Origin of the sequence: Streptomyces sp. ME19-01-6 (genome assembly GCF_033793745.1) — a bacterium.
GTDB lineage: Bacteria > Actinomycetota > Actinomycetes > Streptomycetales > Streptomycetaceae > Streptomyces.
On the sequence record NZ_JARAXF010000009.1, the window covers coordinates 171,526 to 286,868 of the forward strand.

At 70.8% G+C, this 115,343-nt stretch carries 96 protein-coding genes, 4 tRNA genes, 1 other RNA gene and 2 pseudogenes (2 of these 103 only partly in view); 39 read left to right on the forward strand and 64 right to left on the reverse strand.

Features of this window, described 5'->3' with window-relative positions; genetic code table 11:
* Positions 1-863: the 5' portion of an acetate--CoA ligase family protein gene (locus PV419_RS22350; protein ID WP_319691544.1), read on the reverse strand. 1,177 nt of this gene lie to the left of the window's left edge; the window shows 863 of its 2,040 coding nt (coding positions 1-863); it begins with the start codon at positions 861-863; its stop codon lies beyond the left edge, outside the window.
* Positions 860-2,395 (reverse strand): FAD-dependent monooxygenase, encoded by a 1,536-nt coding sequence (locus PV419_RS22355; RefSeq protein WP_319691545.1) that lies wholly within the window; start codon positions 2,393-2,395, stop codon positions 860-862. Before PV419_RS22355 ends, PV419_RS22350 begins: the two co-directional genes overlap by 4 nt.
* Positions 2,396-2,599: 204 nt before the next feature.
* Here PV419_RS22355 and PV419_RS22360 point away from each other — a divergent pair, with 204 nt between their 5' ends.
* A complete protein-coding gene (locus PV419_RS22360; protein WP_319691546.1) occupies positions 2,600-3,415 on the forward strand; it encodes a PaaX family transcriptional regulator C-terminal domain-containing protein in 816 nt (271 codons plus the stop codon).
* A 58-nt stretch (positions 3,416-3,473) separates the two neighbouring features.
* Here PV419_RS22360 and PV419_RS22365 read toward each other — a convergent pair whose 3' ends face one another.
* The 13 genes from PV419_RS22365 to bldG form a co-directional block, all read right to left on the reverse strand.
* Positions 3,474-5,825, reverse strand: coding sequence for a hypothetical protein (locus tag PV419_RS22365; RefSeq protein WP_319691548.1), 2,352 nt, complete (start codon positions 5,823-5,825; stop codon positions 3,474-3,476).
* Positions 5,822-7,141 (reverse strand): aromatic acid/H+ symport family MFS transporter, encoded by a 1,320-nt coding sequence (locus tag PV419_RS22370; protein WP_319691549.1) that lies wholly within the window; start codon positions 7,139-7,141, stop codon positions 5,822-5,824. The genes PV419_RS22365 and PV419_RS22370 overlap by 4 nt, the downstream gene beginning before the upstream one ends.
* A 1,276-nt stretch (positions 7,142-8,417) precedes the next feature.
* Positions 8,418-8,491 (reverse strand) — tRNA-Thr (locus PV419_RS22375).
* A 118-nt stretch (positions 8,492-8,609) separates the two neighbouring features.
* Complete coding sequence (locus tag PV419_RS22380; protein ID WP_319691551.1) at positions 8,610-10,151, reverse strand: alpha/beta hydrolase; 1,542 nt, start codon at positions 10,149-10,151, stop codon at positions 8,610-8,612.
* 137 nt (positions 10,152-10,288) lie between these two features.
* Positions 10,289-11,533: a DNA polymerase III subunit delta' gene (locus PV419_RS22385; protein ID WP_319691553.1), complete on the reverse strand. Its 1,245-nt coding sequence runs from the start codon at positions 11,531-11,533 to the stop codon at positions 10,289-10,291.
* A gap of 172 nt (positions 11,534-11,705) precedes the next feature.
* Positions 11,706-14,993 (reverse strand): dTMP kinase, encoded by a 3,288-nt coding sequence (tmk, locus tag PV419_RS22390; protein WP_319691555.1) that lies wholly within the window; start codon positions 14,991-14,993, stop codon positions 11,706-11,708.
* A 215-nt stretch (positions 14,994-15,208) separates the two neighbouring features.
* Positions 15,209-18,088, reverse strand: a complete 2,880-nt coding sequence (gene topA / locus PV419_RS22395; protein WP_319691557.1) for a type I DNA topoisomerase — start codon at positions 18,086-18,088, stop codon at positions 15,209-15,211.
* Positions 18,089-18,297: 209 nt separating this feature from the next.
* Positions 18,298-18,495: a hypothetical protein gene (locus PV419_RS22400; RefSeq protein WP_319691559.1), complete on the reverse strand. Its 198-nt coding sequence runs from the start codon at positions 18,493-18,495 to the stop codon at positions 18,298-18,300.
* 238 nt (positions 18,496-18,733) lie between these two features.
* The gene (locus tag PV419_RS22405) at positions 18,734-20,299 is read right to left on the reverse strand and encodes a methyltransferase (RefSeq protein WP_319691560.1); all 1,566 of its coding nucleotides are present in this window, start codon (positions 20,297-20,299) and stop codon (positions 18,734-18,736) included.
* Between the two features lie 160 nt (positions 20,300-20,459).
* Positions 20,460-21,053: a small secreted protein gene (locus PV419_RS22410; protein WP_319691562.1), complete on the reverse strand. Its 594-nt coding sequence runs from the start codon at positions 21,051-21,053 to the stop codon at positions 20,460-20,462.
* A gap of 274 nt (positions 21,054-21,327) precedes the next feature.
* The gene (locus tag PV419_RS22415) at positions 21,328-23,796 is read right to left on the reverse strand and encodes a sodium-translocating pyrophosphatase (RefSeq protein WP_319691563.1); all 2,469 of its coding nucleotides are present in this window, start codon (positions 23,794-23,796) and stop codon (positions 21,328-21,330) included.
* Positions 23,797-24,143: 347 nt separating this feature from the next.
* A complete protein-coding gene (locus PV419_RS22420) occupies positions 24,144-24,578 on the reverse strand; it encodes an ATP-binding protein (protein WP_089512875.1) in 435 nt (144 codons plus the stop codon).
* A gap of 86 nt (positions 24,579-24,664) precedes the next feature.
* Positions 24,665-25,006 carry an anti-sigma factor antagonist BldG gene (bldG, locus tag PV419_RS22425; protein ID WP_014178436.1) on the reverse strand — a complete coding sequence of 114 codons (342 nt, stop codon included), beginning with the start codon at positions 25,004-25,006 and terminating at the stop codon, positions 24,665-24,667.
* Positions 25,007-25,060: 54 nt separating this feature from the next.
* On the opposite strand from bldG, the gene PV419_RS22430 reads away from it, so the two are divergent.
* Positions 25,061-27,514, forward strand: coding sequence for a DEAD/DEAH box helicase (locus PV419_RS22430; protein ID WP_319691566.1), 2,454 nt, complete (start codon positions 25,061-25,063; stop codon positions 27,512-27,514).
* A gap of 467 nt (positions 27,515-27,981) precedes the next feature.
* On the opposite strand, the gene PV419_RS22435 is transcribed toward PV419_RS22430, so the two are convergent.
* The 7 genes from PV419_RS22435 to ssd all read right to left on the reverse strand — a co-directional run bounded on the left by PV419_RS22435 (position 27,982) and on the right by ssd (position 33,165).
* Entirely contained in the window at positions 27,982-28,356 is a 375-nt protein-coding gene (locus PV419_RS22435; RefSeq protein ID WP_319691568.1) for an Rv3654c family TadE-like protein, read from the reverse strand.
* The gene (locus PV419_RS22440; protein WP_319691570.1) at positions 28,353-28,805 is read right to left on the reverse strand and encodes a TadE family type IV pilus minor pilin; all 453 of its coding nucleotides are present in this window, start codon (positions 28,803-28,805) and stop codon (positions 28,353-28,355) included. The genes PV419_RS22435 and PV419_RS22440 overlap by 4 nt, the downstream gene beginning before the upstream one ends.
* On the reverse strand, positions 28,792-28,989 hold the full coding sequence (locus PV419_RS22445; protein WP_319691572.1) for a DUF4244 domain-containing protein: 198 nt from the start codon (positions 28,987-28,989) through the stop codon (positions 28,792-28,794). Before PV419_RS22445 ends, PV419_RS22440 begins: the two co-directional genes overlap by 14 nt.
* 148 nt (positions 28,990-29,137) lie before the next feature.
* Entirely contained in the window at positions 29,138-29,941 is an 804-nt protein-coding gene (locus PV419_RS22450) for a type II secretion system F family protein (RefSeq protein WP_319691573.1), read from the reverse strand.
* The gene (locus tag PV419_RS22455) at positions 29,931-30,863 is read right to left on the reverse strand and encodes a type II secretion system F family protein (protein WP_319691574.1); all 933 of its coding nucleotides are present in this window, start codon (positions 30,861-30,863) and stop codon (positions 29,931-29,933) included. Before PV419_RS22455 ends, PV419_RS22450 begins: the two co-directional genes overlap by 11 nt.
* The gene (locus PV419_RS22460; protein WP_319691575.1) at positions 30,860-32,056 is read right to left on the reverse strand and encodes a TadA family conjugal transfer-associated ATPase; all 1,197 of its coding nucleotides are present in this window, start codon (positions 32,054-32,056) and stop codon (positions 30,860-30,862) included. Before PV419_RS22460 ends, PV419_RS22455 begins: the two co-directional genes overlap by 4 nt.
* Positions 32,053-33,165, reverse strand: a complete 1,113-nt coding sequence (gene ssd / locus PV419_RS22465) for a septum site-determining protein Ssd (RefSeq protein ID WP_319691577.1) — start codon at positions 33,163-33,165, stop codon at positions 32,053-32,055. Before ssd ends, PV419_RS22460 begins: the two co-directional genes overlap by 4 nt.
* A gap of 469 nt (positions 33,166-33,634) precedes the next feature.
* On the opposite strand from ssd, the gene PV419_RS22470 reads away from it, so the two are divergent.
* Complete coding sequence (locus tag PV419_RS22470; protein WP_319691740.1) at positions 33,635-34,471, forward strand: HAD family hydrolase; 837 nt, start codon at positions 33,635-33,637, stop codon at positions 34,469-34,471.
* 400 nt (positions 34,472-34,871) lie between these two features.
* Here the strand turns inward: PV419_RS22470 and PV419_RS22475 are convergent, their stop codons facing one another.
* Positions 34,872-35,693, reverse strand: coding sequence for an oxidoreductase (locus PV419_RS22475; protein WP_319691578.1), 822 nt, complete (start codon positions 35,691-35,693; stop codon positions 34,872-34,874).
* Positions 35,694-35,793: 100 nt separating this feature from the next.
* Between PV419_RS22475 and PV419_RS22480 the strand changes: the two genes are divergently transcribed.
* A complete protein-coding gene (locus PV419_RS22480; protein WP_319691579.1) occupies positions 35,794-36,798 on the forward strand; it encodes an ATP-binding protein in 1,005 nt (334 codons plus the stop codon).
* Here PV419_RS22480 and PV419_RS22485 read toward each other — a convergent pair.
* Positions 36,779-38,083 carry a hypothetical protein gene (locus PV419_RS22485; protein ID WP_319691580.1) on the reverse strand — a complete coding sequence of 435 codons (1,305 nt, stop codon included), beginning with the start codon at positions 38,081-38,083 and terminating at the stop codon, positions 36,779-36,781. The genes PV419_RS22480 and PV419_RS22485 overlap by 20 nt on opposite strands.
* 294 nt (positions 38,084-38,377) lie before the next feature.
* Between PV419_RS22485 and PV419_RS22490 the strand changes: the two genes are divergently transcribed.
* From PV419_RS22490 to PV419_RS22515, 6 genes are all read left to right on the forward strand, one after another.
* Complete coding sequence (locus tag PV419_RS22490; RefSeq protein WP_319691582.1) at positions 38,378-40,750, forward strand: SulP family inorganic anion transporter; 2,373 nt, start codon at positions 38,378-38,380, stop codon at positions 40,748-40,750.
* A gap of 105 nt (positions 40,751-40,855) precedes the next feature.
* Positions 40,856-42,817 carry an acetate--CoA ligase gene (gene acs, locus PV419_RS22495; protein WP_319691583.1) on the forward strand — a complete coding sequence of 654 codons (1,962 nt, stop codon included), beginning with the start codon at positions 40,856-40,858 and terminating at the stop codon, positions 42,815-42,817.
* A 213-nt stretch (positions 42,818-43,030) separates the two neighbouring features.
* Positions 43,031-44,422 carry a Na+/H+ antiporter NhaA gene (gene nhaA / locus PV419_RS22500; protein ID WP_319691584.1) on the forward strand — a complete coding sequence of 464 codons (1,392 nt, stop codon included), beginning with the start codon at positions 43,031-43,033 and terminating at the stop codon, positions 44,420-44,422.
* A gap of 116 nt (positions 44,423-44,538) precedes the next feature.
* Positions 44,539-45,000 carry a phage holin family protein gene (locus tag PV419_RS22505; RefSeq protein WP_319691586.1) on the forward strand — a complete coding sequence of 154 codons (462 nt, stop codon included), beginning with the start codon at positions 44,539-44,541 and terminating at the stop codon, positions 44,998-45,000.
* Positions 44,997-45,923: an alpha/beta hydrolase gene (locus PV419_RS22510; protein WP_319691588.1), complete on the forward strand. Its 927-nt coding sequence runs from the start codon at positions 44,997-44,999 to the stop codon at positions 45,921-45,923. Before PV419_RS22505 ends, PV419_RS22510 begins: the two co-directional genes overlap by 4 nt.
* Before the next feature lie 146 nt (positions 45,924-46,069).
* Entirely contained in the window at positions 46,070-46,276 is a 207-nt protein-coding gene (locus PV419_RS22515; protein WP_319691590.1) for a hypothetical protein, read from the forward strand.
* Between the two features lie 220 nt (positions 46,277-46,496).
* On the opposite strand, the gene PV419_RS22520 is transcribed toward PV419_RS22515, so the two are convergent.
* Genes PV419_RS22520 through nth form a run of 3 tightly spaced genes read right to left on the reverse strand, consistent with a single transcriptional unit; the run spans position 46,497 to position 49,348 of the window.
* Positions 46,497-47,696 carry a MarP family serine protease gene (locus PV419_RS22520; protein ID WP_319691591.1) on the reverse strand — a complete coding sequence of 400 codons (1,200 nt, stop codon included), beginning with the start codon at positions 47,694-47,696 and terminating at the stop codon, positions 46,497-46,499.
* 12 nt (positions 47,697-47,708) lie between these two features.
* Entirely contained in the window at positions 47,709-48,335 is a 627-nt protein-coding gene (locus tag PV419_RS22525; RefSeq protein WP_319691741.1) for a CoA pyrophosphatase, read from the reverse strand.
* 56 nt (positions 48,336-48,391) lie between these two features.
* Positions 48,392-49,348, reverse strand: a complete 957-nt coding sequence (nth, locus tag PV419_RS22530; RefSeq protein WP_319691592.1) for an endonuclease III — start codon at positions 49,346-49,348, stop codon at positions 48,392-48,394.
* A gap of 248 nt (positions 49,349-49,596) precedes the next feature.
* Between nth and PV419_RS22535 the strand changes: the two genes are divergently transcribed.
* Positions 49,597-50,271 (forward strand): Crp/Fnr family transcriptional regulator, encoded by a 675-nt coding sequence (locus tag PV419_RS22535; protein WP_003981529.1) that lies wholly within the window; start codon positions 49,597-49,599, stop codon positions 50,269-50,271.
* A 125-nt stretch (positions 50,272-50,396) separates the two neighbouring features.
* On the opposite strand, the gene PV419_RS22540 is transcribed toward PV419_RS22535, so the two are convergent.
* The 6 genes from PV419_RS22540 to PV419_RS22565 all read right to left on the reverse strand — a co-directional run bounded on the left by PV419_RS22540 (position 50,397) and on the right by PV419_RS22565 (position 55,007).
* Positions 50,397-51,227 (reverse strand): MBL fold metallo-hydrolase, encoded by an 831-nt coding sequence (locus PV419_RS22540; protein WP_319691593.1) that lies wholly within the window; start codon positions 51,225-51,227, stop codon positions 50,397-50,399.
* On the reverse strand, positions 51,227-52,114 hold the full coding sequence (locus tag PV419_RS22545) for an NUDIX hydrolase (protein ID WP_319691595.1): 888 nt from the start codon (positions 52,112-52,114) through the stop codon (positions 51,227-51,229). The genes PV419_RS22540 and PV419_RS22545 overlap by 1 nt, the downstream gene beginning before the upstream one ends.
* A 58-nt stretch (positions 52,115-52,172) precedes the next feature.
* Entirely contained in the window at positions 52,173-53,549 is a 1,377-nt protein-coding gene (locus PV419_RS22550; protein WP_319691597.1) for a hypothetical protein, read from the reverse strand.
* A gap of 104 nt (positions 53,550-53,653) precedes the next feature.
* Positions 53,654-54,025 carry a hypothetical protein gene (locus PV419_RS22555; protein WP_319691599.1) on the reverse strand — a complete coding sequence of 124 codons (372 nt, stop codon included), beginning with the start codon at positions 54,023-54,025 and terminating at the stop codon, positions 53,654-53,656.
* 359 nt (positions 54,026-54,384) lie between these two features.
* A complete protein-coding gene (locus PV419_RS22560) occupies positions 54,385-54,849 on the reverse strand; it encodes a RidA family protein (protein ID WP_319691601.1) in 465 nt (154 codons plus the stop codon).
* Positions 54,846-55,007 (reverse strand): DUF4177 domain-containing protein, encoded by a 162-nt coding sequence (locus tag PV419_RS22565; RefSeq protein ID WP_093601778.1) that lies wholly within the window; start codon positions 55,005-55,007, stop codon positions 54,846-54,848. The genes PV419_RS22560 and PV419_RS22565 overlap by 4 nt, the downstream gene beginning before the upstream one ends.
* Positions 55,008-55,079: 72 nt before the next feature.
* Here PV419_RS22565 and PV419_RS22570 point away from each other — a divergent pair, with 72 nt between their 5' ends.
* Together PV419_RS22570 and PV419_RS22575 are read left to right on the forward strand one after the other, a co-directional pair.
* On the forward strand, positions 55,080-56,057 hold the full coding sequence (locus PV419_RS22570) for an ArsA-related P-loop ATPase (protein ID WP_319691602.1): 978 nt from the start codon (positions 55,080-55,082) through the stop codon (positions 56,055-56,057).
* An 88-nt stretch (positions 56,058-56,145) separates the two neighbouring features.
* Positions 56,146-57,582, forward strand: coding sequence for an ArsA family ATPase (locus PV419_RS22575; RefSeq protein WP_319691604.1), 1,437 nt, complete (start codon positions 56,146-56,148; stop codon positions 57,580-57,582).
* 96 nt (positions 57,583-57,678) lie between these two features.
* Here PV419_RS22575 and wblA read toward each other — a convergent pair whose 3' ends face one another.
* Positions 57,679-58,014, reverse strand: a complete 336-nt coding sequence (gene wblA, locus PV419_RS22580; RefSeq protein ID WP_319691607.1) for a transcriptional regulator WblA — start codon at positions 58,012-58,014, stop codon at positions 57,679-57,681.
* Between the two features lie 385 nt (positions 58,015-58,399).
* Here wblA and PV419_RS22585 point away from each other — a divergent pair, with 385 nt between their 5' ends.
* Positions 58,400-60,679 (forward strand): transglycosylase domain-containing protein, encoded by a 2,280-nt coding sequence (locus tag PV419_RS22585; protein ID WP_319691609.1) that lies wholly within the window; start codon positions 58,400-58,402, stop codon positions 60,677-60,679.
* A gap of 145 nt (positions 60,680-60,824) precedes the next feature.
* Here the strand turns inward: PV419_RS22585 and PV419_RS22590 are convergent, their stop codons facing one another.
* On the reverse strand, positions 60,825-61,295 hold the full coding sequence (locus PV419_RS22590) for a GatB/YqeY domain-containing protein (protein WP_319691611.1): 471 nt from the start codon (positions 61,293-61,295) through the stop codon (positions 60,825-60,827).
* Positions 61,296-61,372: 77 nt separating this feature from the next.
* On the opposite strand from PV419_RS22590, the gene PV419_RS22595 reads away from it, so the two are divergent.
* On the forward strand, positions 61,373-62,302 hold the full coding sequence (locus PV419_RS22595) for a metallophosphoesterase (RefSeq protein ID WP_319691612.1): 930 nt from the start codon (positions 61,373-61,375) through the stop codon (positions 62,300-62,302).
* Between the two features lie 98 nt (positions 62,303-62,400).
* Positions 62,401-62,474, forward strand: a tRNA-Pro gene (locus PV419_RS22600).
* Between the two features lie 225 nt (positions 62,475-62,699).
* On the opposite strand, the gene PV419_RS22605 is transcribed toward PV419_RS22600, so the two are convergent.
* From PV419_RS22605 to PV419_RS22615, 3 genes are all read right to left on the reverse strand, one after another.
* Positions 62,700-62,775, reverse strand: a tRNA-Trp gene (locus PV419_RS22605).
* Positions 62,776-63,029: 254 nt separating this feature from the next.
* Positions 63,030-63,515, reverse strand: coding sequence for a DUF2993 domain-containing protein (locus PV419_RS22610; protein WP_415925365.1), 486 nt, complete (start codon positions 63,513-63,515; stop codon positions 63,030-63,032).
* Positions 63,516-63,581: 66 nt separating this feature from the next.
* Positions 63,582-64,211: a TetR/AcrR family transcriptional regulator gene (locus PV419_RS22615; protein WP_319691616.1), complete on the reverse strand. Its 630-nt coding sequence runs from the start codon at positions 64,209-64,211 to the stop codon at positions 63,582-63,584.
* A 110-nt stretch (positions 64,212-64,321) separates the two neighbouring features.
* Here PV419_RS22615 and PV419_RS22620 point away from each other — a divergent pair, with 110 nt between their 5' ends.
* Together PV419_RS22620 and PV419_RS22625 are read left to right on the forward strand one after the other, a co-directional pair.
* Positions 64,322-65,950: an MFS transporter gene (locus PV419_RS22620; RefSeq protein ID WP_319691618.1), complete on the forward strand. Its 1,629-nt coding sequence runs from the start codon at positions 64,322-64,324 to the stop codon at positions 65,948-65,950.
* Positions 65,951-65,978: 28 nt separating this feature from the next.
* Entirely contained in the window at positions 65,979-66,143 is a 165-nt protein-coding gene (locus PV419_RS22625) for a hypothetical protein (RefSeq protein WP_319691620.1), read from the forward strand.
* Here the strand turns inward: PV419_RS22625 and PV419_RS22630 are convergent.
* The 3 genes from PV419_RS22630 to PV419_RS22640 form a co-directional block, all read right to left on the reverse strand.
* The gene (locus tag PV419_RS22630) at positions 66,140-66,796 is read right to left on the reverse strand and encodes a TetR/AcrR family transcriptional regulator (RefSeq protein WP_319691622.1); all 657 of its coding nucleotides are present in this window, start codon (positions 66,794-66,796) and stop codon (positions 66,140-66,142) included. The two genes, PV419_RS22625 and PV419_RS22630, sit on opposite strands and share 4 nt — an antisense overlap.
* A gap of 109 nt (positions 66,797-66,905) precedes the next feature.
* Positions 66,906-67,451 carry a hypothetical protein gene (locus PV419_RS22635; RefSeq protein ID WP_319691623.1) on the reverse strand — a complete coding sequence of 182 codons (546 nt, stop codon included), beginning with the start codon at positions 67,449-67,451 and terminating at the stop codon, positions 66,906-66,908.
* A 210-nt stretch (positions 67,452-67,661) separates the two neighbouring features.
* Positions 67,662-68,516 (reverse strand): VOC family protein, encoded by an 855-nt coding sequence (locus tag PV419_RS22640; protein ID WP_319691743.1) that lies wholly within the window; start codon positions 68,514-68,516, stop codon positions 67,662-67,664.
* A 323-nt stretch (positions 68,517-68,839) separates the two neighbouring features.
* On the opposite strand from PV419_RS22640, the gene PV419_RS22645 reads away from it, so the two are divergent.
* On the forward strand, positions 68,840-70,117 hold the full coding sequence (locus tag PV419_RS22645; protein ID WP_415925364.1) for a cytochrome P450: 1,278 nt from the start codon (positions 68,840-68,842) through the stop codon (positions 70,115-70,117).
* An 80-nt stretch (positions 70,118-70,197) separates the two neighbouring features.
* On the opposite strand, the gene PV419_RS22650 is transcribed toward PV419_RS22645, so the two are convergent.
* The gene (locus tag PV419_RS22650; protein ID WP_319691627.1) at positions 70,198-71,697 is read right to left on the reverse strand and encodes a hypothetical protein; all 1,500 of its coding nucleotides are present in this window, start codon (positions 71,695-71,697) and stop codon (positions 70,198-70,200) included.
* Between the two features lie 133 nt (positions 71,698-71,830).
* Between PV419_RS22650 and PV419_RS22655 the strand changes: the two genes are divergently transcribed.
* Entirely contained in the window at positions 71,831-73,711 is a 1,881-nt protein-coding gene (locus PV419_RS22655) for a prolyl oligopeptidase family serine peptidase (RefSeq protein WP_319691744.1), read from the forward strand.
* Here PV419_RS22655 and PV419_RS22660 read toward each other — a convergent pair.
* From PV419_RS22660 to ffs, 10 genes are all read right to left on the reverse strand, one after another.
* Positions 73,593-74,477, reverse strand: coding sequence for an SURF1 family protein (locus tag PV419_RS22660; protein ID WP_319691628.1), 885 nt, complete (start codon positions 74,475-74,477; stop codon positions 73,593-73,595). The two genes, PV419_RS22655 and PV419_RS22660, sit on opposite strands and share 119 nt — an antisense overlap.
* A gap of 90 nt (positions 74,478-74,567) precedes the next feature.
* Positions 74,568-75,692, reverse strand: a complete 1,125-nt coding sequence (locus PV419_RS22665) for a hypothetical protein (RefSeq protein WP_319691630.1) — start codon at positions 75,690-75,692, stop codon at positions 74,568-74,570.
* Positions 75,689-76,267 (reverse strand): SigE family RNA polymerase sigma factor, encoded by a 579-nt coding sequence (locus PV419_RS22670; protein ID WP_319691632.1) that lies wholly within the window; start codon positions 76,265-76,267, stop codon positions 75,689-75,691. Before PV419_RS22670 ends, PV419_RS22665 begins: the two co-directional genes overlap by 4 nt.
* Positions 76,268-76,691: 424 nt before the next feature.
* A complete protein-coding gene (locus PV419_RS22675; protein WP_319691634.1) occupies positions 76,692-77,765 on the reverse strand; it encodes an aspartate-semialdehyde dehydrogenase in 1,074 nt (357 codons plus the stop codon).
* Complete coding sequence (locus PV419_RS22680; RefSeq protein ID WP_319691635.1) at positions 77,762-79,033, reverse strand: aspartate kinase; 1,272 nt, start codon at positions 79,031-79,033, stop codon at positions 77,762-77,764. The genes PV419_RS22675 and PV419_RS22680 overlap by 4 nt, the downstream gene beginning before the upstream one ends.
* A gap of 245 nt (positions 79,034-79,278) precedes the next feature.
* Positions 79,279-79,944 (reverse strand): DUF5063 domain-containing protein, encoded by a 666-nt coding sequence (locus PV419_RS22685; RefSeq protein WP_319691637.1) that lies wholly within the window; start codon positions 79,942-79,944, stop codon positions 79,279-79,281.
* Positions 79,937-80,536 (reverse strand): recombination mediator RecR, encoded by a 600-nt coding sequence (gene recR / locus PV419_RS22690; protein ID WP_319691745.1) that lies wholly within the window; start codon positions 80,534-80,536, stop codon positions 79,937-79,939. The genes PV419_RS22685 and recR overlap by 8 nt, the downstream gene beginning before the upstream one ends.
* A gap of 176 nt (positions 80,537-80,712) precedes the next feature.
* Positions 80,713-81,048 (reverse strand): YbaB/EbfC family nucleoid-associated protein, encoded by a 336-nt coding sequence (locus PV419_RS22695; RefSeq protein ID WP_319691639.1) that lies wholly within the window; start codon positions 81,046-81,048, stop codon positions 80,713-80,715.
* Between the two features lie 210 nt (positions 81,049-81,258).
* Positions 81,259-83,817, reverse strand: a complete 2,559-nt coding sequence (locus tag PV419_RS22700) for a DNA polymerase III subunit gamma and tau (RefSeq protein ID WP_319691640.1) — start codon at positions 83,815-83,817, stop codon at positions 81,259-81,261.
* 81 nt (positions 83,818-83,898) lie between these two features.
* Positions 83,899-83,995, reverse strand: an RNA gene (gene ffs, locus PV419_RS22705) — signal recognition particle sRNA small type.
* Positions 83,996-84,068: 73 nt separating this feature from the next.
* Here ffs and PV419_RS22710 point away from each other — a divergent pair.
* Positions 84,069-84,153, forward strand: a tRNA-Ser gene (locus tag PV419_RS22710).
* 128 nt (positions 84,154-84,281) lie between these two features.
* Here PV419_RS22710 and PV419_RS22715 read toward each other — a convergent pair.
* A complete protein-coding gene (locus PV419_RS22715; protein WP_319691642.1) occupies positions 84,282-84,653 on the reverse strand; it encodes a hypothetical protein in 372 nt (123 codons plus the stop codon).
* On the opposite strand from PV419_RS22715, the gene PV419_RS22720 reads away from it, so the two are divergent.
* Positions 84,610-85,008 (forward strand): cation transporter, encoded by a 399-nt coding sequence (locus PV419_RS22720; protein WP_319691643.1) that lies wholly within the window; start codon positions 84,610-84,612, stop codon positions 85,006-85,008. The genes PV419_RS22715 and PV419_RS22720 overlap by 44 nt on opposite strands.
* 428 nt (positions 85,009-85,436) lie before the next feature.
* On the opposite strand, the pseudogene PV419_RS22725 reads toward PV419_RS22720, so the two are convergent.
* A pseudogene (locus tag PV419_RS22725) lies at positions 85,437-85,838 on the reverse strand (DUF5994 family protein); the annotation flags it as partial.
* A gap of 291 nt (positions 85,839-86,129) precedes the next feature.
* On the opposite strand from PV419_RS22725, the gene PV419_RS22730 reads away from it, so the two are divergent.
* The 3 genes from PV419_RS22730 (at position 86,130) to PV419_RS22740 (ending at position 87,539) form a co-directional block, all read left to right on the forward strand.
* Positions 86,130-86,603, forward strand: coding sequence for a DUF5994 family protein (locus PV419_RS22730; RefSeq protein ID WP_415925366.1), 474 nt, complete (start codon positions 86,130-86,132; stop codon positions 86,601-86,603).
* A gap of 316 nt (positions 86,604-86,919) precedes the next feature.
* A complete protein-coding gene (locus PV419_RS22735) occupies positions 86,920-87,180 on the forward strand; it encodes a hypothetical protein (protein WP_319691647.1) in 261 nt (86 codons plus the stop codon).
* Between the two features lie 86 nt (positions 87,181-87,266).
* On the forward strand, positions 87,267-87,539 hold the full coding sequence (locus PV419_RS22740; protein ID WP_319691648.1) for a hypothetical protein: 273 nt from the start codon (positions 87,267-87,269) through the stop codon (positions 87,537-87,539).
* Between the two features lie 438 nt (positions 87,540-87,977).
* Here the strand turns inward: PV419_RS22740 and PV419_RS22745 are convergent, their stop codons facing one another.
* Positions 87,978-88,904, reverse strand: coding sequence for an acyl-CoA desaturase (locus tag PV419_RS22745; protein ID WP_319691650.1), 927 nt, complete (start codon positions 88,902-88,904; stop codon positions 87,978-87,980).
* Between the two features lie 619 nt (positions 88,905-89,523).
* Here PV419_RS22745 and PV419_RS22750 point away from each other — a divergent pair.
* From PV419_RS22750 to PV419_RS22785, 7 genes are all read left to right on the forward strand, one after another.
* Positions 89,524-89,664, forward strand: a complete 141-nt coding sequence (locus PV419_RS22750) for a hypothetical protein (RefSeq protein ID WP_319691652.1) — start codon at positions 89,524-89,526, stop codon at positions 89,662-89,664.
* Positions 89,665-89,877: 213 nt separating this feature from the next.
* Positions 89,878-91,116 (forward strand): PP2C family protein-serine/threonine phosphatase, encoded by a 1,239-nt coding sequence (locus PV419_RS22755; RefSeq protein ID WP_319691653.1) that lies wholly within the window; start codon positions 89,878-89,880, stop codon positions 91,114-91,116.
* A gap of 253 nt (positions 91,117-91,369) precedes the next feature.
* Positions 91,370-92,572: an IS110 family transposase gene (locus PV419_RS22760; RefSeq protein WP_319691655.1), complete on the forward strand. Its 1,203-nt coding sequence runs from the start codon at positions 91,370-91,372 to the stop codon at positions 92,570-92,572.
* A gap of 649 nt (positions 92,573-93,221) precedes the next feature.
* The gene (locus PV419_RS22765) at positions 93,222-93,425 is read left to right on the forward strand and encodes a cold-shock protein (protein WP_319691657.1); all 204 of its coding nucleotides are present in this window, start codon (positions 93,222-93,224) and stop codon (positions 93,423-93,425) included.
* 232 nt (positions 93,426-93,657) lie between these two features.
* Positions 93,658-95,151 carry a DEAD/DEAH box helicase gene (locus PV419_RS22770; protein ID WP_319691659.1) on the forward strand — a complete coding sequence of 498 codons (1,494 nt, stop codon included), beginning with the start codon at positions 93,658-93,660 and terminating at the stop codon, positions 95,149-95,151.
* Between the two features lie 444 nt (positions 95,152-95,595).
* A complete protein-coding gene (locus PV419_RS22780; RefSeq protein ID WP_319691661.1) occupies positions 95,596-95,910 on the forward strand; it encodes an SCO5918 family protein in 315 nt (104 codons plus the stop codon).
* Positions 95,911-96,637: 727 nt separating this feature from the next.
* Positions 96,638-96,988, forward strand: coding sequence for a MerR family transcriptional regulator (locus PV419_RS22785; RefSeq protein ID WP_319691662.1), 351 nt, complete (start codon positions 96,638-96,640; stop codon positions 96,986-96,988).
* 480 nt (positions 96,989-97,468) lie between these two features.
* Here the strand turns inward: PV419_RS22785 and PV419_RS22790 are convergent, their stop codons facing one another.
* Positions 97,469-98,464: a GlxA family transcriptional regulator gene (locus PV419_RS22790; RefSeq protein ID WP_319691748.1), complete on the reverse strand. Its 996-nt coding sequence runs from the start codon at positions 98,462-98,464 to the stop codon at positions 97,469-97,471.
* Between the two features lie 145 nt (positions 98,465-98,609).
* Between PV419_RS22790 and PV419_RS22795 the strand changes: the two genes are divergently transcribed.
* Entirely contained in the window at positions 98,610-99,833 is a 1,224-nt protein-coding gene (locus PV419_RS22795; RefSeq protein WP_319691663.1) for an MFS transporter, read from the forward strand.
* Between the two features lie 53 nt (positions 99,834-99,886).
* Positions 99,887-101,308, forward strand: coding sequence for an ATP-binding protein (locus tag PV419_RS22800; protein ID WP_319691665.1), 1,422 nt, complete (start codon positions 99,887-99,889; stop codon positions 101,306-101,308).
* A 13-nt stretch (positions 101,309-101,321) separates the two neighbouring features.
* Here the strand turns inward: PV419_RS22800 and PV419_RS22805 are convergent, their stop codons facing one another.
* From PV419_RS22805 to PV419_RS22815, 3 genes are all read right to left on the reverse strand, one after another.
* Positions 101,322-102,581: a serine hydrolase domain-containing protein gene (locus PV419_RS22805; protein WP_319691666.1), complete on the reverse strand. Its 1,260-nt coding sequence runs from the start codon at positions 102,579-102,581 to the stop codon at positions 101,322-101,324.
* 125 nt (positions 102,582-102,706) lie between these two features.
* Positions 102,707-103,363, reverse strand: a complete 657-nt coding sequence (locus PV419_RS22810) for a response regulator transcription factor (protein ID WP_319691668.1) — start codon at positions 103,361-103,363, stop codon at positions 102,707-102,709.
* A 127-nt stretch (positions 103,364-103,490) separates the two neighbouring features.
* Positions 103,491-104,447 (reverse strand): superoxide dismutase, encoded by a 957-nt coding sequence (locus tag PV419_RS22815; protein ID WP_319691669.1) that lies wholly within the window; start codon positions 104,445-104,447, stop codon positions 103,491-103,493.
* A gap of 217 nt (positions 104,448-104,664) precedes the next feature.
* Between PV419_RS22815 and PV419_RS22820 the strand changes: the two genes are divergently transcribed.
* Positions 104,665-105,738 (forward strand): LacI family DNA-binding transcriptional regulator, encoded by a 1,074-nt coding sequence (locus PV419_RS22820; RefSeq protein WP_319691749.1) that lies wholly within the window; start codon positions 104,665-104,667, stop codon positions 105,736-105,738.
* Here PV419_RS22820 and PV419_RS22825 read toward each other — a convergent pair.
* Genes PV419_RS22825 through PV419_RS22840 form a run of 4 tightly spaced genes read right to left on the reverse strand, consistent with a single transcriptional unit; the run spans position 105,701 to position 110,344 of the window.
* Positions 105,701-107,107, reverse strand: a complete 1,407-nt coding sequence (locus PV419_RS22825) for a glycoside hydrolase family 32 protein (RefSeq protein WP_319691671.1) — start codon at positions 107,105-107,107, stop codon at positions 105,701-105,703. The genes PV419_RS22820 and PV419_RS22825 overlap by 38 nt on opposite strands.
* Entirely contained in the window at positions 107,104-107,958 is an 855-nt protein-coding gene (locus tag PV419_RS22830) for a carbohydrate ABC transporter permease (protein ID WP_319691673.1), read from the reverse strand. The genes PV419_RS22825 and PV419_RS22830 overlap by 4 nt, the downstream gene beginning before the upstream one ends.
* Before the next feature lie 14 nt (positions 107,959-107,972).
* The gene (locus PV419_RS22835; protein ID WP_319691675.1) at positions 107,973-108,938 is read right to left on the reverse strand and encodes a sugar ABC transporter permease; all 966 of its coding nucleotides are present in this window, start codon (positions 108,936-108,938) and stop codon (positions 107,973-107,975) included.
* Positions 108,935-110,344, reverse strand: coding sequence for an extracellular solute-binding protein (locus tag PV419_RS22840; protein WP_319691678.1), 1,410 nt, complete (start codon positions 110,342-110,344; stop codon positions 108,935-108,937). Before PV419_RS22840 ends, PV419_RS22835 begins: the two co-directional genes overlap by 4 nt.
* Positions 110,345-110,526: 182 nt before the next feature.
* On the opposite strand from PV419_RS22840, the gene PV419_RS22845 reads away from it, so the two are divergent.
* From PV419_RS22845 to PV419_RS53340, 4 genes and pseudogenes are all read left to right on the forward strand, one after another.
* Positions 110,527-112,095, forward strand: coding sequence for a glycoside hydrolase family 32 protein (locus PV419_RS22845; protein WP_319691750.1), 1,569 nt, complete (start codon positions 110,527-110,529; stop codon positions 112,093-112,095).
* A gap of 116 nt (positions 112,096-112,211) precedes the next feature.
* On the forward strand, positions 112,212-113,870 hold the full coding sequence (locus PV419_RS22850; RefSeq protein WP_319691679.1) for an FAD-binding oxidoreductase: 1,659 nt from the start codon (positions 112,212-112,214) through the stop codon (positions 113,868-113,870).
* Between the two features lie 133 nt (positions 113,871-114,003).
* Complete coding sequence (locus tag PV419_RS22855) at positions 114,004-114,186, forward strand: hypothetical protein (protein ID WP_319691681.1); 183 nt, start codon at positions 114,004-114,006, stop codon at positions 114,184-114,186.
* 455 nt (positions 114,187-114,641) lie between these two features.
* Positions 114,642-114,809 (forward strand): annotated as a pseudogene (locus PV419_RS53340) (VapC toxin family PIN domain ribonuclease); the annotation flags it as partial.
* Between the two features lie 32 nt (positions 114,810-114,841).
* Here the strand turns inward: PV419_RS53340 and PV419_RS22865 are convergent.
* On the reverse strand, positions 114,842-115,343 hold the 3' portion of the coding sequence (locus PV419_RS22865) for a hypothetical protein (protein WP_319691685.1). Its footprint extends 938 nt past the window's final position; 502 of the gene's 1,440 nt are visible here — the last part of the coding sequence; its start codon lies off the right edge, out of view; the stop codon is at positions 114,842-114,844.

The following is a 115,343-nucleotide window of genomic DNA, read 5'->3' on the forward strand; positions in this document are numbered from 1 at the left end:
TCCACCAGCTCCCGTTCGTCGTCCACGACCACCGCCCCGGCCTGCCGCAGCGCGGCCCGCGTCGTACGCCAGCTGGTGGCCAGCGCGCCGGTGTGCGACCGGGCGAAGTCGCCGACGTCGCTGCGGCCGACGACCAGCGCCACGACCGGCTTGACGGCGGCGACCCGGCGCACGGCGGCCACCAGGCGCGGCCCGTCGGGCACCGTCTCCACATGCAGGGCCACAGCCGTCGTACGGCCGTCCTCGGCGAGGTGCTCCAGCACGTCCGCGGCACTCACGTCGAGGCCCGCTCCGATGCCCACGCCGAGGCTGATCCCGTTGCCCGCGTCGGCCAGGTCGAAGGCGAGCGCGTGGTTGACGCCGCCGCTGGCCGCGACCACCGCGATCTCCCCGGCCGGAAGCTGCCCCGCCGCGGGGACGAAGCTGGCCGTCAGCCCCAGGTGGGGCGCGAAGAAGCCGGAGGTGTTGGGGCCGAGCAGCCGGATCCCGGTCTCCGCTGCGACCCGGCGCAGCGCGTCGGCGTACTGCTCGCCCTCCGGGCCCGCCTCGCCGAAGCCGCCGGCGCAGACCAGCGCCGCACGGCAGCCCGCGGCAGCCGCCTCGGCCAGCGCGTCCGCGCAGCCGGAGGCCGGCACGCACAGAACGGCCAGGTCGAGCCGTGCATCGGTGTGCGCGGCGGCTTCGGCGACCGAGGCGTACACGCCCTCACCGGGATCCGGGCGGCGCGCGTTGACGAGGGCACGGGCGCCGGGGAAGGCGGCGAGTGAGCGGGCCATGGCGGCGCCGAGCTTGCCGCTCTGCCGCGAGGCGCCGATCACCGCCACGCCCTCGGGCGCGAACATCGGGGTCAGGTTCGTGGTCATGCCTGGACCTCCGTGCGCACCGTCGAGCCGACGAGGTCGGCCCGCCCCGACAGCAGCAGCGTCTCGGCGCGGTCGTCGTCCATGCCGTCCTCCACGATCAGCGCGGGCACTCCGTGCACCAGCCGGGCCTGCTCCGCGACCAACGACCGGGTGAGCGGGGTTCCGCCATGGACGGCGACCAGCTCCACGGGCACCTCGTCGGCCAGGCGGCCGTACACCTCGGGCAGGCCCGCCTCCGCGTCCGGCGCGGTGAGCCACAGACAGCCCTCGTCTTTCCTCAGGCCCTCGATCTCCTGCGCACTCACGCGGCGCCCGGCGAAACTCCGCCCACCGACCATCAGCGGCGTGTCCAGGGGCGTCCGCCCCTCATGCCCCGCACGCCAGTCGTCCTCCACCCGCGCGACGAACTTTGGATCACGCCGTGCGATCCGCTCCTTGCCGATGCTGCGCGACATGAAGTGGAAGGCGAACGGCGTCGGCTCGAACGCGTCGTGATAGCGCCCGAACTGCTCCCACCAGGACAGACTCGGCCGCGCGGAGCCCTGGATCTTCGCGACCGAGGGCTGCCGCGCCGCCTCGTACGCCTCCAGTGCGGTCGGAAGGTCGTCCCGATGCGCGATCAGGCTGTCGGCGAGCGCGATGGCGTCCTCCATGGCCATCTTCGTTCCGGAGCCGACGGAGAAGTGCGCGGTGTGCGCGGCGTCGCCGAGCAGGACGACGTTGCCGCTGTGCCAGCGCCGGGTGCGCCGGGTGCGGAAGTTGCCCCAGCGGGAGTTGTTGACGAGGAGCTCGTGGCCGTCGATCTGCTCGGCGAACAGCTTCTCCAGGTACCGCCTGCTCTTCTCGTCGCTCGGGCCGGGCGGCTGCGCGGTGTCGAACTCGTCGAGGCCCGCCCGCCGCCAGGACTCCTCGTCCGTCTCCACGATGAAGGTGCTGACCTCGTCGCTGATCGGGTAGCCGTGCACGGCGAAGGTGCCGTGCGGGCCGTGCTCGTGCACGAAGGTGAGCCCGTCGAAGAGGTAACTGGTCCCGAACCAGATGAACTTGGCGGTCGCGACCTCCGCCTCCGGCACGAGCACGTCCGCGAACCGGTCGCGGAAGCGGGAGTTCGCTCCGTCTGCGGCGACGATCAGGTCGTAGTCGGCGAGCTGTGCGGGATCGGCCGGGATCTCGGTGCTGAACCGCAGCTCGACGCCGACCTCCTCGGCCCGCTGGTGCAGCAGTTGGAGCAGGGTCTTGCGGGTGATCGCGGCCATGCCGTTGCCGCCGCAGTGGACGCGCCGCCCCTTCAGCCGTACCTCGATGTCGTCCCAGTGCCGGCCGTGCTCGGCGAGACCGGTACGCAGGACCGGGTCGGCCGCGTGGATGGCGGCCAGGGTCGCGTCCGAGAACACCACCCCGAAGCCGAAGGTGTCCTCCGGGCGGTTCCGCTCGAAGACCGTCACCTCGACCGACGGATCGGCCTGCTTGATCAGCGCCGCGAAGAACAGCCCACCGGGGCCGCCTCCCACACAAGCGATCCGAGAAACCATGGCTCCTGCCTCCACGTCGGGAACGGGCACGGGCTCACACCCACCAACAGTATGTGTCACCAGACATACGGACGTCAACGATTTGAAACACAAAGAACGCGCAGCCTAACCGCCCTCCCACCTGCAAAGAAACGGGGAACCAGAATCAGCCAGAACCGGGAAACGCATCTTCCGCACGGCCGTCCGTGTGACATAGTCGGTTCCGTGAAGCCTCGTTCCATCGTCTTCGACCTCTTCGGCGACTACGTCCGCTACCGCGGCGGCGCCGCCCGGCTGCGCACCCTCAGCACCCTGATGGGGAGCTTCGGCGTGGGCGACAGCACCGTGCGGGTGGTGCTGGCGCGGCTGCGCAAGGAGGGCTGGTTCGACGTCCGGCGCGAAGGCAGGGAGACGCTGTACGCGCTCAACACGCGCAGCCTCCAAATGCTGGACGAGGGCCGCTCGCGCATCTTCGACCGGGCACCGGGCGACTGGGACCGGCACTGGCACATGGTCATCTACTCGGTGCCCGAGACCGAGCGCGGCGTGCGCGACCGCATCCGCAAGGAGCTGGCCTGGCTGGGCTTCGGCCCGCTGGCCCCCTCCACGTACGTCGCGCCGCACGACCGGATCCGGCAGGTGCGCGAGAAGTTCGCCGACGAGCCGGCCGTCCGGCTGGACACCCTGCGCTGCGAGTCGTCCGGGCTGCCGGTCGACCGCGCGATGGCCACGCGGTGCTGGGACCTGGACGCGCTGAACGAGGACTACCGGGAGCTGCTGCGCACCTACCGCGTCCGGATGCCGTCGTACCGGAACGGGCACCTCAGCCCCGAGGAAGCGCTGGTCGAGCGCATGAAACTCACGTACGACTACCGCAAGTTCCCGTTCCGCGACCCCGACCTGCCGACCGAGCTCCTCCCGGCGGGCTGGGTGGGCCACGAGGCGCACGAGATGTTCCTGGAGGCCCACGAACTCCTCGGGCCCGCCGCCGAGCGGTTCTACGACGAGGTGGCGGACGGGCGCCCGGCCGGCCGCACCTGACGCACACACCAAGGCCCGCCGCCGTATCACACGGCGGCGGGCCTGAAGCATGTGCGCGCTACGGCAGCGGCAGGTCCACCAGGTCCAGGACGGTCGTCCCGGCCCCGAACTCCCGCGCCGCACCGCACCCGGTGAGCGTGACCTTCACCGGGCCGTCGCTCGTCACCCGCAACTTGGCCTTGCAGTCGACCTTCGCCTGCTTCGGGTCGACGGTCACGGCGCCGATGTTCTTCGCGTCGATGACGAGCTCGTTCGCCTTCGTCGCGCTCTGCGGAGTCGGGAGGTGGCGGTACTCCCGCAGGTACGGGTTGACCGGAGAGGTGGTGCCCTCCGTCGCGCCGACGGTCGTCTTCTGCGCCTGCGCGGTCGGGTCGGTCACCCCGAAGCCCTTGGAGAACACGTCGATCGTGCCCAGCGAGCCGTCCGTGCTACGGGTGTTGATGCCGGAGAGCCAGTAGGAGCGGTCGCCGACCAGACCGAACCGGGCGTCGTCCATCAGCGGGTTGCGTACGTACGTCACGTGCGCGGGAGTCGGGACTCCCACGCCATCGCCGAGCCAGGGCGTCAGGACGTCCCACAGTCCGCTGTTGCACTGGATCAGGTGCTCGCCGGCGGCACCCGACCAGGTGATGAACTCGTAGTCGTAGAAGTCGCTCCTGGCGTAGGCGTCGGCCCGTTCACGGGTGATGACGTACGGAATGAAGTCGTCGTTGGCGCCGGCCCACTCCATGACCGGCTGGTCGCGCCGGGACGGCAGCAGCGGGGTGAGCTTGGAGCCGGGCTCGTGTTGGGTGATGGTGTCCACCGGCAGGGTGTCGCCGATGCCGTTGAGGCCCGGGAAGGAGGGCGCCCGGTCGAGGCCGTCGCAGACGAACGCCTTGCTGAAGACCTCCGGGAACTGCAGGGCCAGCTTGTTCGCGCTGTAGCCGCCGCTGGAGAAGCCGCTGATGACGCGGCGCGTGGCGTCGAGCTTGTAGTGGCGGGCCGCGTCGGCCATCGTCTCGAACGTGCTTGCCCCGGATTGTCCGTAGGCCCAGCCGTCGTTGCCGCGTCCGTCGACCGCGATCACCGCCGTCGGCGCGCCCGGGCGGTCGCCCACCGCGTGGAACAGGTCCTTCTCACCGGCCACTTGTTCGTTCGGGGTCAGCGCGTAGCCGGGCAGCCAGGTGAGCGAGGCGTAGCCCCCCGTCGGCGCGGGGGCGTCCGGCACGTAGATCAGGTACCGCTGGAGCCTGCCCGCCAGGTCCGGCACGCAGTCCTCGCGGCACGCCCAGCCGAACTGGCCGCTGAGCTCCGAGGAGTCGGTCAGGTTCAGGTTCAGTCCGCCCTGCTGGGTGAACGTGCCGGTCGGCGGCGCGCCCGGGTCGCCCGGCTGCCTGCGTCCCTGCGCCAGTTCGAAGTGGCTGGGGAAGATGCGCTGGATGTAGCCGTGGGTCGGCACCCCGCCGGGCTTGTTGTTCATGTCGTCGTCGACGCCCTCGGCCAGCTTGGTGAAGTCGACGTCCGTGTGGAAGCGGCTGATGTCCCCTTCGAGCAGCGCGGCCTTCTGCAGCCGGTCCCGCCAGGCGCTGTCCATCGGCTCGCCGTAGCGGAAGGCCACGTCGAAGAAGGCCGAGGGGTCCACCACGTCCGCCGAGGCGCCGCCGGGGTGCTGCTCGTCGGCGGTCAACCGCGGTACGAGATAACGGTCGTTGTCCCTGTCCCACAGCCCGGCCGCGGCGGCCAGGCGCACGTCGTGGCGACCGGTCGGGTCGTACGCGGAGTGCGGCACCCGCACCTCGACCTGGCGCCGCTCCTTGTCGACGGTCACGGGCGCCGAGCCCAGCTTCTTGCCGTCGGCGGCGTTCACCACGTCGGCCGTCGTACCGTGCACGGTCACGAAGACCTGGGCGGGCATCACGGTGTTCGCGCCGTGCGGGGCCGGCAGCGGCTTGTCCGAGTCGCCGAGCGCAATGGTGGTGGCCACCAGGCCCGGGTCGGTCATCGTGTTGTAGGTGACGCGGAACGCGGTCGCGTCCTGCAGCGGCTTGGTGCGCAGCTCGACCAGGTCGGCGGCGTTGGAGCGGTAGGCCGGGTCGGTCGGATAGGTGTAGGTCTTCAGGAGGGTGTTGACCGGCCAGTCCTGGTCGAGGCCGGCGCCCTGGTCGTCCCACAGGCAGCCCTGGTAGAGGAACTCGCCCTCGCGGTAGGCGCTGGACATGCAGACCTGGGTCGGATCGGCCTTCCAGATTCCGGTGTTGTCGAGCTGGGGGGCCTCGGCCTCGGGCTCGCCCAGGATCTCCGGGCCGGGCCAGGCTCGTACCGACGACGTGTCCTCCGCGGCCGTGGCGGCCGGTACTCCGGCCGTCGCCGTGGCCAGGGCCACGGCGACGGTCAGGCAGCGCAGCTGCCACCTCGATGAGTTCCTCATGCGGTACGAACCTCCATCTCGGCGGGGGCGGGTGCCGCGGCCCGTCCCGGCAGCAGCAGGACGACGGCGGTGGCGAGCACGGCGGGGAGGGCGAAGGCGTAGAAGTTCCACTCCGTGCTGACGCCGGAGGCCAGCAGGACGCCGCCGAACAGGGGGCCCGTGACGGCGCCGAAGCGGCCGATGCCGAGGGTCCAGCCGAGCGCGGTGGCCCGGATCTCCACGGGGAAGTGCGTGGCCACGTATCCGAGGACCATGATCTGGGCGCCGATGGTGCCGAAGCCCGCCACGGCGACGAGGACGTACATCAGCGGCGCGGCGGTGGCCACGCTGAGCAGGGCCATCGAGACGGCGGCGGCCAGGAAGGAGAGCAGGGTGAGGGGCTTCATGCCGTACCTGTCGCCGAGCGGCCCGAAGAGCACCGATCCGATGACCGCGCCGAGGTTCATCACCAGCAGGAAGAGCAGCGAACTCGACAGGGGGTAACCCGCGCTCCGCATGATCTGCGGGAGCCAGGTGTTGAGCCCGTAGACCAGCAGCAGACCGAAGAAGCTGGTCAGCGCGAACAGCAGGGCCGGCACCACGTGGCGCCCGGTGAGCAGGGCGGCGGGGCCGCTCTTCCGACGCGGGGAGTCGTCGGCGTCGGGGACAGGAGCGGCGTCGGGGACGGGGACGCCCAAACGGGCGGCAGTCCGCTCGGCCTGCTCATGGCGCCCCTTGGCGACCAGGAACACCAGCGACTCCGGCACGTACCGCAGCAGCAGGGGCAGCATCAGCAGGGGCACGGCGCCCATCGCGTACATGAACCGGAAGCCGAGCTCGGGCAGCAGCGCCATGGCCAGGACGGCGGCGAGGATGCCGCCCACCGCGTAGCCGGAGAACATGAGCGCGTTGTTGCGGCTGCGGCGGTCCGGGTCCGAGTACTCGGCGGTGAGGGCCACGGCAGTGGGCATGACGCCGCCGAGCCCTATCCCTGCGAGCAGCCGGAAGGCACCGAACCAGGTGGCGTCGGGCGCGAGCGCGCACCCGATCATCGCGGCCGAGAACCAGCCGACACCGGCCAGCATGACCTTGCGGCGGCCGACCACGTCGGTCACCGCGCCCGCGATCAGCGCACCGACCAGCATGCCGATCAGGGCGTAGCTCCCGATGACGCCGGCCTGCACCGGGGTCAGCCCCCAGTCCTTGTACTGCAGCAGCGCCGGCACTGTGGCGCCGTAGACGATCAGGTCGTATCCGTCGAAAACGATCACCGCGAAGCACAGACCGGTCACCAGGAACTCTGGGCGCCGAGCGGTGCGCGTGGATGTGGATCTCATTGCGCTGCCTCCTTCGCGTATGCCATGCATCAGCTGTGAGATGTGAGGCAGTGTGTTTCACGCATAACACGACCGTCAATCGATCGACACATAAAAAATCGGACTCGATAGGGAACCTGCAAGTAGCGATCCGAATCTGTGACGACCGTTGGGAGAATGCGACGCCTCTTCTGGCTCACGCCAGGCAACGCCGCCGGCCCCCGCCCTGGTCGGGGATCTGCGGGCGGGCGACGACCGGACGGGCGCCGCGTGCGGTGACTGCGTCACGGCGCTGCCGGAGGACGCACAGGGCGATGCCACAGCACGAGGCACCAGGCGTCGAGGCAGGAGATGAGGACGACCGGGCCGTCGGCGAACAGTGCGTTCAGGGACAGCGTCCGTCCGGCCACGAGGGCAGGGCGAAGCGCAGGACTTGTGCGCCGGCGGCCAGGTGACTGTCGGCCTGGCCAGAGTCGGCGAGCTCCCGGCCGGCCCACTGCATGGCCTTCCGCATCTCAGCAGGGAACTACTGTCGGCAGGCTTGACACAAGGCGCGCGGCTCGGCATTGAGGGCCATGGGGACAGCCCTCCCAGAACCCCTGTTTCGAGCGGGCGGAGCGAGACATGCCGGACATCAAACACTTCACTTCGGACACGGCCCTGAACCCGGTCGCCCGACGGTTCCAGCGGCAGGGCGCGGCTTCGGCCGTGATCCAGGACGTCGTGACCGCGACCGGGCCCAACCGCTCCAGCCCGTACGCCGACTTCCTCCGCTCCCCCCTCGCCACCCCCGTGAGGCCGCCTCCGTCCCCCGAGAGACCTCCGGGTGGCCGAACCCGACCACTCCCGCCACCCCCGGGTCCACGTCCGGCGCCGACGCCGCTCGCTTGAAGTGACAACTCGACTGCGGCTCCATGCGCACCATCACCGACGCTTCCCTTGTGGCACGACCACAAAGTCCAAGCCGGCCCCGAGAGGGCCCAAGGAGCCCCTCACTCCCATCCTGTTGCCACAATTCGGACCATTCCGGCGGCCCTCCTCGCGCCACCCCTGAACCCCCTCCGCACCAATGCGCTCCCCGGGCGCACCCCAACTCACCCAAGGCGGGCGCCGCCACGAGTCGGCTACTGAAGAAGCAGCAAGTCAAAACCTATTTTCTCGCCGACCGAGCCCATTCCGTTGAACCTCGGACCTATGCATTCGGATACGTAGGCCATCAGAGCCTCGGCGCCGCCATTCACATGGCCAAGAAAACCAAAAACCGCAGGTCAGAGGTCCTGACCTGCGGTTTCCACGGAGCCGCCTAAGGGAATCGAACCCTTGACCTACGCATTACGAGTGCGTCGCTCTGGCCGACTGAGCTAAGGCGGCATGCTGCCTGGCCAGGTTGGCATCAGCAGCGCCGCCAAGTCTACACAGTTTCGAGGGGTGCTCCGTACGGGGTTGATCGCGACGGCCGGGTGGTCCGGGTACGAAGCGTCGGCGCAGGTCAGCTGCAGCGTTTGTTGGCGGGCGGCGGGGCGCCGGTCAGGAGGTAGGTGTCGATGGCGGTGTCGATGCAGGCGCTGCCGCGGCCGTAGGCGGTGTGGCCGTCGCCGTCGTAGGTGAGGAGGGTGGCGGAGGTGAGCTGGGAGGACAGGGAGCGGGCCCAGGTGTAGGGGGTGGCGGGGTCGCGGGTGGTGCCGACGACGACGATGGGAGCGGCGCCCTTGGCGTGCAGGGGGCGGGGGGTGCCGGTGGGATGTACGGGCCAGTAGGCGCAGTTCAGGGCGGACCAGGCGAGAGCCTTGCCGAACACGGGGGACGCCTTCTGGAAGACGGGGATGGCCTTGCGGACGTCGGCGGGGGTGCGGAAGGCGGGCGGGAGGTCGAGGCAGTTGACGGCGGGGTTGGCGTACATGAGGTTGGCGTACGAGCCGTCGCCGTCGCGCTCGTAGTAGAGGTCGGCGAGGGTGAGCAGGCCGCTGCCGTCGCCGCGCATGGCCGAGCGGAGGGCGGTGCGCAGTTGGGGCCAGGCGCCCTCGTCGTAGAGGGCGGCGAGCACGCCGGTGGTGGCCAGGGACTCGCCGAGGCGGCGGTTCTCGCCAGTGGGTACGGGGTGGGCGTCCAGGCGGGTGAAGAAGGCCGTGAGCCGCTCGCGGGCCTGGGCGACGTCCCGGGTGCCCAGGGGGCAGCCCGTGCGGCGCACGCAGTCCTGGGCGAAGGCGGTGAAGGCGGTCTCGAAGCCGGCGGTCTGGTCGCGGTTGATCCGCTCGGAGGACAACGCCGGATCGAGCGCGCCGTCGAGGACGAGACGGCCGACGCGGCGCGGGAAGAGGTCGGCGTAGGTCGCGCCGAGGAAGGTGCCGTACGAGGCGCCGACGTAGGTGAGCTTCCGGTCGCCGAGGACCGCACGCAGCAGGTCCATGTCGCGTGCCGCCTCCACGGTCGAGACATGGCCGAGGATCTCGCCCGAGCGGGTCGCGCAGCCGCGCGCGAACTTCTGGTACGAGGCGACGAGGCGGCGGGTCTCGGCGGGAGCGTCGGGAGTCTGGTCGGTCTGGGTGAAGGCGTCCATTTGCTTGTCACCCAGACAGGTGATGGGCTCGCTGGCGGCCACGCCGCGCGGGTCCATGGCCACCATGTCGTAGCGGGCACGGACCCGGGCCGGGTAGCCGATGCCCGCGTAGCTCTGCAGATACTCGATCGCGGAGCCGCCCGGGCCGCCGGGGTTGACCATGAGGGAGCCGAGCCGCTCGCCGGGGCCGCCGGCCTTCTTGCGGGACACCGCGAGCTTCAGGTCGTGGCCGTCGGCGGGCCGGGCGTAGTCCAGCGGGGCCGTCAGCGTGGCGCACTCGAAGCCCGCGCCGCCACCGCATTCGTGCCAGCTCAGCTTCTGCTCGTAGTACGCCGCGAGGGCGGCCCGGGCCGCCGCCTTCGTCGGCGGGGGGGTGCGCGGCGAGGCGGCGCCGGAGGTGCAGCCGGAGAGCAGCAGGGCGACGGCCGCGAAGGCGGCGCCGGTGGCGTGGAGCGTGCTGCGGCTGATGTCCATCGGCAGTCCTCGGTTGGATCGGTTATCCGGAGCGTAGCCGCATCGACGCGTTCCGTGCTCGTTTGTGGACACACCTGTGGATAACGCCTGTGGACAGGGCGGACTCGTACGGGTGATCGCGGGCGGCGCGGGCGGGCTCAGCCTGCGCGCAGCGCCATGGTCATCGCCTCGACCGCCAGCAGCGGCGCCACATTGCGGTCCAGCGCCTCACGGCAGGCCCTGACCGCCTCTATCCGGCGCAGCGTCCGCTCCGGCTTGGAGCCGGCCGCGATCCGCTCCACGGCGTCCTGGACGTCGGTGTTGGCAAGGGCCGTACGGGAGCCGAACTGGAGCGCGAGCACATCCCGGTAGAAGCCCGCGAGGTCGGTCAGGGCGAGGTCGAGGCTGTCGCGCTGGGTGCGGGTCGCGCGGCGCTTCTGGCGGTCCTGGAGATCCTTCATGGCTCCGGCGGTGCCGCGCGGCAGCCGTCCGCCCGTCCCGGCGGCCGCCCCCAGGGCGGCGCGCAGCTCCTCGGTCTCCTTGGCGTCGATCTCCTCCGCGACCTGTTTGGCGTCCTCGGCCGCCGCGTCGATCAGCTCCTGGGCGGCCTTCAGACAGCCGCCCACGTCGTCGATCCGGAGCGGCATCTTCAACACCGCCGCGCGGCGGGCCCGCGCCCGCTCGTCGGTGGCCAGCCGGTGGGCCCGGTCGACATGGCCCTGGGTGGCCCGGGCCACCGTGGCGGCGAGCTCGGGCTCGATGCCGTCCCGGCGGACGAGGAGGTCCGCGACGGCGTCCACCGGCGGCGTGCGGAGGGTCAACAGCCGGCAGCGGGAGCGGATCGTGGGCAGCACGTCCTCCAGGGAGGGCGTGCACAGCAGCCACACCGTACGGGGCGCGGGCTCCTCGACGGCCTTCAGCAGAACATTTCCCGCGCCCTCGGTCAGACGGTCGGCGTCCTCCAGGACGATCACCTGCCAGCGGCCGCCGGCCGGCGAGAGCTGGGCGCGGCGGACGAGGTCGCGGGTCTCCTTCACGCCGATGCTCAGCAGGTCCGTACGCACCACCTCGACGTCGGCGTGCGTCCCGACCAGCGAGGTGTGGCAGCCCTCGCAGAAGCCGCAGCCGGGGGCGCCGCCGAGCGCCCGGTCGGGGCTCACGCACTGCAGCGCGGCGGCGAAGGCGCGGGCGGCGGCGGCACGGCCGGAGCCGGGCGGGCCGGTGAACAGCCAGGCGTGGGTCATCTTCGACGAGGCGGGCGGCGCCTCGGCCGCGCCGACCGACGCACCTGCGGACGCGGCGCCGGACGCGACGGCCGTGACCAGCGCGTCCGCGTCGCGCGCGGCAGCGGTCAGCTGGCTCGCCACCCGGTCCTGTCCGACCAGGTCGTCCCACACCGCCATGACCGCCTCCGCCGCTCGTCCTTACGGCATCCCATTGTGGGCCACGCCACCGACAAGCGCCGCCAAGCGCCGACACGCGCCGACAAACACCGCCACGCGCTGCCGGCGCCGTCACGCACACCGGCAGCACCCACCGTCCGGGCACCACCACAGCGCGGGCGGCCTCATCGGGTCAGCGGCGGCGCCCGTCCTCGTCGTCACGCGGGCCCAGCAGTTCGTCGGCCAGCGTCGGCAGGTCGTCCAGCGGGGTCTCCTCCGCCCACTCCGGGCGGCGCCGCTGCCGGGGGCGGTGCGGCGGCTCGGGCTGCCGGTGCGGCTGCCCCTCGCCGAACTGCGGGAGCTCGCGGGTGAGGTCGTTCCCCTGCTCGCCGCCCTGCTCACCCCCCTGCCGCTCCTCCGGACGGAACAGCCACGGCGGCACCCGGTCGGCCGGGTCCCCGGACGCAGAGTCGGCGGGCCGGGAGTCGGCGGGCCGGTCGTCCCGTACGGGCGGCAGGACGGCCGTCTCGTCGGCCGCGCCCGCCTGCCCGGCGGGCGGGGAAGGCGGCTTGGGCAGTACGGCCGTCTCCTCGGCGTCCGAGCCGCCCTGCGGCCGTACGGGCGGCAGCACGGCGGTCGCGTCGGCGTCGGTGGCCCCTTCGCCGGGGCGGGCGGTCCGGGGGTCGACGCGCGGCGTCTGGACGGTCTCCGTCGTGTCCGCGTCGTCGGCCGGGGCGGGGGCCGGCGGGACCGCGGCCGGGGTCTCGACGGTCGGCGCGTCAGCACCCGAGGTCCGGGAAGCACCTGCGGAAGGGGAAGCCGCCGGGGCGGGCGGGACGGGCGGGGCAGCGGGCGGGACGGGCGGGGCAGCGGGCGGGACGGGCGGCGTGCTCGCGGAGCCGGACGTGCCCGCCTCCGCCGCCAGCCGCGCCTGCTCGGCCCGCAGCAGCGCCTCCTCCGCCTTGCGCTGCTTCTCCAGGCGGCGCTCCTCCGCCTCGGCCCGCAGCCGGGCCTCCTCCTCGGCCTCGCGGCGGCGCCGCTCCTCCTCGGCGGCGCGGGCCCGGTCCTCGGCCTCGATGCGCTTGCGCTCCTCCTCGGCGCGCCGGCGGGCGTCCTCGGCCCGCTTGCGGGCCTCCTCCGCCTGCCGCTCGGCCTCGCGCTGCCGGGCCTCCTCCAGCTCGCGGCGCTTGCGCTCCTCTTCCTCGGCGCGCGCCTTGGCGAGGGCCTCCTGCCGCTCGCGCTCCAGCCGCTCCTCCTCCGCCTTGCGGCGGGCCTCCTCCTCGGCCTTGCGGCGCGCCTCTTCCTCGGCCTTGAGCCGGGCCTCCTCCTGGGCCTTCACCTCCGCCTCGGACAGCGGCAGCACCAGGTCAAGACGGTGGCGTACGACGGCGGTGACGGCCTCGGGCAGCTGGCCGGCGTCGACGACGAGGTAGCGGGCCGGGTCGGCCGCCGCGAGGGTCAGGAATCCGTTCCGTACCCGCTGGTGGAACTCGGCGGGCTCGGACTCGAGCCGGTCCGGGGCCTCGGTGAAGCGCTCCCGCGCGGTCTCCGGCGCGACGTCGAGCAGCACCGTCAGATGCGGCACGAGGCCGTTGGTCGCCCAGCGCGAGATGCGGGCGATCTCGGTCGGGGCGAGGTCGCGGCCGGCGCCCTGGTAGGCGACGGACGAGTCGATGTAGCGGTCCGAGATGACGACCGCGCCGCGCTCCAGCGCCGGGCGGACCACGGAGTCGACGTGCTCGGCGCGGTCGGCCGCGTACAGCAGCGCCTCCGCCCGGTGGGAGATCCCCGCCGAGGAGACGTCGAGCAGGATCGAGCGGAGCCGCTTGCCGATGGCGGTCGCGCCCGGCTCCCGGGTCACCACGACTTCGTGGCCCTTGGCCCTGATCCACTCCGCGAGCGCCTCGACCTGGGTGGTCTTGCCCGCTCCGTCACCGCCCTCGACGACGATGAAGAAGCCGGTCCCGGCCGGTGCCTCCACGGGGTCGGCGCCGCGCAGCGCCTCGCGCAGGTCGTGCCGCAGCGGCACGCCCTGGCGGTCGTCGGTCTTGCCGAGGACGAGGGCGGCGACGGGCAGCAGCAGGGCGCCGACGAGCATGAGGGTGAAGGCCGCGCCGCCGTGGGCGAAGACGAAGTCGCCGCTGCCCAGCCGGTGCGGTCCGATCACGGCGGCCAGCAGCGGGGCGGCGACCGCGCCGAGCCCGACGAGGACGCGGACGACGGCGTGCAGGTGCTCGGTCGTACGGGCCCGGCGGGACTCCTCGGTCTCCTGGTCGAGCAGGATGTGGCCGGTGTTGGCGGCGATACCCGCCGAGACCCCGGCGATCACGGCGATCAGCACCACGGTCGTGGTGTCGTGGACCAGGCCCGCGACCAGCAGCGCCAGCCCGGTCAGCGCGATCGAGAGCGCCAGCAGGCGGCGCCGCGAGAGGCCGGGCAGGACCTTGGGGGCCCAGCGGACGCCGACGGCCGGGCCGCCGCCGAGGGCCAGTACGAGCAGCGAGAAGGCGACCGGCCCGCCGCCGAGGTCGACCGCCTGCAGCGCGGCCACGCCGACGGCGGCGGCGACCGCGGCCGCCACGGCGGCGCAGGCGAGGATCAGCAGCGGGACGGCGCCGGTACGGCCCTTGTCGGGGCCGGAGCCGGACGCGGCGCGCGGGCGGCGCAGCCCCTCCAGGGGGGAGCGCGCGCGGGGGGTCTGCGCGCCGGGCAGCTCGACGAAGTACAGGATCGACACGGAGGCGGCGAAGAGCCCGGCGCCGACGTACGACCCCAGGGCCGCCTGGTGGCCGTCGAACCACACGACGCCGGTGGCGAGCAGCCTGGCGAAGAGCGTGGCGGCGAGCAGCGCGGCGGCGGCGATGGGCAGCGCGACGAAGTTGGTACGGAGCCACAGTCGGCGCAGCGCGTCGAGGTGGTCCGGCAGCGGGCGGACGGCCGCGCCCTCGGCGGGCGGGGCCGGGAGCAGCCCGGGCGCCGCGCCGTCCTTGGCCACGGTCCACAGCCGCTCGGCGACGCCGATGACGAAGGTGGTGATGAGCAGCCAGGCGACGGCGTCGTCGGGGGTCCAGTCGATCCACAGCGGGGCGACGACGAGCAGCGCCAGCCGCACCGCGTCCGAGCCGATCATGGTCCAGCGGCGGTCCAGCGGCCCCGACGGCCCGACCAGCGTGGACAGCGGGCCGAGCAGCACCGCCCCGAACAGCACCGTCGCCAGGAGCCGCACGCCCAGGACCGCCGCGACGGCGAGGGCCGCGCCGCGGTAGCCGTCGCCGAAGGCGCCCGTGGCGACGGACGCCTGCAGCGACAGCAGGACGAGCACCAGGACGGCCAGCGCGTCCGCCGTGCCGCCGACGAGCTGGGCGCTCCACAGGCGGCGCAGGGGCGGATGGCGCAGCAGGGCTCGTACGGCACGCTCGCGGGAATCCGCGGCAAGGGCGCCGGATGTGGTGGTCACGTCCGTAGGCTGCTCTCGCGTCATCCCGCAAGCCTATCCGGATCACGTGAATACACAGCCACCCGCCCGAACAAACGGGCGGGCGTCCGCGTGATCCGCCGGGTTCAGCCGACTCGGCCACCGGGTTCGGTGGGCCGCGGCGCCCGGCTCGGCCGTCTGATTCAGCGGCCGGTGCAGCCAGCCGATTCAGCCGTCTGATCCAGCCAGTCGGTTCAACCCGTCTGGTGCAGCCAGCCCGTTCAGTCGGCCTCGGCGGCCGGCTTCGTGGCCGCCTTGGCCGCCGTCGCCGTCTTCTTCGCCGCGGTCTTCTTGGCCGTGGTCGTCTTCTTCGCGGCGGTCTTCTTGGCGGCGGTCGTCTTCTTGGCGGCCGTCTTCTTGGCCGTCGTCGTCTTCTTAGCCGCCGTCTTCTTGGCGGTCTTCTTGGCCGGGCCCTTGGCGCGCTTCTCGGCGAGCAGCTCGAAGCCGCGCTCCGGGGTGATCGTCTCGACGTCGTCGTCACGGCGCAGGGTCGCGTTGGTCTCGCCGTCGGTGACGTACGGGCCGAAGCGACCGTCCTTAACCACCACCGGCCGCTCGCTGACCGGGTCGGTGCCCAGCTCCTTCAGCGGCGGCTTTGCCGCGGCCCGGCCGCGCTGCTTGGGCTGCGCGTAGATCGCGAGCGCCTCGTCGAGGGTGATCGTGAAGAGCCGCTCCTCGCTGTCGAGCGAGCGCGAGTCGGTGCCCTTCTTCAGATACGGGCCGTAGCGGCCGTTCTGCGCGGTGATCTCGACGCCCTCGGGGTCGGTGCCGACCACGCGGGGCAGCGACATGAGCCGCAGCGCGTCCTGGAGGGTCACCGTGTCCAGGGACATCGACTTGAAGAGCGAGGCGGTGCGCGGCTTGACCGCGTTCTTGCCGGTCTTCGGGGTGTCCTCGGGGAGCACTTCGGTGACGTACGGGCCGTAGCGGCCGTCCTTGGCGACGATCTTGCGGCCGGTCTCCGGGTCGGTCCCGAGCTCGAAGTCGCCGCTCGGCTTGGCGAGCAGCTCCTCCGCGTACGCGACGGTCAGCTCGTCCGGCGGCATGTCGTCGGGGACGTCGGCGCGCTGCCCGGTCTCGCCCTCGGCGGTCTCGGTCACCCGCTCGACGTACGGGCCGTAGCGGCCGACCCGCAGCACGATGCCGTCGCCCACGGGGAAGGAGGAGATCTCGCGGGCGTCGATCGCGCCGAGGTCGGTGACCAGGTCCTTCAGGCCGCCGAGGTGGTCGCCGTCGCCGTTTCCGGCCTCGGCGGCGTTTCCGGCCTTGGCTGCGCCGCCCTCGGTGCCGGACGCGGTGGCACCCTCGCCGAAGTAGAAGCGCTTGAGCCACGGCACGGCCTGGGCCTCGCCGCGCGCGATGCGGTCGAGGTCGTCCTCCATCTTGGCGGTGAAGTCGTAGTCGACCAGCCGGCCGAAGTGCTTCTCCAGCAGGTTGACGACGGCGAAGCTCAGGAAGGACGGGACAAGCGCGGTGCCCTTCTTGAAGACATAGCCGCGGTCCAGGATGGTCCCGATGATCGAGGCGTAGGTCGACGGGCGGCCGATCTCGCGCTCTTCGAGCTCCTTGACCAGCGAGGCCTCGGTGTAGCGGGCCGGGGGCTTGGTGGCGTGGCCGTCGGCGGTGATCTCCTCGGCGGACAGCCGGTCGCCCTCGGTGACCTGCGGCAGGCGCCGCTCGCGGTCGTCGAGCTCGGCGTTCGGGTCGTCCGCGCCCTCCACATAGGCCTTCATGAAGCCGTGGAAGGTGATCGTCTTGCCGGAGGCGGAGAACTCGGCGTCACGGCCGTCGCTCGCCCTGCCGCCGATCTTGACGGTCACGGAGTTGCCGACCGCGTCCTTCATCTGGGAGGCGACGGTCCGCTTCCAGATCAGCTCGTACAGCCGGAACTGGTCGCCGGTGAGACCGGTCTCCGCCGGGGTACGGAAGCGGTCTCCCGAGGGGCGGATGGCCTCGTGCGCCTCCTGGGCGTTCTTGACCTTGCCCGCGTAGGTGCGCGGCTTGTCCGGCAGGTAGTCGGCGCCGTACAGCTGGGTGACCTGCGCCCGGGCCGCCGCCACCGCCGTCTCGGACAGGGTGGTGGAGTCCGTACGCATATAGGTGATGAAGCCGTTCTCATACAGCTTCTGCGCCACCTGCATGGTCGCCTTGGCACCGAAGCCCAGCTTGCGGCTGGCCTCCTGCTGCAGGGTGGTGGTACGGAACGGGGCGTACGGCGAGCGGCGGTACGGCTTGGACTCGACGGAGCGCACCGTGAAGGCGGTGTCCACGAGGGCCGCGGCCAGCCCACGGGCGCCCGCCTCGTCCAGGTGCAGGACCTGGGCGCCGCCCTTGAGCTGCCCGGTCGAGGTGAAGTCGCGGCCCTGGGCGACACGGCGGCCGTCAACGGCGGTCAGCCGGGCGCCGAAGGTGCCGGGGTCACTGGTGTCCCCGGCCCGGCCGGTCGCGAAGGTGCCGGTCAGGTCCCAGTACTCGGCGGAGCGGAAGGCGATGCGCTCACGCTCGCGCTCGACGACCAGGCGGGTGGCCACCGACTGGACGCGGCCTGCGGACAGGCCACGCATGACCTTCTTCCACAGGACCGGCGAGACTTCATAGCCGTAGAGGCGGTCGAGGATGCGGCGGGTCTCCTGGGCGTCGACCAGCCGCTGGTTCAGCTCGCGCGGATTGGCGACGGCCGCGCGGATCGCGTCCTTGGTGATCTCGTGAAAGACCATCCGGCGGACCGGGACCTTGGGCTTGAGCACCTGCTGGAGGTGCCAGGCGATGGCCTCGCCCTCGCGGTCCTCATCGGTGGCCAGGAAGAGCTCGTCCGAGTCGGCGAGCAGCTCCTTGAGCTTCCTGACCTGGCTCTTCTTGTCAGCGTTGACGACATAGACGGGCTGGAAGTCGTGTTCGACGTCCACACCGAGGCGGCGGACCTCCCCGGTGTACTGGTCGGGCACCTCGGCCGCACCGTTCGGCAGGTCCCGGATGTGCCCGACGCTGGCTTCGACGACGTAGCCCGGGCCGAGATAGCCCTTGATCGTCTTCGCCTTGGCGGGCGACTCGACGATGACGAGTCGACGGCCGCCCTGTGCGGTCTCGCTGGTCGGGGACAACTTCGCTCTTCTCTCCGGTCGACGCTCGGTGAACGGGCACTACTCATGGTTACGCGTACACGTACACCACTACGGTGACGCTGCGGAGTGTGACGGTACCTCCCGGCCCCGTGTCAAACGGAAAAAGCCCGCAACGCCACTCGAACGGTAACCCGACAAGCGTCCTGTCTGCCGCCCGGACCGGCACTCGGCGCCGTGCGAGGGCCCTGTCAGGCGTAAATCAGGCACCAGATCCCGCCGCCCAGAGCGGCGGCGCCGAAGAGAACGGAGAGGACCGCCGAAGCGACAGGGCTCACACCATGCGCGACCGGCGCACGCAGCCGCGTTCGCGCCGCTGTCCACAGCAGCAGCGCGGCGCCGAACACGACGAATGCCGCACCGGCGAAGATCGCGGGTCCCCTCTCCATGGGGAGAGCGTGGCACCCGCGCACGGCGTGCACGCGAACCGCGGGTGAACAGCGCACGACCCGCTCTTCCGGCGCTTCCGGCCATGATCACGCCCCCGGGTGGCAACTTCTTGCCATCCGGGCGGGCCCGGAGCGTCGTGCGCGCTCCGGCGCACTACCCCTGCCTCCCCCGCCCGTCCGCCGTCCGGCCCACCGAAACTCGTCCGCTGTCTGGTGCGCCGACTCGTCCACCGCCCGGTTAGTCCGCCGACTGGTCCACCGGCTCGTCCACCGGACGCAGGAACCCCTGCTCGACCAGAAGCCGGATCGACTCGGGGGCGCGGTCGCGCAGCACCACCGGGTCCTCCCCGAGGAGCTGGGCGATCGCATCCATGATGCGGCCCGCGCTGAGCGTGCCGTCGCACACCCCCGCGAACCCCGCACCGACCGTGTCCACCTTCGTCGCCCGCCGCATGCCGCGGTTCTGACGGAGCACCACATGCTCCGGATCCTCCGCCCCGGGCAGCCCCACCTGCTCCTGGACGACCTCGTCGGCCAGCCCGAAGCGGGCGGCAAGCAGCGCCGCGTCGTCGTGCGTACGCAGGAAGTCCTGCCGCTCGAAGTGGCCCACCACAGCATCGCCCAGCGGCTGCTCCACGGGGTGCGGCCACTCCTCCGCGGTCACGGCCGGGCGGTCGGCCCCGGACTTGCGCAGGGTGATCCAACCGAACCCGACGGCCCTGGTCTTGCGGGCCTCGAACTCCTCCAGCCAGGCGTCGTACCGCGCGGCGTACTCGGCGGGACCGGCGAGATGGGCCCCGGCGTCCCGCAGCCACAACTCCGCGTACTGCGTGATGTCCTGCACCTCGCGCTGCACGATCCACGCGTCGCACCCGCTCGGCACCCAGGAGGCGATCCGCTCGCGCCAGTCCTCCCCCTCCACATGCTGCCAGTTGGCCAGCAGCTGGCACCAACCGCCGTCGGTGAGATGGCCGGCGGACCGCTGGACCAGGGTGCGGCACAGGTCGTCGCCGGACATCCCGCCGTCCCGGTAGACCAGCCGGTCCCCCTCGGAGGACGGCGGCGAGATCACGAAGGGCGGATTGGAGACGATCAGGTCGTACGTCTCGTCGGCGACCGGCTCGAAGAGCGACCCCTCCCGCAGATCGGCGGCCGCCGCGCCGGACAGGGCGAGGGTGAGCCGGGCGATGCGCAGGGCACGCGGATTGGCGTCCGTGGCGGTGACGGAGGCGGCGTGGCGGGAGGCGTGCAGCGCCTGGATGCCCGAGCCGGTGCCCAGGTCGAGGGCCCGGGCCACCGGGGCGCGGACCGTGAGACCGGCGAGGGTCGTGGACGCCCCGCCGACGCCGAGGACAAGACCGGAGCGGTCCACGCCGCCCTGCGATCCACCGGGCCCGCCGATGCCTCCCGCGCCGCCGACCGCACAGCCCAGGTCGGAGACGATCCACCAGTCCTCGCCCCGCGGGCCGCCGTACGGGCGCACGTCGACCGTCGCCCGCACCTTGTCGCCGTCGCGCACCAGCCAGCCGTCGGCGAGGCAGTCCTCGGCGGGCAGGGCTGCGGCCGCCCGCCCGTACGCCACCGGGCGCTGCAGCAGGAAGAGCCGCACCAGCGCCTCCAGCGGGCTGTCGCCCCGTGTGGCGCGCAGGGCGGGGACGGTCTCGCTGCGCGCCAGGGCGGCGTAGGCGGGCGCGCCGAGCAGGTCCAGCAGGCCGTCGGCGGTGAAGGCGGCGGCCAGCAGGGCGTCGCGCAGGCGGGCGATGCGCTCGGGGCCGGCGGGGCTGGGGAGGCGGTGCGTACTCACGCCCCCATTGTCGGGGGAACCACTGACAGCGGGCGACGCCGGGCAAGGGCAGTCGGCGGACGGCGTCGGGCGGTTGGGGGCGCGGGGTGGGGCCGGCGGCGGGCGGCGCGGTGGGGGCGCGCCGCCCGCGCGGTGACGCCGGTTACGACGGCGACGGTGGTTACGACGGTGACGCGGTGCTGGTGCCCTTCGGCTTCTGGCAGCCGGGCTGCTTGGCCATCGCCTTGCCGACGTCGCCCTCCTGCAGCTTCTGCAAAGCCTTGTCACCCGAATTGCTGAGCTTGTTGAGCTCGTCGGCGATGCCCGTGAGGCCCTCCGCGAACTTCGCCTTGTCCGAGGTGTCGAGCTTGTCGACGGTCGTCTGCAGGTCCTTGTACGCCTTGGCGGTGGAGTTCAGCTCCTTGACCGCCTGCTTCTGGGTCTGCTCGCCGCCCTCGACGGGCGGGGCGCCCGCGTCCTGGACCGCCTTGGCGAGCGCCGTGTACGCCTCGGAGATGTCCCCGAAGGCCTCGGAGTCGGTCTGCTGAAGCTTCTTGGAGTCCTGCTCGTTGGACGCGGCATGGATCGAGGCGTTGGCGGCCTGGATCTTCTTCAGCTGGGGCTGCACCTCGTCACAGACTGTCTTGGCCCAGTCGTTGACCTTCTTGTTGCTTTCGCCCCCACCGCCACCGCAGCCGGTCAGCGCCACGACGAGTGCCGCACCGCCGGACAGTGCCGCCACAAGCTTCTTGTTCACCGGATTGGTCCCTTCCATGGCTCTTCTCGGCCCCGGAACATACACGGCCGAACGGCCAGGGCCCTGGGTTGAGCGTCCCTTATAGGGTCTTCTGAGGCCATTTGAACCAAGCCAGGTGTGCTGTCTGCCTCACCCTGGGACCGAACTCTGGAGCCGGGGGACCGAACCCTGGAGGGCCGGACGCGCTCGTCCTGGGGCCGGACGTGGAAGCGGGCGGACAGCGTGCCGAAACACATTGTCCGCCCGCCTGTCGCAGGGCTCTCCCCGCCGGCTCGCGGCCCGCTCCCTGGGGTCAGGACACCACCGCGGCGTCGGCTGACTTGCTGACCCGCTCGGGGTTGCCTTCGTCACCCACCGCGATGCCGCGCCGCTTGGACACGTACACGGCGGCGATGATGATCAACATGGCCAGTGTCGCGATCCCGGCCCGCAGGCCTGGGCTGGCGTTGTCCCCGTAGGAGAACTTCACGACCGCCGGGGCGATCAGCAGCGCCACCAGGTTCATGACCTTCAGCAGCGGGTTGATCGCGGGGCCCGCCGTGTCCTTGAACGGGTCGCCGACCGTGTCGCCGATCACCGTCGCCGCGTGCGCCTCGCTGCCCTTGCCGCCGTGGTGGCCGTCCTCCACCAGCTTCTTCGCGTTGTCCCACGCGCCGCCGGAGTTCGCGAGGAAGACCGCCATCAGCGTCCCGGTGCCGATCGCGCCGGCCAGGAACGAGCCGAGCGCACCGACCCCGAAGGTGAAGCCGACCGCGATCGGCGCCAGCACGGCGAGCAGGCCGGGCGTGGCGAGCTCGCGCAGCGCGTCCTTGGTGCAGATGTCCACGACCCGCCCGTACTCGGGCTTCTCGCTGTAGTCCATGATCCCGGGCTTCTCGCGGAACTGCCGCCGCACCTCGAAGACCACCGCGCCCGCGGACCGCGACACCGCGTTGATCGCCAGCCCCGAGAACAGGAAGACGACGGCGGCGCCGAGGACGAGCCCGACCAGGTTGTTCGGCTGCGAGATGTCCAGGCTCAGGTTCATCTTCCCGGCCACGGTCGTATGCGTCTCGGCGATCGCCTCCGCGATGGCGTCGCGGTACGAGCCGAAGAGCGCCGACGCGGCGAGCACCGCCGTCGCGATGGCGATGCCCTTGGTGATCGCCTTGGTGGTGTTGCCGACCGCGTCGAGGTCCGTGAGCACCTGCGCGCCCGCGCCCTCGACATCGCCGGACATCTCGGCGATGCCCTGGGCGTTGTCGGAGACCGGACCGAAGGTGTCCATCGCGACGATCACGCCCACGGTGGTGAGCAGGCCCGTGCCGGCCAGCGCGACCGCGAACAGCGCCAGCATGATCGAGCTGCCGCCGAGCAGGAACGCGCCGTAGACGCTGAGGCCGATCAGCGCCGCCGAGTACACCGCGGACTCCAGCCCGAGCGAGATCCCGGAGAGCACGACCGTGGCGGGACCGGTCAGGGAGGTCTTGCCGATGTCCCGCACCGGCCGCCTGGTGGTCTCGGTGAAGTAGCCGGTGAGCTGCTGGATGAGCGCAGCGAGCACGATGCCGATGGCGACGGCGACGAGCGCGAGCACGCGCGGGTCCCCGCCGTGGCCGAGGATCGCGCGGTCGGTGACGCCGTGCAGGTCGGCGTAGCTGGACGGCAGATAGGCGAAGACCGCGGCCGCCACCAGCGCCAGCGAGATCACCGCGGAGATGAAGAAGCCTCGGTTGATGGCGGTCATGCCGCTGCGGTCGGCGCGCCGCGGGGCCACGGCGAAGATGCCGATCATGGCGGTGACCACGCCGATGGCCGGGACCAGCAGCGGGAACGCCAGGCCAGAGTCGCCGAAGGCGGCCTTGCCGAGGATGAGCGCGGCGACCAGGGTCACGGCGTACGACTCGAACAGGTCCGCCGCCATGCCCGCGCAGTCCCCGACGTTGTCGCCGACGTTGTCCGCGATGGTCGCGGCATTGCGCGGGTCGTCCTCGGGGATGCCCTTTTCGACCTTGCCGACGAGGTCGGCGCCGACGTCGGCGGCCTTGGTGAAGATGCCGCCGCCGACCCGCATGAACATCGCGATCAGGGCGGCGCCCAGGCCGAAGCCCTCGAGCACCTTGGGTGCGTCGGCCGCGTAGACCAGCACCACGCAGGACGCGCCGAGCAGGCCGAGACCGACGGTGAACATGCCGACCACGCCGCCCGTACGGAAAGCGATCTTCATGGCCTTGTGCGAGACGGCCGTCAGATCGACACCCGATTCACCCGGGGTGGAAGAAGGCGTGGAAGGGGGCCCGGAAGAGGGGGAACTCCCATTGACGGGAGTGGTCCCGGACGGCTTCTCCGGCGTCGCCTCACGGGCGGCGGCTGCGACGCGCACATTGCTGCGCACCGCGAGCCACATCCCGATATAGCCAGTGGCCGCCGAGAATCCGGCGCCGATCAGAAAGAACACCGATCGCCCGATGCGCTGCTTCCAGTCATCCGCCGGCAAGAGCATGAGCAGGAAGAACACCACGGAGGCGAATACGCCGAGAGTGCGCAGCTGCCGGGCCAGATAGGCATTCGCGCCTTCCTGGACCGCCGCGGCGATCTTCTTCATGGTGTCGGTGCCCTCGCCGGCCGCGAGCACTTGTCGTACCAGCGCCACCGCGACCGCGAGTGCCGCCACCGCGACCGCGGCGATCACCAGCACGATCACTCTGTTGTCGTCGGTCAGTTCTGCGGCAGCCAGGGTTGGGGGAAGGTCCAGTGGATGAGGGGTGAGTTGCCCCGCCATTCGTCCTCCTTGACGTTTGGCACATGGGCGCGCAGCAGTTCTGCGACCGCAGAAGAGCCGCCACGCTCAGGCGTCCTGAGCTCAAGATGTGGACGGATTGTAGGGAGCGGCGCCAGATCAAAACAGGGCACCGGAATAGGAATTCGCCTGCACCAGCGAAGATCAATAGGTTTCGGCCTCGGAAATTCCCTCGGATGAAGGAAGACGCCTAATTCGCTGACGCATAGATAATGATCTATATAAACGATCTCGAAGTCATATAAAAAGCCCTGCTCAGCGCATGGCCAGAGCAGGGCGGAGCACCCTGCGCCGACGTCCGCGATCGGACCCCGGCGCGAGCTGTGGAGCTACGGCAGAAGGGACTGAGGGGCGGTGGGCCAGCTCATCCGGATCCGGCCGCCGGTCTCGCTCGTCGTCACCTCGACGTCGTCGACCAGCCCGCTGATAACCGCGAGCCCCATCTCGTCCTCGCCCTCGGCCGCCGGCTCCTCGTCCACGTCGGGATGGGAGCCGGGGGTGAGCCCGGCGGATGTCGGCGACTCGTCGCCGACCTCGATGGAGAACTTCTTCTCCTCGTCGGTCAGGACCACCCGCACCGGGGCCTCCACCCCATTGCTCAGGTGGAGCCCGACCGCGCGCGTGCATGCCTCGCCGACCGCAAGCCTCACCTCGTCGAGCACGGCCTCGTCCACCCCGGCCCGGCGCGCCACGGCCGCCGCCACCAGGCGGGCGGTTCTGACGTGCTCGGGCAGGGCGCTGAAGCGGAGTTCGACGGTGGCCATGCCATCCCCCTCGGGCGTTTGGGCGTGCATCTCAGGGGGCCGGGCGGAGCCGCCCGGTACCCCCTCGTTCTTCCGATGGTGACTGATCAGTCAGTCGCCGCGACGGCATCGTCGACCGAGGTGTGAATCGGGAACACCTTGGTCAGGCCGGTAATTCGGAAGATCTTGAGAATGCGCTCCTGGTTGCAGACGAGGCGCAGCGAGCCCTCATGGGCCCGCACTCGCTTGAGCCCGCCGACGAGCACGCCGAGTCCGGTGGAGTCGAGGAAGTCGACGCCCTCCATGTCGACGACCAAGTGGTAATTGCCGTCGTTGACAAGCTCGACCAGCTGCTCGCGCAGCTTGGGCGCGGTGTATACATCAATCTCGCCACCGACCTCGACGACCGTGCGGTCGCCAACGGTCCGGGTCGACAGGGACAGGTCCACGGATCCTCCAGCACCTTGCATCGAGCGGTCGCCCCCCATGGATCGGCAGCCGCGATGGCATTCAATCACTTACCAGCAGGCGCGCACGACGCCTTGAGGCCATTGTCCGTCAGACCAGTGACAGACTCGGTGTCGATGGCCCACAACCAACTCCCGCGGCAGGCGGGCATACGCACCTCACCCCGGACCGTCCTCGGTCGGCTCACCACGGGGGCGGGCCGGGCTGCGCGCATCACTCATACGGAGCACTTGCCCCCGCGTATCGGGACCCATGCCGATTGGCCTCGCCAGATCCGGCCGGAAGTCGTCGCTGCCGTCCAGGCCGCCGGAATCGAGCGCCCGTGGGCCCACCAGGCGCGTACGGCCGAGCACGCACTGCGAGGCGAATCGGTGGTCGTCGCCACGGGCACCGCGTCGGGGAAGTCCCTGGCCTACCTGGCCCCCGTCTTCAGCGCCCTCCTGGACGGCTCAGAGGCGCCCAGCGGGCGCGGCACGACCGCCCTGTACCTGGCGCCCACCAAGGCCCTGGCCGCCGACCAGCGGCGCGCGGTGGCCGATCTCGCCGCGCCGCTGGGCACCGGCATCCGCGCCGCGGTGTACGACGGGGACACGCCGGTCGAGGAGCGCGAGTGGGTCCGCCAGTACGCGAACTACGTGCTCACCAACCCCGACATGCTGCACCGCGGCATCCTGCCCGGGCACCCCAGATGGTCCTCCTTCCTGCGCGCGCTGCGCTATGTCGTCATCGACGAGTGCCACACCTACCGGGGCGTCTTCGGCTCCCATGTGGCCCAGGTGCTGCGCAGACTGCGCCGCGTCTGCGCCCGCTACGGCTCCTCGCCCGTCTTCCTGCTCGCCTCCGCGACCGCCGCCGACCCGGCCGTCGCGGCGACCCGGCTGACCGGACTTCCCGTGGTGGAGATCACCGACGACTCCTCGCCCCGGGGCGAGGTGGTCTTCGCCCTGTGGGAGCCGCCGCTGACCGAGCTGCACGGCGAGCAGGGGGCCCCGGTCCGCCGCACCGCCACGGCGGAGTCCGCGGACCTGCTCACCGACCTGGCCGTCCAGGGCGTCCGTACGGTCGCCTTCGTACGCTCCCGGCGCGGCGCCGAGCTCATCGCCCTGATCGCCCAGGAGCGGCTCGCCGAGGTCGACCGGTCCCTGGCGGACAGGGTCGCCGCCTACCGCGGCGGCTATCTCCCCGAGGAGCGCCGCGCCCTGGAGCGCGCCCTGCACTCCGGGGACCTCCTCGGGCTCGCCGCCACCACCGCCCTGGAGCTGGGGATGGACGTGGCCGGGTTGGACGCCGTCGTCGTCGCCGGATACCCGGGCACCCGCGCCTCCCTGTGGCAGCAGGCGGGGCGGGCCGGGCGCGCCGGCCAGGGCGCGCTGGCAATCCTCGTCGCCCGGGACGACCCGCTGGACACCTATCTCGTCCACCACCCGGAAGCCCTCTTCCGGCAGCCGGTCGAATCCACCGTGCTCGACCCGGACAACCCGTACGTCCTCGCGCCCCACCTCTGCGCGGCCGCCGCCGAGCTGCCGCTCACCGAGGCGGACCTGGAACTCTTCGGACCCGCCACCAAAGAGCTGATGCCACAGCTGGAGCAGCGCAGACTGCTCCGTCGCCGGGCGACCGCCTGGCACTGGACCCGCCGTGAGCGCGCCGCCGACCTCACCGACATCCGCGGCGAAGGCGGGCGGCCGGTGCAGATCGTGGAGGCGGCGACGGGGCGGCTGCTGGGCACGGTGGACGCCTCAGCCGCCCACGCCACCGTCCACGAGGGCGCCGTCCACCTCCACCAGGGCCGGACCTACCTCGTCGAACAGCTCGACCTGGAGGACTCCGTCGCGCTCGTGGAGGAGGCCTCACCGCCGTATTCGACCACCGCCCGCGACACCACGGCGATCTCCATCCTGGAGACCACCACCGAGGTCCCGTGGGGCGACGCACGGCTGTGCTTCGGCTCGGTCGAGGTCACCAACCAGGTTGTCTCCTTTCTGCGTCGCAAGCTGATCAGCGGCGAGGTCCTCGGCGAGTCCAGGCTGGACCTCCCGCCCCGTACGCTGCGCACCCGGGCCGTGTGGTGGACGGTCACCGACGACCAGCTCGAGGACGCCCGCGTCGCCCCCGAAGCCCTCGGCGGCGCCCTGCACGCCGCCGAGCACGCCTCCATCGGCATGCTGCCGCTCTTCGCGACCTGCGACCGCTGGGACATCGGCGGGGTCTCCGTCCCGCTCCACCCCGACACGCTCCTTCCGACCGTGTTCGTCTACGACGGCCACCCCGGCGGCGCGGGCTTCGCCGAGCGCGCCTTCCACACCGCCGCCGGCTGGCTCACGGCCACCCGCGAGGCGATCGCCGCCTGCGAGTGCGAATCCGGCTGTCCGTCCTGCATCCAGTCCCCCAAGTGCGGCAACGGCAACGACCCGCTCGACAAGAAGGCCGCCATCCGCCTCCTGACCACCCTCCTCACCAAGGCACCACCCCAGCCGACCGACGCCTGACTGTCAGCCGACGGCAGGTAGCGGACACCCGGCGGTGGGCAGCTGCCATCGGGCATCTGGGCAGCCGGCACCGGGCGCCGAGCAGCTGCCACTGGGCCACCTGACGCCTGACAGCTGGGTGTCTGGCGCCGGGCAGGTGGGCACCGGACTCTGGGCGGCTAGCACCGGGCACCGGGCCACCTGACGCCCGACAGCTGGCGCCTGGCGCCTGGCGCCTGGCGCCGGGCAACGTTCCCGCCTCCGCGCCCCGGCCCTCACGGCCCCTCACAGCGTCTCCCTGGCCCTCTCTCCTTTCCTCGCAGCCACCACGGTCACGGGCGGGCGTAGCGGTGCGCCTGTGTCCAAAGGCTTCCCGGCGGCCTCTTCAAGCTCCCGGCGCAAGCCCAGCGGCTCGGCTGCGGCCCTCGGCGCGACCCCGACGGTGGGCGCGGGCCCCCTCCGGCCGCCGCGGCCGCCCGCCCGGCGTATCACCGGGGCGCGCCTCGCCCGGACTGGAGCCCGGGCGGCTCCGCGGGTCCGGCGCGGGACCGGACTTCGGGGGCGAACGGACCGGCCCGTGCCTCCACCCTGAGATCGGCGATCGCGCCGCGCAGCGCGCACTTCACCACGCGGGCACCCTGCGCGGCGGCCACCCGCCGTGCGAGTCGGCACGCGGCTTCGGGTCCCTCCAGTCCGTGGTCCGCCGCCGCGAGTGCCGCGAGGTCCGCGGCGGCGCCGGCCCGGTGGCGGGCCACCATGACCTGTCCGGCAGCCAGCACGACAGCGAACACCGCGCACAGCGCCGTGGCGGTCAGGGCGGCCCACACCGTCGCCGACCCGCGGTCTCCCCAATCCCTCCTCACGGCCCCGCCTCGCCCGCAGGTGCCGTGGCCGATCCTGGCGCCTCCTCACCTCTGCCCACCGATTCCTCAGCGAAGGCGACCGCCTCGCCGCTCAGGCGCACCGCCAGCGGACCCGGGCCGGGCGCGCGGGCCTCGACCCGTACCCGCACCAGGTCGCCCTCCCGCCGCAGTTCAACCCGGGCCCCGCGTGGTGCGGCCGACCGGGCGGCGGCCAGCGCCGCCGCCCGCGGCTCCGAACGCGCGGCGGCGCGCGCCCCGGCCCGTGCCGCGTCCACACATCGCATCTGCCCGGACGCGGCCATCAGGCCCCAGATCAGCATCAGTGCGAACAACCCCAGCACCGGCAGCGCGACGGCCGCCTCCGCCGTGACAAACCCCCGGTCCCCCGGTCCGGCCCGGCCGCGCCGACTTCCTGGATGGGGTCCGCCGGTCGCATCAGAACTGCCCATCGAGCGCCTTCCCGATCACCGACCGCAGCGCTTCGTCGACCGCCCCGCCGGTCACCACCTTGTACAGAACCGCGGCGAAGGCGCATGCCGCGATCGTCCCCATCGCATACTCGGCGGTCGCCATCCCCGCGTCGGCTCGTGCCTTCGCCGCCGCGTACCGCCGCAGACACCAACGCATCACCATGTCGGCCTCCCCGATCTGTGTTGAATCCCGTACTTCTGACTCGCGTATCCCTGACTCGCGTACTTCTGGCTGCCGCGCTTGACTGCCGCGCTTCCGTTTCCGTGCTCGCCTGCGACGTCCGTGCTCGCTCTGCCGGACGGCCCCCGCTTCAGCCACCCCCTGCCAGGGCGCCCGCGAGCCCGAGCATCACCGGCGCCACCCCGATCAGCAGGAACGCGGGCAGATAGCACGCGCCCAGCGGGGCGGTGGCCAGGACGCTTGCGCGCTCCACCCGTTTGTCCGCCTGCCTCCCCTGCTCGGCCCGGCAGTCGGCGGCCAGCCGGGACACCGGCTCCACGGCCGGCGCGCCCGTCGTCCCGGCGCGCTCCAGGGCGCGCGCCAGTCTCTGTGCACCAGGCAGAGCCCCCATGCGCCCCCAGGCGGCGGCCGGCTCGCCTCCGAGCCGCAGCTCCGCCGCGGCCTGGGCGAGCCGCTCGCCGACCGGGCCGCCGAGCGACCGCCCCACCGCTTCTGCCGCCTTGCGCGGGCCGGCTCCGGCCTCCAGGCAGGCGGTGAGCAGATCGGCGGCCAGCGGAAGCTGGCGCGCCGCGTCGTTCTTGGCGCGCTTGCCGGACCGCCCGGCGGTGGCCCGGCGGTGCCGCTGCCACCGTCTCGCCCCGTATCCGGCGGCGAGGCCAAGCGCGCAGCCCAGCGGGCCGCCGACCAGGACGAGGCAGGCGAGCAGGGCACCGACGGCCGAAACCCAGTCCCGTATCGCGTCGGCTGCCCCTCCGGCGCGCCATCTCTCCCGCCGCCCCGGCCGCCGCTCCTGGTGGGCCTCAGGCAGCAGCGCCGTGAGCCGACGCCGGGCGGTCCGCACCCGGCGGGCCTCAATCACCGCTTCCGCGACCGACACGGCGGAGGCTGCGAAGGCCGCCATAATCCACAGGCTGTGGATAACATCAGCCGTCATGACCCCGACGTCCTTCCTCGCCGGCCGCCGCCCGGATCACCCGCGAGGTCCAGGCGAACCCGGCCCACTCCAGCAGCCCGCCCACCAGCAGGCAGGCCAGACCGGCCGGGGTGTGCAGCAGCACGTGCAGTGGGTCCGCTCCCAGCGCACTGCCCATCAGCAGCCCGAGGACGGGCAGCAGCACCAGCACGACGGCCGTGGCCCGGGCGCCCGCCAGCCGGGAGCGCACACTCTGCCGCTGGTCCCGCTCGGCCCGCAGCGCCGCCGCGACCCGGTCGAGGCCGGCCGCGAGGCCCGCCCCTTCGTCGACCGCGACCTGCCAGCAGGCCGCGACCCCGGTGAGCCCCTCCGCACCTGGCGAACGGGCCGCCCTGCGCAACGCCTCCGGCACATCACCTCCGAACCGCGCCGCCGCCGAGACCAGGCCCCAACGCTCCCCGATGTGCCCTGGGGGCGTGGCCAACAGCGCCTCGACCGGTTGCCGCCCGGCGCGCAGCTCGCCCGCCACGGCCCCGCACAGCTCGATCACCGCCGCGGCCCGCCGATCCCGCCGCCGGTCGCGCTTGCGCGCCCGCCGCCACCGGCCGACGACCGGCACGGCCGCCACCCCGGCCAGCAGCGGCAGCACCGACGCGCCCACCAGCGCGAGGAGACATCCCGCGGGGAGACACAGCAGCTCGCGTCCCATCCGCCCGCCGTATGCGGTCCGCCACCGCTCCCGCAGCCAGGCGGCCATCTCGGTCAGCCGCCGCCGCGGATCCGCCCCGGCGGGCCCGACGGCTCCGCCGCCCGCGAACAGCAGCCTGGCCCGCCGCAGATCCCTGTCGCGCCCGGAGAGCAGCCAGGCCGCCGCGCCCGCGCACAGCACGGCCGCGCACAGCGGCAGCGCCTCCGGGGCCACCCCACCGCCCGCGCCTGTCATGCCGCACCCCCGCCGCGTACACACAGCCGCTGGAGCCGCTCCCAGCCTGCCGCCCTCCCGAACCCCTCGGGGGTCCACTCCACGGCCGGGACGGTCGTGACATAGCCCGCCCGGTCCCGGTCCAGGACGTGCAGCTCGGCGATCTTGCGCCGCCCGCCGCGGTCCCGCACCAGATGGATCACGACCGACAGGGCCGCCGCCAGCTGGCTGTGCAGCGCCGCCCGGTCGAGACCAGCAGTCGATCCCAGCGCCTCCAGCCGGGCCGGGACGTCCGCCGCCGTGTTGGCGTGCACCGTGCCGCAACCGCCCTCGTGCCCGGTGTTGAGCGCGCCCAGGAGATCGGTGACCTCGGGGCCGCGCACCTCTCCGACCACCAGCCGGTCGGGACGCATTCGCAGCGCCTGGCGCACCAGGTCCCGGAGGGTGACCTGGCCCCTGCCCTCCTGGTTGGCGGGCCGGGTCTCCAGCCGGACCACATGCGGATGGTCCGGCCTGAGCTCGGCCGAGTCCTCGGCGAGGACGATCCGCTCGTCGGGCCCGACGAGCCCCAGCAGCGTGCTGAGCAGGGTCGTCTTGCCCGAGCCCGTGCCACCGCTGATCAGGAACGAGAGCCGGGCGTCCAGCATCGCCCGCAACAGCTCCTGACCGCCGGGCGGCACGGTCCCCGCCGCCACCAGTTCCTCCAGGGAGAACGCCCGGGGCCGCACCACGCGCAGCGAAAGACAGGTCGACCCGACGGCCACCGGAGGGAGCACCGCATGCAGCCGCGTGCCGTCCGGCAGCCGGGCGTCCACCCATGGCCTGGCGTCGTCCAGCCGCCGGCCGGCCACGGCGGCGAGGCGCTGGGCGAGCCTGCGCACCGCGGCCGCGTCGGTGAATCTCACGTCCGTCCGCTCCAGTCCTGCTCCCCGGTCCACCCACACCTCGTCGGGGGCGGTCACCAGTACGTCCGTGACGTCGGGGGCGGCGAGCAGCGGCTCCAGCGGCCCGGTGCCGACCAACTCCGAGCGCAGGGCCGCGACGACGCCCAGAACCTCTGTGTCGCCGAGCAGCCTCCCCTCCTCACGCAGGGCCGCCGCCACCCGCGCGGGCGTCGGCTCCGCCCCGCTCCGCGCCAGCCGCAGCCGCACCGCGTCCAGCAGCTCCGGCGACTCGACGCTCGCGCCACCGAGCTCGCGCCGCTTGACGCTCATGCCCCGCCCCCTTGCTGCTCCGCGTCTGCCAGGACCCGCCCCCAGAACTCCGCGCAGAACCGGGCGAGCGGCCCGCGGGGGCTGGCGCCCGGCGGCTCACCGCCGTCCAGCGCGCCCGACATTCCGGGCTCCGGCGGCAGCTCACCGGCCAGTGGCAGGTCCAGAAGCCGGGCGATCTCCTCGTCGTCGAGCCCCGGTCCGCACGGCCCGCGCACCACCGCGCGCAGATCGCGCAGCACCATGCCCACCGTCGACGCCACGCGGTGGGCGGCGGCGACCGCCCGCAACTCGGCGGGCACGACCAGCAGGCCCAGATCCAGCTGGTCGAGTGCTTCAGCCACCGTGTCGTCCACCCGCCGCGGCAGATCCACCACCACGACCCCGCCGCGCCGCCGCGCGGCCGCGAGCACCGCCCGCATCGCGGACGGCGCGACGGCCACCGATTGGCCGCGGTCCCAGCTGAGCACCCGCAGGGAGTGCAGCTCGGGGAGCGATTCCTCCAGCGCGCTCCCGGCGACCCGGCCGCGCGATTCGGCGAAGGCGGGCCACCTCAGCCCCTCCGCGCCCTCGCCGCCGAGCAGCACATCCAGGCCGCCGCCCAGCGGGTCTCCGTCGATGAGCATGGTGCGCCGCCCCGCGCGGGCGGCGGTGACCGCCAGGGCGCAGGCGAGGGTGCTGGCGCCCGCGCCGCCGCGCCCGCCGATGACCCCGATGGTGAAGGCCTGGCGGCCGACGCCCTCGGCCACGTCGGCGATGCGGTCCACCAGCCAGGTCTCGGCATCGGGCAGAAACGCCACATTGTCCGCGCCCAGGGCGACGGCCCGCTGCCAGATGCCGTGGTCGTCGAGATCCCGCCCGATGAGCAGCACCCCCTCCCTGCGGGTGCCACCGCGCAGCCGGGCCGCGGCGTCGTCGCCGACCAGAATCAACGGCGCGCCCTCCCAACTGCCCCGGCGCGCGGGCGCGCCATGCACCACTTCAGGCTCGGCCCCCGCCGCCGCGCACAGCCGCAGCAAGTCGTCGAGAAGCTCCTCGTCCTCAGTGACGATCAGCGGTCTGCGCTGTCGCCCATCCGTCGCCGGTCGATTCGGTGTGATGGATCCAGCCACGATCCCCTCCCCATCTCGTTACGCGCCCCATCCCGTTACGCGCTCTCACTTCCGCGAACGATGAGCGCGAACGCCGCGGAGAATCAGCGTCCGGCGATCCAGAAAATCCTGGGGATCTTGGTCCAAAACTGTGGACAACTCATCAGTTGTGAATATCCCAGTCACCTAAACCAGTGACTTCCAGAGAGCAGCCTTGCGATTACGTACAGTCACGAAGCAGCCTGATGGGGCGGCTGGCGCGAGCAGAGGCCCGGGAGGGGAAATGATCAGGTGAAAAGACCGCAAATGCGTCCGGACATGCGACGACCCCCGCCGGGGGGGAGAGCGGGGGTCGTCCCCACGGCCGACTCGGGGGGGGAGGAGTCGGACCGGGTTAGCACGGTCGCGAACGATCCGTGACTTCCATGGTGTACCCGAGAGCCTTCTCAGGCAAACCCACGCGCCCAGCTTACGCCGAATGGTGGGCCCTATGCTCGGCGTCGTGGAAAACCACTCGTTGCCTCGGACAGCCGCCTTCTTTGACCTGGACAAGACGGTCATTGCGAAGTCGAGCACGCTCACCTTCAGCAAGTCCTTCTACCAAGGCGGGCTGATCAACCGCCGCGCCGTACTGCGTACCGCATATGCGCAGTTCGTCTTCCTCGCCGGCGGGGCCGATCACGAGCAGATGGAGCGGATGCGGGAGTATCTCTCGGCGCTGTGCCGTGGGTGGAATGTCCAGCAGGTGCGGGAGATCGTCGCCGAGACCCTGCATGACCTCATCGACCCGATCATCTATGACGAGGCAGCCTCCCTCATCGAGGAACACCATGCCGCCGGCCGCGATGTGGTCATTGTCAGCACCTCGGGTGCCGAGGTCGTCGAGCCGATCGGCGAGTTGCTGGGCGCGGACCGCGTGGTGGCCACCCGCATGGTCGTGGAGAACGGGGCGTTCACCGGCGAGGTGGAGTACTACGCATACGGGCCGACCAAAGCGGAGGCCATCGCCGAGCTGGCCGAGTCCGAGGGCTACGACCTCTCCCGCTGCTACGCCTATAGCGACTCGGCCACCGACCTGCCGATGCTGGAGTCCGTCGGCCATCCACACGCGGTGAACCCGGACCGCGCGCTGCGCCGCGAGGCCGCGGCCCGTGGCTGGCCGGTCCTCTCGTTCAACAAGCCGGTGCGGCTGAAGCAGCGCGTGCCCTCCCTCTCCATGCCGCCGCGTCCGGTGCTGGCCGTCGCGGCGGCGGTGGGCGCGGCCGCCGCCACCGCCGGGCTGATGTGGTACGCCAGTCGGCGTCGCGCACCATATGCCCGCGCTTGAAGCTCATCACAAAGATCTGCGATGAGAGCTTCCGCTTAGCCTGACACAGGAGTAGAAAGGAATCGAAGGCCCGCGAGACCAGGGGCATCCGGAGGATTAACCCCAGACGCACCAAGGCCCACGGACCGAGCATGAATACTGGGCACCCACGCGACGCCGACCCGTCGATTACGGGCCAGCCGCACCAGGTGACGGGCCGAAGATCCCGACCTGATGGGCGAATTCTCGTGCACGCATGGTAACCCGGTGGACGTGCCAGCGGCGGTACCGAACTCGGTGCCGCCGCAACCATGTCCGGACCCGCCCGCAGCAGCCCAACCCCGCACGGCTCGATCCGGCGCGGTCCGATCGGGCGCGACCCGAATCGATCCGATCCGGCGAAGTTTGACCCTGCGGGGACTCAGGCGGCGCCGCGCTGCAGGGCCTCACAGACCGCTGTGCTCTCACGGGCTCCCAACTCCACCGCACGCCCGCACTGCGCGATCCACGCGGCCACGCCCTCGGGCGTGCCGGAGGCATAGCCCTCCAGCGCTTCGACGTACGCCGCAGCCCCCAGCTCCGCGTGTCCGACCTCGGCCGGACAGATGGATTTCGGGTCAAGTCCGCTGCCCACCAACACGATCCGCTCCGCCGCGCGAGCCACCAGACCGTTGTGCGAGCCAAAGGGCCGCAGGGCCAGCAGTTCGCCGTGCACCACCGCGGCCATCACCAGCGCCGGGGCCCGGCTCCCCGCGACCAGCAGCCGCACCAGCCCGTCCAGCCGCCCCGTCACCTCATCGGCGCCCGGCAGCGCCAGTTCAATCAGCGGCTCCTCGACCGGCTCACCCGCCAGCCGCGGCCGCCCCACCGCGTCGGCCGCCTCCGTTCCCCCCGCCGCGACCAGATGCAGCCGGGCCAGCACCCGCAGCGGCGACTGCCGCCACACGCTCAGCAGCTGTCCGGCCTCAGCGGTCAGCCGCAGCGCCGCGCCCACCGCGCGCGGCTCGCCCTCCGATCCGAAGTCGCTGCGGCGCCGCACCTCCTCCAGCGCCCAGTCGGCCCCGGCCAGGGCGGCGGAGCCGCGCGCCCCGCGCAGGGCCGCCTCGGAGGTGACCTCATTGCTGCGGCGGCGCATCACCCGGTGGCCGTAGACCCGGTCGACGGCCTCGCGCACGGCTTCCACGGAGTCGGCGACGCCGGGGAGCGCGGCAAGGGCGGCAAGCGGGTCTGCTGTCGTACTCATGAGTACGACCCTACGCACCCACCGCCCCCACCCCTCATTGGAGTGGTCTTCTTCACCGTATCCACCATCCAGGACGATCACTCACCTACGCTAGGTGAACATGAAGATCGCTTTCGTGGGCAAGGGCGGCAGTGGCAAGACGACGCTGTCCTCGCTGTTCATCCGCCACGTCGCCGCCACCGGCGCCCCCGTCATGGCCGTCGACGCGGACATCAATCAGCACCTCGGTGCGGCCCTCGGCCTGGACGAGCCGGAGGCCGCCGCACTGCCCGCCATGGGCGCCCACCTTCCCTTGATCAAGGACTACTTGCGCGGCACCAATCCCCGTATCTTCGGCGCCGACACGATGATCAAGACGACTCCGCCGGGCGAGGGCTCACGGCTCCTGCGCATCGACGAGGACAACCCGGTGTACGAGGCCTGCGCCAGGACGGTCGGGCTCGACAGCGGGCAGGTGCGCCTGATGGTGACCGGCCCCTTCACCGAGTCCGATCTCGGCGTCGCCTGCTACCACTCCAAGGTCGGCGCGATCGAGCTGTGCCTGAACCATCTGGTCGACGGCCGCGACGAGTTCGTCATCGTCGACATGACCGCCGGCAGCGACTCCTTCGCCTCGGGCCTCTTCACCCGCTTCGACATGACGTTCCTGGTCGCCGAACCCACGCGCAAGGGGGTCGCGGTGTACCGCCAGTACAAGGAGTACGCCGCCGACTTCGACGTGGCGCTGCGCGTGGTCGGGAACAAGGTGCAGGGCCCGGAGGACCTGGCCTTCCTGCGTGCGGAGGTGGGCGAGGACCTGCTGGCCACGGTCGGCCACTCCGACTGGGTGCGGGCCATGGAAAAGGGACGCCCGCAGCGCTTCGAGGAGCTCGAGGAGGTCAACCGCCGCGCCCTGCGGACGCTGCACGAGGCGGTGGACGCGTCGTACGAGCGGCGGGACTGGCAGCGTTACACCCGCCAGATGGTGCACTTCCATCTGAAGAACGCGCAGAGCTGGGGCAACGAGAAGACGGGCGCCGACCTGGCCGCCCAGGTCGACCCCGCCTTCATGCTGGACGAATCCGTCCGGGCCGGGCGGCCGACGGCTACTTCCGCTTCCGCTTAGCCGGCAGCGCGGAGTGCGTAGAGGCCGGCTCGGCGGCGAAGAAGCCCGCCCAGCCGTCCTTCGGCCGCTTCCCGACGTCCAGTTTGCGCAGCCGCCGCAGGACTCCGGGGTCCTGCGCGTCCAGCCAGTCGGCCAGCTGTTTGAAGGAGACGCAGCGCACGCCCTTTTTCGGGCAGATCTTCTTGATGGTGTCCTCGACGGCGTTCATGTACGTTCCACCGTTCCAGGACTCGAAGTGGTTACCGATGAACAGCGGTGCCCGATTGCCCTTGTACGCCCGGTCGAAGGCGGCGAGCAGTCCCTCGCGCATCTGCCTGCCCCAGGCGGCGCGCTTGGAGGGGTCGCCCTTGGTCGTGCCGGACTGGTTGGCGAGGAAGTTGTAGTCCATCGACAGGGTTTCGAAGGAGTGGCCGGGCACGGGGATCTCCTGCAGCGGGAAGTCCCAGATTCCGTGGATCTTCTTCGGCCAGACCTGGCGGCCGCCCACGGAGCTGGCGTCGTAGCGGAACCCCATCTTCTTGCCCGCCTTGATCAGGTTCTCCTGCCCCTCCAGGCAGGGGGCGCGGCCGCCCACGAGCTCCTTGCCGTAGTCGAAGGGCAGCGGTTCGCCGCCCCGCAGATGGGTGTTGGTCTTCCAGTGTTCGACGAACGACACGGCCTGCCGGGTCTCGTCGATCCACTCACTGGGGCTCCAGGTGCCCACCCCGTCGTCCGGGCCGCAGAAGTGGCCGTTGAAGTGGGTACCGATCTCATTGCCCTCGCGCCAGGCGGCGCCGAGTTGCTCGACGGTGTCCTTGACGCCCTTGACGTCGTTGAAGCCGATGGCCGAGGAGCCGCGCGAGTGTCTCGGCGGGTCGTAGAGGTCTCGCTTCTCTGTGGGCAGCATGTAGACGCCGCTGAGGAAGTACGTCATCGTCGCGTCGTACTTCTTGCCGACCGCGCGGAAACGGGAGAAGAGCTTCTGGCCGTCCTGGCCCGCGCCGTCCCAGGAAAAGACCACGAACTGAGGTGGCTTGTCGCCCGGCTTGAGCCGTCGGGGGCTGAGCTGCCCGGGCTGCGGTCCGGTGTAGGAGGTCGATCCGTCACCGATGAGCCGGCCCTGCTTCCCGGCGCGCTTGGGGTACTTGGGCGCCGCCGGTCCGTTCCGCTGCGCCTCGCGGTCCGTCCGCGGCTGTCCCGGACTGCCTGAGCGCTGTGAGTCGTGCGAACTCCCCGTGCAGTTGGCCACCGCGGCCAGCGCGGCCATCACGGCGAACCATGCAGTGACGTTTCTTCTGGTCCTCATGCCGCCACCTCGTCTCTCTCATCGTTCCGCGCCGCGGGAGCTCGGACCGAAAGCCAAGCTCGCACGGAACGAAGAAAAGACAGAGCATGACAAGCCATTTCAAATGACTATTCACCCGTTGGGTGGAACATAGACCCTTTTCGCCCGAAAAGACTTCCTGCAGACTTTACCCGGCATTACGATTCATTTACCAACGCTTGGTGGTCAGTGCCGAGCTTGGGAGTCAGACCGCAGTACGCCGTGACCCACGGCCGTGTTCTCGGACGCGGCCGCGAAGCCCCGGAGGAGACGGGAATGTCGCAGCTCTTGAACCGGATCGGCGGGGTCTCCTGCCGACGGGACCTTTCCGCCTCGATCGTCATCTTTCTGATCGCGATCCCGCTCTCCCTCGGGATCGCCCTGGCCACAGGCGCCCCGCTGCAGGCCGGCTTGGTCTCCGCCGTCGTGGGCGGAATCGTTGCCGGGCTGCTCGGGGGCGCTCCACTCCAGGTCAGCGGTGCCGCGACCGGCCTGGTCGTGGTCACCGCCGATCTCGTGCAGCGCTACGGCTGGCGCACCACCTGCGCGATCACCGCGCTCGCCGGCGCGGCGCAACTGGCCTTCGGGGCCCTGCGGGTGGCGCGGGCCGCGCTCGCGATCAGCCCGGCCATCGTCCACGGGATGCTCGCGGGCATCGGCGTCGTCATCGCGGTCGGCCAGCTACATGTGGTGCTCGGCGACAGCCCCGACAGCTCAGTGATCGACAATATCGCCGCGCTGCCGACCGAGTTGAGACATCCGCACCCGGCCGCCCTTTTGGTGGGCGCGATCACTGTCGGAGTGCTCGCGCTGTGGCCCCGGCTGCCGGGGAAGGCCGGGCGGGTCGCGCGTGCCGTGCCGGCGGCACTCGTCGCCGTCGTGGGGGCCACCGCGGTGAGCGCGGGCATGGCGGTGCCGCGCGTCGATCTGCCGTCCTGGGAAGTCCCGGCGCTGCCCGGGCTCCCGGAGGGGCCGGTGCTCGGGCTGGTCGCCGCCGTATTGACCGTCACCCTGGTCGCGAGCATGGAATCGCTGCTGTCCGCCGTCGCCGTCGACCGGCTGCAGATCGCGAGCCCCGGCCCGCGGACGGAGGCGCCGGGCGCGGCGCCGGGGAGGCAGCCCGCCCGGCTGGACCGCGAGCTGGTCGGGCAGGGTGCGGCCAATGTGGTCTCCGGGCTGCTGGGCGGGCTGCCGATCGCGGGAGGCGCGATCCGCGGCTCGGCGAATGTCCGGGCCGGTGCCGTGACCCGCCGGTCCACCGTGCTCCACGGCGTGTGGGTGGCGCTGTGCGCGGGGCTGCTCGCCGGGGTGCTCGAGCTGATTCCGCTCGCCGCGCTCGCCGCGCTGGTCATGGTCGTCGGCGTGAAGATGGTCAGCTTCGCGCACATCAAGAACGTGCAGCGGAACCGGGAGTTCCCGGTGTATGCGGCCACACTGGGCGCGGTCGTCCTGCTGGGCGTGTTGCAGGGGGTGGTGGTCGGGGTCGCGGTCGCGGTCTTCACGGCGCTGCGCCGACTGGCCCACACCCGGATCACCGTGGCCGAGGAGGCCGGGCTGCACCGGGTGCGGGTGAGTGGGCAGCTGACGTTCCTGGCGGTGCCCCGGCTCAGCCGGGCCCTGGCGCAGTTGCCGGCCGGGGCGAGTGTGGTGGTGGAGCTGGGCGGCTGGTTCATGGACCACGCCGCGTATGACGCGCTGCAGTCCTGGGCCGAGGGGCACCGGGCGCGCGGCGGCTGGGTCAGGCTCGGCGGACGGTCGGGGCGGCCGATCGCCGAGCCGGCCAGCGCCCACGCCTGCCGACCGTGGACGCCCTGGCGCAACCACCACTGCACCCGCCCCGCCCCGACAGCCGTGCAGAACGACGGGGGGCAACTGCTCGGTGGGGTAAGCGCCTTTCAGCGGCACACCGCGCCGCTGGTGCGGGAGGAGTTGGCGCGGCTTGCGCGGGAGGGGCAGCGGCCCACTCAGCTCTTCCTGACCTGCGCCGACTCCCGGCTGGTGACCAGCATGATCACCTCCAGCGGGCCCGGCGACCTGTTCACCGTGCGCAATGTGGGCAATCTGGTGCCACCGCCCGGCTCCGGAGATGCCTGTGACTCGGTGGGCGCGGCCATCGAATACGCGGTGGAGGTGCTGAAGGTCGGCAGCATCACGGTGTGCGGGCACTCGGGGTGCGGGGCGATGCAGGCGCTGCTCGGCTCGGCGATGCCCGCCCCGTCCGGCGGGAAGACGCCTCCCGCGGCACAGCCCATGACACAGACGCCGCTCGTGCGGTGGCTGCGCCACGGCCGCCCGAGCCTGGCCCGTATGGAGCGGATCGGGCGGCTGGGGCGCGGCGAGGTGGCGCTGGGCGACAGGCCGGTGGCCGATGAGCTGGAGCGGCTGGCGTTGGTCAATGTGGTGCAGCAGCTCGACCATCTGATGGCACACGGCTGCGTGGCCCGCCGTGTGGCGGAGGGCGCCCTGGTGCTCCACGGAATGTACTTCCATGTGGGGGAGGCTCAGGCGTATGTGCTGGAGGTCGGGGGATCGGGCAGATTTTCGGCCGTGCGGCCGGACCATGGCGTGGCGGCCGCTGCCTGTGCGAGGAGCGGAGCCGCGGCGGGTGCGGGCGGCGGTTCCGGGTACGGGGGCGGGGGACTCATGTGATGACAGGTCTAAACCAATTTTTGCCGACGACCCTTGTCAGGGTGCACCACGGGCTGATGAGCTATGGGCTGGGACACAACGGTCACCCTGGGAATGGGAGATGTCGTGAGCAACGAAAGCCTGGCCAACCTTCTTCGGGAGGAGCGTCGCTTCGCTCCCCCCGCCGACCTGGCCGCCAACGCCAACGTCACCGCGGAGGCGTATGAGCGGGCGAAGGCTGACCGCCTGGGCTTCTGGGCCGAGCAGGCCCGTCGGCTGACCTGGGCCGCCGAACCGAGCGAGACGCTGGACTGGTCGAACCCTCCATTCGCGAAGTGGTTCGCCGACGGCAAGCTCAACGTGGCGTACAACTGCGTCGACCGCCATGTGGAGAACGGGCTGGGCGACCGGGTGGCCATCCACTTCGAGGGGGAGCCCGGCGACAGCCGCTCCCTCACCTACGCCGAGTTGCAGCGCGAGGTCTCCAAGGCGGCGCACGCCCTGACCGAGCTCGGGGTCCAGACCGGTGACCGGGTCGCCATCTATCTGCCGATGATCCCGGAGACCGTCGTCGCGATGCTGGCCTGTGCCCGCATCGGCGCCCCCCACTCCGTGGTCTTCGGCGGCTTCTCGGCCGACGCTCTGGCCACCCGCATCGAGGACGCCGACGCCCGCGTCGTAATCACCGCGGACGGGGGCTACCGCCGCGGCAAGCCCTCCGCGCTCAAGCCCGCCGTCGACGAGGCCCTGACCCGCCCGGGCACCGACAAGGTGCGTCATGTGCTGGTGGTCCGCCGCACCGGCCAGGAGGTGGGCTGGGCCGAGGGCCGTGACGTCTGGTGGCACGAACTCGTCGACCGCCAGCCGGACCAGCACACCCCCGAGGCGTTCGACGCCGAGCACCCGCTCTTCATCCTCTACACCTCGGGCACGACCGGTAAGCCGAAGGGCATCCTGCACACCACCGGTGGCTATCTCACCCAGGTCTCCTACACCCACCACGCCGTCTTCGACCTCAAGCCGGAGTCGGATGTGTACTGGTGCACAGCGGACGTCGGCTGGGTCACCGGCCACTCGTACATCGTCTACGGACCGCTGTCCAACGGTGCGACCGAGGTGCTCTACGAGGGCACCCCGGACACCCCGCACCAGGGCCGCTGGTGGGAGATCATCCAGAAGTACGGCGTCACGATCTTCTACACCGCCCCGACCGCGATCCGCGCCTGCATGAAGTGGGGTGACGACATCCCGGCCAAGTTCGACCTGTCCTCGCTGCGTATCCTCGGCTCGGTCGGCGAGCCGATCAACCCCGAGGCATGGGTCTGGTATCGCAAGCACATCGGCGCGGACAAGACGCCCGTGGTCGACACCTGGTGGCAGACCGAGACCGGTGGGATGATGATCAGCCCGCTGCCGGGAGTCACCGAGACCAAGCCCGGTTCGGCCCAGGTCCCGCTTCCCGGCATCTCCGCCACCGTCGTCGACGACGACGCCAATGAGGTGCCGGACGGCTCCGGCGGCTACCTCGTCCTCACCGAGCCCTGGCCGTCCATGCTCCGCACCATCTGGGGCGACGACCAGCGCTATCTGGACACCTACTGGTCGCGCTTCACGAACCGCTACTTCGCGGGCGACGGCGCCAAGAAGGACGACGACGGCGACATCTGGCTGCTGGGCCGGGTCGACGACGTCATGCTGGTCTCCGGCCACAACATCTCCACAACCGAGGTGGAGTCGGCGCTCGTCTCGCACCCCAGGGTCGCCGAGGCCGCGGTCGTCGGGGCCACCGACCCCCAGACCACCCAGGCCATCTGCGCCTTCGTCATCCTGCGCGGCGGCGCCGCTGAGGAGGACGGCCTGGTCGAGGAGTTGCGCGCGCACGTCTCCAAGCACCTCGGCCCGATCGCCAAGCCCAAGCGGGTCCTGCCGGTGGCCGAGCTGCCCAAGACCCGCTCCGGCAAGATCATGCGCCGGCTGCTGCGCGACGTCGCCGAGAACCGCGCTCTCGGCGATGTCACCACCCTCACGGACTCCTCGGTCATGGAGCTCATCCAGAGCAAGCTGCCCACCGCCGCCAGCGAGGACTGACCTGGCGAGGGCTCGGCACATACCGCAGCACGAATACGGAGGGCCCCCGCCTGGCGGGGCGCCCTCCGCGCATTCCGGTTAGGGTGGGAAGCCATCGCGTAAAGAGCGCGACAAGAACGAGCTTTCGAGGGCGCGCCGGGAAGTCTGGTCGGCACATGCCACACGTGTATCCGCACGCGTGTACACGTCGGTCCGACCCCAGGAGGCTTCCCCGTGGCCGCGCCCATCCGCCGCAAGTTCCTCGGACGTCTGTCGCTGCCCGAGCGGACCTTCGTCAGCGACGCCCTGCGCACCGAAACCGTCGGCGGCATCATCCTGCTGGTCGCCGCCATCACCGCGCTGTTCCTCGCCAACACTCCGCTCAGCGGCCTCTACCAGGACGTCAGGGACTTCACCTTCGGCCCCGGCGCGCTGCATCTGCGGCTGTCGGTCGATTCCTGGGCCTCGGACGGACTGCTCACCGTCTTCTTCTTCGTGGCCGGCATCGAGCTCAAGCGCGAGCTGATCGCCGGCGAGCTGCGCGACCCCCGGGCGGCCGCGCTCCCCGTCGTGGCCGCGATATGCGGCATGGCCATGCCCGCCCTCGTCTATGTGACAGTAAGCGCGGCCGGCGGCGGGAACGTCACGGGCTGGGCGGTGCCCACCGCCACCGACATCGCCTTCGCCCTCGCCGTGCTCGCCGTCATCGGCACCGCCCTGCCCGCCGCCCTGCGCGCGTTCCTGCTCACCCTCGCGGTGGTCGACGACCTCGGCGCGATCCTGATCATCGCGATCTTCTACACCACGCATATCAACTTCCTCGCCCTCGGCCTCTCCTTCGCCGGCCTCGCCGTGTTCTGGACGCTGCACCGCAAGGGCATCCACGGCGCATACATCTATGTCCCGCTGGCCCTCGCCATCTGGGCGCTGATGCACGCAAGCGGGGTGCACGCCACGGTCGCCGGTGTCGCCATGGGCCTGATGCTGCGCTGCACCGTGCGCGAGGGCGAGGAGCGCTCCCCCGCCGAGCGCATCGAGCACCGGATGCGCCCCCTGTCGGCCGGTCTCGCCGTCCCGCTGTTCGCCCTCTTCGCCGCCGGGGTCCCGGTCTCCGGCGGCGCCGTCGGGCAGGTCTTCTCCCGCCCCGAGACGCTCGGCGTCGTCCTCGGCCTCGTCGTGGGCAAGACCATCGGCGTCTTCGGCGGCTCCTGGCTCGCCGCCCGCTTCACCAAGGCGGAGCTGAACGAGGACCTGGCCTGGGCGGATGTGTTCGCGATCGCCTCGCTCGCCGGGATCGGCTTCACCGTCTCCCTGCTCATCGGCGAGCTGGCCTTCCCCGGCGACCCCACGCTCGCCGCTGAGGTGAAGGCGGCGGTACTCATCGGCTCGCTGCTCGCCGCGGTCCTGTCGGGCGTCCTGCTGAAGGTGCGTAACAACACCTACCGGAAGCTGTGTGAGGAAGAGGAGCGGGACGAGGACCAGGACGGCATCCCCGACATCTACGAACTGGACAGCCCGGAGTACCACCTTCGGATGGCCGCCATCTACGAGGCCAAGGCCGCCGAACACCGCCGACTTGCCGAAGTGGCTGCCGCGTCCGACTCCAGTGACGATGGTCCGGCATGATCTGAGAGGCTTGACGACCGCGGAGAAGCGCAGAAGACGTGACAGACGCATAAGACGTGGCAGACGCGTAAGACGTGCGGGACGCATAAGACGTGTGAAAGCAGAGGGAGATGGCGATGAGCGCAGCCGACGACGGCGGCAACCGCAGCCTGGGCCAACTGGTGGCCACGGCGACCACCGAACTGTCCGCGTTGGTGCACGACGAGATCGCGCTGGCCAAGGTCGAATTCCGGGACAGTGCCCGGCGCACCCTGTTCGGCAGCGGCGCGGCCATCGTGGCCGGGGTGCTGATCCTGTTCTCGCTTCCGGTGCTGAGCTTCGCCCTCGCCTACGGTCTGCGCGCCTGGACCGGCCTCGGCCTCGCCTGGTGCTTTCTGATCGTGGGTGGCATCTACTGGCTGATCGCCGCGATCCTCGGCGGTCTCGCGCTCGCCAAGTTCAAGAAGGTCAAGGCGCCGAAGAAGTCCATGGCCTCGGCCAAGGAGACGGCTGCCGTACTGGGGAGCGTCAAGCCACACCCGCGCGCCGCGTCCAATGGCGGCCGCCCGGCACGGGATGTGACACGCTCGACCGCATGACGGCCCCTGACACCTCCGCCTCGGTCGTACGGCTCGACGGACCCTGGACCCACCGGGACGTCGCGGCCAACGGCGCGCGCTTCCATATCGCCGAGCTGGGTGACGGCCCGCTGGTCCTGCTGCTGCACGGCTTCCCGCAGTTCTGGTGGGCCTGGCGGCACCAGCTGACCGCCCTGGCCGAGGCCGGCTTCCGGGCGGTGGCCATGGACCTGCGCGGGGTGGGCGGCAGCGACCGTACGCCCCGGGGCTACGACCCGGCCAACCTCGCCCTCGACATCACCGGGGTGGTCCGCTCGCTCGGCGAGCCCGACGCCGCGCTCGTCGGCCATGACCTGGGCGGATATCTCGCCTGGACGGCCGCGGTGATGCGGCCGAAGCTGGTCCGGCGGCTCGCGGTGACCTCGATGCCGCATCCGCGGCGCTGGCGCTCGGCCATGCTCAGGGACGTCAAGCAGAGCGCGGCGAGCTCTTACGTATGGGGCTTCCAGCGGCCCTGGCTGCCCGAGCGGCAGCTGACCGCGGACGATGCGGCGCTGGTGGGACGGCTGATCCGGGACTGGTCGGGGCCGCGGCTGCCCGAGGACCAGGCCGTGGAGGTCTACCGGCGGGCGATGTCCATCCCGTCGACGGCACACTGCTCGATCGAGCCGTACCGCTGGATGGTGCGGTCGCTGGCGCGGCCGGACGGTTTCCAGTTCAACCGGCGGATGCGGCGGCCGGTGCGGGTGCCCACGCTGCATCTGCACGGGTCACTTGACCCGGTGATGCGCACCCGCAGCGCGGCGGGGTCCGGCGAGTACGTGGAGGCGCCCTACCGCTGGCGGCTCTTCGACGGCCTCGGGCACTTCCCGCACGAGGAGGATCCGGTCGCCTTCTCCACCGAGCTGATCAACTGGCTCAAGGACCCCGAGCCCGACCGCTGAGGCCATATGCCGCCTGTACGTCGTCGACTCGCTGTCGGCACGCTGGGCGAACACCTGTTTCTCGAACAGCCACTTGCCTGGAGCATAGGCCAATTGCCGCAGCCAGGGGCGATTACGGACCATGGGCCCCGGGCAGAGACCCAGGTATGGGCTGGACGCACGACTACCGTGACGCACCAAGCGACCGCGGCTCCGAAGCCGCGCTTGCTGCCAATGCCGCGCTGAGCGTTTCCGAGCGGGGCGGTCCCGGGCCTTCCGCAGGCCATGACCCCGATATGGGGATCCCGCGTATCATCCGCCGCAGGGCCCGCTGGGTCTCGGCTCGGCTGCGCCATCCGCGCGGCCGTCAGTAGCGGCCGCTCACACAGGAGTGACCACTTACACCGTGGATCGCGAAGACTGCGCAGACCGTGCAGACCGCGTAGTGCGCCGTAGACCGTAGTACGCCGTCAGGTGCCGGGGTACGCCACGGCGTGCCGTACACGTGCTGTGGCCGCGCGGCTGCTCCCGGCCACAGGCGAATAGGTCGGCGGCGGTCGGTCGGCAGTCGGCGCTGCTGGGCTCAGGCAGCTTTTACAGCGCGCATCCCCGGGTGTCGACCGGGGCCTGGGCCGTGCGGCCCTGCTCGACGTCTTCGCGCACCTCGTCCGCGGTCAACGCGTATCCGGTGTCCGCGTTGTCGAGGGACTTGGCGAAGACCACGCCGTACACCCGCCCCTGCGGGGTGAGCAGCGGGCCGCCGGAGTTGCCCTGCCGCACTGTCGCGAAGAGTGAGTAGACGTCGCGGCGCACGGCGCCGTCGTGGTAGATGTCCGGGCCTTCGGCCTCGATACGGTCGCGGACGCGGGCCGCGCGCACGTCAAAGGCCCCGTTCTCGGGGAAGCCGGCGACGATCGCGCCATCGCCGCTGCGCGCGTCGCCCTCGGCGAACTTCAGCGCGGGCGCGTTCAACGAAGGCACGTCCAGGACGGCGACATCCCGCTTCCAGTCGTAGAGCACGACCCTCGCCTCGTAGAGCCGGCCCTCGCCGCCTATCTGCACGGTCGGATGGTCGACCCCGCCGACGACGTGGGCGTTGGTCATCACCCGGTGCCGCGCGAAGACGAAGCCGGAGCCTTCCAGGACCTTGCCGCAGCTGGGAGCCGTGCCGACGACCTTCACGATGCTCTGCTTGGCGCTGGTGGCCACCGGGCTCGCGGCGAGCGCCGGGTCCGGCGCCGGCACGGAGGTGATGGGCTCGTTCGAGAAGGGCGAGAAGACCTGCGGGAAGCCGTTCTGCGCGAGCACCGAGCGGAAGTCGGAGAACCAGGTGGTCGCCTCGTCCGGGACCACCTGGGAGACCCCGAGCAGCACCTTGGAGTCCCGGACCTCCTTGCCCAGGGTGGGCAGCGAGGAACCGGCCAGGTAGTAGCCGATCAGCCAGGCGACCAGCAGCATCGCCACGACGTTGACCAGCGCGCCGCCGGTCGCGTCCAGGGCGCGAGCCGGTGACCAGGTGATGTGACGGCGCAGCTTGTTGCCCAGGTGGGTGGTGGCGGCCTGGCCGACCGAGGCGAACACGATCACCAGCACGACCGCCATGACCGCGCCGAAGGTGCCCGGGGACGCCCGATCGGTGGTGCCGTCCCAGATCACCGGCAGCAGGTAGACCGCGGCGAGGCCACCGCCGATGAAGCCGATAACCGACAGGATGCCGACGACGAAGCCCTGGCGGTAACCGACGATCGCGAACCATACGGCGGCGAGCAGCAGCAGGATGTCCAGCACATTCACCGAGACACCGTCTCATGCACGCCAGTCGAGCGGGACGCGGTTGTCACGGTTCCAAGGTCTTTCCCAGCCCGCGAAGTGCAAGATCCGGTCAATCACTCCGGCCGTGAATCCCCAGACCAATGCCCCTTCGACAAGGAACGAGGGGCCGGTGTGACCGCTCGGGTGGACGGTGGTCGCCCGATGCGCCGGATCCGTGAGATCCGCCACGGGCACGGTGAAGACCCGGGCCGTCTCGGCGGGGTCGACGGGCCGGATCGGGCTGGGTTCGCGCCACCAGCCGAGCACCGGGGTCACCACGAAGCCGCTCACCGGGATGTAGAGCCGCGGCAGCACCGCGAAGACCTGCACCCCGGCCGGGTCCAGGCCCGTCTCCTCCTCGGCCTCGCGCAACGCCGCGCGCACCGGGCCGGCCCCCTCCGGATCGCCGTCCTCCGGGTCGAGCGCGCCCCCGGGGAAGGAGGGCTGACCCGCGTGCGAGCGCAGCGAACCCGAACGCTCCATAAGCAGCAGCTCGGGCCCGCGGTCGCCCTCCCCGAACAGCACCAGCACGGCGGAGGGACGGCCGCCGCCCCGCGCGGGCGGCAGAAACCGGCTCAGCTGCCGGGCCTCCACCGTCCCCGCGGCACGGGCGACGGGCATCAGCCAGTCGGGCAGCCCATCACTGGTCACACCGGCCACGCCGCCGTATGTGCTCGTCACTCGGCGGCCTCCACGGGAGCGGCGGCCCCCAAGGAGTCGGCGGCCCCCAGCGGGGCGGCGGGCCGGCCCGGATAGTCGGCCGGCGGCCGCAGGCGCTGCCCCGGCTGTCCGCCCAGCTCGTACTTCAGGAGCTTCTTCGCCTTGTCCGGATCCGTCTCCCCCTCCCCGTACGCCGGGCACAGCGGGGCGATCGGGCAGGCGCCGCAGGCGGGCTTGCGCGCATGGCAGACGCGGCGGCCGTGGAAGATGATCCGGTGCGAGAGCATCGTCCACTCACTCTTCGGGAAGAGCGCGGCGATCTCCGCCTCGACCTTCTCCGGGTCCTCCTGGCCGGTCCACTTCCAGCGCCGCACCAGCCGCCCGAAGTGGGTGTCCACGGTCAGCCCCGGCACCCCGAAGGCGTTCCCGAGGACCACATTGGCCGTCTTGCGCCCGACGCCCGGCAGCGTCACCAGGTCCTCAAGGCGGCCCGGCACCTCGCCGCCGAAGCGGTCCCGCAGCGCGGCGGACAGCCCCAGCAGGGACTTCGCCTTGGCCCGGAAGAAGCCCGTCGGCCGGATCAGCTGCTCCAGCGCCTCGGGGGCGGCGGCCGCCATGTCCTCGGGCGTCGGATAGGCGGCGAACAGGGCGGGGGTGGTCTGGTTGACCCGCAGGTCGGTGGTCTGGGCGGACAGGACCGTGGCGACCAGCAGCTGAAAGGGGTTTCCGAAGTCCAGCTCGGGGTGCGCGTACGGATACACCTCGGCCAGCTCGCGGTTGATCCGGCGGGCCCGGCGGACGAGCGCGAGCCGGGATTCGGGGCGGGCGGCGGCCTTGCGCGGTCTGTCGGCGCCGGGGGTCTTCCGTGACCCGGCCGTGCCGGTGGCTTCGGCGGCGTCGGCAGCCTTTGACCGCTTAATTGTTTTGTGCGGATTTGCCGTTTTCGTCGGCTCGGCCGACCCTTGTTCGCCCACAGCGGAATTACGAGGTGCGCTCACCCGTCCGGCCCCCTTGCCCCGTGCTTTCACCGGCCTATTGGACACCCGGCCAGCCTAAGCCCCGGCACTGGCATACGCTCCGACCACCGGAACGAGCCGCTCAATGGGACCCCTGCCGTACAGTGCCGCAGGCAGGTGCGTCAAACTTGTGATTGATCGCACTGTTTTACCGTCCGGCATCATGGGGACGACGGTCCCCTGTGCATGTCGACAAGGAGAGACTCGTGGACGACGTTCTGCGGCGCGCCCCGCTCTTCGCGGCGCTCGATGACGAGCAGGCCGCTGAGCTGCGCGCCTCCATGGGAGAGGTCACCCTCGCGCGCGGTGACGCCCTCTTCCACGAAGGGGACCCCGGCGACCGCCTGTATGTGGTCACCGAGGGCAAGGTGAAGCTCCACCGCACCTCTCCCGACGGCCGCGAGAACATGCTGGCCGTGCTCGGACCCGGCGAGCTGATCGGTGAGCTGTCGCTCTTCGACCCCGGCCCGCGTACCGCCACCGCCACCGCCCTCACCGAGGTCAAGCTGCTCGGCCTCGGCCACGGCGACCTGCAGCCGTGGCTGAACGCCCGACCCGAGGTCGCCACGGCGCTGCTGCGCGCGGTCGCCCGGCGCCTGCGCAAGACCAACGACCAGATGTCCGACCTGGTCTTCTCAGACGTTCCCGGGCGTGTCGCCCGCGCCCTGCTCGACCTCTCGCGCCGCTTCGGCGTGCAGTCGGAGGAGGGCATCCACGTCGTCCACGACCTCACGCAGGAGGAGCTGGCCCAGCTGGTCGGCGCCTCTCGCGAGACGGTCAACAAGGCGCTCGCCGACTTCGCGGGCCGCGGCTGGCTGCGGCTGGAGGCGCGCGCGGTGATCCTGCTGGACGTCGAGCGGCTCGCCAAGCGGTCCCGCTGACACACACGCGCGCGTATTCCGCTGACGCGTACGAGGAGGGCCCTCGCCGGCCGCAATCGCGTGGCCCGGCGAGGGCCCTCCTCATGCAGCACCCCTAGATCCGCGCGCCCCTGTCCCGCCCGGCCTCAGATCAGCCCGTGCTCGCCCAGATAGTCCAGCTGGGCACGGACCGACAGCTCCGCCGCCGGCCACAGCGACCGATCCACATCCGCGTACACATGCGCCACGACCTCCGCGGGCGTGCGGTAGCCGCTCTCCACGGCCGTCTCCACCTGCGCCAGCCGGTTGGCCCGGTGGGCGAGGTAGTACTCCACCGCACCGCGCGCGTCGTTCAGCACCGGGCCGTGCCCCGGCAGCACGGTGCTCACCCCGTCGTCCACCGCCAGCGAGCGCAGCCGCCGCAGCGAGTCCAGATAGTCGCCGAGCCGCCCGTCCGGGTGCGCCACCATTGTCGTGCCGCGCCCCAGCACCGTGTCGCCGGTCAGGACCGCGGCGTCGGCCGGGAGGTGGAAGGACAGCGAGTCGGCCGTGTGGCCGGGCGTGGGCACCACCCGCAGCTCCAGCCCGCCGGTGGTTATGACATCGCCCGCCCCCAGCCCCTCCTCTCCCAGCCGCAGCGCCGGGTCCAGGGCCCGTACGCGCGTACGCGTCAGCTCGGCGAAGCGCGCCGCGCCCTCCGAGTGGTCCGGGTGGCCGTGGGTGAGCAGCGTCAGAGCGACCCGCTTGCCCGCCCGCTCCGCCGTGGCCAGGACCTCCTTGAGGTGGGCGTCGTCGAGGGGGCCCGGATCGATGACGACGGCCAGATCGGAGTCCGGCTCGGAGACGATCCAGGTGTTGGTGCCGTCGAGCGTCATCGGGGAGGGGTTCGGCGCGAGGACGCACACCGCCCGGTCGGTGGCCGGGCCGCCGACGTCGCCGCCTCGCGGCTGGCCGGGCAAGGATGCCGCGTACGTCATCAGGTCGCTCCCCCCGTAGGGCCCGTGGGAATGTGCTTGGTGAACTCGTCATGGCCCGGCCAGCTCAGAACGACCCGGCCCTCCTCCAGCCGCGCCCGCGCCAGTACGGGCGTGAGGTCCCTGCCCGGGGCCGACGCCAGCACGTCCGCGACCGCGCCGTACGGCTCCAGCTCGCGCAGGGTCGCGATGGTCGGCGGCATCATCAGCAGCTCGCCCCGGTCGTACCCCGCGGCCGCCTCGGCGGGCCGGATCCAGACCGTGTGGTCCGCCTCGGTCGAGGCGTTACGGGTGCGCTGGCCGTGCGGCAGCGCGGCCACGAAGAACCAGGTGTCGTAGCGGCGGGGCTCGAACTCCGGGGTGATCCAGCGGGCCCAGCACCCGAGCAGGTCCGAGCGGAGCACAAGCCCGCGGCGGTCCAGGAAGTCGGCGAAGGACAGCTCCCTGGTAACCAGGGCGGCGCGGTCCGCCTCCCACTCCCTGCCTGTCGTGTCCGCGACGACCGTATGCGGGGTCGGGCCGGCGAGCAGCACACCCGCCTCCTCGAAGGTCTCCCGGACCGCCGCGCACACGATGGCCTGGGCCACCGTCCCCTCGTCCTCCGTCAGACCCAGCCGCCGCGCCCACTCCCGGCGCGAGGGCCCGGCCCAGGCCACCCCGCGCTCGTCGCGTGGGTCCACCCCGCCGCCCGGATACGCGTAGGCCCCGCCGGCGAAGGCCATGGAGGTCCGTCTGCGCAGCATGTGCACGGCGGGGCCCTCGGCCCCGTCGCGCAGCAGCAGCACGGTGGCCGCCCGGCGCGGGGTCACCGGGGTGAGCTCGCCGGTCACCAGCTGCCGGATGCGTTCGGACCACTCGGGTGGATACCACTGACCATTCGTAGTGGACATGGCCGGATGCTATGCGCTGGCGCGCGGATGTTCGAGGGGTCTGGGGCGGCGCGCCGCCTCAGGACGTGGTGAAACGGAACGCCTGGTTCGCCGCGCCGGTGCAGGTGTTCTGGATCGCCTCGGCGCCCTCCGTACGAGGCGGCAGGATCCCGACGCACAGCCCGCTGTGGACCGGGCGCAGCCGGAATCCACCGTGGGACGGCTCCAGCCGGAATTTCATGTTGCCGGCGTTTGAGCAGTTGCCCGGGGCGAGCAGGGCGCCCGACTCCATCGCGCTACCGTCGACGGCCAGGCAGCCGAGGCCCCTGCCCTCACCGGGGTGGTACCACTGGATGCGGTAGACGCCGTCGCCGACCGCGTCCAGGGACACGCGGGGCAGCGGGACGTCGGCGCACGGCATCTGAGCGGCGATCTCAGCCCTCCCGGTCTTGCGTTCCTGGCCCTCGGTGAGGCAAAGGCCGGGGGCCGAGACGGGATGGATCCGTATCGGGCCCGCGGCGGGCAGTCGGGGCTCGGGGGCGGTGCTCGTGGCCGTGGGCTCGGGCTTCGACGGGGAGGCGTCGCGGGTCGGGGTCGCGGTCGGGGTGTCGTCGTCGGCGATGGGCTCCTTGGTGTCCGGCGTCTCCGAGGTGTCCGAGGTATCCGGGGTTTCCGAGGTATCCGAAGGCGCGTCGGCGTCCTTGGACGACCCGCCGCCGGACGAGCCGGAGCGGGCCCCGGGCCGGGCGTCGGGGCCCGAGCCGTCGGAACCGGAGAACGGCCAGTAGGCCAGCAGCAGCACCCCCACTGCGGCGGACAGCCCGACCGCGAGCGTGGGCAGATACCGTCTTTTCCACACCGAGCCGGATGTGGGCTCCCCGGGTGCCGAGCCGGGCCCCTCGCCGGAGGCGATCACCTCGGTCACCCCGGTCACCTCGGCCGGACGGCTGATCTCGTGGCTCCGCTCGTCCGGGTCGGGCGGCGTGGGGCCGCCGGGCCGGGTCTCGGCGGCGGAGGCGGGTATGGGCACGGGCACATGCCCGGCTGTGGCGTCGGGTTCCGGCGCGGCCTCTGAGGCGGCTACGGAGGCGTCGGCGCCGTCGGAGGCGGTCCCGGAGGAGGCAGCGGTCCCGGAGGTCGGCGCGACGGGCTCGGTCGGGGTCGAAGCGGCCGCTGGGGCGGCTATGGACAGCCGCCGACGGGCCGCCAGCCATGCGTCCACGGTCTCCTCGTCCCCGCCGCAGGCCCGTACGAACGCGGCGAGAAGCTGCTCCCTGGGCAGGTCGTCCCGGCTGAGCGCCCCAGAGATGGTGGCGCGTGGCAGCACATCCCCGGCGGCCTCCGCGTTCCGCTCCAGCTGGCGGTAGCTCAGATCGGCCCAGCTGCGCAGCTGTCGCATCGCGACGACGAACTCGGTCGCAGTATGTGCCGCCTTCGGGTCAGGCCCCGTCTCCATGACCGCTCCTATGCGTTCGGGCTGTCCAAGCAGCCTAATGCGCACGCGAGTTGGCCAGGGCATGTCTACGGACGACATGTTCACGATGAGTCGTTCCCCTCGTCTCAGGATCCGATATGGCGGTAGGCGACAACCTGCGAGGACGGGGGTAGGGGCGCGATGGTGACCCTCGTACCGGGCCGGGGAGCGTGGATGACCCGGCCACCGCCGATGTGGAGCACGACGTGGCCGCCGCGGTCCGACAGCACGATGTCCCCGGGGACCAGCCCGGACCGGGTGGTGGGGGTGCCGGCGCGCGACTGCTCCCAGCTACCGCGCGGCAGGACCGGCCTCGGCGCGGACGTCGGTGACAGGACCGCCGCCGTCGAACCGTGCGCGGCGTCGGTGGCGACGCGGGCGACCACGGCGCCAAGGAACGCCACGGCGGCAGCCGTCGCCGTTCGCACCCGCCCGGCCGACCGCGTCTGCTCTGTCATCACGACCTCCTTCATGGGCCTGGGGTGGGCCCATGAAGGAGCTTTTTCGGCGCCGTACCGTCCGGCAAGGTCTTCCGGCGTCCCGGACAGTCCGGGACTGTCCGACCTTGTCAGAGGCGCGCCCTGGGCCGCTCGGCCCGCCCGGCAGCCCCCGGTGCGAGCGTCGGAGGGCGGATGTCAGTGGCGGGTGTCACTCTGGCCGCATACGGAACGGCGGGACACCGGGCCCCGCGCGGGAACCGGGGAAACCGAAGGAGTACGAGAAGAAGCAGCACGAGAAGCGGGGGGCTCGCGAATCCGATGGGGAAGGAAAACACGAAGACCGCCCGGGCAGGACCTGGGCCCTGCCCTGCCCGGTCCTAGTCCGCGATCTCGACCTGGATCTCGACCTCGACCGGCGCGTCGAGCGGCAGCACCGCCACTCCCACGGCGCTGCGGGCGTGCACGCCCGCCTCACCCAGCGCCTGGCCGAGCAGCTCGCTCGCGCCGTTGATGACGCCCGGCTGCCCGGTGAAGTCCGGCGCCGAGGCGACGAAGCCCACGACCTTCACGACCCGTACGACCTTGTCCAGGTCGCCGACGGCCGACTTGACCGCGGCCAGGGCGTTCAACGCGCAGGTGCGCGCCAGTTCCTTGGCCTCTTCCGGCGTCACCTCGGCGCCGACCTTGCCGGTCACGCCGAGCTTGCCGTCGACCGTGGGCAGCTGGCCCGAGGTGTAGACGTACGACCCGGAGCGGACCGAGGGCACGTACGAGGCGAGGGGCGCCGCGACCTCCGGCAGGGTCAGGCCCAGCTCGGCGAGCTTGTCCTCGACCGCGCTCACGCGGTCTTCTCCCGCTTGAGGTAGGCCACCAGCTGCTCGGGGTTGTTCGGCCCCGGCACGACCTGGACGAGCTCCCAGCCGTCCTCGCCCCAGGTGTCCAGAATCTGCTTCGTGGCGTGTACGAGCAGCGGCACGGTCGCGTATTCCCACTTGGTCATAGGGCCGACTGTAATGCCTGTCTGCCGGGGCCTGGTGCGTGGCCCGGACGAGGACTGGTTAGGCTCCCCATTGTGAGCAGGCTCCATGTCGTCAGTGGCAAGGGCGGAACCGGCAAGACCACGGTCGCCGCAGCACTCGCGCTGGCCCTCGCGGCCGACGGCAGGCGAACCCTGCTGGTCGAGGTCGAAGGCCGCCAGGGCATCGCACAGCTTTTCGAGACGGGGGCGCTGCCCTACGAGGAGCGGAAGATCGCCGGCGCGCCGGGCGGCGGTGAGGTGCACGCGCTCGCCATCGACCCAGAGTTCGCGCTCCTCGACTACCTCCACATGTTCTACAAGCTGGGTTCGGCCGGACGGGCGCTGAAGAAGCTCGGCGCGATCGACTTCGCGACCACCATCGCCCCGGGGCTGCGGGACGTCCTGCTGACCGGCAAGGCGTGCGAGGCGGTGCGCCGCAAGGGCAAGGACGGCCGCTTCGTCTACGACTTCGTGGTCATGGACGCGCCGCCGACCGGCCGGATCACCCGCTTTCTGAACGTCAACCACGAGGTGGCCGGGCTGGCCAGGACCGGCCCGATACACAATCAGGCGCAGGCCGTGATGCGCGTGCTGAAGTCCCCCGAGACGGCGGTCCACATGGTCACGCTGCTGGAGGAGATGCCGGTCCAGGAGACCGCGGACGGCATCGGGGAGCTGCGCGCCGACGGCCTGCCGACCGGCGCGGTCATCATCAACATGGTGCGGCCCGCGATCCTCGACCACGCGGCCGTCGACACCGCCGCCAACGGCCAGCGCGCCGCCGTAGCCAAGGCCCTGTCCCAGGCGGGGCTGGGCGGCGCGCGCCGCGGCGGGCTCGCCGAGCGCCTGGTCGACCCGCTGCTAAAGCAGGCCCGTGAGCACGCGGAGCGGGTCGCCCTGGAGCGGGCGCAGCGGGCGGAGCTGGCGGGCCTGGAGCTGCCCCTGTACGAGCTGGAGCTGCTCAGCGACGGCGTCGACCTGGCCGGCCTGTACCGGCTCGCGACGGATCTGCGCAAGCAGTGGCCGATGTGACACGAGCAGCGCGATCGACACCATCAGCACATTCGGCATGAACGGTACGGGCGAGCGGTACGAGCCGTACGCAGGAGGCGGCAGAAGCATGGACATGGCACCGCGACTGGACACCGACGCACTGCTGGCCGACCCCGAGACCCGCATCATCGTGTGCTGCGGCTCCGGCGGCGTCGGCAAGACCACGACGGCGGCGGCCCTGGGCGTACGGGCCGCGGAGCGGGGCCGTAAGGCCGTCGTCCTCACCATCGACCCGGCCCGCCGGCTCGCGCAGTCGATGGGCATCGACGCGCTGGACAACGTGCCGCGCCGGGTCGAGGGCATCGACGGCGCGGCGGGCGGCGAGCTGCACGCCATGATGCTCGACATGAAGCGGACCTTCGACGAGTTCGTCGAGGCGCACGCCGACCCCGAGCGCGCCCGCGCGATCCTGGCGAACCCCTTCTACCAATCACTTTCGGCCGGTTTCGCGGGCACGCAGGAATACATGGCCATGGAGAAGCTCGGCCAGCTGCGGGGCCGCGACGAGTGGGACCTGATCATCGTCGACACGCCGCCGAGCCGGTCGGCGCTGGACTTTTTGGACGCGCCCAAGCGCCTCGGCTCCTTCCTGGACGGGAAGTTCATCAAGATCCTGATGGCCCCGGCGAAGGTCGGGGGCAGGGCCGGGATGAAGTTCCTGAACGTGGGCGTGTCGATGATGACCGGCACGGTCAGCAAGGTGCTGGGCGGGCAGCTCATGCGCGACGTACAGACCTTCGCCGCCGCCATGGACACGATGTTCGGCGGCTTCCGCACCCGCGCGGAGGCGACCTATCGGCTGCTGCAGGCGCCGGGCACGGCCTTCCTGGTGGTGGCGGCCCCGGAGCGGGACGCGCTGCGCGAGGCGGCGTACTTCGTGGAACGGCTGGCGGCGGACCAAATGCCGCTGGCGGGGCTGGTGCTGAACCGGGTACACGGGAGTGGTGCCGTGCAGCTCTCGGCGGAGCGGGCACTGGCGGCCGCGGAGACGCTGTCCCTGGGCCTGGCAGAGGCATCGGGCGCGTCGGACCCGGCGAGCGCGGCAGACCCGGCAGACCCGGCCGACCCGGCGGTCGAGGCAGATCCACCGGGCTCAGCAGACCCGGCAGACCCGGCGGTCGAGGCGGGCGGGGCCGAGTACGCGACCCTCACCGTCAACAGCCCGGAAAATCTTGCCGAAGAGGGCATTGTCGACCCCGGTTCAGGGAATGCTCGAGAGCAGAACGCCCCAGCGGCGGACGACTCCTCGGCATCTGACCCCGACGGCTCCCCCACGTCGGCAGAGCGGCTCGCCGTGGGGCTGCTGCGGCTGCACGCGGAGCGTATGCAGGTGCTCGCCCGGGAGCAGCGCACACACCATCGCTTCACGACGCTGCATCCCGAGGTTCCCGTGGCGGAAGTGGCCGCACTCCCCGGTGACGTGCACGACCTCGTGGGGCTGCGAGCGATCGGCGAGCGCTTGGCGGACCAGACAGAGCGGCAGCCCAAGAGCGCAGCGGGCTAGCCGCGCGGGCGCACCACGGCACCCAAGCAGCCCAAGGGACCCAAGGCGCCCAAGGACCAAGACCCTCAGCCGACCACCAGCCGCCTGCTACCCCTGCTACCCGACGGCGGCGAAGCGCTCGTACTCCTCGTCGTCGAGCGGCAGGATGCCCACGCCGCGCTCGTACTCGAGGCGCGCGGTCTCCAGCAGCCGGCGCCAGGAGGTGACCGTGGGGCGGCGGCGCAGCAGCGCCCTCCGCTCGCGCTCGGTCATTCCCCCCCACACGCCGAACTCGACGCGGTTGTCCAGTGCGTCGGCAAGGCACTCGGTGCGCACCGGACATCCGGTGCAGACCGCTTTGGCCCTGTTCTGTGCCGCGCCTTGAACAAATAGTTCATCTGGATCAGTCGTGCGGCAGGCGGCCTGCGCACTCCAGTCGGTTACCCAGCCCATGCTGGCGCCGTCCTCTCCCGATTCGGAGCTCCCCCACGGCGACAAACGGCATATTCACCGTCGCCAGTTGAGGACGTTACGGAAGGCGGACAGGGTGCAACACCCCCTGCGGGCCCAATCTTGGATGGCCCGAACGGACTATGGGTACGCGGCAGATCACCCAACGGAGTGAGCTGGCGACATATGCGACTTCCCGCGCAAATAAGGGCAGTTCACCCGCGCTAAAAAGGGCACGGATGGATACAAGATCGCAAACAGGACAGCTCTCATCACTCACTTGAGTAAGAGGGGGGATGGTGCTCGACCGCACCGGAGTGACTGGCGTGAATCAGCGTATGCGAACAGGTGGTCCCCTGTCCGGCGATTCGACACGTAGGCTGCCTCCATGGGTAACAAGCGTTCGGGCGGGGGCCTGTCCTCCGCTCAGCAGGCCGCGAAGTTCCTCGGGGTCAGCGTGCTCGCGGGAGCGGTGCTGGCCGGGCTCGCGCTGCCCGCCGTCGGCGCGATCGGACTCGCGGCCAAGGGAACGGTCGAGCAATTCGACGAAATTCCGGCCAATCTCAAAACGCCGCCGCTCAGTGAGCGGACCACCATCCTGGACGCCGATGGCGGCGAGATCGCGAAGGTCTACTCCCGCGACCGCACCATCGTGGACCTCAAGGACATCTCCCCATACATGCGCAAGGCCATCGTCGCGATCGAGGACGCGCGCTTCTACGAGCACGGGGCGATCGACCTCAAGGGCGTGCTGCGCGCGCTCAACAAGAACGCACAGGACGGCGGTGTGTCCCAGGGCGCCTCCACGCTCACCCAGCAGTACGTGAAGAACGTCTTCGTGGAGGAGGCGGGCAACGACGAGAAGGCGGTCGCCGAGGCCCAGAAGCAGTCCATCGGCCGCAAGATCAAGGAGCTGAAGTACGCGATCCAGGTCGAGAAGGAGCTGGGCAAGAGGCGGATCCTGCAGAACTACCTCAACATCACCTTCTTCGGCCAGCAGGCCTACGGTGTCGAGGCCGCCTCGCAGCGCTACTTCAGCAAGCACGCCAAGGACCTGAACCTGGAGGAGGCCGCGCTGCTGGCCGGTCTCGTCCAGTCGCCCAGCAGCTACGACCCGGTCAACAACGCGCAGGTGGCCAAGGCCCGCCGCGACACCGTGCTGCAGCGCATGGCCGATGTGAAGGACATCACCCAGGCCCAGGCCGACGCGGCGGAGAAGAAGCCCCTCGGGCTCAAGGTCAGCTCACCCAAGAACGGCTGCATCACGGCCGTGAGCGGCGCCGGGTTCTTCTGTGACTACGTCAGGGAGGTCTTCCTCAACGACCCGGTCTTCGGCAAGACCCGCGAGGCGCGCTCCCAGCGCTGGGACCGGGGCGGCCTGACGATCCGTACGACCCTGGACCCGAAGGCCCAGCAGTCGGTCCAGAACTCGATCAAGGCCCATGTCTACCAGGACGACCCGGTCGCCACCGCCGTCACGCTCGTCGAGCCCGGCACCGGCAAGGTGGTCGCCATGGGCCAGTCCAGGCCGTACGGCTTCGGGCCCCACGACCTGACGATCAACCTGTCCGCGGATAAGGCCATGGGCGGCTCGAACTACGGCTTCCAGGTCGGCTCGACGTTCAAGCCGATCACCGCCGCGGCCGCCCTCGAGCAGGGCAAGAAGCCGTACCAGCGCTACTCGTCCCCGTACGACATGCCGTACCCGAGCCCGGTGTCCACCTGCAACGGCACCTGGTCCAACAGCAAGGGCTCGACCGTCGAGAACGAGGACCCGTCCGAAAAGGGCCCGTACCCCCTCAGGGAAGCGCTCGCGAAGTCGATCAACACCTACTTCGTGCAGATGATCAGTGACATCGGCGTCTGCCCGGTCACCGAGATGGCCACCAAGATGGGCGTGCAGCGCGCCGACGGCAAGAAGCTCAACCAGGTGCCCGCCATCACCCTCGGCACCGACGGCTTCTCGCCGCTGACGATGGCCAACGCGTACGCGACCTTCGCCAACCGCGGCGTCTACTGCACCCCGGTCTTCATCGAGTCGATCACCGGCCCGGGCGGCAAGGACCTCGAGGTTCCCAAGTCCTCGTGCACCCGAGCCATGTCGCAGAAGACCGCCGACACCATGAACACCCTGCTGCGCGGCGTCGTCGAGGACGGCACCGGCAAGAAGGCGGGCCTGGAGAACCGGCCGAGCGCCGGTAAGACGGGTACGACGGACGAGCGCAAGGCCGCCTGGTTCGTCGGCTACACCCCGAACCTCGCCGGCGCGGTCTGGGTCGGCGGCTCCGGCACCAAGGGCGTCAAGATGGAGAACATCCGGATCGGCGGCATCCTCCACGACAAGGTCTACGGCGCGGACACCCCCGGCCCCATCTGGAAGGACGCCATGAGCGGCGCCCTGGCGGGCAAGCCGACCGAGAACTTCGTCACCGTGCCGATCAAGGACCCGAACGCGGAGAAGCCCGGCGGCGACGACAAGGGCCACGGCGACAAGCCGGGCGGCGACAACGGCGGGAACAACGGCGGCACCGACAACCCGTGGCCGGACATCACCCTCCCGCCGGACGTGATCGGCGGCGGAGACGACGGCTGGTCCGGCGGCAACCGGGGCGGAAACGGAAACGGCGGGAACGGAAACGGCAACAGCAACGGCTGGAACTTCCCGTAGCGCGTGGCCTGAGCGCCGAGGAGTGATCGGCGCGGCAACACAGGCAAAGCCAGACAAGGCAGGCAAGGCAGGCAAGGCAGCGGGCCCGGACACCGTCCGGGCCCGCTGCTCGCGTCCATCTCTCTTCGTCTCACCCCTGGGCGAGTCAGCCCTCCGCGAGCCGCCGCTTGACCACGGCGGCCACCCGGCCGCCCTCGGCCCGGCCCGCGACCTTCGGGTTCACGATCTTCATCACCGCGCCCATGGCCCGCGGCCCCTGCGCCCCGCCCGCCGCTGCCTCCTGCACGGCCTCCGCCACCAGCGCGTCCAGCTCCTCGTCCGTGAGCTGCTTGGGCAGGTACTCGGCGAGTACCTCCCCCTCGGCCCGCTCCCGATCGGCCTGCTCCGCCCGCCCGCCCTGCGCGAACGCCTCGGCCGCCTCGCGCCGCTTCTTGGCCTCGCGCGTGATGATCTTCTCCACCTCGGCGTCGGACAGCTCCCGGGCGGTCTCGCCCGCGACCTCTTCCTTCTGGATCGCGGTGAGGGTCAGCCGGAGCGTAGAGGAGCGCAGCTCGTCACGCGTCTTGATCGCTGCGGTGAGATCGTCCTGCAGCCTGGACTTGAGCGTGGTGGTCATGGCGTCGAGTCTGCCAGCCCTGGCCGGGAATCACCCGAAGATTTCTCGCCCGGCCACGGTCTGCGACCATGGTGACCATGCGCGCGCGATACGGAGTACCCCTGGGAATCACGGCGGTCGGCGCCGCCGGCCTCGCCTATGCCGCCGGCTTCGAGGTCCGGTCCTTCCGCCTCCGACGGGTGACCGTTCCCGTACTGCCACGCGGCATGCGGCCCCTGCGCGTCCTCCAGGTCTCCGACCTCCACATGGTCAGCGGCCAGCGCAAGAAGCAGCGCTGGCTCCAGTCCCTCGCCGGGCTGCGCCCCGATGTCGTCATCAACACGGGTGACAACCTCTCCGACCCCGAAGGCGTGCCCGAGGCGCTGGACGCACTCGGCCCGCTCATGGAGTTCCCCGGCGCGTACGTCTTCGGCTCGAACGACTACTACGGCCCCAAGCCGCGCAACCCCGCCCGCTACCTGATGGAGAAGGCCAGCGGCAAGCACGGTCTGAACGGCAATCCCCCCGTCGTCGGCGCGATCCACAACCCCTGGAAAGAGCTGCGCGACGCCTTCGACACGGCCGGCTGGGTCAACCTGTCGAACACCCGCGGCCGGCTGAAGCTGGACGACGTGGAGATCGCCATGACCGGTCTGGACGACCCGCACATCAAGCGCGACCGCTACGGCGAGGTGGCCGGCGGCCCTGAATCGGACGCGGACCTCTCCCTGGCCGTCGTCCACGCCCCCTACCTGCGCGTTCTCGACGCCTTCACGGCCGACCGCTACCCCCTGATCCTCGCCGGCCACACCCACGGCGGCCAGCTGTGCATCCCCTTCTACGGCGCCCTCGTCACCAACTGCGACCTGGACGCCCGCCGCGTCAAGGGTCTCTCCACCCACCACGCCGCCGGCCACACCTCCTACCTCCACGTCTCCGCCGGCTGCGGCACCAACCGCTACACCCCGGTCCGCTTCGCCTGCCCGCCCGAGGCCACCCTCCTCACTCTGACCCCACCCAGCCCCTGACCCCTCCGGTCACCCCGCCCCGACGCCCCGACCTGCGAGGCCGCGAAAAGCGGATTTCGTCTCTGGCCACGGGTCCGCTAAAGTAGAGCTCGTTGCTTCGGGGTGTAGCGCAGCTTGGCAGCGCGCTTCGTTCGGGACGAAGAGGTCGTGGGTTCAAATCCCGCCACCCCGACTGAAGGAACACCAGGTCAGGGGCCTGATCCGCGAAAGCGGGTCGGGCCCCTGAGGCGTTCCGACGCTCGCACTCGTTGACGGTAGAGGTCTTTTGCCGTGCCGCATGCAGCGGCGGATAGCGGGCGCGGTCGGACCGCGACGAGCCGCAACAACCGGCTGTGCAAGGCGCGGTGATGGGGCAGCGCGCCCTTCTGAGTCAGCTACTCACGGTTTTATGCAGCTATGGCAGGGGTGACAGGAGTCGAACCTGCGACATCCGGTTTTGGAGACCGGCGCTCTGGCCTCTGAGCTACACCCCTTCGACGCCGCCCAGCCTGGCACGGCCAAGCACGTGATTCCACAGGTTTTCACGGTGAACACTTCTGCCACGAGCGGTGCCCTGGCCAGCGATCGCTGGGGAGAAGTCCGGGAGAGGATCCGGCCGCCTCAACCGCCATGAGGATCAGGGCACATGGCAGGCCATCCCGTGGAGTCCCGACCTGGGCTGACGAGCCGGCCGACAGGCGGTCACACGCTCCGGGCCACGGCGTCGGACCCTCCGGCGTCACCGGCGTCACCGGTGTCGTCCTGCGCCGCGCCGTCGGGCCGGAAGGTGACCGACCGGCCCGACGGCGATGCGATTGCCGGAGGCCGCCGTGACGGTCGTCGTCACGGCGACCTCTTTTCCGAGGGGCACAAGGACGACCGCTCGCACCTGACCCGGGCGGCCGCCCTGGGAGATTTCCAGACCCAGGGTGTTCGACACATCCGTGTACGACAGGAAGGCGGTCGCCTCGGCGCTGCGGGCTCGGGCCTCGCTGTCGTCATCGGACTTCTTCAACCCGGTGATCCGGAGGGCGAGTTCGGCCACCGGCAGCGGGCGCGTGGCGCCGTGGGCCGGTATGTCGTGAGCGGTGATGTCCACGTGGCGCAGGGTGCCGGAGACCGCCTGGGTCAGGACGGGGAAGCCGCGCACAGGGACCTGTGGCGGCAGGGGCGTGTCCATGCCCTCCTGGAACGCCCGGGCCAGCGCGGCAAAGGCGACAGCGACGGCTCGTATCGCGAGTCGTCGTCATCTCCGTACAGGGACTGATACATGGACGGGGCCCTCCTTCAGCGGGGTCGGTCAGTGGGGTCGGTGCGTCCGGCGGACCGTGGCGGCGGCGGTCGCACGGTCGACTCCGGCGGCGATCAGAGCCGCGGTGGCCGCGCCCGTGCCGTCGTCGGCCCAGGTCCCTGATCTGACGGTGCCGAGCAGTGCCAGCAGTTGGGCCTCGATGGCGCCGCTGAGGGGGCCGGGCGGAACGGCGGTGTGGAAGACGCCCCGGCGCTGCCCCTCGGCGAGGATGCCGGCGACCGTCTCGCGGGCCGGGGCCAGGACGTCGCGCACCTGGGCCGGGCCGAGGCCCTGGCCGGCCAGGCCGATCAGCGCGCGGTAGGAGTCGCCGACCGGCCAGAGCGTGAGGACGAAGCGCGCCAGGGCGCTCGCGGGGTCGGGACTGGGTGCGCTCGTGACGGCGATGGCGAGGCGTATCGCCTCCGCGGCCTCCTCGGCGAGCCCCTCCACCAGCGCCGCCCGGCCGGCGAAGTGCGTGTAGACGGTGCGGCGTGCGACGCCGGCGGCTTCCGCGATGTCACCGAGGCTGCTGTCGGGATTACGGCCCAGTTCCCGCAGGGCCGCATCCAGGATGCGGGCGCGGGTGGCACGCGTCGTACGGCGCTGTCGTGCGGGGGGTGGGGCTGGTGGGCTGGTCACGTCGGCACCTCGGTGCGCGGAGGGAGCGGTCACCGAGATATTTGCACATGGGCGAGCAAGAAACTAGTCTGCTCATCGATGTGCAAATAACTCGTCTCCTGGGAGCCCCCGTGCCCTTCCTTGCCACCACACCCGTCGAGAAGATGACCGGGCCGTACGCGCGCCGCTGGTGGGCACTGCTCGTGCTCTGCCTGAGCCTGCTGATCGTCGTCATGGCGAACACGTCGCTGATCGTGGCCGCGCCCGACATGACCCGGGCTCTGAACCTGAGCAGCAGCGATCTGCAGTGGGTCATCGACGGCTACACCGTCCCGTACGCCGCGCTGATGCTCGTCCTGGGTGCGATCGGCGACAAGTACAGCCGCCGCGGCGCCCTGATCACCGGACTGGTGATCTTCGCGGGCGGCGCGGTGACGGGCAGCCTCGTCGACCGGACCGAGCTCGTCATCACCGCCCGCGCGATCATGGGCATCGGCGCCGCCGTCGTCATGCCGGCCACCCTGTCCCTGCTGGTCGCGATCTTCCCGAGGAGGGAGCGCGTCAAGGCCATCACGGCCTGGAGCGCCACTTCCGGCCTCGCCATCGCCGTCGGCCCGCTGGTGGCCGGATGGCTGCTGGAGGACCACGCCTGGGGCTCGACGTTCCTGATCAACGTGCCGATCGCCGTCGCCGCCGTCCTCGGCGCGCTGGTGCTGATCCCGCCGTCCAAGGCGGCGGGCATGGGCCGGATCGACTACATCGGCGGGCTGCTGTCGATCGTCTCCATCGGCTCCCTGGTCTACGCGACCATCGAAGGCCCGCACTTCGGCTGGGGCGCCGGCCCGATCACCGCCGCCGTCGTCGCCGGGATCGGTCTCGTGGCCTTCGTGGCCTGGGAGCTGCGCCACCCGAACCCCATGCTGGACGTGCGCAAGTTCACGCTGCGCCCCTTCACCGGCTCGATGATCGCGGTGCTGTTCTTCTTCTTCGGCACCTTCGGCGCGATCTACTACTCCACCCAGTACCTGCAGTTCGTCCTCGGATACGGCCCGCTGGAGACCGGCGTACGGCTGCTGCCGCTGGCCGGTGCCGTCCTCGTCGGCGCCACGGTGACCGGGCGGCTGACCCCGAAGCTGGGCGTGAAGTCGATGGTGGTGACCGGCATGGTCATCGGGACGGTCGGCGTCTTCCTGCTCACACAGGTCGACAAGGGCTCGACGTACGCCGACTTCCTGGCTCCCATGATGATGCTGGGCTTCGCGATCGGCCTGAGCGTCTCCCCGGCCACCGACACCATCATGGGCACCTTCCCCGAGTCCGAGCTGGGCGTCGGCGGCGGCGCCAACGACACCTCGGTGGAACTGGGCGGCTCACTCGGCATCGCGCTGCTGGGCTCCCTGCTCGGCACGGCCTACCGCGACAAGCTGACCGACCTGGTCGGCGGACACCTCCCGGCCGCCGCGCTGGAGACGGCCAAGGACTCGGTGGGCGGCGGCCTGGCGGTGGCCCAGGAGGTCGCGAAGAACCCCGCCGGCGGGGCGCAGCAGGCACGGGCCCTGGTCGACGCCGTCCACGAAGCCTTCGCCCACAGCATCGCCCACACCAGTCTGGTCGGCGGGATCATCATGGCCGCGGGAACGATGATCGTGCTCGCGGTCCTGCCCGGCCGCCGCAAGACCGGCAAGCACCACCAGCAGGACGCGCAGGACGTGCGGGAGCCGCAGGACCGGGAAGCACAGCTGACTTCTACGGACGGATGACCGGCACGCTGCGTTCCACGGTGTAGGCGTGGACGGCCGTCAGAACCGTGTGCTGGTCGGCTCGCGCGACCTGCCCGAGGAGCCCTCCAACGGTCGACACCAGCCGGACGCCACGCCGGGAATCGACGACTGGACCCCACAGCGGAATGCCGGGGCAGTCGAGCCCCATCGAGTGTTCGGCCAGGACGGCTAGTAGCCGGCCGCGGACTCCGCGGCGACCACCGTCGACGCGACAGCGCCGACCACGGCCTGCGCCCGCTCCTCCGGCACCCCGGCCGCGATGAGCGTGGCGATGGCGATCCGGGTCCCGTCGTCCTCCAGCGCCCCGGTGTTGACCGCCTCCAGAAACGCGACGGTCATCGCTTCCAGCCCGGCGCTCAGCACGGCGGCCGGCAGGTGCGTGTGGAAGACGCCGTCTCGCTGCCCGCGCTCCAGGATGGCCGTGACCGTCTCACGGGCCGGTGCCAGCACCTCCGCCACACGCTCCGAGCCCAGGTCGCGCTGGGCCAGCGTCAGAAGCAGGCGGTAGCGGTCCCCCACGGGCCATATCGAGAACACGAGGTGGACGAGCGCCCGCTCGGCGGGTTCCGGCTCCGCGAACCGCACACCGGCCGCCAGCGCGCTCCGCAGAGCCTCGCAGGCTTCCTCGGCGAGGGCCTCCAGCAACGCCTCACGCCCCGGAAAGTGGCCGAAGAGAGTGCGCCGTACGACGCCTGCGGCGCGCGCCAGCTCCTCCAAAGTGACGTCCGGGTTCCGCCCGAGCTCCCGCCGGGCCGTGGCCAGGATGCGCGCCCGGTTGGCCCGCGAATTGCTTCGCAACGGTTCACGGACGGCGGGCTTGGCCACGGAAACCTCGATGAATCGGTGCGGAGAGGAAGGGATACGGCCGGACGAAGAACGCATACATTCTCGCACGGAGGGCCCGAAGACCCGGGCCGAGAACGTGGTCGCGGGGTCAGGCCGAGACGAGTCGGAGGATGGCGGTGCCTCCCGACCCTGCCACCACCTGCAGCACGACCGCCCCGTCCACCTTGTCCGGCGGCGCTCCCGCCGCCCCGCACGAACTGCTGCTGCCACCGCCGCGGAAGACGGCGACGCAGCCGCTGCCGTCGCCGCTCGCCTCCCCGCTCGTCTCCCCGCCCGTCTTGCCGTTCCCCGAGGTCACCTTGTAGCCGACCGCGTTCTTGCCGACCTTCGTCAGGGACAGCTTCGCGGGACCGTCCGGGAGCTTGATGCGGATCGTCACCGGCTCGGACACCGCGATCTCGCAGTTCCCGTCGGTGCACGCGTCGGTGTCGCTCCCGTCGGCCGCCGTCACTTCCGGGGCCGGGCTGGACGTGGCGTGAGACGGGCTCCGCGAGGCATGGGAGGCCGGGGGCTCGGCGCTGTCGGTGCTCTCATCCGCATCGCCGCATCCCGCCACGGCCAGCGCGGTGACCGTGGCCAGCAGGACGCGGCCGGCCGCACGTCGCGTGCGCCCCACCATGGTCGGATCCGACATGGCATGCCGCCCTTCGTATCTCGTCCGAAGTCAGGCGGCGAGCCTAGAACACGGGCATCGGGAGGGGTCCCCACGCAGGGCCCGCACACGTGCGCCTGGGAGCCGAAGTGGACGACCACGGGTTCCAGACGCCGGAGACGAAGAGCCGTTGGCTGTGGATGCCGCCGGCCATGTGGCAGCGAGTGGACCCGCAGCCGGGACCAGGGGCCCTCATGAGTCGCCCAGCGCGGCGGAATCGGCGTCGCCGAGCCCCGCGCCCGCGGGGTCGCCCGCGACGTCGCCCGCGGACGACTCCGTATCTCCCGCCGTCTCCGCCTGGCCCCCCGCCCCCATCGCCGCCGCGATGCTGAAGAGTCCGCCCTCCGGGTCGCGGAGGGCCGCGATGCGGCCGTACGGGGTGTCGGCCGGGGCGGAGATGATGCCGCCGCCGAGGGTGGTGGCCTGGGTGGCGACGCGGTCGACGTCGTCGACGCAGAAGTAGATGTGCCAGCGGGGGCGGACATTGGGGTCGGGGGCGGCTTCCAGGGCGCCGCCGAGCAGGCCGGCGACGGCCTTGCCGTCGATGTGCAGGACCACACGGTCGTGCTCGAAGCGGACGTCGCAGCGATCCTGGCCCTGGGCGTCCCAGCCGAAGACGTGGCCGTAGAAGAGCGCGGCCTCGAACGCGTCGCGGGTGCGCAGCTCGAGCCAGACCGGGGCGCCCGGTCTGCGCTCGCCCCACCAGGCGGAGGTGAGCTCGCCTTCCCAGATACCGAAGACGGCGCCGTCCGGGTCGGCCGCCCAGGCCACCCGGCCGCTGCCGAACTCCAGCGGCCCGACCGCGACGGTGCCGCCGCGCTCCCGCGCGCGCCAGGCGATCTCGTCGGCGCTGTCGGCCGCGAAGTAGGTGGTCCAGGTGACGGGGAGGGTCACGCCGGTCGCGGCCGGGACGCCCATGCCGACGGTCGGGGCGCCGTCTTGGGTGAACGCGATGGTGTAGCGGCCGTGGCCGTGGCGGCTGGGGCGGAAGTGCCAGCCGAAGAGGTCGCCGTAGAAGGTCTGGGCGCGGTCCAGGTCGGTCGCCATCAGGCTCACCCAGCACGGCGCGCCTTGGACGGCGCGGAATCGCTCCCGCCTCTCCACGCCCGCTCACCTCACTCCGCCTCCGCGTGCGCGGGGTTGGTTGCCCTTACTGCCCCGCGTGCGCGCAGCCTTCACCGTCCGCACATGATGCCCGAAAGCTCTGTCTTACCCAGATTTTCTCCCTTTTTTCCAGGGCGCGCCACCTCGACCGACCACTCGGGCGTACACCGGGCGGCGCGCCGGCGCACGCGCTGTGGCGTATCACACCGGGATGCACTACGAGACGCATTACGGACACCCGGCCGAAGCAGGGCAGTATTGCGGCCATGTCGAATCTCCGCTCAAACATCATCACCTGGCTGGGTCGCAAGTACTTTTCGAGAATGCAGAAGACCGGCTTCGATCTGTCCAAGATGTCGTTTTTGCCGGATGCCACGCTGGCTCCGCTGCGACGAGAGGGCCTGGACCCCGCGGCCGAATTGTCCCGTACTCGCGCAAAAGAACCCATAAGCAAGCTTCCGCTGCCTTTCGGGATAAAAGGCTGGCTCGTCACCGGATACGACGAGACCAAGGCCGTGCTGGGACGGACGAGCGGATTCAGCTCCGATTTCACCAACCTCTCGGAGAAAAACATCGGGATCGCCGCACAGCAGAACCCCGGAGGCCTCGGCTTCAGCGATCCACCGACGCATACGAGATTGCGACGCCTGCTGACGCCGGAGTTCACCATGCGCCGGCTCAGCAGGCTCACGCCGCGGATCCACTCCATCGTCGAGGAGCGGCTCGACGAGATGGCCGCGAGCGACGGCCCGGTCGACCTGGTGCAGGCCTTCGCCCTGCCGATCCCCTCCCTGGTCATCTGCGAGCTGCTCGGCGTGCCGTACGAGGACCGCGACGCCTTCCAGCAGCTGAGCATGGCGCGGTTCGATCTGTTCAGCGGGGCCGACGCCTCGTTCGGCGCGATATCCGACTCGCTCTCGTATCTGCTGGAAGTCGTCAAGAAGCAGCGCGAGTCGCCCGGCGACGGGCTGCTGGGGATGCTGGTGAAGGAGCACGGCGACGAGATCGACGACCAGGAGCTGGCCGGGCTGGCCGACGGGGTGCTCACCGGCGGCTTCGAGACGACCGCGAGCATGCTGGCGCTCGGCACGCTGGTGCTGCTCCGCGACCGCGAGCGGTTCGCGGAGATCCGCGACAACGACGACGTGGTCGACCCGTTCGTCGAGGAGCTGCTGCGCTACCTCACGGTCGTCCAGGTGGCCTTCCCCCGGTTCGCCAAGGAGGACATGGAGATCGCCGGGACGAAGATATCCAGCGGCGATCTGGTGCTGTGCTCGCTGAGCGGGGCCAACCGCGACGAGAAGCTCGGCCCGGACATGGAGCGGTTCGACCCGCACCGGCAGACCTCGTCCCACCTGGCCTTCGGCCATGGCATCCACCGGTGCATCGGCGCCGAGCTGGCCAAGATGGAGCTGCGCGCGGCCTACCCCGCGCTGGTGCGGCGGTTCCCGGAGATGCGCCTGGCCGTCGCGCCCGAGAAGCTCGCGTTCCGGAAGCTGTCCATCGTGTACGGCGTCGAAGCGCTGCCCGTGACGCTGAAGTAGCCCCACCCGGTCATCCGCCGGCCGCCGGGCGCCCCCGCGAGGCGCCCGGCGGGGGCGGCGACGGTGAGGCCGGAGGCGGCTCAGCGGTACGGGTCCTCCCGGCCCGGATCCGTACGCCCGCCCGAGTCCCTCGGCCCGTCCGGCAGGGGGTCCTGCTTGAGACTCCCGGGACCATCCAGGATCTGGCGGTGCATGACCGAGCTGCTGCCCCGCACGTCGAATTCCTGGGCCAGCCCGGTCCGGTGCAGTCGACCCATCTCCTCGTCCGTGAAAGTGACCCCGGCTATCTCGGTTCCCTTGCCGGAATCCCAGTTGTAGCGGTCCCACGCGTTGAGCTGGTAGTCGAGACCTATGTGGGGCTTTCCTCCGGCCCCGGGTGCCACCGTGACCACACCGCTGATATTCGTACTGAGCGAGCCGACAGCCAGGTACCAGTTCTCGTCGCCCGACCGGTTGAAGCGAAAGCCGCTCTCCGCCGTCTCCACCGGGATGGCGACCGGCCTGCCGCCGTTCCTCTTGAATTCCGCCAGCGCCTGCGAGCGCCATTTGTCCTCGTTGTCCATGATGGCCTCGAGAGTCTTGTTGCGGAACGCGTCGTCGCCTTTCATCATCTTGTCGACGGGCAAATCCAGCGTCGCGCCGGAATTATCCAGGTAATGCGTCAGATGCCGCGCCGCGTCGTTCATCCCCATCAGCGAGGCACCCTCCGCCAGCGCCTTGGCCTTCTCCAGCGTGACCCGCTCACCGAAACCGGGGGACTCGACGCCGTGCCGCCCCGACCCGGCGTCCGGGGAGATCTGCCTGGTCCGCGGGGCCAGCACGCCCGCCGCCACCAGGCCGTCCTTGTGGGCCGCCCAGAGCTCGCCGCGCGCCCGCGGGCTCAGGGACTCCCACAGCCGCCGCAGCCGAGCGCGCTCCTCCGGGCTCGCCTTGTCCCCCAGCGAGGCCAGCTCGACCGCGCGCGGGGCCATGTCCTCGTCCAGCGAGGTGTAGACGGCGTGCCCCGCGTCGTGGCAGTCCTGACCGTGGCTCGCGCGCAGGGCGCGGGTGACGGCGGCGTCGATCTCCGCGGCGTGGGTGATCAGATCCGTGATGGCCTCGGCGTACCACGTGAGCAAGTCCTCGGTCCGCTGGCTGTCGCCCTCGACGTTGCACAGCGCCTCGGACACCCGCACCGAGCCGTCGCCCGAGTCCTTGACCACCAGCCCGGGAGTCTCTTTCCTGGCGTCGGCGGCCAGTTTTCTGACTTGGCGCTGGATGCTCCGCAGTTCGGTGCTCGCGTCGTCCAGGACGCTCCAGATGCTCTTCGCCTCCCGGTGCAGATCCCGGAACTCCTTCGCCGTCCTGCGCACGAAGTCCCGGGTCATCGTGGCATTGAGACCGGCCCATTTCGCGGCGTCCGACTTCCGCACCAGGCCCCGGTCGACGTCCGTCCCGAGCTTTTCGAGATCGCTCACCACCGTCTTCCAGTCGGCGACCGCCGAGCCCAGCTTGCCGAAGTCCATCTCGAGGAGATGCGTATAGGTGAACGCCGCCACGATTCTCAGCCCCCGTATCACTTCACTCTGCGTCTCGCTCACGCGAATCGCTTCACGCGGATCGGGATCGCTTCGCGCGCGCGGAGTGAGCGGAGTGATGCGCACGTTAGCAAGGATCACGGCGGTCGGCGGCCGTCCGATCGGGTTTGATGGGGGGATGAATGACGCACAGACCATGCCCGACTGGGAGAAACGCTTCCGGGCCCCGCGCGTCTCGCTGCCCGACTGGGCAGAGGAGGCGCCGGACCGCGCGCTGTTCGTGTCCAACGCGACGGGCACGTACGAGCTGTACGCGTGGGACCGGGCGACCGGAGCGCAGCGCCAGGTGACCGACCGGCCGAACGGTACGACGGACGGGGTGCTCTCCCCCGACGGCCGGTGGATCTGGTGGTTCTCGGACACCGACGGCGACGAGTTCGGGGTGTGGATGCGCCAGCCGTTCGCCCCGGGCGACGGGGCGCACGTCGTCCCAGGTGATGGGGCCGAGGAGGCGGCCGCGGCGGACGAGCCCGCGGCGCCCGGCCTCGCCCCCTCCTACCCGGCCGGCCTGGCGCTCGGCCGTGACGGCACCGCGGTCGTCGGGCGGTCCACGGACGAGGACGGCTCCACCATCCACGTCGTACGGCCCGGGGCCGCGCCCCAGGAGATCTACCGCCACCGGGAGTCGGCCGGGGTGGGCGACCTGTCGTACGACGGGACGCTGATCGCGATCGAGCACACCGAGCACGGCGACGCCATGCACTCGGCGATCCGGGTCGTACGGCTGGACGGCACGCCCGTCGCGGAGCTGGACGACACCAAGGGCGGCGCCCAGGAGCTGGGCCTGTCCGTCATGGGGTTCGCGCCGGTCGCCGGGGACGACCGGCTGCTGGTCGGGCACCAGCGGCGGGGCCGCTGGGAGCCGATGGTGTGGGACCCCCGAAGCGGCGTGGAGACGGCGCTGGCCATCGACCTGCCCGGGGACGTCGGCGCCTACTGGGTGCCGGACGGGACGGCGCTGCTGGTCGAGCACAGCTACCAGGCGCGCAGTGAGCTGTGGCGGTACGACCTCGCCTCCGGCGAGCTGACCCGCCTCGACACGCCGTCCGGCACCATCTCGGGGGCGACGGCTCGGCCGGACGGCACGGTCGAGTTCCTGTGGTCCTCGGCGGCCGAGCCGCCGCAGGTGCGGTCCACGAGCGGGCGGGTGGTGCTCGACCCGCCGGGGCCGCGTGCGCCCGGGTCGGTGCCGGTCACCGATGTGTGGGTGGACGGGCCCGGCGGGCAGGTGCACGCCCTGGTGCACAAGCCCGCGGGCGAGGGCCCCTTCCCGACCGTCTTCGACATCCACGGCGGGCCGACCTGGCACGACAGCGACGCCTTCGCGGCGGGCCCGGCGGCCTGGGTGGACCACGGCTTCGCGGTCGTACGGGTCAACTACCGCGGCTCGACCGGGTACGGCCGGGCGTGGACGGACGCGCTGAAACACCGCGTCGGGCTGATCGAGCTGGAGGACATCGCGGCCGTGCGCCAGTGGGCGGTCGGCTCGGGGCTCGCCGACCCCGAGCGGCTGGTACTGGCCGGCGGCTCATGGGGCGGCTATCTGACACTGCTGGGGCTCGGGACCCAGCCCGAGGCGTGGGCGCTGGGGCTCGCGGCGGTGCCGGTCGCGGACTACGTCACGGCGTACCACGACGAGATGGAGGCCCTGAAGGCGATGGACCGCACGCTGCTGGGCGGCACGCCGGAAGAGGTCCCCGAGCGCTTCGAGGCGTCCTCACCGCTGACGTACGTGGACGCGGTGCGCGCGCCGGTCTACATCTCCGCGGGGGTCAACGACCCGCGCTGCCCGATACGGCAGATCGACAACTACGTGGAGCGGCTGGCGCGGCGCGGCGCCCCGCACGAGGTGTACCGGTACGACGCGGGGCACGGCTCGCTGGTGGTCGAGGAGCGGATCAAGCAGTTGCGCTTGGAGATCGAGTTCGCTCAGCGTCATCTGCGGCCTCATCCGCGGCGTGATCTCCAGGGGCAGCCGGAGCAGCCGGGGTCGGGACCGGGGTCTTTGACAAAATGATCCCGAGCGCCAGGTCGCGCGCCGTCTCCGCCTCACGGCGGAACAGCCGGAACCACATGAACACGACGAAGCCCGCGAAGACGAACCACTCGCCGGTGTAGCCGAGGTTCTGGAACGCCTTGAGATCGAGCCCGGTGCCCTCCGCCACGGCCGGGGGCACCGGCTTCAGGGCCCCGGGGGCGGTCGCGGAGGTGATCCACGCGTCGTACACCCCGTACGGCACGAGGTTCACCAGCGAAGCGGCGCTGATCATGCCCAGCTGGCCGCGCGGCAGCCCGCCCGTCGCCCGCACCCCGCTGCTGTCCTGGTGCTCGGACGCCTGCAGCGCCCCGGTCACGGTCACCTCGCCGGCCGGGGGCGCGGGCACCTTGGCGATGTCGGCCTTGTCGTCGGCGTCGCCGGGCAGCCAGCCCCGTACGACGGGCAGCGCCTTGCCCCCGTCCGTCGTGCGCAGCAGCGTGAGCACATAGAAGCCGTCGCGGTCGCCCAGCTGCCGGTCCGGGACCAGCAGTTGGTGCGCGGTGTCATAGCGCCCGGTCGCGGTGGCCGGCCGCCCCGCGGTCCGGTCGGTGACCGGCAGCAGCGCGCGCAGCGGCTCGGCGGTGTCCTCGGTGCCGGAGGCCTGGTCCTGCTGCTTGTTGTGCGTCTCGACGCGCGCTTCGAAGCGGCTGAGCTGCCAGCTGCCCATGAACAGACAGACCGGGATGGCCAGCACGGTGAAGACGTTGATCACCCACCAGCGGGGCGTCAGCAGAAACCGGTACACCCCACCACGGTACGGGCCCGGCGCCGCGGGCCGTACTTCGGGGGCTCGGTTCGCCTCGGCTACCGCGGGGAGGTGCCCCCGGGCTACCCCCTACGAGGCTGCCAGCATCCCGGTGCGGTAGATCGTCCCCGCGCACGCGCCGCTGAGGGTCACGCTCGCCGCGGCCGGGTCACCGGCCTCGGGCGTGTAGCTGAGCAGGACGCTCCCCGCCGGCTGATCGCCGCCGTCACCGCCGCCGCTGCCCGAGCCGTCACCCGGAGTGTCCGAGGGCCCCTCGTCCGCCGCGCCGGCCGAGTCCGGCGTGGGCTCGGGGGTCGGCGTGGTGCTGGTGTTGGAGCAGCCGGAGGTGCCGCCGCCCGACTGCGGGATCCAGGCGAACTTCACCTCGTACGCCTGGCCGGGCTTCAGGATGAGCTGGCCCGGCGCGGTGGACGGATCGGGCAGACCGGCGGCCTCGTCGCCGGAGGTGTGGTCCACGACGAAGATCCGGGAACCGTCCGCGCCGTCCTGCGCGCTCGGGTTGATGACGCCGCCGCCCACGACCGTGCACGAGGTGTCGGAGATGTTCACGACCCGGAACGAGCCGTAGATCCGCCCCTCGGCGTCGGCCGCCTCGGCCGTCCCGGTGGCGCTGCCGAGCTGGGGGCGGGCGCAGGTGGGCGAGGTGGCGTTCAGCGTGCTGGAGGGGTCGGGGGCCACGCCGCCCGAGTCGCCTTCCGGCTTCTTGGACGGACGGTCCTTCTTCCCGTCCCCGCCCTTGTCCTCCTTGTCCTCGCTCCCCTTGTCGACGGGCCGGCCGGTCTCCTTCCCGCCGCTGCCCTCGCCGTGCTTGTCCTGCTCGGGGCCGGGGGTGCGATGGCTGCTGCCCGCCATGGCCGGGCGGTCGTCCGAGCCGCTGGTGGTGGCGACGTGGACCAGCGCGGGCAGCGCGGCCCCGCCGAGCACCACCGCCGCCACGGCGCCGACCAGCGCCTGGCGGCGGCGCGTACGGCGGGCGGGCACGGCGCGGCGCAGGTGCTCCAGGGAGTCGGGAGACGGTTCCAGCTCGTCGACGGCGCCGTGCAGGAGGCGGCGCAGGGCGTCCTCGTTCATGACGTCCTGGCTGTTCCTGTCCTCGGTGCTGTTGCCGTCGTCGGTGCGGTCACTGCCGTCCGGCTCGTGACCGTCCCGCCGGTCGGGGTCTCCCGAGGCCGGCTCGTATGTGTCGTCGTTCATGCCGGAGCCTCCATTGCGACGCGAAGCGCCGCGATGCCACGCGATCCGTACGCCTTGACCGAGCCGAGCGATATGCCGAGCGTCTCGGCGACCTGGGCTTCGGTCATGTCCGCGAAGTAGCGCAGCACGAGGACCTCACGCTGGCGGCGCTGCAGTCCTCTCATTGCCTTGATCAGCTGGTCCCGCTCGAGCTGCTCGTACGCCCCCTCCTCGGCGCTGGCCATGTCGGGCATCGGCTTGGAGAGCAGCTTCAGCCCGAGGATGCGGCGGCGCAGCGCCGAACGCGAGAGGTTGACGACCGTCTGCCGCAGATACGCGAGCGTCTTCTCCGGGTCACGGACCCGGCGCCGCGCGGAGTGCACGCGGATGAACGCCTCCTGTACGACGTCCTCGCAGGACGCGGTGTCGTCGAGGAGCAGCGCGGCGAGACCGAGCAGCGACCGGTAGTGGGCGCGGTAGGTCTCGGTGAGGTGATCGACTGTGGTGCCCGCTGCCATCGTCTCGTCAGCGTCCTCGCGCCCTGTCGAGAGCTGCGGCGCGGGGCGAGCGGTTGACCATGGCGCGATCACCGGCATGCCGCCAGGGGTGCGGGGACGCGGGGGCCGCACTGCCGTGCCGCCGCGCCCAGGAACCGTTGCGATACCGAATGCCTCTGCTGCCACGCCAGTTGGACACGCTGCCCCCTGTCAGGGTTGTACGCGTGAGGCACCACTTTTGACGATGCAACAAATACCCCCATGCACACCAACCCGTCCCCAATGCCCCGGTTTACTCAACGCCCACTACCGGGCGGCTGGAAAGACGCTCCCCGCCCGCTGCGGGTTGCAGCGGGCGGGGAGGGAATCTTATCCGTAGATCTTTGCCCCGGTTTGAGCCCCGTTCAAGTGGTCCAGGCCATGGTCCAGATCACAGAAACTTCACAGTTTCGGGGCCCGGGGCTGGAGAGCCACCACTGTACGCGGCCGCCGGGCCGAGACTGTGTGACGGGTCACGCGGCCGTCAGGCCGTCAGCTCCGCCGCGACGACCTCCGCGATCTGCGCGGTGTTGAGCGCCGCGCCCTTACGGAGGTTGTCGCCGCACACGAACAGCTCAAGCGCCTTGGGGTCGTCGAGCGAGCGCCGGACCCGGCCCACCCAGGTCGGGTCGGTGCCCACGACATCGGCCGGGGTGGGGAACTCCCCCTCCTCCGGGTTGTCGCAGAGCACCACGCCGGGGGCGGCCGCAAGGATCTCGTGTGCCTGAGCCACGGTCACCTCGTTCTCGAACCGCGCGTGCACGGCCAGCGAGTGGGTGGTGATCACGGGCACGCGGACACAGGTCGCGGTGACCCGCAGGTCCGGCAGCCCCAGGATCTTGCGGGACTCGTTCCGCACCTTGAGCTCCTCCGAGGACCAGCCGTCCTCCTTGAGCGAGCCCGCGAACGGCACCACGTTGAGCGCCATCGGCCCGGGGAACGGCCCGGTGTCGCCGATCGCCCGCCGCACGTCGCCCGGCTGGGTGCCCAGCTCCGTACCGGCGACGAGGGTGAGCTGCTCGCGGAGGGTGTCAATGCCCTCCTTGCCCGCCCCGGAGACCGCCTGGTACGAGGCGACGATCAGCTCCTGCAGCCCGAACTCGGCGTGCAGCGCGCCCAGCGCGACGATCATCGAGAGGGTGGTGCAGTTGGGGTTGGCGATGATGCCGCGCGGGCGGTGCCGGGCCGCGTGCGCGTTCACCTCCGGGACCACCAGCGGCACGTCCGGGTCCATCCGGAACGCTCCGGAGTTGTCGACGACGACCGCGCCCTTGCCGGCCGCGATCGGCGCCCACTGCGCGGAGACCTCGTCCGGCACATCGAACATCGCGATGTCGACGCCGTCGAAGGCCTCCTCGTCCAGCGCGATGACCTCGACCTGCTCGCCCCGCACGGACAGCTTCCGGCCGGCCGAGCGCGGCGAGGCGATCAGCCGGATCTCGCCCCAGATGTCCGCCCGCTCGGACAGGATGGAGAGCATGACGGTGCCGACGGCTCCGGTCGCGCCGACGACAGCGAGCGTCGGCTTCCGGCCACCCGCATCGCCACGGCCGGTCATCGGCCGGTCCCTCCGTAGACGACGGCTTCCACGCTGTCGCTGTCCAGCCCGAAGGCGCTGTGCACGGCCCGGACCGCTTCCTTCACGTCATCGGCGCGGGTGACGACCGAGATACGGATCTCGGAGGTCGAGATCAGCTCGATGTTGACCCCGGCGTTGGACAGCGCCTCGAAGAAGGTCGCGGTGACACCCGGGTTCGTCCGCATACCGGCGCCGACCAGCGAGATCTTGGCGATCTGGTCGTCGTAGCGCAGCGAGTCGAAGCCGATGGTCGGCCGCGCCTTGCTCAGCGCCTCCATGGCCTTGTGGCCGTCGGTCTTCGGGAGGGTGAAGGAGATGTCGGTCAGGCCGGTCGACGCGGCGGAGACGTTCTGCACCACCATGTCGATGTTGAGCTCGGCGTCCGAGATCGTACGGAAGATGGCCGCGGCCTCACCCGGCTTGTCCGGCACCCCGACGACCGTGATCTTGGCCTCGGAGGTGTCGTGGGCAACACCCGAGATGATCGCCTGCTCCATCGGCTGGTCCCCTTGTGGTTCGTTGCTGACCCACGTGCCCTTGAGCCCGGAGAAGGACGAGCGGACGTGGATCGGGATGTTGTAACGGCGTGCGTACTCCACACAGCGGTGGAGCAGCACCTTGGAGCCGGAACTGGCCAGTTCCAGCATGTCCTCGAACGAGATCCAGTCAATCTTTCGGGCCTTCTTCACGACCCGCGGGTCGGCGGTGAACACACCGTCGACGTCCGTGTAGATCTCACAGACCTCGGCTTCGAGGGCGGCCGCGAGAGCGACGGCGGTGGTGTCGGAGCCGCCACGGCCCAGGGTGGTGATGTCCTTCTTGTCCTGGGACACGCCCTGGAAGCCCGCGACGATCGCGATATTGCCCGCGTCGATCGACTGCCGGATACGGCCGGGCGTGACGTCGATGATCCGCGCCTTGTTGTGGACCGAGTCGGTGATGACACCGGCCTGGCTGCCGGTGAACGACTGCGCCTCGTGGCCGAGGTTTTTGATCGCCATCGCCAGCAGGGCCATGGAGATCCGCTCTCCCGCGGTCAGCAGCATGTCGAACTCACGCCCCGACGGAATCGGGGACACCTGCTCGGCGAGGTCGATCAGCTCGTCCGTTGTGTCGCCCATCGCGGAAACCACGACGACCACCTGGTGGCCGTTCTTCTTGGCTTCGACAATTCGCTTGGCGACCCGCTTGATGCCCTCGGCATCGGCAACGGAAGAGCCTCCGTACTTCTGCACGACAAGGCCCACGTGCGCTCCCTGGCTCTCAGTAATGCGGTCGGCTCAGTCTAACGAGTGGCCGGAAATTACCCCGCCAATATCACATTGCGAGACACATCACTCACCTCGTGATCAAACGTCCGGGAACGAGCGGCAGAGCCGTATTCCGGCGCCTCCGCTTCTCGTCCCGCACCACCCGCTCAGCGACCAACCCTGCCCGCTCCGCACCAAAGCACACAGAAAGGTAACCCAGGTCACACTTTCAGGGCCACGCTTCAGGACTGCACGGACCGGATGCCGAGCGGGGCCGCGATCTCCGCCGCCATGACCCGTCCCGCCTCCTCCGCGAGCTCCTCGTCGCCGCCCGCATTGCTGTCGGTGTCCAGGCCGTCCAGCTCGTCCAGCGGGCTGTCCAGGCGTACGTGGGCGACCAGCGACTGCAGCGCGCGCAGGGCGGCGGAGGCGGTCGTGCCCCAGTTGGACAGGTACGAGAACTGCCACCACCACAGCGCCTCGCTGATCCGGCCGTTGCGGTAGTGGGCCATGCCGTGCCGCAGGTCGGTGACGATGTCGGCCAGGTCGTCGGAGATCCGGCAGGCGACGGGCTGGCTGCGCGGCACATACGGGTCGAAGACCTCGGAGTAGACGTCCACCGGGTCGAGCAGCCGGGCGAAGCGCTCGCGCAGCTCGTCGACGTCCGCCTCGGGGCCGACGTCCGGCTCGTACCGCTCGTCGGGGACGAAGTCCTCGTGCGCGCCCAGCCGGCCGCCCGCGAGGAGCAGCTGGGAGACTTCAAGCAGGAGGAACGGCACAGCGCTGTCCGGCTCGTCGCCCTTCGCCACTTCGGTGACCGCGACGATGAAACTCTCGATCTGATCGGAGATCTGGACCGCGAAGTCGTCCGGATCCGGGTGGGCGGCGTGCAGCGTTGCGTCAGACATCGAGAAGTCTTCTCCCTTCGAAGGCACGCCCCAGCGTGACCTCGTCGGCGTACTCCAGGTCTCCCCCGACTGGGAGACCGCTAGCCAGCCGGGTCACCTTCAAACCCATGGGCTTGACCATGCGCGCCAAGTAGGTGGCGGTGGCTTCGCCCTCCAGGTTCGGATCGGTGGCCAGGATCAGCTCCGTGACCGTACCGTCCGCGAGCCGTGCCAGCAGCTCCCGGATCCGCAGATCGTCCGGGCCCACGCCCTCGATCGGGCTGATCGCGCCGCCGAGCACGTGGTAGCGGCCGCGGAACTCGCGGGTGCGCTCGATCGCCACGACGTCCTTGGGCTCCTCGACCACACAGATGACGGCCGGGTCGCGGCGCGGGTCCTGACACACCCGGCACCGCTCGGCCTCGGCGACGTTCCCGCACACCGCGCAGAACCGCACCTTGTCCTTGACCTCGGTCAGCGCATGCGCGAGGCGGCGGACGTCGGCGGGCTCGGCCTGCAGGATGTGGAAGGCGATGCGCTGCGCGCTCTTGGGACCGACGCCGGGCAGCCTGCCCAATTCGTCGATGAGGTCCTGGACCACGCCTTCGTACACGCCGCTTCCCATCTCGCCGATCTCGCGCTGATGCGCGGTGGCTTCTCTTCCTACAGACTTCGGTATAAGGCCCGGGTGAGGTCTCTGAACAGACCGGGGACGCCGTTTTCTGCCCGTTCTCAGAGCGGCCAGTCGCTCTCAGAACGGAGGGCCGCTCTCAGAACGGAGGACAGCACTCAGAACGGAAGCCCCGGCATGCCGCCGAGCCCCTGGGCGAGCGGACCGAGCTTCTGCTGCTGCAGCTGCTGCGCGGCGTTGTTCGCATCGCGCACGGCCGCGACGACGAGGTCCGCGAGGGTCTCGGTGTCTTCCGGGTCCACCGCCTTCGGATCGATGACCAGGTCCTGAAGCTCACCGGCACCGGTCACGGTCGCCTTCACCAGGCCGCCGCCGGCCGAGCCTTCGACAGGGGTCCTGGCCAGTTCTTCCTGGGCCGCGGCGAGGTCCTGCTGCATCTTCTGGGCCTGCTGAAGCAGCTGCTGCATATTGGGCTGGCCACCACCGGGAATCACGAGCTCACTCCTGCGCTGTCGACAGACTTCTTCTTTCCGATAGCCCGAGCCTACGTGCTCACGGGGCACCCCGCCCTACGCCGTGGGGAGGAGGGCGAACGGCGCCCGAGTACTCAACTCAGGCGCCGCGCAGGGCGAGCGACACACACCGGATCCCCACCCGTACGCGACTCGTCCCCTACTCATCCCCCACTCATCCCCCGCTCGTTCCTACTCGTTCGCGATCTCTTCAATGACCGTCGCGCCGAGCTCGCGCACGATCAGGTCATGGCCGCTGAGCACGCTCTCGTCGAGATCCGGATCGTCCTCGGCCGGAATGTCGTCCTCCGGCGCGATCGGCGGGGGCTCCGGCTCCCGGTACGCCGACGACTCCGCGGGCGGCCGCGCCGATTCGGCCGGCGCCCCGGCGGGGGGCGCCTGAACCTGGGGGCGGGGAGCGGCGGGCGCGGCGGCGGACGCCTGAGCCTGGGGACGGGGGGCGGGCTGCCGCGGCGGGGTCGCCGGGGCACCGCCGCCCCCGAAGCCACCGCCGGCCCCGCCGGAACCGCTGAAGTTTCCGGAGCCCCCGGACCCGCCGAAGCCACCGCCGCCCGCACCGCCGGGCCCGCCCTGCTGTCCGGCGCCGCCCGAGGGGTCGACGATCGCCTCGACCCGCCACTGAACGCCGATCGCGTCACTGAGCGCCTGGCGCAGCACGTCCTCGCTGCCGCCGCCGACGAAGCTGTCACGCGCGCCGGCGTTGGAGAAGCCGAGCTGGAGGGTGGTGCCGTCGAAGCCGGTGACGGTCGCGTTCTGACTCAGCAGGATCCAGGTGAAGCGGCGGCGGTTCTTGACCGCCTCCAGGATGTCCGGCCACATCTGCCGCACCTGCATGGCGCCCTGCGCCATGCCCGGCGCGGACGCGGCGGGGGCACCGGCAGGGCCGGGGGAAGGGGCGGAAGGCGCAGAAGAGCTGGAAGCGCCGGAAGAGCTTGAGGCACCGGAAGAGCCGGAAGGACCACCCGACGCCGGACCGCCCTGCCCCGGCGCGGCGGCCGACGGCCAGCTGCCGGGCTGCCGCCCGGAACCCTGGGCGGCACCGGGAGCCGCGGCGGTCGGCCAGGCCCCCGGCCGCGCCGCGGACGAGGCAGACGCCCCGCCCCCTTCCGTACCGCCGCCCTCCGCATGACCGCCGCCCGCACCGCCTGCGGCCGGACCACCAGCACCCGCACCGCCCGCGGCCGCGGGCCTGGCGCCGGGGCTCTGGCCGCCGCCGTTCGCCCCCGCGGGCTGGGCGCCCCCGGGCCACGCTCCGGGCTGCTGTCCCCCACCCCCGCCATCGGCCGGAGCCGCACCCGCACCACCGGCGGCAGGACCACCAGCCGCACCGGGAGCCGCACCCTGACCGGCCCCAGCCCCAGTCGCAGCCCCAGTCCCACCGCGGCCCGTCACCGCCGCCCGCGCGGCGGCCGGGCCGGACGGGCCTGCGGCCGGGGCGTGAGCGTCGGGCCCTGGCACGTACCCCATGGCGGGCCCTTGGCCCTCCGGCCCTCCAGGACCTCCCGGCAGACCCTGGCCCCCGGCCCCTGCCCCAGGGAACCCGCCCCCGAGACCACCCAGGCCACCCGCCAGGGCCCCCCGCTCCAACTTCTCCAGCCGCGCCTGTACCGACCGCTCGTCCCCGAACGCCGCGGGCAGCAGCACCCGCGCGCAGATCAGCTCCAGCTGCAGCCGCGGCGAGGTGGCACCGCGCATCTCGGTCAGGCCCTCATTGACCAGGTCGGCGGCGCGGCTGAGCTCGGCGGCACCGAAGACGGACGCCTGGGCCTGCATCCGCTCGACGACATCGACCGGGGCGTCGATGAGCCCCTTCTCCGCCGCGTCCGGCACGGCCGCGAGAATCACCAGGTCACGGAGGCGCTCCAGCAGATCCGCGACAAAGCGCCGGGGGTCGTTGCCCCCCTCGATCACGCGGTTGACGACCTCGAACGCGGCCGAGCCGTCGCTCGCCGCGAAGGCGTCCACGATCGCGTCGAGCAGCGAGCCGTCCGTATAGCCGAGCAGTGACGTCGCCATGGCATACGTCACACCGTCCTCACCCGCGCCCGCGAGCAGCTGGTCCATGACCGACATCGAGTCCCGGACCGACCCCGCCCCGGACCGCACCACCAGCGGCAGCACACCATCCTCAACCGGGATCGCCTCGCGCTCGCAGACCTCCGCCAGATAGTCACGCAGCGTCCCGGGGGGCACCAGCCGGAAGGGGTAGTGGTGCGTACGCGACCGGATGGTGCCGATGACCTTCTCGGGCTCCGTGGTCGCGAAGATGAACTTCAAATGCTCCGGAGGCTCCTCGACCACCTTCAGCAGGGCGTTGAACCCCGCCGAGGTGACCATGTGCGCCTCGTCGATGATGTAGATCTTGTACCGGCTCGACGCGGGCCCGAAGAACGCCTTCTCCCTCAGCTCACGCGCGTCGTCCACGCCTCCGTGGGACGCGGCGTCGATCTCGATGACATCGATCGAGCCCGGCCCGTTCCGCGCGAGGTCCTGGCAGGACTGGCACTCCCCGCACGGCGCCGGGGTCGGCCCCTTCTCGCAGTTCAGACAGCGGGCCAGGATGCGCGCGCTGGTCGTCTTGCCACAGCCGCGCGGACCGCTGAAGAGGTACGCGTGATTGACCCGGTTGTTGCGCAGCGCCTGCTGCAGCGGGCCGGTGACATGCTCCTGGCCGATGACCTCGGCGAAGGTCTCGGGGCGGTAGCGGCGGTACAGCGCGAGGGACGACACGCTTACGACGATATCGGTGCCCACCGACATCCGAAGCCGCCCCGCACCCTCACCCACCCCACCCCGCGCCTCTCCCCACAACGCAAGGGCCCCCCACGTACCCGCCAGAGCCCACTTACCCTTGCTGCCTTCCGGCCCTGGGGGAGTTCGGTGAGATAGCGCCACGTGAGGGGCTGGCCCCCACCCTAGCGGATGGACCGGGTCGGGAACGAGTTCGCGTGCACTGCTTCTGGTCTTGTATTGTTTCCCGCGGAGGATTCGCCTAGAGGCCTAGGGCGCACGCTTGGAAAGCGTGTTGGGGGCAACCCCTCACGAGTTCGAATCTCGTATCCTCCGCACCCGCCCAGCAGGGCAGACGAGGGCCCCGACCGATCATGGTCGGGGCCCTCGTCGTTGATCTGTCTCAGTCGGCTCTCGGCGACTCCCAGAGCGCGCACCACCGGCCTGTTGCGCCCCGGGGCTGATCAGGAAGACCAGGCATCCGCGAGCACGAAAGAGACCACTGTGCCGCCGAAGCGACTCGGCCCGGCGCGCCAGGAGTGAGCCAGCGCGTTGACCGGGCACAGCCCGCGCCCGTGTGCTTCGCTGGCCGTGGCCTGCCGCATCCGGACGTTCGCTCCTCCACCGCGCTGATCGGCTTCGGCCTCGATTCCGTCATCGAAGTCTCCTCCGCCGCCGCGGTCGCCTGGCAGTTCTCCGCCCGCGACCACGCCGTGCGTGAGGCCCGCGAGAAGACCACCCTGCGCATCATCGCCATTTCCTTTTTCGCGCTCGCCGCTTACGTCGCCGCCGATGCCGTCCGCGCTGACCGGAACCGGCGAGGCCGAACGCTCCATCCCCGGCATCGTCATCGCAGCCCTCTCACTCGCGGTGATGCCCTTCCTGTCCGCCGCCCAGCGCCACGCGGGCCGCGAACTCGGCTCCGCCTCCGCGGTCGCCGACTCCAAGCAGACCCTCCTGTGCACCTACCTGTCCGCCGCCGTCCTGGCCGGGCTGGTCTTCAACGCCACCCTCGGCTGGTCCTGGGCCGACCCCATCGCTGCCCTGGTCATCGCCGCCATCGCCGTCAAGGAAGGCCGCGACGCCTGGCAGGGCAAGGGCTGCTGCGCGACCCCGGCCGCCGCGATCCCCGCCCAACAGCAGGAGACGGACGCCTGCGGCTGCCGCCTCGGGTGCGACTGCTGCAACTGACCGCCCGATGACGAGCCGAGCATTGACGCTTGCACCTGCAAGGTCGCCTTCCAGCCCCGGTAGGCGCACACGCATAGGCACCCTGAGCAGGCCGGGGCGAGGCACTTCTCCCCCTCCGCTTCGCCGTCGTGCCCCATCCGTGCCCTCCAGAGCGGTAAACAACGGCCCATAAGGAGGCGATCACACACCGACCACCACGCCCTATGGACTTCGACCTGCCCGGACGGGAGCAGAGGCCACTCATGAATGCGCCGACGGGCAAGGGCAAACCGCGTGTCAAGGAGGCACGTTCAGCCGTCATGGTCCCGATGTCGGCGGTATTCCGGAAGAGTTTATGGCCGGACTTTGATCAGGGGCGTGGTGTCGGTGTCTTACCGGACGTCAGCGGGCTGCGGATGCACGGCCTATGGTTGCGGCCGGATGAGGCGTCAGGACGTGCTGCGGCGTTCCTGGCCTGTCTGCGGGCCTTCTTCGGCGATCGGGCAGGCTCGGCCGGTGCCGGTGTCGATGAGGATCTGCTTGGCCTGCGTGATGTTGTCGACGCGGACGGCCCGGGTCATCGCGGCGCGTGCCGCGTCGGGCGTCGCGTGCGGCGGGACCACCAACAGGGAGAAGTAGTCTCGATCGCCTCGGGTGATGAGGATGGTGTCGTCAGCCACCGGGAATGAGTCGATGTGCACGATACGGTCGTCGATGATCACTCGTGTCGGCAGTTCTTCCCAGGCGCTGGAGTCCAGGCCGACGCGCATGACGGGCCCGAGGTGCTCGGTCAGCGCGGTGACCAGGGCGGGAAGCTCGGCGCGTAGGTCGCGGGAACGCGGCCGCCAGGCCGTACTCCGAGCCCACGCCCAGGCTCACCCTCGCCCTGCGGATACAGACCCGGGTTCCTGAAGAAGTCGCTGATCACACGGGGGCTCAGCGGCCCAACGCCCGGAGTACAGTGAAAACACCGGGAGTACTTCGCACACCGGCTTCCACGCGGGTGTCGTTCTCGGCGAGCAACAACACCGGGACGTTGAAGATGCGCCCGGGGACAGGCTCGCGCCATGACCGTGACCATCGACCGTACGACTATCCATGAGCGCACGCCCTCGCCACCGGCCCGCCTGTCCCTGATCCCGATGGGCCCGGTTCCAGGCCTTCTGGACGGTGCGTGGTGGCCTCGCTCCCGGGATCTCCTCCGGGAGCTTCCCGCTCTGACGGACGTGCTCGACGCACGCTGGGGCCGTATCACTCGCGTCTCCGTGAACCCGGTCCATTGGCCCGTGATCCCGCGCAAGGTGCCTGTGACCGGGCACACGGTGCACGTGGGCTGGTTCACTGACGAGCAGGACCCGCACAAGTTGATTCTGCTCTCCTACACCGTAGGCCGCTGGGACCTTCTGGTGATCCCGCCGGAGACGGGTGCGTCCGCCGCCGCCCGGCTGATGGCCGCCGCAGCCACCCCCGGCAGCCTCGTCACCGCCAGCGGTCTGATGGCGAACGAAACCGCCACCCGTGACGCCCGGGAGGCGCTCAGCCGGGAGGAGGAGTGGGAGACCGATGGCGGGCCCGCCCCTATGGCGGCCGGCAGCCGAACCCGACCGGACTCCTGAGCTCCGCCCAAGGGAGGTGAGGACGTGGAGACCGTCAGCAGCGGGTCCATGATCACCTCCATGTCCATCAGAGGAGTGCTGCCGATCCATCTACTCAACGACCGGCACAACGAGCGGATCGCAGCACTCCACTACACGGAGCCGGAAGAGCCGACAGCCGGAAGCCCGCCGGATCACTCGTCGTCACCCCCTTGCCTCGCTTCCCACCCACCGGCCCAGGCAGAAGGTCATGCATCTTTCGCGGCCCCGTCGCGGTGTTCGGGGGTAGGTGAGGGCCACGCCCACCGCCACGTCTTCCTGATGGAACGAGGTCACCATGCAACCACCCGAATCACCCTCGGCAGGGCGCGCCGAGGTGCGTATCGTCTCCGCGTCCCCCGAGGCCGCCCGTCAGGTCGCCGAGGTACTCCGTCGTTGCTTCGCCAGCGCCGAACAGCGCAGCTACCCTGCCGGCGCCGGAGGCGGAACCCGGCTTCACCTCACCGTGGACACCACTCACACGGCAGAGCCGGCGCGGTCCTGGCTGGTAGCAAGTCAGTCCTCCGGACAAGACCGCACGCAGACGGATGAAGTCTGAAGCGATGCCCAACAACGGGTGCGGACAGGGCACCGCCGCCCCGTGTCCACTCCTCGCCGGTGCCCTGCACGTGTGGAACGGCAACCATGGCAACACTGCAGGAGCGGAAGAACTACCGCGAAGCGATCATGAAGGCTCTGTACGAGGCCACGGAAGGCAATCGCCTCCTTGGCGTCACCGGGGCGAAGCTGCGCGACGAGCTCCAGGTCCCTGAGCAGGATCTGGCGGCCGCCTGCGCATATCTGGCGGGCGAGGGGCTCATCACAGTCGACTGGACACGGGGAAATACACCCGCGATGGCCACACTGACGCACCAGGGGATCCGGCTGATGGAGGGCGAGGAGGAGGAACGTGGCTGACGCGGCGCGGGGCGTTTGCGCCCAGGCGCCGTATTACCCAAATAGTCCGTGATGCCGGAAAAGCACCCCAGGCATAGCATGGTAAGTGGGTAGGTGCACTCTCACGTGCAACCGACCCGAAAGGGCGGCCCCGGTGTGTTTACGCCGGGGCCGTTGTGACGCCGTCGGCGCGCCGGCAGGGAGCAGGGTCGATCACGACACGACACGGATGACCGCGGGAACACCATCATCCGCTGACAGATCGGTCCTGAGGTCCACTGTGTGCCCTGCACTGCTCCTCGCTCGGCCTGCGCCTCGACGGTGCGAGCACCTCTACAGGCCAAGGATCACGACACGGTACCGACGGGTGTGCAGCTCACGGCGATCTTCAGAGTGTGTCGCTGGGCGAAGGGGGTGTCGGGAAGGTCCGGGGGCCTGTGGGTCAACGTCACGCCGGGGTCATGCCCGCGGTTCGGCTCGCAGGGGTGCTCCCACCGCGTGGAGGTGGCGCAATGCCTGTCGGTACGAGTCCACCACGCCCGTCTCCGTGTAAGGCAGGCCGAGTTCAGCGCAGTAGGCACGGACCAGGGGCTGGGCGGCCGGCAGGGCGATCCGGGGCATGCTGGGGAACAGGTGATGTTCGATCTGGTAGTTCAGGCCGCCGAGCACGAAGTCGATGACACGCCCACCCCGCACGTTGCGCGAGGTGAGGACTTGGCCGCGCAGGAAGTCCGGGCGGTCATGCTCCTCCGGCATCGCCATGCCCTTGTGGTTGGGGGCGAATGAAGCTCCCATGTACAGGCCGAAAAGGGCCTGCTGGACCACAACGAACGCCAGCGCCTTCAGCGGCGAAAGGACCAGTAGCACAACGATGAGATACGCCGCCACGTGCACGAGCAGAGCCAGTACCTCGACCGCAAGAGGAGCGCGAGCGCTCGTCCTGCCCCTGCTCAGCGCCCGGAATGTGGCCACGTGCAGTGCCCAGCCCTCCAGCAGCAGCATGGGGAAGAAGAGGGGGGCCTGGTGGCGGGTGACGAAACCGGCTACACCCGCGCGCCCACGAGCCTCGTGATCGATGAAGACCACGGCGCCGGTCTCGATGTCGGGGTCGCGGCCGACATGGTTGGGATGGGCATGGTGACGGTTGTGTTTGGCCACCCACCATCCGAATCCGAGGCCGATGAAGAGATTACCGAACACCAGCCCCGTTACGTCGTTTGCCCGCCGGCCCTCGAACAACTGGCGGTGGCCCGCTTCATGGCCGCGGAACCCGCACTGCGTGAAGGCGAAAGCCAGCACAGCGGCGATGGTCAACTGCCACCAGGAGTCGCCGATCAGGACGAAGGCCGCCCAGCCACCGGTCAGGAGGAGCAGCGTGACAGCCAACGTCGTAACGGAACGCAACGGCCGATGCCGCAGCAACCCTGCGCTTCTGACCTGGCGAGAGAGCAGAGCGTAGTCGCTGCCTGCAGATCGATCACGAGTCGTCGTGGGCCCGCACGTGATGTCTCCGGAGAGCTTGGCCTGCGGAGCCGAAGGACTTGAGGAGGTCGATGAGGTTCCAGCGTGCCCCCGCGTGGACACGGGGCGTTGAACGAAGTCTGAGGACTCCATGGATCTCGATCCTGATCGGTGTCAGGTGTCAGGTGTCAGCGGCACGCGGATGCGGGCAGCTCGTGCGGTGCCGTCGGAGGGGCAGCCCTCGCAGGCCGCACGTCGTCCTCCGCTCACGCGTCGCATCGGGGCCGTAGTGGCATATGCCGTCTCCGAGCCCGTGGGTCGGGACCGTGTCGTGAATCGCAAAGGACGGCCAAGGGGTAACCGCCATTCCGGATCGCCCTCGGTCCTCTTCACCGTACTCCCCGCACGCCGAGGAGGCATGTTGCCTTGCGACTCGGAAGCGGTAGGCGCACTCCAGCGTCCGGACGAGAGTAGGGTGCGCATCCCGGGCAGGTCTGCATCATCTGCCACACCGACTACCGGCGTACACCGGGACACGGACGCGATGGTGGTCTCGCACCACAGCGGCAAACAACTGCTCGCTTGTGAGGGTATATGCGCGCGTATGGTCGGCGGGTTCGTCATCAGCCCCGACGAGACGCCTCTCCCGCTGGCCGAGCGCATGCACATCGAGGCCGAGCACTGATGCGGTAGCCACGGCACAAGACGCCTCCGGCGGGGGTGGCGCATTGCTCTTCGGCCGCCTCAGGCACCGGTCGTGCTCCGGCGACCTGGCGGCAGGCGTCGCAGACCCTCATGTGCGCGATGCTGGGGTGGAGGAGGCAGTAGGACCAAAATGCGGCGAACAGCACTGAGGCTCGCCTCTGTGTGAGGGCGTTGCGGCGAAAACGAGGTCGCCATGACGGAAGGTGAACGGGGCTTCCGTAAAGTCACCGTGGATCGGTCAGAGGGATTCGGTGAGCGGCTGCTGGGTGTGCTGCTGGACCGGGCTCACGAGATGCCGCCCCAGCTGATCGCCCCACTGGTCGCGGAGGAAGTGGGGAGGATCGGCGGGCGGGACGTCTCGATCCTCCTTCAGGACTACGACCAGCTGATGCTGGCTCCCCTGCGGGGCATGAGACTCGTGGTCGGGGAGCCCGAACGGATCGACGATTCTCGGGCCGGCAGGGCTTTTCTCAGCGCGGCGACGGTGGAACAGCCGCAGGCCGATGGCGTACGGATGTTCCTGCCGCTGCTGGACGGCAGCGACGTGGTGGGGGTGCTGGCCCTCACCCTGAGCACCATCGACAACGACGACCGGCGGTTGCTGCGGCGCCTGGCCGGCCTGGTCGCCGACATGCTGGTCACCAAGAACAGCTATACCGATCAGTTCTTCCAGGCCCGGCGCCGTGAGCCGATGAGCCTGGCCGCGGAAATCCAATGGTCACTGCTGCCCCCGCTGACCATGGTCACCCCGCAGGTTGCGGTGGCCGGAATCCTCGAGCCTGCCTACGACGTCGCGGGTGACAGTTTCGACTATGCCCTGAACGATGACATCCTGCACATGGCCGTCATCGACGCCATGGGCCACGGGCTGGATGCCGCCGTGCTGGCGACCGTCGCCGTCGGCGCCTACCGGCACGCCCGACGCGCCGACGTCGGCCTCGCCGACCTGTACATGTTCATGGACACGGCCATCGACAAGCAGTTCGGGCCCGACCACTTCGTCACGGCGCAGATGATGCGCCTGGACATCCGAACCGGCCACCTGCAATGGGTCAACGCCGGGCACCCGGCACCCCTGCTGATCCGTGACTACCGCGTCGTCCAGGCGCTGGAGAGCCCGGGCACCCTGCCCGTCGGCTTCGGTGGGGCCATCCCGCAGATCAGCGACCAGGCGCTGTCCCGCGGCGACCGGATCCTCTTCTTCACCGACGGTCTCATCGAGGAGCACCGCACCGGCGAAGAGCAGTTCGGCGAGGAGCGACTGCTCGACTTCGTGAACCGCGCGGGGTGCGTGGGCGAAGGCGTACAGGAAATGGTGCGCGGCCTGTCCCACACCCTGATGCGAGAACGCGGCGGGGTCACCACTGACGACGCGACGCTCTTCCTGGTCGAGTGGCGCGGGGGCACCGCGGACCATCTCGTCACGGTGTAAGCATGACCAGCAGGTTCCCCATTACCTTCTTGGTGGCCCCGCAATGGGGCGCCCGGCCTCCGGAGTTGGCATGACTTTCTCCCCCTGTCGAACGCATGGCCTGGGGGGTGGTGTCACCGGCTCCGGAGGCATCGACAGACCGCTGATTAGGGGCATGACCACCGACTTCTTCGCAGGTCGGGAGGCTCTTCGTAATGTGGATGTGGCGATCGGTGCCGTGGGACGGCCGGGTGAGTACAACCGGAGGACGCACGTGATCAACGTGAGTGACATCGGCGCCTTCCTCGGCCTGGACGTCGGCAAGGGCGAACACCACGCCACCGCCGTCACCCCGGCCGGGAAGAAAGCGTTCGACAAGCGGCTGCCCAACAGCGAACCCAAGCTCCGCGAGGTGTTCGGCAAGCTGCAGGCCAAGCACGGAACCGTGCTCGTGATCGTCGACCAGCCCGCCTCCATCGGCGCCCTGCCGCTGGCGGTCGCCCGCGACATGGGCTGCCCGGTCGCCTACCTGCCCGGACTGACAATGCGGCGGATCGCCGATCTCTACCCCGGCGAGGCCAAGACCGACGCCCGCGATGCGTTCGTCATCGCGGACGCCGCCCGCGTCATGCCGCACACGCTCCGCTCGGTCGAACTCGAAGACGAGACCATCGCCGAGCTGGAGATGATCGTGGGCTTCGACGACGATCTGGCCGGCGAGGCGACAAGGATCTCCAATCGGCTGCGGGGACTGATGACCCAGATCCACCCGCATCTGGAGCGAGTTCTCGGGCCGCGTGTCCAGCACCCGGCCGTCCTGACCCTGCTGGAACGGTTCGGATCCCCGGCCCAGATCCGCAAGGCCGGACGCCGACGGCTCGTGACGCTGATACGGCCGAAGGCCCCGCGGATGGCCGAGCGACTGGTCGACGACATCTTCACCGCGCTCGACGAACAGACCGTGGTCGTCCCCGGCACGGATGCAGCCGCGCTGGTCGTGCCCAGCCTCGCCACCTCGCTGACCGCCGTGCTCGACCAGCGGAAACTGCTGGCCGGACGGATCGAGGAACTGCTGGAGAACCACCCTCTTTCGAAGGTCCTGACGTCCATGCCGGGGATCGGCGTCAGGACCGGAGCCAGGATCCTCATCGACGTCGGCGACGCCAGCAGTTTCCCGAGCGCCGCCCATCTCGCGGCCTATGCCGGCCTTGCCCCCGCGACGAGGAGCTCGGGCTCCTCGATCCGTGGGGAACAACCCTCCCGCCGAGGAAACAAGCAGCTCAAACGGGCTTTCTTCCTGTCCGCGTTCGCGGCCCTGGCCGACCCGGTCTCCAGGGCCTACTACGACAGGAAGATCAGCCAGGGAAAGCACCACACCCAAGCCCTCCTCTGCCTTGCGAGACGACGAGCCGACGTGCTCTTCGCGATGCTCCGCGACGGCACCTTCTACCAGCCCCAACCCGCCCCTGCAGGTTGACGAAACCCATAGGGGCCCCCCGACCCGGGTTCGACCACGGCTACGTCGACCTGAATCTGCCGCCGCGCAGCAGGGTCTGTCACCACACCACACCCGACCTCGCCCAAGGTCGAGCCGAGCAGGGACCGTCCGGGCCCGAGCATGTACTCACGACACACCGCCTCGAAGTGCGGCCCGGCCGCCTGGGCCGCGAAACGCTCCGCGGACTGGGCCCACACCTCGGCCGCCTGGCCACTCTCCAGACGGGCCCAGGCGGGCCGCATCACGGCCTCCGGATGTGACGTTCATCGCGGCAGTGGAGTCCCGGCGCATTCGCCGCTGCGCCATCCTCTGACGACGGTGGCAGCGGCAGATCTCCCTCGACGGAGGTCACAGGGCTGCGGGCGGAAGTGCACGGCAGGAAGGCCACGCCCGCGGAGAGCAATATCTGTGCCCGTGAAATGAGAAATAGGTGTGGGGCACAGCAAGTATTCCTCGGCCGTGGGCCGGAGCGGAATTATCGATCGCGCAGGGCCGATCGCACCGTGCTACTGTCAATCACAGTTGCAGGTGTGGTTGCCAGAAGGTTCATTTCCGACGGGGTGATCATCACGGCGACAAGGAATTCGCACAGGGCAAATTCCTGACACCGCCTCCGAAGGAGAAACAAATGGCTACCGGCACCGTGAAGTGGTTCAACGCGGAAAAGGGCTTCGGCTTCATCGAGCAGGACGGCGGCGGCCCCGACGTCTTCGCCCACTACTCGAACATCGCCGCCCAGGGCTTCCGTGAGCTGCTTGAAGGCCAGAAGGTGTCGTTCGACGTCGCGCAGGGCCAGAAGGGCCCGACGGCCGAGAACATCGTTCCCGCCTGACACCGGCGCTGACGCGTACTTCGCAGCTGGGGCCCGCACCTCTCGGGTGCGGGCCCCGGCTCGCTGCATTTCAGGGCGCGCGACGGGAGAGGCTCACCACATCACCGACCGGTGGCGCATTCCCTGTCGGTCCGACTCGGCCCACATCGTTTTTGGCTCGTCTCGAGATTCTCTGCGCCGCTCATCTGCTGCGGGAATTCCTTGCTACGTGCCCCGTCAAGGAAGGTTCCGCATGAAGCGTGCCCACACGTCCCGCACATATGACCGTTTCGGAGGAGGCACCGGCGCCAACCGCTCGGGTGGTCCGCGCCGTTCCAAGGGCTACGGAAATCGACAGGCCGGACGGGCCGTACAGGGCGAGTTCGCGCCGCCGAAGACGATCACGCCGGCGCTGCCCGCCGTCGGGGCGTTCGCGGAACTCGCCATGCCTGCGCGGCTGCTGGCCACGCTCGGCCGCGAAGGCGTGACCGCACCGTTCCCCATCCAGGCGGCGACCCTGCCGAACTCCCTGGCCGGTCGTGACGTACTCGGCCGTGGCCGCACCGGCTCGGGCAAGACGCTCGCCTTCGGCCTCGCCGCACTGGCCCGTACAGCGGGGCGGCGCGCCGAGCCACGGCAGCCGCTCGCCCTCGTCCTCGTCCCCACCCGCGAGCTCGCCCAGCAGGTCACCGACGCGCTCACTCCGTACGCCCGCTCCGTGAGCCTGCGCCTGGCCACCGTCGTCGGCGGGATGTCCATCGGCAGGCAGGCCGGTGCGCTGCGCGCCGGGGCTGAGGTGGTCGTCGCGACGCCCGGGCGGCTCAAGGACCTCATCGACCGGGGCGACTGCCGGCTGAACGATGTTGGCATCACGGTCCTCGACGAGGCCGACCAAATGGCCGACATGGGCTTCATGCCGCAGGTCACCGCCCTGCTCGACCAGGTGCGTCCCGACGGGCAGCGGATGCTCTTCTCGGCCACCCTGGACCGCAATGTCGACCTGCTGGTCCGCCGCTACCTGACGGACCCGGTAGTCCACTCCGTCGACCCGTCGGCGGGCGCGGTCACCACGATGGAGCACCACGTACTCCACGTGCACGACGCGGACAAACATCGGACGACCACCGAGATCGCGGCGCGAGACGGTCGAGTGATCATGTTCCTCGACACCAAGCACGCGGTGGACCGGCTGACCAAGCACCTGCTGAGCAACGGCGTCCGCGCCGCGGCCCTGCACGGTGGCAAGTCCCAGCCGCAGCGCACGCGGACCCTGGCCCAGTTCAAGAGCGGGCATGTGACGGTACTGGTGGCGACGAACGTCGCGGCGCGCGGGATCCACGTCGACAACCTCGACCTGGTCGTCAATGTGGATCCGCCCAGTGACCACAAGGACTACCTGCACCGCGGCGGTCGTACGGCCCGAGCCGGCGAGTCCGGCAGCGTCGTCACCCTGGTCACCCCTGATCAGCGTCGCGGTATGAGCCGACTGATGGCTTCGGCAGGCATCACCCCCCGGGTCGCCCAGGTACGTTCGGGCGAGGCGGAGCTGAGCCGCATCACAGGTGCCCAGGCCCCTTCCGGTGTCCCGGTCGTCATCACCGCGCCAGCCGTGGAACGTCCCCGCGGCGCGTCTTCATCGTCCCAGGGCCGTCGGGGTCGCCGGGGCCACGCCGGCCAGGACCGGCCCGTCGGCGAAGCGGCGCGCCGCAGGGCACAGCGGCAGCCCAGCCTCGGCTCGGCTGCCTAGTACCGCTGTGATCACAAGCCCACCCCCTTCCGGTAGGAGGCACCTATGACGCCGGCTCAGACGCAGCACCATGCAGTGGATCCCTCCCCCAAAGCCGTGGTCGACGACAGGGACGCGTCCGGACCTCGGGTCTGTGACGACATGACGGTCGAGGTGGCTCTGTCCCTCATGGCCGGTGCCCGTGTCGATCACCTCGTCCTCTGTGACGGGGACGACCAGAGCACGGGCCTGATCACCCTGGCCCGGCTCGCCGTTCTCCGCGACAGCCCCACCTACACGGACCGGATCCGTCTACGGGACGTCCTCGCCGGACCGTTCACCCCGCCCGGGCGCCGTCGAGGAGCATGGCCGGACCCCGGGCGTCCTCACCCTCGCCCGCTGATCCGCCTCGCCCGGTCGGCCCGCCCTCCTTGTCCTTCTGTTTCTCCTTCTGTGTGAGGCATCATGCGCTGTGTCATCGCCCGGTACCCGTTCGAGCTGACCAGGAGCGGGGTGCTGGCCTCGATGAAGGGCGTCGCGCCCGAACTCGTCACGGCCGAGTCCGTGACCATCGGCCGCCGCCGCTACCCGGTCAAGCAAGTAGGCCAGGTCATCACCGGGCAGAATCGCCGCGACTTCTCCAGCGGCGAAGTGGTCCGGGCCATGACCCGCCTCGGCTTCACCTGCCATGAGCACCCGGAGACCGCGCCGGTGGGTGTCCCCACTCCGCTCCAGACCGCGTCGGCGCTGCTCGGGGGCACCGTCTCCCCGGAGGTGTGAAGAACAGGCGGAAAACCGCCATCAGAGACCCAGTGAGGGCCCTGCCGACACGTGTCGGCAGGGCCCTCACCGTCGTATCGCCGCCTCGCCGTCTCGTCATCCGCGCGAAGGGTCCTGGCCGAGCGGAGGGGCGACGCAGCGTCGCACTGCCCGCAGCGACTGGTTGTCCAGGCCACAGGTACCTGTGGCCCCTGAACGCCAAAATCTACTCTTGCCAGAGTAGACATTGGCTCATCGCATGGTTAAGCTTCTTCTCGTTGACACGGTCAAGCGAGACCCGGCAGACACGAACTGGCGGGTTGCATTACCTGGAGTTCGCAGGTCAGCGCGGCTCTGGAGCTCCGAAGCCAAGGTGTTCGCAGGACGGTGACGGGGCTGAGAGCCGCACTGGGCAGCTCGCAGGCCAAGGGGCTGCCAACAGCATCACCGAGCAGTACCGCAGTACCCGTTTCACCAAGTGGTTGGTTCAGAGGAAGGACGGAGGAGCAGACGCCATCAGGATCGCCCGGCCCGAGAAGCTCTCGGCCCGGGTACCGCAAGACCCCCGGAATGGATGGTGGTCCCCGGTCACGCAGCCGCGATCCCCGCACCCCTCCCCTCGTCGGGCCGGGTAGCGGAAACAGAAGGTCGGCACAGCATGAGGGCCGACAGATGGTGTTCAATTTCCTTCGGGGCCCTGGTGCCGTACGGCACCAGGGCCCCTCGACGCGTTGCACTACGAGGTGACATGGCAGCAGATACTCCACTCAGTAATCGTCTGGACGACGACGACTACCCCGCCTACACCATGGGCCGGGCCGCCGAAATGCTCGGCACCACCCCTGGCTTCCTCCGAGCCATCGGTGAGGCTCGTCTGATCACTCCACTGCGCTCGGAGGGGGGACATCGCCGGTACTCCCGCTACCAACTGCGGATCGCCGCTCGCGCCCGCGAGCTCGTCGACAGGGGAACCCCGATCGATGCTGCTTGCCGCATCGTCATCCTTGAGGACCAGCTTGAGGAAGCTCAGCGCATCAACGCCGAGTACCGCCGTGCCGCGAACGAAGCGTCCGGCAGTTCCAGTCCCGGTTCGAGCTGATCACGTGGGCGCGAGCGGGTCGGCTCGAGCACGTATGACGAGCACGTATGACTGGCCGAGGTCAGCCGGCGTCGCCGCGGCGTGCGCTCGGGCGGGCATCGGCCGCCTGGCGGCGTTACGACCCCGCACCGTCCGCGCACAGCGTTCGGAACCCATTGGTGTGATCTCATCGGCGCCCTCTGCCCGCCATCCTTGACATGTGTGCGGTGCCGCTTCTCCTCCCGGAACCATCGTGCTCTTTCGACGGCGAGGTGCCCCCACCAGTAAGCCCAGCGGAACAACACTGGCAGCCCTCTCGCTCCCGCACCTGCACGTGGCCGAGGTGCTCGCGGCGCGGGCGCCCATCGCTCGCGATGCCTTGGCGGAACTGCTGGGAGCGGAACACCACAGCGATCGCGCGCGGCCACGGCCGGGTGCGCATCGCCCCCGCGGCCTGTCCTCTACCAGGGGCCATGACCCCGGCCCCGCCCCGGCCCGGGGTCACGGCCCCCGGAAGGTGGCCCGGTAGGCGCTCGGGGAAGTGCCCAGGGCGGACTGGAAGTGCTGGCGCAGGTTGGCCGCCGTGCCGAGGCCGGCCCGTGCCGCTACCTGGTCCACTGGCAGGTCCGACTCCTCCAGCAGTTCCCTGGCACGTTCGACGCGTTGCTGGGTCAGCCAGGTCATCGGTGTCATGCCGACCTCGTCGCGGAAGCGCCGGTTGAAGTTCCGGATGCTCATCGCCTGTTGGGACGCCAGATCGCCCAGGGTGAGGGGCTCGTGCAGCCTCTGCAGGGCCCAGCCGCGGGCGACCGCGGTGGAGGGGGAGGACGGCTCCGGTACGGGGTGGCGTATGTATTGCACCTGACCGCCCTCCCGGTACGGCGGCACCACGGTGCGGCGGGCGACGTCGCTCGCGACCGCCGTCCCGTGGTCGCTTCGGATCATGTGAAGGCACAGGTCGATTCCGGAGGCACAGCCCGCCGAGGTCAGGACGTCGTCGCCGTCGGTGTAGAGCACGTCCGGGTCCACCTTGACCCCCGGGAACAGACGCGCGAACTGCTCGGTGTGACGCCAGTGCGTGGTGGCCGCCCGGCCGTCGAGGAGGCCGGCCGCGGCGAGTACGAAGGCGCCTGTGCAGATCGAGGCCATGCGGGTGCCGGGGCGGATTCGGGCGAACGCCTTGGCCAGCGGCGTCGGCAGCCGCGTATCCGTCTGCTCGTAGTCCTCGTACGAGGACAACACGATCACCGTGTCGGCTTCGGCCAGCGCCTCGGGGCCATGGGGCACATTGACGGTGAAGTCTCCGTCCGTGCGTACCTCTCCTGCCCGCAGCCCGCAGGTGGCGACCTCGTAGAGCGGCTCCCCGTCGGCCGAGGCGCCCTGTCTGGCCTGCCCGAACAGCTGGTGCACGATGCCCAGCTCGATCGGGAGCATCCGCTGGCGGGCGAAGACGGCGACGTGATGGCGGGTGGGGTGGGTGAAAACAGCCATGGCCATATTCTTGCGCAACTGGGCTGCATGGCCACTCGTCGCCCCGCTGAGGCGCACGCAGTGTTGGGACATGGCTCAGCGGATACAGACCCCACCGGCCGTTCGAGGGCCCATGTCAGGGCGCAGTACGCGCCGCCCGCACCGCGCCTGGATGATCGCCGTCGTCGCGGGCGCGGCGATCGTGACGGCCGGCGCCTTCACCACCGTGCCCGGCCTGCTGGTCACCCCGCTGCACGACCAGTACGGCTGGGACCGCGGCCACATCGCGCTCGCCGCCTCGGTCAACATGATCTTCTTCGGCCTCACCGCACCCTTCGCGGCCGCGCTGATGGACCGCGTCGGCATCCGCCGGGTCGCTGCCGGCGCGATGCTGCTCATCGCCGCCGGTGCCCTGCTCACCCATGTGATGACCTCGGTCTGGCACCTCGTCGTGTACTGGGGTGTGCTGATCGGCCTGGGCAGCGGTTGCCTCACGATGACCTTCGCGGCACAAATCACCGGCCGCTGGTTCGAGCGGCGGCGCGGGCTGGTCACCGGCGCGCTCAGTGCCTCGAGCCACCTGGGCCAGCTGCTCTTCCTGCCCCTGCTCGCCTGGGTGGTCGACCGCTACGAGTGGCGCCCCCCTGTGGTGACCCTGGCGCTGGTGGCTCTGGCGGTGTCCGCGCTGGTGTGGCTGCTGCTGCGCGACCACCCCGCTGACATCGGCTCGACGCCCTACGGGGCGAAGGAGTACGTCCCCAAACCCGCTCCGGCGATCGGGGCGGCGCGCCGGACGGTGACGGTCCTCCTCAGCGCCGCGCGGACCGGGACGTTCTGGCTGCTCGTAGGCATGTACGTGATCTGCGGCGCTTCCACCAACGGCATCATGTGGAGCAACTGGGTCCCCGCCGCCCACGACCACGGCATGCACGCCACCATGGCCGCGTCCCTGCTGTCGCTGATCGGTGTCTTCTCATCCCTGGGGGCGCTCGCGTCCGGCTGGCTCACCGACCGCTTCGATCCCCGCCGCCTCCTGTGCGTGTACTTCGCCGTCCGCGCGCTCACCCTGTTGGCGCTGCCCATGGTCCTCTCCTCGACGGTCCGCCCCTCCTTGATCGCCTTCGTGGTCGTCTACGGACTCGCCGATGTCGCGACCGTCCCTCCGGTGATCGCCCTCAGCCAACGCGCCTACGGCGACGACGGCCCCATCGTTTTCGGCTGGGTCACCTCCGCCCATCAGCTGGGCGCGAGCGCCTCGGCCTTCCTCGGAGCCACGGCCCGCGACGTGTTCGGCGCGTATGACGTGGTGTGGATCGCGCTGAGTGCGGTCTGCGTCGCCGCGGCCCTGCTGGCCATGGTCGTACGGGTGCCGCACGCCTCGGCGGTGACCACCTAGTAGCGATCGGGATAGTATCTCTATCGATACTATCTTCTATGGGGGTGTTTCCCATGCATCGGTTCATCGGCCGGGACCGGGAGCTGAACGTGCTCCGCGACGCCTTCCAGGCGGTTCACGATGCCGCTGGGTCGGCGAAACCGGGCCAGTGCATCCTCATAAGGGGAAGGCGGCGGGTCGGAAAATCCAGCCTCGTCGAGGAGTTCCTCCGGCGCACCGAGACCCCCCACCTCTTCTTCACCGCGGCGGGCGGCACGGCCGAGGACGAAATGACCGAGCTGCTCGACGCCGTCGCCAGATCCACCCTGCCGGAGCGGGGACTGTTCTCGGAGGAGACCCCGGAGCAGTGGAACGCCGCATTCAGGCTGCTTGCGGAGGTCCTGCCCGACGACAGCCCGAGCGTGGTCGTCATCGATGAGGTTCCGTATCTCATGGACCGCATCGACGCCTTCGAGGGCATGCTCCAGCGGGCATGGGACCGCCTGCTCAGCCGCAAGCCGGTACTTCTCCTCCTGGTCGGATCCGACCTGTCGATGATGGAGGCGCTGAACAGCTACGACCGCCCCTTCCATCAGCGGGGCCGGGAAATGGTCGTGGGGCCGCTGAACCCGGCTGACATCGGCGAGATGCTCGACCTGTCGCCGGCGGCCGCCTTCGACGCCGCCCTGATCACCGGCGGTCTTCCGCTGATCTGCGCGGAGTGGCGGACCGGAGCGGGCGTCTGGGAGTTCCTCCGCGACTCGCTGGACAACCCGATCTCCGCGCTGCTGGTCTCCGCCGAGCGCTCACTCGCCGCGGAGTTTCCACCGCAGGCGATGAGCAGGGAAGTCCTGCGGGCCATCGGAACCGGGGAGCGCACGTTCACCAACATCGCGCGCGCCGCAGGCGGCATCGCCCACACCACGCTCACCCGAGCCACGGAGGTCCTGACCGAGAAACGGGTGGTGGCAGCCGAGTTGCCGCTCTCGCTACGGCCGTCGAAGGAACGCCGCTACCGAGTGGCCGACCCTTACCTGCGGTTCTGGCTCGCGTTTCTGGATCCGCACATGGCGGAGATCGAGCGGATGCGGGGAGATCTCACTCTGAGCCGGATCAAGGAGCAGTGGACGAGTTGGCGGGGTCGCGCGATCGAGCCCCTGGCCCGGGAATCCCTCGCCCGTCTCCTGCCGGACGGGCACCTGCCCGCCGCCCCGGCGGTCGGCGGGTACTGGACGCGCAGCAACGACATCGAGATCGACTTGGTGGGCGCCGACCGGCAGCCGGTGGCCAAGCAGTTGCTTTTCCTCGGCTCGGTCAAGTGGCTGGAGAACTCCGCGTTCGACAGTCACGATCTTGCCGCACTGCAGAAGCACCGGGCGGCGATCACCGACGAGCCGGTACCGCTCGTGGCGGTCTCCCGCAACGGGATCAGCTGTTCCGGACTCCAGGCGGCGTACGGCCCCGAGGAGCTGCTGGGCGCCTGGCGCAGGGGGTGAGCAGGGGGCGGGCTCAGGGGTTCTGCAGCGCGGCCAGGACGATCGGCAGTTTGCGGGGGTTGCCGGAGGGCGACTTGGCGTCGGTGGAGTTGACCACGAAGACCAGGGTGCGGTCGATCCGGCCGTGGGCGTCCAGGGTGGCGCCCATCCCCGAGGCGTAGCCGAAGCGTTCGCCGGTCTTGCCGTAGGAGACGGTGCCGTCGGGGAGCACCGAGCGGGCGAGGCCCATGGTGTACGAGGCGGGGTCGGTGCTGTCGTACATGGTGATGCCCTGGGGGACCTCCAGCATGTGGCGGAGCTGGGCCTTGGGGACGACCCGGCCGCTGAACAGCGCCACGGTGAAGCGCTCCAGGTCGGCGGCGGTGCTGATGACGTCTCCTGCCGCCCAGCCCGCGGAGACGTTCCAGTCGGTGACGTCGACCAATCCGGTGGAGGTGCGCTGGTAACCGAGGTTGTGCGGTCCGGAGATGTGCGGGTCGGTGGGGTACGAGGTGTCGTGCATGCCGACGGGGTCCAGGACGCGCCGCTGGACCTGGTGCTCGTACGAGTCCCTGGTCACCTTCTCGATGAGCAGGCCCAGCACGGTGTAGTTGATGTTGAGGTAGTGCTGCTTGCAGCCGGGGGCGAACTCCAGCGGGTTGGCGGTGGCGGAGGCGATCAGCTGCTGTGGGGTCGTGGTGTCGAAGCGGTGGGCGTACTGGGCCTCGAAGGAGTCGCCGGGGCCGTCGGCGGGCGGCAGTCCGCTGGTGTGGTTGAGCAACTGGGCGACGGTGATCGGCGGGTAGTCGGCGGGGAGCAGTCCGGGGAGGTAGTACTGGACGGGCTGGTTCAGGGCGACCTTGTGCTCGGCGACGAGTTGCAGGACGACGGCGGCGGTGAGGACCTTGGTCACGCTGCCCGCACGGAAGCGGCCGTCGGCGAGGACCGGCTGTTTCGATGTGAGGTCGCGGACGCCTGCGGCGCCCTGCCAGCTTCCGGCTCTGCCGCCGACCCGGACGATCGCGGCGGTGGCGTCGTCGGCCGGCAGATCGGCGATCGTGCGCTGCAGGGCCTCGGTGTCCAGGGTGGGCGACGAGGCACGGGACGCGGCGGCTGTGGATGCCGAGGCTGGGGACGCGGCGGCCGGGGACGCCGCGGCCGTGCATGTCGAGGCGGTCGGTGTCCTGCCGGTCGGTGCCGGGTGCGCCAGGGCCGGGACGGCGGCCGGGCCTGCGGCGATGGCCAGGGCGACGACAGCGGCGGCGGTCAGCGTGGTGCGGGTGCGGATCCTCATCGGTGCGCTCCGGAGAAGGGGGCGGTGTCGGGAACGACTCCCATCCTGGTGATCACGCCCGTTCGGCGGATCGCCGGAGCGACCGATCTCCGGCGGGTCGGCGCTCCCTCGCGTGAGGGAGTCGCTCACCCCGCGGTGACCAGGCCCGTCTCATAGGCGCAGATGACCGCCTGGATCCGGTCGCGCAGCCCGAGTTTGGTCAGCACATTGCTGACGTGCGTCTTGACGGTGTGCTCGCTGACGACGAGCTCCGCGGCGATCTCCGCGTTGGACAGGCCACGCCCGAGCAGCTCGAGGGTCTCCCGCTCCCGCGCCGTGAGCACCGCCAGCCGGTCGGAGCGCGGTGCGGCGGTCCCCCGGGGGCGCTGTACGAAGTCCGCGACCAGGCGCCGGGCCACCGAGGGCGCCAGGAGTGAGTCGCCCTCGGTCACCACCCGGACCGCGTGGACCAGGTCGTCCCGGCGGACGTCCTTGAGCAGAAAACCGCTCGCGCCGGCGTGCAGGGCGTCATGAACGTACTCGTCGGAGTCGAAGGTGGTCAGGACGATCACCCGGCAGTCGGTCTCCCGGCAGATGGTTCTGGCGGCCTCGATGCCGTCCGTCCCGGGCATGCGGATGTCGAGCAGCGCCACGTCCGGGGCGTGGCGGCGGACGGCCTCGATCGCCGCCGCGCCGTCCCCGGCCTCGGCGACCACCTCTATGTTCGGCTGGGCGTCGAGGATCATCACAAAGCCGCTGCGGACCAGTTCCTGGTCGTCCGCCACCATCACGCGGATCGTCACTTTCCCACCCCTGAACGGAATCCCTTGCTGTCGTGTGCGACGGCACGCCGCTCATCGTCCCAGGAAAACGGGGATCCCCGGCGCGCGGTGTCACGATCCGTTCGGCCCTGCTGCGAACCGCCCCGACTCAGAGGGGGACGGCGACGCCGTTGAAGGTCGTCTCCGGTGTCTGGGGAGAGGTGAAGCGGGCGTTGACGAGGTAGAGGCGATCGCCCCAACGGGCGGCGGTGGTGGGGACGTCGAAGCGGGGGTCGGTGATCGAGCGGCGCAAGGTCGCGGTGCGGGCCTTGGCGTCGAGGTCGAAGACAGCGATGAGGTTCAACCGGTTCTGTACGACGTACAGCGCGCGGCCGATGCGCAGGAGGCCGTCGCCGTTGGCCACGTCGGCCGCGCCGACCAGCGCGATCTCGGTGGCGTGACCGCTCTTCAGGTCCACGTGGTAGAGCCGGCCGGGCGAGCTGCTGACGACGATCAGCCCTCGGCCGTCGGGGGTGCCGACGACGCCGTTGGCGTTGTTGACGTTGGGGGTCTGCACCCAGTCGCCGCTGAGCGGGAGGCGGCGGACTTCTCCGGCGCGGCCGCGCGGCACGCCGTAGAGCACGGCGTCGCGCGAGTCGGTGAACCAGGCGCGGTCGCCGAGCAGGATGACGTCGTTGACGAAGTGGCCGGTGGGGTCGGTCAGCTGGTAGGTGGTCGCGAGTTCGCCCGTGCGGGAGTCGATGACGCGCGCGGACCCTCCGCCGCCTCCCGAGACGTAGAGCAGGCCGTCCTCGTCCAGCTTCAGCCCGATGGCCGCCGTGCCCAGGGCGCCCTCGTGGATGACTGTGCCCTCGCCGGTGCGCAGGTCGGTGCGGTGGACGGCGCCGTTGGCGCGCGAGCCCATGTAGGCGTACGGCTTGCCGCCGATGGTGATTCCCTCGGGCAGGAAGCCGTCGGGGAGCGGGAACTCGGTCGGCCACGCGGCCGGCGCCGGGGCGGCGGAAGCGGCGTGTGCCGCGCCGGCGCCGGTCGCCGCCGCGAGCGCGGCGAGGGCGGCGCCGCCGAGAACGGTGCGCCGGGACGGCTGGGGGTGGTTCCAGGTCATGGTTCCGGGCCTCCGTGAAGGGTGGGGGCTTCAGTGACTTGTCAGCATCAGTGGTTGTCAGCATCAGTGGTTGTCAGCATCAGTGACTCACAGCACTCTGTGCACTTGGTGCACTCCACTTCAACGCCGTTTCCGGTCACCCTCGTGCGTAAGATCGGGTGAATCGACAGGAACATCGACGGGGACCTCGATGGGAGACGGAGGGCGGCCGAACGTCATGGTCAGGGGCGAGGGCGGACACGGCGGACCCGCCGACGGGCTCGGGCGGCCGACGTCGCGGGATGTCGCCCGGCTCGCCGGGGTGTCCCATACCGCCGTCTCCTTCGTGTTCAACGACCGGGCCGAAGGAAACCTCTCGCCCGCCACGCAGGAACGCATCCGCCAGGCCGCCGCCCGGCTCGGCTACCGCCCCGACCCCGTCGCGCGCGGGCTGCGGCGCCGTCGCACCGCCGTGATCGGGCTGGTCACGGACGAGATCGCCTCGTCGCCGTTCGCGGGGCGGCTGCTGCGCGGGGCCATGGAGACCGCCTGGGACAGCGGGCATCTCGTCCTCACCGTCGATTCCGGCGGCGACCAGGCCAAGGAGGACGCGGCCGTCGCCGAGCTCCTCGACCGGCGGGTGGACGGCATCATCTACGCGACCATGTCGCTGCGCCGGGTCCGCGTCCCCGAGGGCCTGCACCGTACCCGCTCCGTCCTCGCCAATTGTCTGCCCGAGGACGACTCCCTGCCGGCCGTCATCCCCGCCGAGCGCGCCGGAGGCCGTACCGCGGCCCGGCTCCTGCTGGACGAGGGGCACCGCAGGGTGGCCATGGTCGGCGGCCAGGACGACATCGCGTCGGCCGAGCGTCTGCGCGGCTTCCGTGACGCCCTGCGGGCCAAGGGGATCGTCGTCCCCAAGGAGTGGGTTGTGCGGACCGGGGGCGAGATCTCCAGCGGGTACGAGGGCGCGCTGCGGATGCTCGACGGGGTCGCCGCGGGACGGCGCCCCACCGGCGTCTTCTGTTACAACGACCGGGTCGCGGCGGGCGTCCTGCACGCCGCGGCCCGGCTGGGGATCGCCGTTCCCGGCGATCTGTCGGTGGTCGGCTACGACGACCAGGAACACATGGCCGAGTTCCTCGCACCGCCCCTCACCACGGTCGCGCTGCCGCACCGGGCGATGGGCGAGGAGGCCGCCCGGCTGCTGCTGGAGGCCATCGACACCGGGCGGACACCGCTGGCCACCACCCGGCGCCTCGCCTGCCCGGTGATCAGCCGTGCGTCGGTGGGACCAGTTCCCATCCGGTGACGTCGGCCACGGCCCCCGCCACGACGAGTTCGCGCACGTCGTCCGGGCGCCGGTAGACCCGCTCGGTGACCATGGCCCGGTCGTCGGCGAACAGCTCGACCAGCGAACCGTCGACGAGCACGCGCACCTCCCTCGCCGGCGCCCGCACCACGATCGGCCCCGACCCCCCGGTCCCGAGGCCGGGCGGCCGGGGCCAGTCGACGCGGTCCAGCGTCACGGTGCCCTCGTCCGGGTCCAGCCGCACCGTGAGCTCCGCACCCGAGGCGGACCGCAGCAGGCTCACGGTCGTCAGGCCACAGGCGGTGACGGTCAGGTCGTACGCCTCCGGGAGCGGAACCCGGCCCGGTGCGGTGACGAACGGTTCGGCCGCCCGCAGCAGTTCGAGCTCCGGGGCCGGTACGACGCGCAGCGCGCCGTCCGGGTGTACGTCGACGACCCTCGGCGCGGTGAGCACACCGGCCCAGCCGGCGCGCTCGACCTCGCTCCGCTCACGGGCTTCCCAGGACCAGCCCCACATCAGGGCCCGGTCCGCCTCCTGGAGCACAGCGGGCGCGTAGAAGTCGCGCCCGTGGTCGAGCCGCCCGCCGGTGCGCGCCTCGAAGCGCACATCGCCCTGATCGTCCGTGCGAAGACGCCCCGTCAGATAGCCGGTGGAGCACGGGTCTTTGTCCCACAGCGACACCACCAGCACCCAGTCCCCGCCTGCCGTGGCGTACATCTGCGGACACTCCCAGCCAACCGCCCCGTCGCCGAACGCTTCCGCCGCGACGGGGTCGTCGCCGTCCACGAGCACACCGGCGAACCGCCAGTCGGCCAGGTCCTCGCAGTCGTAGAGCAGCACGGACGGGGTCCCGTCGGCGTGGCCCGCGCCGACCAGTGCCCACCGCCGCCCGCCCCACCGGAAGACGAACGGGTCGCGGAACATCACCACGTCCAGACCGGCGGGCGGGCCGGTCACCACGGGGGTGGGCAACGGCTTCCACTCGGCCAGGGCGTCGTCGTCGGGGTCGGCCGCCCGCGCCAGGCAGACCGTGCCGAGCCCGGTGTGGTGGCGGTCGACGCCGGTGTAGACGGCCGTGGGCACGCCGTCGTCGTCGACCACGCACCCGGACCAGCAGCCCGCCTCGTCCGGGCCGCCGGGGGTCGGGGCGAGCGCGATCGGATGGTGCTCCCAGCGGACCAGGTCGGGGCTGGAGACGTGGCCCCAGTGGACGTTCGCGTGGACGGGGGCGTCGGGGTTGTGCTGGTAGAAGAGGTGGTGGCGGCCCCGCCAGCGGAAGGGACCGTTCGGGTCGTTGATCCAGCCCGCGGGCGGGCGGACCCTGAAGCGCGGGGCGCTGGGGTCCGGGGAGTGAGCGGCAGGGCTCAACGGTTGACTCCTGCGGACGTGATGCCCTCGCGAAGAGGGCGCTGGCCGACGACGAACACGGCGACGGCGGGGATCATGGAGAGGACGACACCGGCGAGCACCACCGAGACGGAGCCGGTGCCGAGGTTGCCCTGGAGCGAGACCAGGCCCAGCGGCAGGGTGTAGTTCTGGCCGGAGGTCTCGAGGATCAGCGGCCGGAAGAACTCGTTCCAGTGGTAGTTGAAGGCCAGCACGCCGACGATCGCGAGGCCGGGAGCGGCCAGTGGGGCGTACACCGACCGGAAGATCCGCCACGGGCCGCAGCCGTCCAGCATCGCGGCCTCACCCAGGTCCTTCGGCATCCCCAGGAAGTACTGCCGCATCAGGAAGGTGCCGAAGGCGGTCGGGAAGGCCGGAATGATCAGCCCGAGGAGGGTGTCGGTCAGGCCCATCGACTTCAGCACCAGGAACACCGGCACGATGGTGACCTGGAGCGGCACCATCATGGTCGCCAGCACCAGGCCGAACAGCGGCTTCTTGAAGCGGAACTCGAGGCGCGCGAACGCGTACCCCGCCAGCCCCGCCGTGATCATCTGGCCCACCGCGATCAGCGTGGTCACCAGCGTCGAGTTGAGGGCGACCAGCCACACGTCGATCTGGTCGAAGACGCCGCGGTACGACTCGGTCGTCGGGTGCGTAGGGATGATCTTGGGCGGCAGGTCGAAGGACTCGGCCGGGGTGCGCAGCGAGGTGGAGACGGTCCAGATGACCGGGCCCAGGGTGAGCAGCGCGCATACGGCCAGCCCGGCGATCCGGGCCCAGGGCGCGAGCGAATACCGCGCACGGCTCAGATTCACTTTCGCTTGGCTCATGGAACTCACCCGGCTCACTGGTAGTGGACGAAACGCCGGCTGAGCCGGAACTGGAGGGCGGTGACCGCCATGATCAGTACGAACAGCAGCACGCCCACCGCGGACGCCGGGCCGAAGCGGAGCTGCTCGAACGCGGTCTCGTAGATGACCATCACGACGGTGCGGGTCGAGTCGCCGGGCCCGCCGTTGGTGAGCACGTACGGCTGCTCGAAGACCTGCAGCGCGTTGATGATGCCGACCACCGACGCGACCAGCAGCGTGGGCGACAGCAGCGGCAGCGTGATGCCGAGGTGCTTGCGCAGCCCGGTCGCGCCGTCGAGCGAGGCGGCCTCGTGGATCTCCTTGGGGATGTTGTTCAGACCGCCGACGAACAGGAGGAACGAGAATCCGAACTGCTGCCAGACGTAGACCAGGATCACCGTGGCCATCGCCCCGTTCTCCGACGTCAGCCACGGCACGGGGGCGAACCCGACCAGCCCGAGCAGCCAGTTCACGACCCCGAAGTCCTGGTTGAAGAGGTACTTCATCACCACCGAGATCGACGCGGCGGACAGGATCAGCGGGAAGAAGAACGCCGACCGGAACACCGAGCGCAGCCAGACGGGCATCCGCCCGTTCACCGCCAGCGCCAGCACCAGCGCGATGAGCAGCTGCAGCGCGACGGCGAGCACCATGAACACGAGGGTGTTGCGGAAGGAGATCAGCACGGTCGAATCGGCGAAGACCTCACGGTAGTTGGCGGCTCCGGCGAAGCTCGGGTCGTCGATCACGTTCCAGTGGAAGAGGCTGAGGACGACCGAGCCGACGATCGGTACGACCGTGAAGATCACGATGCCGACGATGGTGGGCGCCAGGAACAGCGTGGCGAGCAGTCGGGTGGACCGGGTGCGGGCGGAGGGCCGCGGGGCGTCGGCGGGCGGTGTCGCCGGCCGCGGCCGTACGGCCGGGGCTTGGGTGTTCGCCTGCGTGTTCGTCGTCATACGTCACGCTCCATGGCCTTCTCCAGGTCGCCCTGCATCCGGCGCAGCGCGGAGCCGACCGCGCCCCGGGAGGCCAGGGCGGTGCCGGTGTGCTTGAGCAGCACCTGCTCGACCTCGGCGACCTGCGGCGGCGCGGGGATCGGCCCGGTGTCGGGGAACTTGTCGAGGGTGTCGTAGAAGACCCGCCAGTGGTTCGGGCCGGTTTCCCGGTAGCGGTCCGCGGTCAGCATCGAGCGGCGGGACGGGGTGGTCTGGTTGGTCTCGAACAGCCGCATCAGGGTGTCCCGGCGTGCGGCGTACTTGATGAACTCCCAGGCCTCGTCCTGCTTCTTCGACGTGCGCAGCAGCGCGTAACCGGCGGCGCCGAACTGCATGCGCTGGGTGCGCCAGCGCGGGAAGTACTGCACGTCGAAGCCGTCGGCCTTCATGCCCGCCAGATGCAGACCCCCCGCCCAGAAGCCGCCCGCGGGCGTGACGCCGACCCGGCCGGTGGAGAAGACGCCGACCAGGTTCTGGCCGTTGCCGCCCTCGGGACGGGTGCACAGGTCCTCCTGGATGAGGGAGGCGAGATAGTCGTACGCCTCCTCCACCCGGGCGTCGGTGGCCTGCGGGGTCGTCCACCGGAAACCGCCCCCGCGCCCCTGCCGTGCGGCGGCCGGGTAGAAGGAGTCCCACAGCCAGGCGCCGCCGGGCGCCTTGGACTCGGCGAGCAGATTGGTGCCGTTCGCGAACAGCCAGGGCACCACGCCGCCCCACAGCCGGTTGGTCCAGAAGTACGGAGTGAACCGGGAGCCGCTCGACCTCTTCATGTCCCGCAGCAGGTCGGTGAAGTCGTCACGGGTCCAGTCGGCCGCCGGGAAGCCCGCCCCCGCCCGCTTCAGCACCTGGTTGTTGAGGTACATGTCGGCCGCGTTGAACTCGACCGGCAGCTGGTAGAGGCTCCCCTCGTACATCATCGACTCCACCAGCGAGGGATGGACGTCGGCGAAGTACTCGCGCAGCTCCTCGGCGTCCCGCTTCACCCAGCGGTCCAGCGGGACGCCGAGGCGTTGCGCGAACAGTTGGACGCCCTCGGTGGCGACGTAGACGAGGTCGGGGGCGGTGCCCGCCGCGATCTGGGTGAGGATCTTCGCGAAGAAGTCGGACCAGTCGACGGCCTGCACCGCGTTGATCCGGAGCTTGATGTCGGGGTGCAGCTTCCGGAAGCCCTCGGTGAGCGTGCGTATGGCGTCCGGTCCGTAGGCGGGGCCGAGGGTGGCGACGACGAGGGAGCCGTCGTTCCGGCCTGGGATGTCGGCGCCGGTGAGGCGGTCCCAGCTTGCGGCGACGCCGCCGAGGGCCGCGGCCGCGGCGCCGTACGCCCCGTACCGCCCAAGGCGGCGACGGGAGATGAGCGAGTCGGTCATCGACGAGCCTAACTCGTGTTAGCCAAAAGTGATTCCCTGATGATGAGAACCCTGTTACGGGGCTGTCAAGGCGCGGGAAAGGGTTGACCTTTAACGAGTTAGGTCTACAGTTCCGGACCACTGAGCCGCAGTCCCGACGACGCCGTCGGGGAAGGAGCCGCACCATGGTCCGTACACCGGGTATGCCCAACGGCCCTGGCCTGTCCAGGAGATCGCTCTTCGTCGCCTCGGCCGCGGGCGCGGCCGGCGCGCTGCTGCCCGCCGCGGCGAGACCGGCAGCGGCGAAGCCCAAGTCCACGGCCGCGTGCACGGGCAGCTACCGCGCCGGGTACCACTTCACCGTCCCCGACCAGTGGATGAACGACCCGCAGCGGCCCATCTGGATCGACGGCGAATACCACTACTACTACCTGTACAACCCCGACTACCTGACCGGCGGCACGACCGCGGGCACCACCTGGCGCCTGGCCACCAGCACCGACCTGGTCTCCTTCACCGACCGCGGCGTCGCCGTGCCGAAGGACACCACTCCCAACGGCGACGTCTGGTCCGGTTCCGCGGTGGTCGACACGGACAACACGGCGGGCTTCGGCGCGGGCGCGGTGATCGCCCTGGTGACCATGTCGCCCGATGACAACGCCAACACCCAGGCGCAGTACCTGTACTACTCCACCGACGGCGGCCGCACCTTCACCCCCCACGGCACCGCCCCGGTCCTGGCCAACCCCGGCGTCCGGGACTTCCGCGACCCCAAGGTGATCCGCGACGAGGAGCGCGGCCGGTGGGTGATGGCGCTCGCCGAGAACAACAAGGTGGGCTTCTACCACTCCACCGACCTGACGTCGTGGACGTACGTCGGCGGATTCATTAAGGACGGCATCGGCGTACTGGAGTGCCCCGACCTGTTCCGGATCACGGCCGAGGACGGCACCGGGAAGTGGGTGCTGGGCGTGAGCGCCAACGGCAAGGGCTCCGGGCTGCCGAGCACCTACGCGTACTGGACCGGCGCCTTCGACGGCACCACCTTCACAGCCGACGCCTCCGACCCGCAGTGGCTGGACCACGGCTGGGACTGGTACGCGGCCGTCACCTTCGAGAAACGGACCGCGAACGGCACCCTGGACGAGTCCGCGCGCTACGCGATCGGCTGGCTGAACCACTGGGACTACGCCAACACCACCCCCACCATCGACTGCGACGGCTTCAACGGCACCGACTCGATCGTCCGCGAGATCACCCTGGGGCGCGCCGCGAACGGCACGTACTACCTCGCCTCGAAGCCCATCGCGGCCCTCGACGCCCATGTCTCCCGCACGGTGAACCTCGGCGACCTGGAGGTCGACGGACAGCGGGTGCTGGACTACACCGGCACCGCCTACGAACTGAGCACCGAGATCACCTGGGACCAGCTCACCGGCGCGGGGCTGCAACTGCGCCGCTCCGCCGACGGCGCCCGCCACATCGACGCCGGGATCTACAGCGACTACGCCTTCGTCAACCGCGGATACACGGTGAGCCCGGACGCCTCCGGCCGGTGGCAGGAGAGCAGGAGCCCCTTCGACCCGTCCGCGCGGACGGTCCGGCTGCGGATCCTGATCGACCGCACCTCCGTGGAGATGTTCGTCGACGACGGCCGGTACGTCCACTCCTGCGAGGCCTTCCCGGACCCTGCCGACACCGGGCTCGCGCTGTTCACGATCGATGGCGGTGCCGTGTTCAGGAACACCGTGATCCGCGAGTTCTGGCTCTGATCCACGCCGGACGGGCTCGGCTGTCAGGCGGTCTGTCAGGCACGCTTTCGAGTGGCCGGCTCGCGGGCGGTCCGCGCCGTACGGCCGTGTCGGTGAACGATCGATGGACCAGTCGATTGCGAGGCAATCGAGCCTCCGACCGTTTCGCGAAGGCAGGCCACAGTGATCAGCAGGCGGGACGCATTGCGGACAGGCACCCTGAGTGCTTTCGGCGCCGGGGCGTTGGCCATGAAAGCACCGCCCGACGCGGCGGCGGCGCCCGTCTCGGCCGCCGCCGCGACCGCCGAGACGGCGGAGCGGGTCAGCGCCAGGACTGGAAGCGGCTGGCCGCGTCGCTCTCCCCGGGCGCCACCCTCTACCGGCCGCAGAACTCCGGCTACCCTCCGCTGGCGCTCCCGTTCAACCACCGGTACGCCGGGATCCATCCCGCCGGCATCGTCGCCTGCGCCACCGCCAGGGACGTACGCGAGGCGATCCGCTGGGCCCGCGCGGTGGGGCTGCCCGCGGTGCCCCGCTCCGGTCTCGGCCACAACTACGCCGGCTACTCCGCCACCACGGGCCTGCTGCTCAACATGAGCCGGATGAAGAACATCGTCACCACACCGCGGAGCGCCACCCGCTCCCGGGCGTACGGGCCGATCAAGGTCGTCCACGGCGCGGGCACCGTCACCGTCGGCGCCGGGGTCACCAACGGCGACCTTCACCCACTGCTCGAGGACCAGGGCATCTTCGTACCGACGGGCCGCTGTCCCACGGTCGGGGTCGCCGGTCTTGTGCTGGGCGGCGGTATCGGCTTCAGCGACAAGATGTTCGGCCTGACCTGCGACCGGCTGGTCGCCACGACCGTCGTACTCGCCGACGGCCGCGTGGCCCGGGCCAGTGAGGACTCGGAGCCCGATCTGTTCTGGGCCTGCCGGGGCGGCGCGGGCAACAACTTCGGCGTGCACACCTCGTTCACGTTCCAGTACGAGCGGTTCCAGGGCGATGTGGGGTTCTACCGGCTCAGCTGGAGCCTGGACTCCGTACTGCCGGTCATGGCGACCGCACAGCGGATCGCGCACGAGAGCGCGGACGACAAGCGGTTCCACCTCCGCCTCGGCATCGGCACCCGCGGGCGGACCCGGGACCAGATCCGCGCGAACGCCAACGTCAACGCGATCGGCCAGTACTACGGGACCCTCGATGAACTGCGGGCCATCCTCGCCCCGCTGCTCGCCATCGGCACACCGGAGGAACGCGAACGGAACTGCGCCGCCGTCCGCGAGGTCACCCCGGCCGAGGCGAGCACGCTGCTGAGCGCCACCACTCCGGTGGAGAAATTCGCCGCCAAGTCGGCTGTCCTGAATTCCCGGACACTCCTCACCGACCAGCAGGTCGGCGCCGCGGCCGAGCGGCTGCTCGACTGGCCGGGCAGCGGCAACCCGGACGGGGCCGGGTTCGCGATGTTCGCACTCGGCGGGGAGATCAACCGGGTACCGCGACAGGCGACCGCGTTCGTACACCGCGACGGCCTGTTCATCCTTGCCGCCGAGACCTCCTGGGCGGACTACGACTCCCCCGATGTCGCCGCCGCGAACCTGCACTGGCTCCAGGAGTTCTACGACGCCATCTTCGAGGGGGCGCCCCCTGAACACTCCTACCAGAACTTCCCCGATCCGAAGCTGAGGGACTGGCGGGAGTCCTACTACGGCGTCAACTACCCCCGGCTGGTCCGGGTGAAGCGGAAGTACGACCCGGCCGGCTTCTTCCGCTACCCCCAGGGAATCGGCTCCTGATCGTCCTGACAATGCCGCCAGGCCCGGGTGGCCGGCTCCGGCCAATGGCACAGGCCCTCACAAGGTTCTGGCCCAGGTTCCGCCCATCTCGTACCGGGAGGGGTCCCGCTACGGGCGTGCCAGGCTCTGCCGCATGAAACGCTGGAAGTCCGCTATCGGGCTCGTCTTCTGTGTTGCGGTGACGCAGCAAGCCAATACGCCGGGCGCACTTTACTATTCGGCCCTATGGCAGGATCTCGGCTTGATCGGCACCGTCGTCTTCTTCATCGTGCTGTGCATCGGCCCGAGAAAGAACGGACAAGGGAAATCCGGATGATCCCGATGATCAGGGAGACATGCGATGCCGTCGAGCGTGCCCAGCTTCGCTGAACTGCTCGGCCGGACCGAGCGGACGGCCGTCCATTTGACCAGCTGATCGCGGACACCGCGACATCGGCGTGTCGTTGCCTCAAACTCACCGCAAGGTCAAGGCAGTTCGAACGACCGAGAGGGCCACCGGCCCGTCCGAGCTCTGCGCCACGGCAGACGGGCGGGGCCCCTCGCGCAGATAGAACCCGCAGAACATTTCGCCCGGAGTGATCACGCATGGCAGATGGACCCTGGCACGCCGAATGGACGTTCATCAACACATCCGGCGTCACCACGGGAACAGTCGACCATACGCGGTATTTCGATATCCGCACGGCCAAATTCAAGGCGGCCGACAAATCGCTACGAGATCCGGCCCGCGGGGGAACCGCCGAGAGAGGCTCACCCTGGAAGCTCCTCGAGCGCACCAAGCGCGGGGAGCACCGCAGCGCCGGAGCCGTGGACCTGGTCGTCGCCGCCACGGCAGAACTGCAGGGGCTGACTCTGCTCCATCGCGACCGGGACTTCGCATGCATCGCGACCGTGACGGGCCAAGCACGCCAATGGTACGGCCCCGAACCCGGCAAGTGAGCGAAGCATGGCGTCACGCCCGACGGATGGACTTACTGCGGTGACCGTGCGCCGGGGCGCGTACGGGCGCGACGGGCGCCCCGGGTTCCCGGGCCGGGCTGGTCGGCGCGAGGGGTGACGCCGAGGCCCTTGAGGCGTTCGAAGTCCGCTGTGTCGATCTTCTCCAGAACCTCCAGCTGCCGCTCCAGCGCATCGGACTGCGAGCCGATGTCGTCGTGCCTGCGCAGCGCGTTCGCGGTGGTGACGTGGTAGCGGGCGAGGGCGACCTTCAGGCTGCGGCTCTCCAGGACCATCCGGTAGATCGTCTCCTCCGCCAGGGCGTCCTGCACGGATCTGACCGGCCGGGTGAAGAAGAGCGTGACGATCTGCCCGGCGCCGAGGGCACCGAGGACGGCGGGGCTCTGCCAGCCGACCCGGCCGGGGAAGAAGACGTCGAGGAGGGAGAGCAGGAGGGCGGTCAGCAGCAGGCAGGTGCCCAGGCCCAGAAGAAACTTGCTGGCGAAGCCGACCGTGCGCTGGGCCTGTCTGAGACGT

Bases quoted from the DNA above. Each gene is read 5' to 3' on its own strand.
- PV419_RS22545 (WP_319691595.1), bottom strand. From the start codon at position 52,114: ATGTCCACTACGAATGGTCAGTGGTATCCACCCGAGTGGTCCGAACGC.
- PV419_RS22800 (WP_319691665.1), top strand. From the start codon at position 99,887: ATGCATCGGTTCATCGGCCGGGACCGGGAGCTGAACGTGCTCCGCGAC.
- PV419_RS22665 (WP_319691630.1), bottom strand. From the start codon at position 75,692: ATGAACGACGACACATACGAGCCGGCCTCGGGAGACCCCGACCGGCGG.
- PV419_RS22470 (WP_319691740.1), top strand. From the start codon at position 33,635: ATGCTCGGCGTCGTGGAAAACCACTCGTTGCCTCGGACAGCCGCCTTC.
- PV419_RS22430 (WP_319691566.1), top strand. From the start codon at position 25,061: ATGGCATTCAATCACTTACCAGCAGGCGCGCACGACGCCTTGAGGCCA.
- PV419_RS22480 (WP_319691579.1), top strand. From the start codon at position 35,794: ATGAAGATCGCTTTCGTGGGCAAGGGCGGCAGTGGCAAGACGACGCTG.
- wblA (WP_319691607.1), bottom strand. From the start codon at position 58,014: ATGGGCTGGGTAACCGACTGGAGTGCGCAGGCCGCCTGCCGCACGACT.
- PV419_RS22510 (WP_319691588.1), top strand. From the start codon at position 44,997: ATGACGGCCCCTGACACCTCCGCCTCGGTCGTACGGCTCGACGGACCC.
- PV419_RS22440 (WP_319691570.1), bottom strand. From the start codon at position 28,805: ATGGGCAGTTCTGATGCGACCGGCGGACCCCATCCAGGAAGTCGGCGC.
- PV419_RS22555 (WP_319691599.1), bottom strand. From the start codon at position 54,025: ATGACAGAGCAGACGCGGTCGGCCGGGCGGGTGCGAACGGCGACGGCT.
- PV419_RS22830 (WP_319691673.1), bottom strand. From the start codon at position 107,958: ATGAGCCAAGCGAAAGTGAATCTGAGCCGTGCGCGGTATTCGCTCGCG.
- PV419_RS22525 (WP_319691741.1), bottom strand. From the start codon at position 48,335: ATGCCCGTCGCCCGTGCCGCGGGGACGGTGGAGGCCCGGCAGCTGAGC.
- PV419_RS22490 (WP_319691582.1), top strand. From the start codon at position 38,378: ATGTCGCAGCTCTTGAACCGGATCGGCGGGGTCTCCTGCCGACGGGAC.
- PV419_RS22735 (WP_319691647.1), top strand. From the start codon at position 86,920: ATGCAACCACCCGAATCACCCTCGGCAGGGCGCGCCGAGGTGCGTATC.
- PV419_RS22715 (WP_319691642.1), bottom strand. From the start codon at position 84,653: ATGGAGCGTTCGGCCTCGCCGGTTCCGGTCAGCGCGGACGGCATCGGC.
- PV419_RS22790 (WP_319691748.1), bottom strand. From the start codon at position 98,464: ATGGCCATGGCTGTTTTCACCCACCCCACCCGCCATCACGTCGCCGTC.
- PV419_RS22385 (WP_319691553.1), bottom strand. From the start codon at position 11,533: ATGGCGGTGTGGGACGACCTGGTCGGACAGGACCGGGTGGCGAGCCAG.
- PV419_RS22780 (WP_319691661.1), top strand. From the start codon at position 95,596: ATGCGCTGTGTCATCGCCCGGTACCCGTTCGAGCTGACCAGGAGCGGG.
- tmk (WP_319691555.1), bottom strand. From the start codon at position 14,993: ATGACGCGAGAGCAGCCTACGGACGTGACCACCACATCCGGCGCCCTT.
- PV419_RS22840 (WP_319691678.1), bottom strand. From the start codon at position 110,344: ATGACCGACTCGCTCATCTCCCGTCGCCGCCTTGGGCGGTACGGGGCG.
- PV419_RS22445 (WP_319691572.1), bottom strand. From the start codon at position 28,989: ATGGTGATGCGTTGGTGTCTGCGGCGGTACGCGGCGGCGAAGGCACGA.
- PV419_RS22835 (WP_319691675.1), bottom strand. From the start codon at position 108,938: ATGACGACGAACACGCAGGCGAACACCCAAGCCCCGGCCGTACGGCCG.
- PV419_RS22805 (WP_319691666.1), bottom strand. From the start codon at position 102,581: ATGAGGATCCGCACCCGCACCACGCTGACCGCCGCCGCTGTCGTCGCC.
- PV419_RS22460 (WP_319691575.1), bottom strand. From the start codon at position 32,056: ATGAGCGTCAAGCGGCGCGAGCTCGGTGGCGCGAGCGTCGAGTCGCCG.
- PV419_RS22585 (WP_319691609.1), top strand. From the start codon at position 58,400: ATGGGTAACAAGCGTTCGGGCGGGGGCCTGTCCTCCGCTCAGCAGGCC.
- PV419_RS22720 (WP_319691643.1), top strand. From the start codon at position 84,610: ATGCCGTCCGCGCTGACCGGAACCGGCGAGGCCGAACGCTCCATCCCC.
- PV419_RS22355 (WP_319691545.1), bottom strand. From the start codon at position 2,395: ATGGTTTCTCGGATCGCTTGTGTGGGAGGCGGCCCCGGTGGGCTGTTC.
- PV419_RS22740 (WP_319691648.1), top strand. From the start codon at position 87,267: ATGGCAACACTGCAGGAGCGGAAGAACTACCGCGAAGCGATCATGAAG.
- PV419_RS22785 (WP_319691662.1), top strand. From the start codon at position 96,638: ATGGCAGCAGATACTCCACTCAGTAATCGTCTGGACGACGACGACTAC.
- PV419_RS22595 (WP_319691612.1), top strand. From the start codon at position 61,373: ATGCGCGCGCGATACGGAGTACCCCTGGGAATCACGGCGGTCGGCGCC.
- PV419_RS22645 (WP_415925364.1), top strand. From the start codon at position 68,840: ATGTCGAATCTCCGCTCAAACATCATCACCTGGCTGGGTCGCAAGTAC.
- PV419_RS22815 (WP_319691669.1), bottom strand. From the start codon at position 104,447: ATGACCTGGAACCACCCCCAGCCGTCCCGGCGCACCGTTCTCGGCGGC.
- PV419_RS22410 (WP_319691562.1), bottom strand. From the start codon at position 21,053: ATGGAAGGGACCAATCCGGTGAACAAGAAGCTTGTGGCGGCACTGTCC.
- PV419_RS22770 (WP_319691659.1), top strand. From the start codon at position 93,658: ATGAAGCGTGCCCACACGTCCCGCACATATGACCGTTTCGGAGGAGGC.
- PV419_RS22635 (WP_319691623.1), bottom strand. From the start codon at position 67,451: ATGTCGGATCCGACCATGGTGGGGCGCACGCGACGTGCGGCCGGCCGC.
- PV419_RS22795 (WP_319691663.1), top strand. From the start codon at position 98,610: ATGATCGCCGTCGTCGCGGGCGCGGCGATCGTGACGGCCGGCGCCTTC.
- PV419_RS22755 (WP_319691653.1), top strand. From the start codon at position 89,878: ATGACGGAAGGTGAACGGGGCTTCCGTAAAGTCACCGTGGATCGGTCA.
- PV419_RS22485 (WP_319691580.1), bottom strand. From the start codon at position 38,083: ATGAGGACCAGAAGAAACGTCACTGCATGGTTCGCCGTGATGGCCGCG.
- PV419_RS22655 (WP_319691744.1), top strand. From the start codon at position 71,831: ATGCCCGACTGGGAGAAACGCTTCCGGGCCCCGCGCGTCTCGCTGCCC.
- PV419_RS22575 (WP_319691604.1), top strand. From the start codon at position 56,146: ATGGACATGGCACCGCGACTGGACACCGACGCACTGCTGGCCGACCCC.
- PV419_RS22565 (WP_093601778.1), bottom strand. From the start codon at position 55,007: ATGACCAAGTGGGAATACGCGACCGTGCCGCTGCTCGTACACGCCACG.
- PV419_RS22820 (WP_319691749.1), top strand. From the start codon at position 104,665: ATGGTCAGGGGCGAGGGCGGACACGGCGGACCCGCCGACGGGCTCGGG.
- PV419_RS22765 (WP_319691657.1), top strand. From the start codon at position 93,222: ATGGCTACCGGCACCGTGAAGTGGTTCAACGCGGAAAAGGGCTTCGGC.
- PV419_RS22455 (WP_319691574.1), bottom strand. From the start codon at position 30,863: ATGACAGGCGCGGGCGGTGGGGTGGCCCCGGAGGCGCTGCCGCTGTGC.
- PV419_RS22450 (WP_319691573.1), bottom strand. From the start codon at position 29,941: ATGACGGCTGATGTTATCCACAGCCTGTGGATTATGGCGGCCTTCGCA.
- PV419_RS22675 (WP_319691634.1), bottom strand. From the start codon at position 77,765: ATGACCGGCCGTGGCGATGCGGGTGGCCGGAAGCCGACGCTCGCTGTC.
- PV419_RS22515 (WP_319691590.1), top strand. From the start codon at position 46,070: ATGGGCTGGACGCACGACTACCGTGACGCACCAAGCGACCGCGGCTCC.
- PV419_RS22380 (WP_319691551.1), bottom strand. From the start codon at position 10,151: ATGGACATCAGCCGCAGCACGCTCCACGCCACCGGCGCCGCCTTCGCG.
- PV419_RS22540 (WP_319691593.1), bottom strand. From the start codon at position 51,227: ATGACGTACGCGGCATCCTTGCCCGGCCAGCCGCGAGGCGGCGACGTC.
- PV419_RS22685 (WP_319691637.1), bottom strand. From the start codon at position 79,944: ATGTCTGACGCAACGCTGCACGCCGCCCACCCGGATCCGGACGACTTC.
- PV419_RS22370 (WP_319691549.1), bottom strand. From the start codon at position 7,141: ATGAGATCCACATCCACGCGCACCGCTCGGCGCCCAGAGTTCCTGGTG.
- PV419_RS22400 (WP_319691559.1), bottom strand. From the start codon at position 18,495: ATGGAGAGGGGACCCGCGATCTTCGCCGGTGCGGCATTCGTCGTGTTC.
- PV419_RS22640 (WP_319691743.1), bottom strand. From the start codon at position 68,516: ATGGCGACCGACCTGGACCGCGCCCAGACCTTCTACGGCGACCTCTTC.
- PV419_RS22590 (WP_319691611.1), bottom strand. From the start codon at position 61,295: ATGACCACCACGCTCAAGTCCAGGCTGCAGGACGATCTCACCGCAGCG.
- PV419_RS22750 (WP_319691652.1), top strand. From the start codon at position 89,524: ATGGTGGTCTCGCACCACAGCGGCAAACAACTGCTCGCTTGTGAGGGT.
- PV419_RS22845 (WP_319691750.1), top strand. From the start codon at position 110,527: ATGCCCAACGGCCCTGGCCTGTCCAGGAGATCGCTCTTCGTCGCCTCG.
- PV419_RS22415 (WP_319691563.1), bottom strand. From the start codon at position 23,796: ATGGCGGGGCAACTCACCCCTCATCCACTGGACCTTCCCCCAACCCTG.
- PV419_RS22505 (WP_319691586.1), top strand. From the start codon at position 44,539: ATGAGCGCAGCCGACGACGGCGGCAACCGCAGCCTGGGCCAACTGGTG.
- PV419_RS22730 (WP_415925366.1), top strand. From the start codon at position 86,130: ATGGGCCCGGTTCCAGGCCTTCTGGACGGTGCGTGGTGGCCTCGCTCC.
- PV419_RS22475 (WP_319691578.1), bottom strand. From the start codon at position 35,693: ATGAGTACGACAGCAGACCCGCTTGCCGCCCTTGCCGCGCTCCCCGGC.
- PV419_RS22365 (WP_319691548.1), bottom strand. From the start codon at position 5,825: ATGAGGAACTCATCGAGGTGGCAGCTGCGCTGCCTGACCGTCGCCGTG.
- PV419_RS22550 (WP_319691597.1), bottom strand. From the start codon at position 53,549: ATGGAGACGGGGCCTGACCCGAAGGCGGCACATACTGCGACCGAGTTC.
- PV419_RS22670 (WP_319691632.1), bottom strand. From the start codon at position 76,267: ATGCCGGTGATCGCGCCATGGTCAACCGCTCGCCCCGCGCCGCAGCTC.
- PV419_RS22420 (WP_089512875.1), bottom strand. From the start codon at position 24,578: ATGGCCACCGTCGAACTCCGCTTCAGCGCCCTGCCCGAGCACGTCAGA.
- PV419_RS22855 (WP_319691681.1), top strand. From the start codon at position 114,004: ATGAAACGCTGGAAGTCCGCTATCGGGCTCGTCTTCTGTGTTGCGGTG.